Here is a 114256-nt window from a genome sequence, read left to right as displayed (position 1 = left end):
TTGCCCTTGCCCTCGTCGCCCCACTGGACGCCCACGATCACGATGCCCGGCATGGAATACCCCCTGATGGGTCGTTGTGCCCGGATGCCCGGAACGGCTCCCGGCGGAGGCGTGCGTGTGCCGCGGCGCTCTCCCTGGCCATCCTATCGGGGGCGGTCCGCGGCGCCCGCTGAGCTGCCACGGGGCGTCATCGGCCTCGGGATTGCCAGCGTTCTCCGATACCGTCGAGGGGATGCGCATGTGGAACCTCCCTCTCCAGCCGGCGCGGATGGCGGCGGCGCGATGAGCGCGCGCCTCGGGCTGCAGACGGCTCAGCTTCTGCAGGAGATGATCCGCAACGCGGCGGTGAACGACGGCCGTCCGGACTCCGGCCACGAGATCCGCCAGGTGCGCACCCTGCAGAGCTTCTTCGAGGGGTCCGGGCTCGACGGCGTCGTCGTCGAGCCGCACCCGGGCCGCGGCAGCCTCATCATCCGCATCCCGGGCACCGACCCGCACGCGCCCTCCCTCGCCCTTCTCGGGCACACCGACGTCGTGCCCGTCGAGGAGGCCGGATGGGAGCGCGATCCGTTCGGCGGCGAGATCGTCGACGGCGTGCTGTGGGGCCGCGGCGCGATCGACATGCTCAACCTCACGGCGGCCTACGCCGTCGTGACGCGGGAGATCGCACGGCAGCGGTTCCGCCCGCGCGGCGACCTCGTCTTCGCCGCCGTCGCCGATGAGGAGAACGGCGGCCACTACGGCGCCGGCTGGCTCACCGAGCACCGGCTCGACCTCATCGACGCCGACTACGTGCTGACCGAGTCGGGCGGCGCCCCGGCCGGCGGCAAGCCCGCGATCGGCATCATGATCGGCGAGAAGGGCCAGGCGCCGCGCACGCTGCGCGTCACGGGCGTCCCGGGCCACGGATCAGCCCCGTGGGGGTCGCGCAACGCCGCCGTCATCGCGGCCGAGGCCGTCGCGCGCATCGCGCGGTTCCGCACGCCGACCGTGATCACGCCGCAGTGGCACGCGTACGCCGACGCGCTCGAGCTCGACGCGGAGACGACCGCGAAGCTGCAGGATCCCGAGCGCCTCTACGAGGGCCTGCCCGCGACCGGCCTGCTGCAGGGGTTCGCGCACGCGTCGACGCACACGACCATCTCGCCGAACGTCGTGCACGCGGGCGACAAGCTCAACGTGATCCCCGGCGAGGCGACCGTGCGTCTCGACATCCGCGTCCTCCCCGATGTCGACGCGGCGGATATCGACGGCTATCTGCGCGAGGCGCTCGGCGACCTGCTCGAGAACGTGCGCATCGAGGGCGACGAGTTCGTGCAGTCGACCGTCTCGCCCACCGACACTCCTCTCTTCGACGTGCTGCGCGGGGCGGTCCGGCGCGCGCGCCCCGACGCCGACCTGCTGCCGATGCTCGCCGCGGGCGGCACGGATGGGCGCTTCTACCGCCTGCGCGGCGTGCCGGCCTACGGCTTCGGCGTGCTCAGCGACCGCTGGGACTACGGCAAGTTCCGCACCCTCTTCCACGGGCACAACGAGCGCATCGACCTCGAGTCGCTCGACCTCACGGTGGACGCGATCGACCACGTCGTGCGCGAGTTCCTCGGGCGGGATCACGGCGTGCGCGTGAAGCGCTGAGCGCACCCGCATCTCCCCTGCGCACGCGGCTGCGTGCCGAGGTGCGCTGTCGTTTGGTGTGCAGGCGTCTGGTGTGCCTGTCGTCTGGTGTGCTGTCGTCTGGTGTGCTGGGTGGATGTCGGTGGTGTGTGCTAGCGCTCGTCGCAGAAACATCCCGATCAGGGGAAGAAAAGTGTTGCGTTCGTCGTATCGATGTTCTATGCTGAATGCATGGCGAAGGAGCCAGGATTCGAACCTCTCTTCCCGGGCGTGGCGGTCCGGGACGCGCTGACGCGACTGGAAGGCCTGGCCGAGAGCGTGCGCGGGGTGACGGACGCGGACCTGATCGCGCTCGCGGGGGAGGTCGAGCACCTCGGGCGCACGCTCGATGCGCTGCGCACCCGGGTCGCGGGAGAGATCGATGCCCGCTCCCGCCGCGGTGACGACGACCCGCTCGCGGGCCGGTACGGGTGCCGCACCGGGCTCGAGCTGCTCGAACGGCTCACCGGGGCGTCGAACCGGGAGCTGCGCGGGCGGGTGCGGCTGGATGAAGCCACCCGCACCCGCACCACCCTGACCGGGCAGGACCTCGATCCCCGGTGCGTGCACGTGGCCGCCGGGCTCGCGTCCGGGCTGCTCGGCGCGGAAGCGGCCGCGGGGATCGTGAAGGCCGTCGACACCGCCCGCCGCGGCGGCGGGCACCCCGACCGGGTCGAGCTCATGGAACGCCACCTCGTCGCCCTCGCCACCGGCACCATCACCCCCGACACCGACCCCGACCCGGACACCGACACCGACACGGACACCGGCCCCGACACGGACACGGGTATGGAGGCGGGCGTCGGCGACGCGGACGCGATGGCGGGGCGGGATCCGCTGGAGGAGCTCGCGCCGGTCCCGCCGCTGTCGGTGAACGTGCACGCGCAGGCGTGGATCGACGTGCTCACCGCCGACGGCACCGAACCCGACCCCGACCGGCCCGAACGCGAACGCACCCTCACCCTCACACCCCTGCCCAGCGGAGCCTTCCGCGTCAACGGCACCCTCGTCCCCGAAGCCGGCGCCCTCCTGCAGAACCTCCTCTCCGCCCACACCAACCCCGCCCGCAACGTCACCTTCACCGAAACCCGCGACACGGGCTCAGGCGAAGTCGATCCGAGCGACGACCCGGGCGCGGATGGCGCGGAGTTCGGTCCGGTCATGCCGGACACCCGCTCGCCCGGGCAGAAACGCCACGACGCGTTCTTCGCGATGATCCAGGCCGCCTCACGCGCCGCAGAGACCCCCGCCCTCGGCGGCGCCGCCCCCACCGTCATGATCCACATCACCGCCGACGACCTCACCACCACAGACACCGACACCGGCGCCGGCCGGCGCGGCATCGCGCACCTCGACGGCGTCGACGCGCCCGTCCCCGCCACCGTGGCCCGCCGGATCGGATGCACCGGCGACATCCTCCGCGCCCTCTTCACCCCCGAAGGGCGCATCCTCGAACTGCGCAGCATCCAACGCTGCTTCACCCCCACCCAACGCAAAGCGATCGTCGCCCGCGACGGAGGCTGCATCATCCCCGGCTGCACCATCCCCGCCGCCTGGTGCGAAATCCACCACGTCCAAGACCACGCCCAAGGCGGACCCACCGAAACCGACAACGGCGTCCTGCTCTGCTGGTGGCACCACCACCACCTCGACACCTCCGGCTGGAACATCCACATGCACCACGGCGTGCCCTACATCGTCCCGCCCCGCTGGATCGACCGCGACTGCACACCCCGCCCCGCACAAGGATCCGCCACCCGCATACGCACCCGCATCCGCCGCACCCTCACCCGCATCCGCACCTGACCCACCACGGCATGACGCAGCGCCCCCCGCTTCGCGCCTCGAACCGCCCGCTTCGCACCTCAAGCCGCCGCTCCGCACCTCGAACGGCCGCGGCCCGTCGCGCTCGAGCGTGCGCGGTGAACGATCCGGGTTCCTTCTCTCGCTGGCCGGGCAGGCCACGGTTTAGGGTGGAGGGTCGCCGGCCGCCCGCAGGGCCGGGCGAGTCCACCACGAGGAGAACACACATCGTGCATCAGATCACCGACCGCGCTGCCCGGCTGCGCACGGCAGGCCGGCGGGCGGGGACGGCTCTCATCGCGTCCGCGATCGCCGTCGTCTCCCTCCTGGGCGGCGCGTCCGCCGCAACGGCCGCCGAAGAGGGCGAGACCTACGTCATCGGCACCGACACCACGTATGCGCCATTCGAATTCACGAACAGCGACGGCGACCTCGTCGGCATCGACATGGACCTCCTGCGCGCCATCGCCGAGGATCAGGGTTTCGAGGTCGAGATCCGACAGCTCGGCTTCGACGCGGCCGTGCAGGCTCTTCAGGCCAATCAGGTCGACGCCGTCATGGCGGGCATGTCGATCACCCCTGAGCGCCAGGAGACCTTCGACTTCAGCGACCCCTACTTCACCGGCGGCATCCAGCTCGGCGTCCTCGAGGGCAGCCCGATCGAGTCGTACGAGGATCTCGAGGGCGAGACCGTCGCCGTGAAGACCGGCACGCAGGGCCAGACCTTCGCTGAGGAGATCAAAGACCAGTACGGCTTCCGCGTGAGCCCCTACCAGGACACGACCGACATGGTCGACGCCGTCAAGGCCGGCCAGGCCGTCGGGTACTTCGAGGACTACCCGGTGCTCGCGTACGGCATCCAGCAGGGGTCGGGCTTCGAGCTGGTCGGCGAGCCCGAGCTCGGCGGCGAGTACGGCATGGCCGTCAACAAGGGCGAGAACGGCGAGCTCATCGAGATGTTCAACGCCGGTCTCGCGAACCTCCAGGAGTCGGGCGAGTACGACGAGATCCTCGACACCTACATCGGCACGGGCAGTGACGCGGCGGCACCCGCGGATATCTTCTCCGTCGCCGCGAAGTACTGGCCCGCCCTCATGGAGGGCCTCTGGCTGACCATCCTGTCAACGATCATCGCGATCATCGCCGCCTTCGTGCTCGGCATCGTGTTCGGCTTCGGCCGCATCTCGAAGATCGCGCCGTACCGCTGGATCGCCACGGCCTACGTGTACGTCTTCCGTGGCACGCCGATCCTCGTGCAGGCGTTCTTCGTCTTCTTCGCCGTGCCGCAGCTCTTCCCCGGGCTGCAGTTCAACCCGTTCGTCGCGGGCGCGATCACCCTCTCGCTCAACACCGGCGCGTACATGACCGAGGTCATCCGCGGCGGCATCCAGGCCGTCGACCCCGGTCAGGCGGAGGCGTCGCGGTCGCTCGGCCTCGGCCACGCCAAGACGATGCAGAAGGTCGTCCTCCCGCAGGCGTTCCGCATCATGATCCCCTCCTTCGTCAACCAGGGCATCATCACGCTCAAGGACACGTCGCTCCTCAGCGTCATCGGCCTCGCCGAGCTGACCTTCCAGTCGCGCCAGATCATCGCGAGCACCTACCTGTCGGCGCAGGTCCTGACCATCGTCGCCGTCATCTACTTCGTCGTCATCACCCTGCTCACGGTTCTCGCGAACCGCCTCGAGAGGAAGTTCAACGCATGAGCAAGATCGTCGTGAAGGACCTCCACAAGTCGTTCGGCGACAACAAGGTCCTCAAGGGCATCGACCTGGCGGTCGCTGAAGGCGAGGTCGTCGCCGTCATCGGGCCCTCCGGGTCGGGCAAGTCGACGCTGCTGCGCTGCCTCAACAAGCTCGAGGAGCCCACGGCCGGCCACGTCATCATCGACGGCGTCGACCTCATGGACAAGAGCGTCAAGCTCGACGACGTGCGTCAGCGCATCGGCATGGTGTTCCAGCACTTCAACCTGTTCCCGCACATGACGGTGCTCGAGAACATCACGCTCGCTCCCGTCGAGCTGGGACGCATGACCAAGGCTCAGGCGAAGGAGCGCGCGCTCGCGCTGCTCGAGCGGGTCGGGCTGGCCGAGAAGGCGAACGCTCGTCCCGCGTCGCTGTCGGGTGGGCAGAAGCAGCGCGTCGCCATCGCCCGCGCGCTCGCGATGGACCCCGAGGTCATGCTCTTCGACGAGGCGACGAGCGCCCTGGACCCCGAGATGGTCGGCGAGGTGCTGCAGGTCATCCGCGACCTCGCCGCGGGCGGCATGACGATGGTGCTCGTCACGCATGAGATGGGCTTCGCGCGCGAGGTCTCGCACCGCACGGTCTTCATGGACGGGGGCGTCGTGGTCGAGGCCGCACCGCCCGCCGAGCTGTTCGGCAACCCGAGGAACGAGCGGCTCAAGGACTTCCTCTCGAAGGTGCTCTGACCGCATTCGACGGCCCCGACGGGGGCGGATGGCCGGTACGCTCGCGTTCGTGAGCGCAACCGACACCCGGACATCCGCCCTCGTCGAGCTCGGAGACGGCCTGCGCGTCTCACCGCAGGGATACGGCGGCATGTCCCTCACCGACGTGTACGGCCCGATCTCCGATGACGACGCCCTCCGCACGCTCACGCACGCGGTCGATGCCGGCGTGACGTTCATCGACACCGCGAACGTCTATGGCGAGGGCCGCAGCGAGCGCATCATCTCGCGGCTCCTCGCCACGCGTCGCGACGAGGTGCAGCTCGCGACGAAGTGCGGCATCGTGCCCGGCGGCCGCATCGGCGAGAGGTCGGTGCGCGGCGACCGCGCCCACATCCGCGAGCAGATCGACCTCAGCCTCAGCCGCCTCGGCACCGACCACGTCGACCTCTACTACCAGCACCGCGTCGATCCGAACGTGCCCATCGAGGAGACCGTCGGCGCGTTCGCTGAGCTCGTGCAGGAGGGCAAGGTCCTGCACATCGGCCTCTCGGAGCCGACCGGAGACGAGCTGCGCCGGGCCGCTGCGGTCCATCCGATCGCCGCCGTGCAGAGCGAGTGGAGCATCGTCAGCCGCGACGTCGAAGCGCACGTCGTCTCGGCAGCGCGCGAGCTCGGCGTGGGCTTCGTGCCCTACTCCCCGCTCAGCAGGCAGTGGCTCACCGGCGCGTTCGACGCCGCGGCGATGGTCGAGGGCGACGGGCGGCCGAAGTTCCCGCGCTTCGCGCCCGAGGCACTCGCAGCCAACGCGCCGATCCTCGCCGAGGTCCGCGCCCTCGCGGACGAAGCCGGCGTGACACCCGCACAGCTCGCGCTCGCCTGGCTCGCCGCGAAGGGCGAGCAGCTGGGGCTCCCGGTCGTGCCCATCCCCGGCACCCGCTTCGCCGACCGCGTCGACGAGAACCTCGGCGCCGTCGGAGTGCGCCTCGACCCGGAGATCGTCGCGCGACTCGACGGCATCGCAGACCGGGTCACGGCGCACCGCTCGTTCGACCCGCTGTGGGTCTCGGATGGCCGCGAGCAGCCGGGCGCTCCGCAGAACCCGCGGCCGACCACCTGACCGTCAGGCCCGTTCGTCGACGAGCGGCTGCAGCGCGAGCGCCGCGACGACCGCGATGAGCGGAAGGGCGACGAGCGCCTGCAGGATCGCTTCCATGATGCCTCCTCCCCGGATGCGCCCTGCATCCAGGCCTCCAGAGAACAGGCCGCGCCCCAGCGGCGCCCCGGTGCGGGCTCAGAATGGCCTGCGCGGAGCCTGATGAGGTCGCAGGGAACGCTCGGAATCCCCTGACGATGCCGCCTATGCTGACGGGCATGACCGCCGATGCGCTCCTCGACCCGCTCTTCCTCGACATCGCGGATCCGGCCATCCGAGACCTCCGCACCCTGCGCGAGGATCTCGCGGTCGCGCCGACGCCCCTGCAGCCGCTCGACCGGCTGCGCGACAAGCTGGGCGGCGGTCCGCGGCTCTGGGTCAAGCGCGACGACCTGACGGGTCTCGCCCTGGGCGGCAACAAGACGCGCAAGCTCGAGTACCTCCTCGCCGACGCACGGCAGCACCGCGCCGACGTGCTCGTCACGGTCGGCGCCGGCCAGTCGAACCACGCCCGCCAGACGGCGGCCGCCGCGGCCAAGGCGGGGCTCGAGTGCGTCCTCGTGCTGAGGGTGCCCGCCGACGCGACGCCCGAGTACCGCGGCTCGGGCAACGTGCTCCTCGACCGAGCGCTCGGGGCGCAGGTCGTGCTCGTCGAGGAGACGGCGGATGACGCGCACCCCGAGATCGCGGCAGCCGACGCGGTCGTCGCGCAGCTGCGGCAGGACGGGCTCCGGCCGTACCTCATCCCGACGGGGGGCTCGACGCCGGTCGGCGCCCTCGGGTACCTCGAGTCGTACGCGGAGCTCGCCGACAGCGGCCGCGCCTTCGACGAGATCGTCTTCGCGAACGGCAGCGGCGGCACGCACGCGGGCCTCCTCGCGGCCCGTGAGCTGCTTCCCGGCGCCGGTCGCCCGCGGATCCACGGCGTCGCCGTCTCGCCCGAGGTCGACGCCCTGACCGACACCGTCGAGTGGATCTCGCGCGAGGTGCTCGGGTTCTTCGGGCGCGAGCCCGCGGAGTCGCCCTGGCTCGACGCGGCGCACATCGGCCCGGGCTACGGGGTCCTGACCGAGGGCGGCACCGAGGCCATCCAGCTCTTCGCGCGCACCGAGGGCATCCTCCTCGACCCGGTCTACACGGGGAAGGCGGCGGCCGCGCTCATCGCCGGGGTCCGCTCCGGCGCGTACTCCGACGACGAGGACGTGCTGTTCCTGCACACGGGCGGCACTCCTGCGCTGTTCGCGCACGCTCCCGCGCTCACGGAGGCGTTCTCGAGCTGAGCCGCGCGGTGCTCCCGCCCTGCCCTTCCCGGCGGATAGTCTCGGCGGCATGACCGCAGATTCGCGCGCCTGGACCACGGCATGGCAGATCGCGCGCATCGCGACCGCGATCGCCCTGGTCTCGGCGACCGCTGCGCAGTTCTCGCGGACGGTCGGCAACGCGCTGACGAAGACGGAGGCGCACGCGTCTCACCTGCCGACCGTGATCGCGAACTTCTTCAGCTACTTCACGATCGAGTCGAACCTCTCGAGCGCCATCCTGCTCGTGGTCGCCGCGATCTGGACGTGGACCCGCGGCCGCGACGGCCGCCGCGAGCCCGCCGGGCTGTCGCTTCTGCTCGCCTGCGTCTCGACGTACATGATCGTGACGGGCGTCGTCTACAACATCCTCCTTCGCGGCATCGAGGACCCGACGACCTCGGTCGCGTGGGCGAACGAGGTGCTCCACGTCGTCGGCCCGCTCTTCCTGCTCGCCGACGTGCTCGTCGCCCCGCGACGCGGCGCCCTGCCCTGGCGCGCGCTGGCCGTCGTGATCGCCTTCCCCGTCGTCTGGGCCGTGTACACGCTGGTCCGCGCGAACGCGATCACGGGGCCGGCGACCGGCAACCCCTGGTGGTACCCGTATCCGTTCCTCGATCCGCACCTCCAGGGCGGATACGGCGGGGTCGCGCTGTACATCGTCGGCATCGCCGCGGCCATGGGCGTCATCGGCGCGGCCGTCATCGGGGTGGGGCGCTGGCGCGCAGCGCGCACGGCGACCGAGCGGATGGCCGCTGGCCGGCTCCCCGAGGAGCGCACGCCGATCGCGTAGCGCCGGATGGCCGCCGAATCGGGCGGGGAGCCGCGCGGCTCTAGGATGGAGAGCATGTCGAAGGTCCTGGAATCCCTCCCCGTCGGCGAGCGCGTCGGCATCGCCTTCTCCGGGGGTCTCGACACCTCCGTCGCAGTCGCGTGGATGCGCGACAAGGGCGCCATCCCGTTCACCTACACCGGCGACCTCGGGCAGCCCGATGAGGACGACATCGAGTCGATCCCCGGCCGCGCCCTGACCTACGGCGCGGAGGCCTCGCGCCTCATCGACTGCAAGCCGCTCCTCGTCGAGGAGGGCCTGTCGGCCCTCGCGTGCGGCGCGTTCCACATCCGCTCGGCGGGTCGGACCTACTTCAACACGACGCCCATCGGGCGGGCGGTCACGGGCACGCTGCTCGTGCGCGCGATGAAGGAGGACGGCGTCGACATCTGGGGCGACGGCTCGACCTACAAGGGCAACGACATCGAGCGCTTCTACCGCTACGGCCTGCTCGCCAATCCGCGCCTGCGCATCTACAAGCCGTGGCTCGACGCGCAGTTCGTCTCCGAGCTCGGCGGGCGCAAGGAGATGAGCGAGTGGCTCGTCGCGCACGACTACCCCTACCGCGACTCCGCGGAGAAGGCGTACTCGACCGACGCGAACATCTGGGGCGCCACCCACGAGGCGAAGACCCTCGAGGAGCTCGACGTCTCGCTCGAGACCGTCGAGCCCATCATGGGCGTCCGCTTCTGGGACCCGGCCGTCGAGATCGAGACCGAGGACGTCACGGTCACGTTCGACGCCGGCCGCCCGGTCGCCCTCAACGGCGTCGAGTTCTCCGACCCGGTCGCGCTCGTCTTCGAGGCCAACCGCATCGGCGGCCGCCACGGCCTCGGCATGAGCGACCAGATCGAGAACCGCATCATCGAGGCGAAGTCGCGCGGCATCTACGAGGCGCCGGGCATGGCGCTCCTCTTCATCGCCTACGAGCGCCTCGTGAACGGCATCCTCAACGAGGACACTCTCGCGACGTACCACGAGCAGGGTCGCCGCCTCGGCCGTCTCATGTACGAGGGCCGCTGGCTCGAGCCGCAGTCGCTCATGCTGCGCGAGTCCATCCAGAAGTGGGTCGGATCGACGATCACCGGCACCGTCACCCTGCGCCTGCGCCGCGGCGAGGACTACACGATCCTCGCGACCGAGGGCCCCGGCCTGTCCTACGCACCCGAGAAGCTCTCCATGGAGCGCGTCGGCGACGCCGCGTTCGGCCCGACCGACCGCATCGGCCAGCTCACCATGCGCAACCTCGACATCGCCGACTCGCGCTCGCGCCTCGAGGGCTACGTCTCGCGCGGCCTCATCGGCGGCACGACCGGCGAGCTCATCGGCGCCCTCGAGAAGGGCGAGGCCGAGGAGATCACGGCCGGCACGGAGGCCGACGAGGCGCTCGACGCCGCGGGCGAGTCCGCCGCGTTCGACACCGGCACGGACTGAGCCACGTTCTGACGAAGCGGCCCCTCCGATCGGAGGGGCCGCTTCGCCGTACCGGATCAGCGCCCGATACTCGCGTTGATCCGGTCGTGCGCGATGACCCAGATGATGAGCCCCACGAGCGGGAACGCCAGGATCACGATGATCCACAGCAGCTTGAGCACACCGCCGATGGCGGGGTCGGCGATGGTCTTCACGATGGCGTAGATGATCGCGCCCAGCCAGATGAGGCCGGCCACACCGATCCCGATCACGCCGATGATGCCGAGGATGTCCATGGCCTCACCCTAGGTCGGGTCGCGTCGCGATGCGTTCACGAGACGGCCTTCCGGATGTCGGCGCCCCGTGCCATCCTCATCTCGGATCCGGGCAGCGGGCCCGGCGGAGAGAGGACATCCCATGGCCTTCAAGATCTCGCCCTACATCAGCTTCGTCGACAACGCCGCGGAGGCGCTGGAGTTCTACCAGAGCGTGCTCGGCGGCACGCTCAACATCTCGAAGATGAGCGAGTACCCCAGCCCGGAGCTCGATGAGGCCGATGCCGACAAGGTGATGCACGGCCAGCTCGAGCTCGAGAACGGCTTCACGCTCATGGCCTCGGACACCCCGACCGGCATGCCCCGCGACGAGGGCGCGAACCTGTCGGTCACGATCTTCGACGGCGACGCCGAGGAGCTCCGCGGCATCTTCGAGAAGCTGGCCGACGGCGGCAGCGTGGTCGTTCCCTTCGAGCAGGCGCCGTGGGGTGACTGGTTCGGCATGCTGTCCGACCGCTTCGGCGTGCAGTGGATGGTCAACAGCGGAGCCTGACGACCTCCGAGGCGGGCCTCCGGCGCTTCGGCGGCCCGCCTCAGCGCCGCAGGATGCGCCGCGCGAGACCGTTGCCGATCGCCTGCACGAGCTGCGTCACGATGATGATGATCACGAGCGCGCCGACGGTCACGACCGGGTCGAACTGACGATAGCCGTAGGCGATGGCGTAGTTGCCCAGGCCCGTGCCGCCGATCATGCCCGCGACGGCCGACATGTCGATGATCGCGATCGTCGCGAAGGTGTAGCCCAGCACGAGGGGCCCGAGTCCTTCGGGCAGGATCACGGTGAGGATGATGCGCCACGGCCCGGCGCCGGTCGAGCGGGCCGCTTCCACGACACCCGGGTCGATCGTGACGAGGTTCTGCTCCACGATCCGCGCGAGGCCGAACGTCGCGGCGATCGAGATCGCGAAGATCGCCGCGGCGTTGCCGATCCCGATCCCGATCACGTAGCGCGCGAGCGGCTGCAGCGCCGCGAGGAAGATGATGAACGGGATGGGGCGGAACGTGTTGACGAGCAGGTTCAGCACCCAGTAGACAACGGGCTGCTGGAGCACGCCACCGCGACGCGTGACGAAGAGCGCTGTGCCCAGGACGAGGCCCGCGATCCCGCCGATGACGAGCGAGGCTGCGACGAGCCACAGCATGATGCCGGTCTGCTCGACGAGCTCCGGGAAGATATCGCCGATCTGCTCCAGGATGTCGTTCACGCGGCCACCTCCGTCACCGTGACGCCGTCGCCGATCTCGGCGAGAGCGCCGCGCACGGCCTGCTCGTCGCCGCGCACGGCGATCGTCAGGAGGCCGTACACGCGTCCCTGGATGTCGTCCACGCCGCCGTGCACGAGGTTGAAGTCGACCCCCGCTCGCGCGAGGGCGCCGAACACGCGGGCCTCCGACGCGCCCTCGTCCGTGAACGAGATCGTGAAGAAGCGGCCCTCGTGCTGCGTCCGGAGCGCCGCGAGGGCGTCCCCGTCGGGAAGCGCGCGGACGACCGTGCGCACGAAGCGCTTGGCCGTCTCCGTCTGCGGACGCGTGAAGACGTCGTACGTCGGGCCCGATTCGACCACCCGACCGCGCTCCATGACCGCGACCTTGTTCGCGATCCGCGCGATGACATCCATCTCGTGGGTGATGACGACGATCGTGATGCCGAGCTCGCGGTTCACTCGCGCGAGCAGGTCGAGCACCTCGTCGGTCGTCTCCGGGTCGAGGGCGCTCGTCGCCTCATCGGCGAGCAGGATGCCCGGGTTCGCGGCGAGCGCGCGGGCGATCCCGACGCGCTGCTGCTGGCCCCCTGAGAGCTGCTCGGGGTACGCATTCGCCTTGTCCGCGAGCCCGACGAACTCGAGAAGCTCCGCGACCCGCTTCGCGCGCTCGGCCCGGGGCATCCGCGCCACCTCGAGCGGATACGCGACGTTGCCGCTGATCGTGCGCGAGCGCAGCAGATTGAAGCGCTGGAAGATCATGCCGATGCCCTGCCGCACCTCACGCAGCCGGCGCTCGGGGATGGCCGTGATGTCGATGCCGTCGACGTCGATCGAGCCGGCCGTCACCGGCTCGAGGCCGTTTATGAGCCGGACGAGGGTCGACTTGCCGGCCCCCGAGTAGCCGATGATGCCGAACACGTCGCCCCGCTCGATCTCGAGCGAGACGCCGTCGACGGCGACCACCGGTCCGTCGCCGCGCCGCTGCGGCGGATAGCTCTTCGTGACATCGGAGATCGTGATGTGCGGCATGGCTCCTCGGCTCTCGGAAAGCGCGATACGCGGGCGGCCTCGGGCCACCCGCGTATCGTAACGCGGCGGGGTCGGTCAGCCGGCGCTCTGCGCCTGCTCCTGGACCTCCTCGAGCGACGCCTGGAGCTCCTCCTTGGGCGTCTGCACGAACTCGGCCGTGCCGCTCGCGCTCTCCTGAGCGCCGTCGAGCACGTCCTGGTTGGTCTGGTAGATCTCGACGAGCTTGTTCAGCACCTCGTCGTCGACGTCCTCGGCGCGCGTCGCGAAGATGTTGACGTACGGGAGCGCCGAGGGGTCCGACGGGTCGTCCGACGCGATCGCGTCCTCGCCGGTGAGACCGGCGTTCTCCAGGAAGTCGTTGTTGATGATCGCGGCCGCGACGTCGGGCAGCGACGTGCCGATGAGCGATGCGTCCAGGCCCTCGACCTTCACGCGCGACTCGTCCTCGACGACGTCCTCGAGCGTCGAGAAGGGGCTGCCGCCATCCTTCAGCTCGATGAGGCCCGCTGACTGGAGGACGAGCAGGCCGCGGGCCTGGTTCGTCGTGTCGTTCGGCACGATGACCGTCTCGCCCTCGGGGATGTCCTCGACGCTGTCGTACTTGTCGGAGTAGAGGCCGAGCGGGTAGATGGCCGTCGAGCCGATGGGCTGCAGGTCGTCTCCGGCCGAGACGTTGTAGTCGGCGAGGTAGAGGATGTGCTGGAACTGGTTGATGTCCAGCTCGCCCTCGCTGAGCGCGGGGTTGGGCTGCGTGTACTCGGTGAAGTCGACGATGTCGACGTAGATGCCCTCCTCCTCGGCCGCGGCCTCGAAGACGGCCCAGTAGGGCTCGCTCGCGCCGACGACGCCGAGCTGAACCGGGTCGGCCTCGGTTCCGCGGGTCTCCGCGGCGGGCTCTTCGGCGGCGTCGCCGCCACCGGAGGCGCAGCCGGCAACGGCCAGGAGGCCGACGACGGCGAGGGGTGCCAGAGTGCGAATGCGGAATGCCATGTGAAGCTCCTCGGGTGCAGGGATTCCACGGTAGGCAGACGCGCCGCCGACCCGCCAACCAGGCGACACAGAGTGCAACAGGATCACCGTCCGAGCGAGTCAGCGGAACGGCGCTGCCACGGCGTTGCGGTGGTACTCGAAGATGATGCTCGTGCGCGTGGTCGCGACCGACGGCTGCGCGGAGAGATGGTCGACGACGAACTGCCGGACGTCCGATGCGCGCTCGACCGCGATGTGGACGAGGAAGTCGTCGCCGCCGCCGATGAAGAACAGCTGCACGACCTGCGGCAGGCGCCGCACCTCGTCGGCGAACGCGACGATGCTGTCGTGCCGCGACCCGGGGCGCAGCGTGACGCCGACCATCGCCTGCAGGCCGCGGCCGAGGCGCTCCTGGTCGACGCTGGCGTGGAAGCCGGTGATGACGCCGCGCTCGACGAGCGAGCGCATGCGCGCGTGGGCGGTCGAGGGCGCGATGTCGAGAGCCGCCGCGAGGTCGGCGTTCGTGATCCGCCCCTCGCGCTCGAGGATGGCGAGGATGCGGGCATCGAGGTCGTCCAGCCGCTCGGTTCGAACATCCTTCGATCGCGGGTCGCGTCTGGGGCCATCCATGGACGAAAGCGTAGCGACATCCGCTCTCTTTCCGAAGGCTCTTCGGGGCCGGATGACCTCGGGCGATGATCCTGCGAGCATCGAAGGAGAGCGGCTCACGAGGCCGCGCGCCGTCGACGGAGACCAGGAGCCCCACCATGCGCATCGGAATCCCCACCGAGATCAAGAACAACGAGAACCGCGTGGCCCTCACGCCGGCGGGCGCCGACGCCCTCGTCCATCGCGGTCACGAGGTGCTCGTGCAGGCGGGCGCGGGGGCCGGATCGCACTTCTCCGACGATGACTACCGCTCCGCGGGCGCCCGCATCGTCTCGGACGCGGAGACGGTGTGGGGCGACGCCGAGCTGCTCGTCAAGGTCAAGGAGCCGATCGCCTCGGAGTACGGCCACCTGCGCGATGACCTGACGCTGTTCACCTACCTCCACCTCGCCGCCGACCAGCCGCTGACCGACGCGCTCATGGCGGCCGGCACGACGGCCGTCGCGTATGAGACGGTGCAGCTCGCCGACCGGTCGCTCCCGCTCCTCACGCCCATGAGCGAGGTCGCCGGACGCCTCTCGATCGCGGTCGGCGCCTATCACCTCACTCGGCCGCAGGGTGGCCGAGGGATGCTGCTCGGCGGCATCGCCGGCGCCCCGCGGGCCGAGGTCGTCGTCATCGGCGGCGGTGTCGCGGGCGAGCATGCCGCGGCGAGTGCGCTCGGCCTCGGCGCGCAGGTCACCGTCATCGACGTGAGCTTGCCGCGCCTGCGCGAGCTCGAGCACCGCTACGGCGGAGCCCTGCAGACGCGGCATTCGACGCGGTACGCGATCGGGGAGGCGCTCGAGCGCGCCGACCTCGTGATCGGATCGGTGCTCATCCCCGGGGCAGCGGCCCCCAAGCTCGTCACCGATGAGATGGTCGCCGCGATGAAGCCCGGATCGCTGCTCGTCGACATCGCGATCGACCAGGGTGGATGCTTCGAGGGCTCGCACGCGACGACGCATGACGACCCGACGTTCCCCGTGCACGACAGCCTCTTCTACTGCGTCGCGAACATGCCCGGCGCCGTGCCCGAGACGTCGACGCGGGCTCTGACGAACGCGACGCTGCCCTACATCGCCGCCATCGCCGACCGCGGCTGGCATGCGGCCGCGCAGGCCGACCCCGCCCTCGCGAAGGGGCTCAACGTGTTCGGCGGCTCCGTGACGAACGCGGGCGTCGCCTCGGCCTTCGGCTACGCACTCGCCAGCTGAGCCCCGGCCGGCTTCCCGAGACCGGTTCCGTCGAGACTAGCCCCGGTCGTCGAGACCGGCGCACGGAGCACTAGCCTCGACGACGAGCGCTAGTCTCGCGGGTGGGGCGGGCCCGCGAGCTCGTCGCTCGAACCGGCGTCGGCGGCGAGCTCGTCAACGAAGAGGCTCTCCTCGTCGATCGTCCTGTTCCGGTACGCCTGGCGGCCGACCATGTGCGCCGAGAGCGGCGCGGTCGCCATCTGGATGACGACGATCGGCACGAGCATCGCCACGGCCGCCCACGACCGCAGCGACAGCGCGGCCGCGATCGCGATGAGGAGGAGGCCCAGCACCTGGGGCTTCGTCGCGGCGTGAAGGCGCGACGGCACGTCGCGGAAGCGCAGGAGGCCGATCGCGGCCGTGAGGCACAGCAGCGCCCCCACCAGGACGAGAACGAGGGCCGTGGTGTCGAGGATCTCGTCGCCGCTCACCGGTCCTGCTCCTTCCGCGCGACGAACCGGGCCACCGCGATCGAGCCGAAGACGCCGATCGCGGCGATGATGAGCATGATCGGCAGCGTGCGCGTGTGCTGGTTGATGACCGCCTCCGCGCCGAGAACGCACAGCACCATGCTCAGCAGCACATCGCTCGCGACCGCGCGATCCAGGATCGACGGGCCCACGACCATCCGCACGATCGTGAGCGCGGCAGCGACCGCGAAGACCGCGAGGATGGCGATGACGAGCGGGTTCATCGGGCGCCTCCCTGCGCGATGCGGTCCTCGACGGCAGGTGCGCCGTCCCGGATGAGCGCGACATCCTCGCGCGAGCCGACCGCGCGCACGGCGCGCGCCTCCCAGCGGAGGGCGGACGCACGCTGGCTCTCGACATCCGCCGCCGAGCGGACGCCGATCACGTGCAGGTACAGCACGCGGTTCTCGCGATCGGCCTCGACGACGAGCGATCCCGGGATGAGCGACGTCGCGACCGCGGTGTGGGTCATCACGAGGTCGTCGTCGATGCGCAGCGGGACGCGGATGATCGCGGCGCCGGGCTGCCCGGGCGTCAGGGTCTGCCACGCCACGGTGAGCGCACCGCGGACGAGCGATGCGAGGAAGACGACGACGAAGACCACGCCGAACCAGATGTTGACGCGTCCCGACAGCTCAGCCGTAGGCAGGCGGAACACGGTCGTCACGAACAGCGCGATGACGAGTCCCGTGACCGCGGCGAGCACCGTGAACTGGCCCCAGAGCAACATCCAGAGCACGACGAGCCAGACGAAGAACGGAAGCTGCCGCCAGACCCGGCTGAGCAGGGTGCGGGGAGCTGCCGGGCTCATGCTCCGCCCTCCACGTCCTCGAGCTGGACGAGCGAGATCGGCTCGAGCAGCGACTGGCCGATCCGCTCGCAGACATCGTAGAGCGGGCCCGCGAAGACGGTCAGGCCCACCGTGACCGCGACCATCCCGACCGTCGCGGTCGTCATGATCCGCGGGATGACCCGGCGCTCGGTCTGCACGCCCGCCGCGGGGGCGTCGGAGAGGTGCGAGATGCGGGCCTCGGTCTCGGTCGAGTCCTCCTCCTCGCGCCAGAACGCGAGGTTCCACGCGCGCATGAGGGCGTACAGCGTGAGCAGCGACGTGATGATGCCGCCCGCGATGACGACGTACATGAGCGGGGTGCCGACACGGGCGGCCGCCTCGAAGAGGGCGAACTTGCCGATGAAGCCCGAGAACGGCGGCAGGCCGCCGAGGTTGAGCGCGGGGATGAAGTACAGCGCCGCGAGCAGCGGCGCCGCCGCGAAGAGGCCCTTGACCTTGAGGATCGACGTCGACCCCGCGCGGCGCTCGATGAGGCCGACCGCGAGGAAGAGGGTCGTCTGCACCACGATGTGGTGGACCATGTAGTAGATCGTCGCCCCGACGGCCTCCTCGGTCGCGATCGCGAGCCCGAAGATCATGTAGCCGACGTGGCTCACGAGCGTGAACGAGAGGATGCGCTTGAGCTCGGCCTGCGCCACGGCGCCGAGGATGCCGACGAGCATCGTCGCGAGGGCGACGACGAGCAGCAGCGCGTTGATGTCGGAGTCGTGGAAGAGCTGGGTCTCGGTGCGGATGAGCGCGTACACGCCCACCTTGGTGAGGAGGCCCGCGAAGACGGCCGTGACCGGCGCGGGCGCGGTCGGGTACGAGTCGGGCAGCCAGAACGACAGCGGGAAGACGGCCGCCTTGATCGCGAAGGCGAGCACGAGCAGCACGTGGATGACGAGCTGCACGTCGGAGGGGAGCTCGACCATCCGCTCGGCGATCTGCGCCATGTTCACGGTGCCGAGCGCGCCGTAGATCACGGCGATCGACGACAGGAAGAGGATCGACGACACGAGCGAGACGACGATGTAGACGACGCCCGAGCGGATCCGCGCCTTCGTGCCGCCGAGCGTGATGAGCACGTACGACGCGACGAGCAGGATCTCGAACCCCACGTAGAGGTTGAAGAGGTCTCCCGCGATGAAGGCGTTGAAGATGCCCGCCGCGAGGATGAGATACGACGGGTGGAAGATCGAGACGGGGGTCTCGTCGTCGCCGTCCGCCGCGCCCTGGCCGACCGAGAAGAGGAGGACGGCGAGGAGCACGACACTCGACACGGCGACGAGAAGGGCCGCGAGCCGGTCGACGTACAGGACGATGCCGAACGGCAGCGGCCATCCGGCGACCGACACCGCGAGCGGCGTGCCGAGGTCGACCGCGATGAGGAGCACGACCGCGAGCACGAACGTCACGCTCAGCGTGAGGATCGACAGCGTCACCTGGAGGCGGCGCCGGCGGCCGAAGATGAGGGTCAGGGCCGCCCCGAGGAGCGGGATGGCGACGAGGAGCGGCACGAGGTTGCTCACGGGCTCTCCTCCCCTCGGTCGTCCTGATCGGCGCGGCGTCTGTATTCCGAATCCGGTATGTCGACGGGGGCGTCATCCTGCAGGCCCGGGGCATCCGCCGCGTGCAGGAGCGTGATGGGCGACGCGGCGACCCCGACGAAGTCGGTGACCGACTCGTCGCCGGTCTCCGCGTCCTCCTCCTCGACCTCGAGCACGTCCTCCGTCTGGATCGCGCGCTCGCGCAGCGACAGGTCCTCCTCGTCGTCCTCGACCGTGTCGGCCCGGCCGAGCTGCCACGACCGGTAGATGAGCGCGAGGAGGAATGCGCTCACGGCGAAGGTGATGACGATCGCCGTGAGCATGAGGGCCTGCGGGAGCGGATCGCTCTGCGGCCCGTCGTCGCCGTAGAACGGCGAGACCCCGGGATACCCCATGACGGTCAGCAGCAGGAGGTTCGTCGCGTTGCCGAGGAGCAGGAAGCCGATGAGCACGCGCGTGAGGCTCCGCTCGAGCATCGCGTAGACACCCGCTGCGTACAGGCCGGCCATGATCGCGATGAGCGTGAACGAGGTGGTCATCGGGTCACCGCCGTCTGCTCCTGGGCATCCTTCTCGGTGCGCAGCTGGCGGTCCACCTCGGCGCCGAGGCTCCTCAGCACGTCGAGCACGAGCCCGATGACGACGAGGTAGACGCCGATGTCGAAGATCGTCGACGTGACGAACTCGACGTGGCCGACGAGCGGCAGATCGGCCTCCCAGACCCCGCGCGTGAGCGGGTCGAGCCCGAACAGCAGCGGCACGACCGCGGTCCCCACCGCGAGCACCATCCCGATGCCCAGCAGCTGGCCGGCGTCGCCCGGCGCCGCGACACCGAGCTCGTATCGCCCGCCGGCGATGTACCGCATGACGAGCGCCATGCCGGCGACGAGCCCGCCCGCGAATCCGCCGCCGGGCAGGTTGTGGCCGGCGAAGAGCAGATAGAGCGACACGACGATGATCGTGTGGAAGAGGATGCGCACGATCACCTCGAGCAGGATCGAGCGCGCCTCGCGGCTCATCCGCTGTCCGCCGACGAGCCACGCGCGCGGCCGGTCGCGGTTGGCGCTCGTCTCGGTGCGGATCCCATCCGTCGTCTCCACGAGCGGGCGTGTGCGGCCCGCCTTGCGCGCGGCCCGCGGGAGCTTCCGGGTCGTCGAGCGCAGCGTGTCGGAGCGGTGCGTGACGAACACGAGCGACGCGACGCCGGTCGCCGCGAGGACGAGCACCGAGAGCTCGCCCATCGTGTCCCACCCGCGCAGGTCGACGAGGGCGACGTTCACGATGTTCCGGCCGTGGCCGATCTCGTAGGCCATCTCGCCCCACGCCGTCGAGATCGGCTCGTGGATGCGCGCACTCGAGGCGAGGACGGCCACGACCGCCATCGTGATGCCGACCGCGATCGCGAGGACGGCGCGCGCCACGGGGGCCACCGAGTCGTTGTGGCTTCCGAGCCGAGACGGCAGTCGGCGCAGCACGAGCGCGAAGGCGATGAGGGTGATCGCCTCGACGAGCACCTGCGTGAGCGCGAGGTCGGGAGCGCCCTCGACCGCGAAGAGCACGACCATCCCGAGCCCCGTGACCGAGACGAGCACGACGCCCGTGTAGCGCTTCCGTGCGCGCACCGCGAGGATGCCCGCGGCGATCATGAGCGGTGCGGCGGCGAGCTGCACGGGGTGCTGCCACGCGTCGAGCGCGACGCGCCACTCGTGGCCGGCGAGGAGCACGGTTCCCTCCGCGGCGACGAAGACGACGAAGATCGTCCCGACGTACAGGGGCAGCGACCCGCGCTGCGTGAGCGAGGTCACCGCGACCGACAGGCGGTCGACCGTGCGGGTCGTCGCGTAGTAGACGTCGGCCGCCTGGATGCGCAGGACGCGGCCCGATGCATCCCAGCCGGTGCGGCGCGCGACCCAGAAGACGCCGGCGCCCGCGACGATCGTGAGCAGCGACAGCAGGAGCGCGGGCTCGAGACCGTGCCAGAGCGCGAGGTGGTAGCGCCCCTCGCCCAGGGCGGTGTCGGCATAGCCCGACAGGACGTCGTCGAGGAGCGGCGCGACGAGCCCGCCCGCGAGCGCGAGGGACGCGAGGATGAGCGGGGACGTGAGGAACCCGAGCGGCGGATCGGGCCAGTGCGTCTGCTCCCGCTCCGCGCCGCTCGCGTCGCGCTTCGTCCAGAACGCGCCCCAGACGAAGCGGATGCCGTACGCGAGCGTGAGCGCCGATCCGAGGACGACGCCGACGAGGGCGATGAGACCCCAGACGTCGCCCGCGAGCGCCTCGTCGAGGAGCGCCGTGAAGGCGGCCTCCTTCGCCACGAACCCGAGGGTCGGCGGCAGGCCGGCCATCGTCGCGACGGCGACCATCGAGAGGGCGGCCATCGTCGGCGCCTGACGGCCGACACCGCTCAGCTCGTCGATGTCGCGCGTCGAGAGCTGACGGTCGATCACGCCGACGACGAGGAAGAGGGCCGACTTGAACAGCGCGTGCGAGAGGAGGAGCGCGACGCCCGCGAGCGCGGTGTCTCGCGCGCCGAAGCCGATCACCGTCGAGATGAACCCGAGCTGGCTCACGGTGCCGAACGCGAGGATGCGCTTGAGGTCGGTCTCGCGCAGCGCCTGGACGCCAACGAGGATCATCGTCACGACGCCGAGCGTGACGACCACGGGGCGCCACGGATCGCTCTCGGCGAAGGCGGGGGCGAACCGGGCGAGCAGGTAGATGCCCGCCTTCACCATGGCGGCGGCGTGGAGGTAGGCGCTGACCGGAGTCGGCGCGGCCATCGCACCGGGAAGCCAGAAATGCAGGGGGAACAGCGCCGACTTGCTGACGGCGCCCACGAGCAGGAGCACGAGCGCCACATCGACGAGCGGGCCGGTCGGCGCGAGCTCGAGGATGCCCGACAGGCTCGTGGTGCCCGCGACCACGACGAGGATCACGACGCCGACGAACATGACCAGGCCGCCGAGCGTCGTCACGAGGAGCGCCTGCAGGGCAGCACGGCGGCTCGCGGCACGTGTGTGATAGTGCCCGATGAGGAGGTACGAGAGGATGCTCGTCATCTCCCAGAACATGACGAGCATGACGGCGTCGTCGGTCAGCACGAGCCCGTACATCGCCCCCGCGAAGGCCAGGAGCACCGCCGAGAAGCGCCCCAGACCCGACGTCTTGCCGCGGAAGTACACGCGGCAGTAGAGCATGACGAGCGCGCCCACGCCGGTCACGACCAGGGTCATGACCCAGCTCAGCGTGTCCATCCGCATCGAGAGCGCGACGTCGAGCGGCCCGATCCAGGTGTATGACTCGAACGGAATGGGGCCGTCGATCACACGGGGCGAGACGACCACCGCATGCACGAGCGCCGCGAGGGGGAAGAGGGCCGCGACCCAGAAGACCCGCGCTCCGAGCCACTTCGCCAGAACCGGAAGCAGAAGCGCTCCGCCCGCGAACATCGCCAGGAGCACGAGCATAGGCATCTCCTCTGGCTCGTCGCGCGCGGCGGGTCAGGTGCGGGGTTTCCCTCCATTCTAGGTGCCGATCCGCGTGATCCTGCCGAAAACCTGGGAAATGCCCTCTGCGGCATGCATCGTGACGCGCTCCAGAGGCCCTCTCGACGGTTAGGCTCGTGCGGTGCGTCTCGTCATCGCCCGCTGCTCCGTCGACTACACCGGTCGACTCAATGCGCATCTGCCGCTCGCCACGCGCGTGCTCATGCACAAGGGCGATGGGAGCCTGCTCGTGCACTCGGACGGCGGCTCGTACAAGCCGCTGAACTGGATGAGCCCGCCCTGCCGTCTCGACGTCGTCGAGCCGGATGAGGAGCTCGCCTCGGCCGGGGTCGTGCAGGTGTGGAAGGTCACGCACAAGAAGACCGGCGACGCCCTGACGGTGCGCATCCACGAGGTGCTGAGCGACACGCAGCACGACCTCGGCGTCGACCCCGGCCTCATCAAGGACGGCGTCGAGGCCGACCTGCAGCGCCTGCTCGCCGAGCAGGTCGATCTCATCGCGACCGGCGCGACCCTCGTGCGCCGGGAGTATCCCACCGCGATCGGGCCCGTGGACCTCCTCGTGCGCGATTCGGCCGGCGTCGCGATCGCGGTCGAGGTGAAGCGCCGCGGCGATATCGACGGCGTCGAGCAGCTCACGCGGTACCTCGAGCTTCTCGGCCGCGACCCCCATCTCGCACCCGTGCAGGGCGTGTTCGCTGCCCAGGAGATCAAGCCGCAGGCCCGCGTGCTCGCCGAGGACCGCGGCATCCGTTGCCTGACCCTCGACTACGAGGAGATGAAGGGCATCGAGTCGGGCGTCCCGCGCCTGTTCTGAGGCCGCGCGGGCGCGAGCATCGACCGCAGAAGCGCGGCGGGCGCATCCGCGGCCGCGCGTGCGGCCTCTGCGGGCGCAGCGAGTGCCCATTCGTCGAGTCCGCGCAGAAGGCCGAAGGCGGCCGCCGCGAGGACGTCGACGGGCAGATCCGCGCGCACCTCGCCTGAGGCGACCCCGACGTCCAGCACCTGTCGGACCCATTCGCGGACGCGGTCGAGCAGCGCGATGCGCGCGTCGTCCGCGCCGGGTGCCGGCAGATAGAAGATTCGCCCGAGAAGCTGGAGGGCACGATCCTCGACCCCGAGGTCGGCGAGGTCGTTCAGCACCTCCTCGACGAGGGGCCAGAAGTCGCGCCCGGCGAAGCGCTGCGGGTCCGGCGGGCTCCAGCGCATGCGCACCTCGCCGATGAGCGCACTCACGACGGCGTCGAGGAGCTCCGCCTTCGATGACACCGCGTGGTAGAAGGAGCTCTTGCTGATTCCCGCCGACCGGATGATGCGGTTGAGCGACGCGGCCTCGTAGCCGACCGCGGCGAATTCGACGACCGTCGCCTCGATGAGCGCGTCGCGATGCGGACCGGTGAGCTGGGCCATGCATCGATCGTACTGGACCGGGTGGTCCAGTACGATGTAGGGTGCCAGTGGACCAGATGGTCCAGAGGAGGAACATGCTCATCCCCACCGCGCTCGATGCACAGCTCGCGGCCCAGCGCCACGACCGTCTCCGTGTGCTGGTGATCGGCGCCGGCGTCGCAGGGATCACGGCCGCTCAGCTGCTCCGCCGACAGGGACTGCATCCGGTGCTCGTGGATCACCTGCCGACGATGGACCATCCGGGCTACATGCTCGCCCTGATGCCGACGGTCGACGGCGCGTTCGCCGATCTGGGCGTGCAGGAGGCCTACCGCGCCGCCGGGACGCCACTCGCTCGCTACCGGTTCCGCTCGCACCGCGGCCGCCCGCTGCGGACCGATCCGCTCGGCGAGCTGCTCCGCGTGTACGGCGACTACAACGGGATCGCGCGCGGAGCGCTGCTCGACGTGCTGACGGCGCACGGCTGCCCTGTCACCTGGGGGACGACGGTCGATCGGGTCGATGCGGACGGACACGCGCGGTTCGTGGATCGCGAGGGGTCGCCACAGGCTTCCGCGCCGTTCGACCTCGTCATCGGCGCGGACGGCATCCGTTCGCGGATGCGCGCCGTGCTCGGGGCGGCCGAGCCCGACGTCGTCACGACGGGATGGTCGGGCTGGGTCGTGTGGGCTGACGACCTCGGCGAGCACGACCTCGGCGAGGAGGTCTGGGGCGACGGCTTCTTCCTCGGCGTGTACCCCGTGAAGGATCGGCTGGGCGTGTTCCTCGGCGGGCCCGATGAAGAGCTTCTCGACGGGCCGGCGGCATTCGCCGAACGCGTCCGGCAGAAGACCTCCGGGCTCGGCACGCGGCTCGAGGCGGCCCTCATCGCGGTCGTCGAGGCGCCCGACCCGCACTTCTGGCGCCTCGACGACGCCCGGGCACGGCGCTGGGTGCTGTCACGCGGCGTCCTCCTGGGCGATGCAGCCGCGGGCTTCCTCCCCACGGCGGGCATGGGCGCCGGGATGGCCATCGAGTCGGCATGGATGCTCGCGCGCATGCTCGCGCACGCCGAGCGAGACACGCTCACGGCCGTCCTTCACGCATGGGAGCGCATCGAGCGCCCGCGCGTCGAAGCCGCTCAGGGCACCTCGCGGGCGCTGGCGGGGCTCATGTTCCGACGAGGCGCCGTCGTCGCCTGGCTGCGCGAGTCGTTGATGCGGGTGCTGAGCGTCCGTGCGGCACTGCGGCCGATCCTTCGGCTGCTGGCCGAGCGCCCCGATCCCGACGCTGTCGCGCGAGACGTCACCTCCCCGGCGAGACGGACCAGCCCCTAGGCCCGGCGCAGGCGCAGGGTCACGAGCTCGAACGGCCGCAGCTCCAGAGCAAGTGGATCACCCGACCCGGACTCCAGCGCGCGCTCGAGGAGGTCCGTCCGCCGCGCCTCGGCGACCGCGAACCCCGGCACGAGCCGGCCCGAGGCACGCGCCCCGCGGGCCTCGTACAGGCGCACGACGACGTCCCCAGACCCGTCCTCCGCGAGCTTGACCGCCTCGACGAGGATCGAGGGCGCTCCGTCGATCCTCACGATCGGGTCGACGGGGCGGCCGCGCCGGACGCGCGCGGGCAGGTTGAGCCGGTAGCCCTCTGCCGCCGCGTCGAGGACGCCGCCGGTCGACACCGCATGGCGGAAGACGTGCACGCCCTGGTCGGCCTCGGGGTCGGGGAACACCGGCGCCCGCAGCAGCGACTCCCGCACGCGCGTCGCGCCGCCCCCGCCGGCACGCGCACGGCGCGTCACGTCGTGGCCGTACACGCGGTCGTTCGCGACGGTGACGCCGAAGCCGGGCTCGTCCACGTGCAGCCATCGATGCGCCACGGTCTCGAACCGTGCGGCATCCCACGACGTGTTGGCGTGGATCGGGCGGCGGATGTGTCCGAACTGGATCTCCGACGCCGCCGCGTCGGCCAGCACGTCGACGTCGAACGCGAGCTTGAGGAGCTTCTGCCGCTCGTGCCAGTCGACCGTCGTCTCGATGTCGAGCGCGGCGCCGTGCGGGGCGATCCGCAGGCGCTGCACGACGGAGGACCTCCCCACCTCGCGCTCGACGACGACCGCGTTCCCCTCGATCCGGATGGCCGCGGTGCGGGCGGGCGCGAGCGGGGTGCGGTTGAAATGATGGTCGATGTCCCACGCGTCCCACTGGTTCGGGGTGTCGCGGAACAGCTGCAGCACGTTGCCGCGCCCCTCGGGCGGCACGACCTCGCGACCGGCTCGGCGGTCGACGAACGACACGATCTCGCCGTCGGCGTCGATCACGACCCGGAGGGCGTCCGACTCGAGCACGTACCCGCCGTCGGCCTCGCGCACGGATGAGCCCGCGCCATCCGCTCGTGTCGGCGCTGCGGCGAGCGCCGGCGCCCCGTGGAGCGCGATGGGCGCCGCGTTGAACACGACCTCCTCGTCGCCGTCGCCCGCGAGCACGTCGAGCGCGTCGGCGATGAGCACCTCGAGGTCGTCGGCCACGCGCGCGTAGTTCTCCTCGGCCTGCTGGTGCACCCAGGCGATCGACGAGCCGGGCAGGATGTCGTGGAACTGCTGCAGGAGCACGGTCTCCCATGCGCGGCGAAGGGCATCGGCCGGGTACGGCGCCCCGTGCCGCACGGTCGCGACCGTCGCCCACAGCTCGGCCTCGCGCAGGAGGTGCTCGCTGCGCCGGTTGCCCGCCTTCGTGCGCGCCTGCGACGTGTACGTGCCGCGGTGGAACTCGAGATAGAGCTCGCCCGACCATGTCGCCGGCGACGGATGGCCCGCCCGGGCCTGCGCGAAGAAGGCGTCGGGGCGCAGGAAGTCGACGCGAGGCGACCCCTCGAGGTCGCGCTTGCGGAGGCCGGTCTCGATCATCTCGCGCGTGGGCCCTCCCCCGCCGTCGCCGTAGCCGAACGGCACGAGCGACAGATCGCTGATCCCGCGTTCGGCGTTCTGGCGCTCGGCGCGCGCGAGGTCGACCGCGCCGAGGTCGGAGTTGTACGTGTCGACAGGAGGGAAGTGCGTGAACACGCGGGTGCCGTCGATGCCCTCCCACAGGAAGGTGTGATGCGGCATGACGTTCGTCTCGTTCCACGAGATCTTCTGGGTGAGGAAGTTCTCCGATCCCGATGCCGCGACGATCTGCGGCAGCGCACCGGAGTATCCGAAGGAGTCCGGCAGCCACACCTCGGTCGTCTCGACCCCCAGCTCGCGCAGGAAGAACCCCTTGCCCGCGACGAACTGGCGAGCGAGCGCCTCGCCGCCCGGCATGTTCGTGTCGGATTCGACCCACATGCCGCCCACCGGCGCCCACCTCCCCTCGGCGACGCGCTCGCGGATGCGCGCGAAGAGCTCCGGATAGTGCTCCTTCATCCACGCGTACTGCTGCGCCGACGAAGCCGCGAAGACGAAGTCGGGGTAGCGGTCCATGAGGTCGAGCACGTTCGAGAACGTCCGCGCGCACTTGCGGATGGTCTCGCGCACGGGCCAGAGCCACGCCGAGTCGATGTGCGCATGGCCGACCGCCGCGACCCGGTGCGTCGAGGCGGGGGATGCTGCGGCGAGCGCCGGCGCGAGGCTCTCCCTCGCGAGCGCGGCGGTCCCCGGGACGTCGTCCGGGTCGAGGGCGTCGGAGGCCCGCTCGAGAGCGCGGAGCAGGCCCGCGCGCCGCGTCGACCGCTCGGGAAGCACCGCGAGGAGGCCCTCGAGCGTCGACCAGTCCCGCTCGAGCGCTGCGACCTCGCGATCGCGCAGCACGAGGCGCACGCCCCCGAAGCGGTACAGCGGGTCGCTCCCCGCCGTCGCCTTGTCGCCGAGCGCCGTCGGGCGGAACTCCCAGTCCGACCCCACGTCGGGGTTCGAGGCCGCCTCGATGAGCACGTCGACCTGCGCGGCTGCCGCATCGACGGCGACCCAGTCGTTGCGCGGCTCGAGTCCCTTGAGCACACTCCCCTCGGGCGTGTAGACGAGGCCCTCGCACTGGAAGCCGGGCTGCCCCGCGATGAACCCGAGATCCACGACGAGCTCGATGTCGTGCGTCCCCGCCTCCGCGCGCTCGCGCCATCCGCTCGGCACCTCCGCGCGCACGCGGAACCAGGTGGTGCCCCACGGGCGCCCCCACGCATCACCCGATGCGATGGGCCTGAAGCCGTCGCGCGGCACAGCAGCGAAGGGCACCGGCTCGTCCGGCGCCTCCCACGCATCGACCTCGATCGGCGCCTGCGCGGCGCGGATGGCCGGGGCGATGCGATCGCGGTAGGTGCGGGCGATGCGGCTCGCGATCAGGGCGGAGTCATCGTGCATGGGGGTTCCTTTCCGAAGTGTGGGTCAGCCCTTGACCGCGCCGGCGAGAGCGAATGATCCGCCCGAGAGCCGTGTGACGAGGACGTACAGCGCGAGGACGGGGAGCGAGTAGATGAGGGAGAACGCCGCGAGCTGCCCGTAGGCGACCGCGCCGTACTGCCCGAAGAAGGCGAAGATGCTCACGGCGGCCGGCTGGCGGTCTGGGCTCAGCAGCAGCACGAACGGGACGAAGAAGTTCCCCCAGGCCTGCATGAACACGAAGATGAAGACGACTCCGATGCCCGAGCGCATGAGCGGCATGACGACGCGCGTGAGGGTGGTCAGCATCGATGCGCCATCGACCCACGCGGCCTCCTCGAGCGAGATCGGCACGGAGTCCATGAAGTTCTTCGTCATCCAGATCGCCATCGGGAGGGACGTCGCCGCGAGGAACAGGACCGTTCCGAGGACGGAGTCGATGAGGTTGAACCACACGAACAGCATGTAGACGGGCACCATCATCGCGGTGATCGGCAGACAGGTGCCGAAGAGCACGCCGTAGAGGAACGGCTGGTTGATGCGCAGCCGGTACCTCGAGAGCGGATAAGCCGCGAGGACGGCGACGATCACGGTGATGATCGCGCATCCTCCCGACAGGATGACGCTGTTCAGCAGCGGTCGGAAGGCGAGCTCGGGCGTGAGGACCGCCGTGAAGTTCTCGAGCGTCCATTCCGCAGGGATCGCGACCGACAGCGTGGCGGACCGGTCGAACGAGGCGAGCAGGAGCCACCCCATCGGGAGGAGGAAGGCGACGCCGATCACGACCAGGATGAGGTTGGCCGTGAGGCGCAGCCCGCGTCCTCGCGGCGACGTCAGTGCGAGCGTCATCGGTCTGCCTCCGGTCGCAGAGCACGGATGTACACGATCGAGAAGATGCCTCCGACGACGAGCAGGATGGTCGCGATCGCGGTCCCGAAGCCGAGCTCGGAGAACTTGAACGCCTCCTGGTAGGCGAGGACGGGGAGCGTCGACGAGGAGGTGCCGGGGCCGCCCCCGGTCATCACGTAGATGAGCGTGAAGACGGACAGCGTCTGCAGGGTGGTGAGCATGAGGTTGGTCGAGATGCTCCGTCGGATCATCGGCACCGTGATGTAGGCGAAGCGCTGCCATCCGCGCGCGCCGTCCACCTCGGCCGACTCGGTGATCTCCGGCGGCACCTCGGCGAGCGCCGCCGAGTACACGAGCATCGAGAACGCGGTGCCGCGCCAGATGTTCGCGAGGATGACCGAGAGCATCGGCGCGTCGTACAGCCAGGACGGACCCTCGACGCCGACCAGCCCGAGCAGAGCGTTGAGCGTCCCGTCCTGCGCGAAGAACGCGTACGCCGCGAACGACGCGACGATCTCGGGGAGCACCCAGGCGCCGACCACGATCGTCGCCACCACGCCCCGCACGATGGCGGCCGACGAGCGCATCGCGAGCGCGAGGATCATCCCGAGAACGTTCTGGCCGATGATCGCCGAGCCGATGAGGAAGACGAGCGTGAGGACGACCGACTGCGGGAAGTCCGGATCGGAGAAGAGATCGATGTAGTTCTGGAATCCGACGAACTCGACGTCTCGCGCGGCGGCCCCCCTCAGAGCCGCGTTCGTGAAGGCCCCGTAGAACGAGCTGATCACGGGCCCGAGCAGGAACACCGCGAGGAGCACGACGGCGGGCAGAAGCGGGAGCGCGCGCACCGCGTCGCGACGGAGCCGCCCGCGCGGCGGGCGGGGACCGCCCCGTCGTCGGCGCGGGTCCACGCCGACGACGAGAGCGGTCTCGGACAGGACGTCAGCCATCCTGCGTGTTCTCCTCGCCCACGATGTCGACGACCGCCGCGTCGTACGCGGCCGCGGCTTCCTCGGGCGTCTGCTGCCCCGTCATGACCGCTTCCATGGCCACGGTGATCTCGTTCGAGATCTGCGCGTAGTCGCTCGTCGCCGGGCGGTAGTGCGTGACGTCCACGAGCGAGGAGAAGAACTCGAACGACTCGTTCGCTGCGGTGTACTCCGGGTCGTCGGCGACGTCGGAGCGCACCGCGATCTGGCTCGCCGCGATGTCGTATGTCTGCGAGTTCTCCTTGTTCAGCGCGAGTGCGATGAAGTCCCACGCCGCATCGGGATTGTCCGTTCCCGACCCCATGGCGAGAGTCCATCCGCCCGACATGCTCGTCGCTCCCGGCTCTTGGCCGTTCTGCGTGGGCATCGGCGCCTGGCCCATCACCTCGCTCCACTCCGGCCACGGAGCGGTTCCGGTCTCGAGCCACGTGCCGCTCAGCCAGGAGCCGTCGAGCGCGATCGCCAGCTTGCCCTGCGGCAGCCATTCGGCCGCGACCTTCGTCCCCACGTTCGTGTCGAGCGCCTCCTGCGGCGTCGGGCCGAGCTCGCCCTGGTAGACGTCAGCGATGAACTGCAGCGCGTCGACGAACCCCTGGGAGCCGGTCACCCACTTCGAGGTCTCCGTGTCGTAGAGGGTGTCGTCGGTGCCGTAGAGGAGCATCTCGAACCCCTGCATGGCCGCGGCCTCCCCCTGGGGCTTGCCGGCGTACACGTTGAGCGGGATGACGTCTGGGATCGACTCCTTGATCGTCTGCGCTGCGTCGAGGACGTCCTGCCAGGTCTTGGGCTCCCACGGGACCGGCAGCCCGGCCTCCGCGAACAGCTCGGTGCTGTACCAGAGAGCGCGCGTGTCCGTTCCCATGGGGATCCCGTAGATCTTCCCGTCGTCGCCGAGCCCCGCCTGCTTCGCGTTGTCGAAGAACTGGTCCCAGTCGTCCCACTCCGCCACGTAGTCGTCGAGAGGAGCCAGATAGCCGGCGTCCACGTCGGACTTGATCATGAAGGTGTCCTCGTACATGACGTCCGGCGCCGTGGCGGGCGACTGGTTCATGAGAGCGAGCTTCGTGAAGTAGTCGTTCTGCTGTGCCTCGATCGGCACGAGCTCGACCGTGACGCCCTCGTGCGCCTCCTCGTAGTCCGCCTTCACGTCCTGGAGGAGGTCGTCGAGCTGGGTGAACGTCCCGAACTTCTGGTACGCGACGCGGATCGTGTCCGCATCGCCGCCTGCCTCGCCGCCTCCGCAGCCGGAGAGGAGCAGCGCGCCAGCCCCCAGCAGTGCCAGCGACGTCGTCGTCCTGCGCATCATGAGACTCCCTTGTCCGCATCGGCCGACGCGTCGGTGCGCGGCCGCTTCGAGAATTAATAAATCGTCTTGGTTTACTAAAGTCAAGGTGCTCGCGGTGATGCCCTCCTGCGAGGTCGATACTGGAGACGGAGGTGCGGCCCATGATGCGACGCGGCGCGAACCTGCCGTCGATCGGCGAGTTCAATCAATCCGTCGTGCTCGACGTCATCCGCGTGGCGCCGACGGGGGTGAGCCGCGTCGAGATCGCGGCGCAGACCGGTCTGTCGTCGCAGACGGTGACGAACGTCGCCCGGCGCCTCCTCGCCGACGGGCTCATCCGCGAGGGCGAGCGGCTCGCGACCGGCCCGGGGAAGCCGCGCACCTCGCTTCATCTCGTTCCCGGGGCGCGCACCGCGGTCGGCATCCACCTCGATCCGTCGTTCATCACGTACACCGTCGTGGATCTCGCCGGTTCGGTGATCGCGCGAGCGGCGACCCCGACGCCGCCCGTGCTCTCGCCCGCCGACGTCATCGAGAGCATGCGGCTCTCGGTAGAGCGGCTCCTCGGCGAGGCCGATATCAACCGCGCCCGGCTGCTCGGCATCGGAATCGCCGCGCCCGGCCCTCTCGACCTCGAACGCGGAACCGTCGACAACCCGCCGCTGCTCCCCGGGTGGAACGGGGTGCCCCTGAGGGACGCGCTTGGCGACGCGCTCGGACTTCCCGTCGCACTCGAGAAGGATGTGACCGCCGCGACCATCGGCGAGCTCTGGTCCGGCCAGGACAGCGTGCGAGACGACTTCGCCGTCTTCTACGTCGGCACAGGCGTGGGTCTCGGCGTCGCACTGGACCACAGTGTCCGGCGCGGGGCCACATCGAATCTGGGAGACATCGGCCACCTCCGGGTGTCTCACGAGGGCGTCGTCTGCGCATGCGGGAACCGCGGCTGCCTCGGAGAGAACATCGCACCGGCCCGCCTCGTGAGCGACGCCGTGCGCGGAGGGATCATCCCGCACGTGGACCCCGCCGATCACGGCGCGATCGCCGCCGCGTACGCCGACGTCTGCGCCGCCGGCGCCTCCGACGAGCGGGCGGCGCGCCTCCTCGAGCAGATCGCCGGCGACATCGCCACGGCGGCCGTCGCGGTCGCGAACCTCCTCGACCTCAGCGACCTCGTCTTCAGCGGAGCGTTCTGGAACCACCTCGCGCCTGTCGTCCTCCCGGAGGTCCGGCGGCTCATCGCCGGCTCTCGCGCATACGTCCTGCCGCATGCGCTCCGCGTGTCGACCTCGTCCCTCGGCTCCGATGCGACCGCCATCGGGGCCGGGTGCCAGGTGCTCAGCTCAGCCTTCGCGCCGTCCGCTGCGCCTCTCGTGCGTCCCGCGCCGGCCTGACGTGTTCGTCGGTGCCGCGACGGGCCGCGGATAGGGTGGGGAGCATGGCGTCCGAGATCTCCCCCTGGTCCTGCATCCTCTGGGACGTCGACGGGACCGTCGCCGACGCATCCGCCGGGATCCTCCCCCGCATCACGCAGGTCCTCACCGACCTCGGCCGGACCCCGCCCGGCCCCGACGAGCTGTCGGCCTGGATCGGCCCGCCCATGCTCGAGTCGTTCCAGGTGCGCGGCATGCTGAGCCCCGAGGAGGCCGTCGACGCCGTCGCGCGCTACCGCGAGCTCGCCGCGCGCGAGGGCTACGCCGAGTCGGTCGCGCTGTACCCCGGCGTCGCCGACCTCATCCACGCCGTGAACGCCGCAGGCGTTCCGCAGGCGACCGCGAGCACGAAGCCCGAGAACCAGGTGATCGCGATCCTCGAGCACTACGGGCTCGCCGGCTGCTTCACCTCGATCACGGGCGCGTCCTCCGACGCCGATTCACTCGACACGAAGGCCACCGTGCTCGCGAAGGCGCTCGAGCGGCTGAAGGAGGCAGGGGTCGACACGTCGCACCCCGTGCTCATCGGCGACCGCCACCACGACGTCGACGGCGCCACAGAGCACGGCCTTCCCGTCATCTTCGTCCGATGGGGCTTCGGCACCCCGGGCGAGGAGGAGGGCGCGATCGCGGTCGTCGACGACATCGACCAGCTGCGGCCGCTTCTGCTGTCCGAGCAGTCCGACGCCGCCTAGCCCGCCGCCGTGTTCGACGACTTCGACATCGAGCTCGAGACCGTCCTGGCGTGGGTCCTGCCCGCACTCGCGGTCTTCGCGGGGGCCGCGCTCGTCATCGTGCTGACGGTGTGGATCGTCAAGCGCGCCCGTCGGGGTCGCCGGGCGCGTGCACGGGCGGCGACCGCCCTGGACGGCGTCGGCACGAAGCTCGTCGCACTCGACGACGCGGTAGACGAGCTCGAGCTCGAGCTGCAGCTCTCGGGAGCCCTGTACGGCGGCGACCCGCCGCCCACGCTGCGCCGGTCGCGGATGACCGCGCAGCACACGCGCGACGATGCGTTCGGCGAGTACCGCGCGCTGCGCGAGTCGACCGAGCTTCCCGCACGCGTCCGCCGAGCCGCGCGCGCCCTCACGACGCGCCTCGACAGAGCGCTGCAGGCCGTCGAGGCCACACGCGGCGAGCACAGCGCCTGGATCGCCTCGCACGTGACGGCGGCCGAGCAGGTGGCGTCCGCCCGCGAGCGCCTCGCGGGCGTCACCGAGCGGATGGGCGACCCCACGGCGCTCCTCGACGACCTCGCGGCACGCGCGGATCGGTCGGAGTGGGACGACGCCGCGGGCGCGGCGGACGACGCCCGAGCGGCGCTCGAGGATGCGCGCCGCCTGCTCGACGAGGCGGAGCGAGCAGCCCAGGACCCGTCGCGATCAGCTCTGGACGATCTCGCAGCGGCCGAGCGCCGACTCCGCACGGCCGAGCAGCGGTCGCGCGCGCTCGAGGAGCGCCACCGCATCGTGCTGCAGACGGCGCAGGCGGTGCGCGGCGAGCTCGACGCCGCAGCGGCGGCCATCCGCTCGGCCACGGGCATCCGCGCGGCGCTCGAGCCATCCGATGCCGAGGGCCTCGGGCGCGAGATCGAGCGGGCGGCCGACGAGCTCGATCGGCTGCGCGCGGAGGCGGAGCGCCGGCCCGTCGCGACGAACGAGGGCGTCGCCCGTCTGCGCGACCGTCTCGACATGGCCCTCGCGGATGCCCGCACGGCGCAGCAGCGACTGCTCGGCGCTCGCAGCGCCCTCCCCGGCACCCTGGCCGCCGCACGCTCGGCGCTCGCCCGGGCGGAGACGGCGGTGGGTCACGGCGCGTCGCTCGAGGCGCGGGTGCGGCTCGACGCCGCCCGCGCGGAACTCGCCCAGGCGCGGCAGACCGTCGACCCGGTGGAGGCTCTCGACGACGCGCGCCGCGCCATCCGCCATGCCGAGGACGCGAAGGCGCTCGCGGACCACGACCGCGCGAGCGCCTGACCGCCGGCCCGTCCGGGCAGACGGAAGGGCCCGTGCGAGCTGGTCGCACGGGCCCTTCGAACGCTGTGGGTTACAGCGGGCGGATGTTCTCCGCCTGGAGGCCCTTGGGGCCCTGGGCGATTTCGAACTCCACGCGCTGGTTCTCTTCGAGCGAGCGGTAGCCGCTCGCGCTGATCGCGGTGTAGTGCGCGAAGACGTCAGAGCCGCCCTCGTCAGGAGCGATGAAGCCGAAGCCCTTCTCCGAGTTGAACCACTTGACGGTGCCTTGCGTGCTCATGTACTGCCGTTCTTCTTGATGGGTGCCGATGCAGATTTCGCGCCGACCGAGGCCCACGCTACGGGAGTCGAGCCGAAATGGATAGGGCCATCTGCCGAATGACGAAGATGGTCGGCAGATGGCCAGGAAAGGAATCAGCCCTCATCGACTAGGGGGGATAGCGATGAGGGCTGGACGACCGAGAGGGACGTCTGCGAACACGATACTGCATTTGTCCCCCAAATGGGGGACAAAATCGAGATTCATCAGATCGTGATCTTGCGCCCACCGGGGGCCTGCGACGGCCCTTGTTTCTCGGGCTCAGGCCCGCTGTTCTCGAGGCCAGGACACCGTGTCTCACGCGGCGCCGGAATCGCGCCCGGATAACGACACCACGCGAGACACGCACGGCTCGGGGCGGGGCCGTCCCGCACGCAGACACGCACACCCCGCAACAGCGCCCCACCGCGTCGACGCGCAGGACCCCGCGCCCTCACAGCAGGGCGCGGGGTCCGGATGGTCGCGGTGCGGTGCGGGTCAGAGCCCCTGGGCCACGCGGTAGTAGACGGCGTTCCAGCGCAGCTCGCGCTCGAAGCCGGCAAGTGTCGTGTCGTCGTCGATCGTGACGAGCTCGACGCCCGACATCTTCGCGAAGTCGCGGAAGACCTCCACGCCGACCTGCGTCGACATCACCGTGTGGTGCGCGGCGCCGGCGGCGAGCCACGCGGCCGCCGAGGTGTGGAAGTCGGGCGCGGGCTTCCACAGCGCGTGCCCGACCGGCAGCTTCGGCATGGGCGCGGGCAGCTCGACGTTCTCGACGACGTTCGCGACGAGGCGGAAGCGGTCGCGCAGGTCGCTCATCGCGACGACGACGGCCGGGCCGGGGTCGGCGGTGAAGACGAGGCGCACGGGGTCCTCGCGGTCGCCGATGCCGAGCGGGTGCACCTCGAGGCGCGGCTTCGCCGTCGTGAGCGACGGGCTGACCTCGAGCATGTGCGCACCGAGGATGAGCTCGTTGCCGGGCTCGAGGTGGTAGGTGTAGTCCTCCATGAGGCTCGCGCCACCGGGGAGGCCCGCGCCCATGACGGCCGCGAGGCGCACGAGGACCGCGGTCTTCCAGTCGCCCTCGGCCCCGAAGCCGTAGCCGTCGGCCATCAGACGCTGCACGGCGAGACCCGGGAGCTGACGGAGACCGCCGAGGTCCTCGAACGACGTCGTGAACGCACTGAAGCCGCCCGCCTCGAGGAACGACCGCAGGCCGAGCTCGATCTTCGCGCCGTAGCGCAGCGACTCGGCGCGCTCCCCGCCCGGGCGGAGCTCCTCGGCCACGTCGTAGAGCTCGAGGTACTCGTCGACGAGCGCGTCGACGTCGGCCTCGCTCGCCGCGTCGACGGCCTCGACGAGATCGTTCACGCCCCACGTGTTGACCTGCACACCGAGGCGGATCTCCGCCTCGGTCTTGTCGCCCTCGGTGACGGCGACGAAGCGCATGTTGTCGCCGAATCGCGCGAGCTTGAGACCCTGCGCGGCCGCGCGGCCGGCAGCCGCACGCGCCCACACGCCGACGCGCGCGGTGACCTTGGGGTCGCTCACGTGGCCGACCACGGTCGTCCGCGGAATGCCGAGTCGCGTCTCGATGTACCCGAACTCGCGGTCGCCGTGCGCGGCCTGGTTGAGGTTCATGAAGTCGAAGTCGATGTCGGCGTACGGCAGGTCGACGTTCACCTGCGTGTGCAGGTGGAGGAGCGGCTTCTGGAGCGCGTTCAGGCCCGAGATCCACATCTTCGCGGGGCTGAACGTGTGCATCCACGCGATGAGGCCAATGACGTTGTCGTCGGAGTTGGCCTCGAGCACGATGCGGCGGATCTCGTCCGATCCCGTGAGGACGGGCTTCCAGACCACTCGGACCGGGACATCCGGCGAGTCCACGAGGCCCTGCGCGACCTGCTGCGACTGCTCGGCCACCTGGCGGAGCGTCTCCTCGCCGTAGAGGTGCTGGCTCCCTGTGAGGAACCAGACCTCGTGCTGTGCGAGATCCGGGATGATGCTGCGGCTCATCGGTTCATGCCTCCCTGCGGCGTCTGGCCGTACACGTTCTGATAGCGGTTGTAGAGGTGGTCGATCTTCTCCTGCGGGATCGGCACCGGCTCGCCCAGCTGGCGGGCGATGTGGATGCTGCGCGCGGCATCCTCGACCATGACCGCCGCCTTGACGGCGTCCTTCGCGTCCTTGCCGATCGTGAACGGGCCGTGGTTCTGCATGAGGACGGCGCGCGAGCGGTGCCCCCGCAGCGTCTCGACGATGCCGCGGCCGATCGAGTCGTCGCCGATGACGGCGAACGGCCCGATCGGGATCTCTCCGCCGAACTCGTCGGCCATGCCCGTGATCACGCACGGGATGGGCTCGGCACGGGCGGCCCACGCGACGGCGTAGGTCGAGTGGGTGTGCACGACGCCGCCGACCTCGGGCATATTCCGGTAGACGTATGCGTGCGCGGCGGTGTCGCTCGAGGGGCTGCGCTCCGAGCCGGGGGTGCCCTCGATGACGTCGCCGTCGAGGTCGCACAGGATCATGTTCTCGGGCGCGAGCTCGTCGTAGCTCACACCCGACGGCTTGATGACAAACAGGTCGGCGCCGGGCACGCGGCCCGAGACGTTGCCGCCGGTCCACACGACGAGGCCGTAGCGCGTGAGCTCGCCGTGGAGCTTCGCGACGTCGGCGCGGACGCGGTCGATCGAGGCCTGGACCTCGGGGCTGAAGTCGGTCATGTCGTTCCTCGCTCTCAGGAGTCGGCAGGCGACGCGGACACGGCGGAGACGGCGGCCGCCTCGGCCGCGAGCCCCGCGCGCCAGCGCTGCAGGTAGGTGTCGAAGGCGGCGACGTCGGCCGCCTCCGGGACGATGGTCTCGGCCGACGCGCTCGCGAAGAGCTCCTCGTCGAGCCAGGTCGAGAGGTCGCGGCCCGACGCGGAGCCGTCGATGACCGCGCGGCGGTACTGGCCGAGGACCGCGATCCCCCAGGCCCCGCCCTCGCTCGCGGTCTCGGCGACCGAGACGGGGGCGCCGATGGCGGCCGCGAGGATGCGCTGCGCGACGCCGCGCGTGCGGAACATGCCGCCGTGCGCGCGCATCTCCTCGATCGCGACGCCCTCGTCGGTCAGCGTCCGCATGCCGAGGCTCAGGGTGGCGAATGCGCCCTGCAGCTGCGCGCGCGCGAAGCCCGCGAGGGTCAGTCGCGCGTCGGGCGTGCGCACGAACATCGGCCGTCCCTCGGTGAGACCCGCGATGGGCTCGCCCGAGAGGAAGTTGTAGACGAGCATCCCGCTGTCGGCCTCGGCCTCGAGCGCCGCGCCGAGGAACGCCTCGAAGACCGCATCGGGCGCCGACGGATGGCCGAGCGCGGCCGCGAACTCGCCGAGGACATCCGCCCAGGCGTTGAGCTCGCTCGCGCCGTTGTTGCAGTGGACCATCGCGACCGCGTCGCCCGCGGGGGTCGTGACGATGTCGATCTCCTCGTGCGGAGTGCGCGGGCCCTCCTCGAGGACGACCATCGCGAAGATGCTCGTGCCGGCGCTGACGTTGCCCGTGCGCGGCGCGACGGCGCCGGTGGCGACCATGCCCGTGCCCGCGTCGCCCTCGGGCGGGCAGAGCGGGATGCCCGGCTGCAGCGCCCCCGACTCGTCGAGGAGAGCGGCGCCGTCGGCCGTGAGGGTACCGGCGTCCTCGCCCGCGCTCAGCACCTCGGGCAGCGCGTCGGCGATCCGCAGCCCCTCCGCGCCGTGCTCGGCGGCGAGGCGGTCGAAGGTGCTCAGCATCGTCGCGTCGTACGTGCCGGTCGCGGTGTCGATCGGGAACATCCCCGACGCGTCGCCCACGCCGAGCACGCGGCGCCCCGTGAGCAGCTCGTGCACGTACCCCGCGAGGGTCGTGATCGCGTGCACGCGGGGCACATGCTCCTCGCGGTCGAGGACGGCCTGGTGGAGGTGCGCGACCGACCAGCGCAGCGGGATCGCGAAGGCGAAGGCCTCGCTGAGCTCGGCCGCCGCGGGCCCCGTGTTCGTGTTGCGCCACGTGCGGAACGGCACGAGCAGCTCCCCCTCCGCGTCGAACGCGAGGTAGCCGTGCATCATCGCGGAGACGCCGATCGCGGCGAAGGTCGAGGGCTTCGCACCGTGGTCGCGCTCGACGTTCTCCGCGAGCTCGCGGTACGCGGCGCGCACGCCCGCGCGGACGTCGTCAAGCGAGTACGTCCACAGCCCGTCGACGAGCTGGTTCTCCCACGTGAAGCCGCCCGTCGCGAGCGTCGTTCCGTCCGGTGCGACGAGGCACGCCTTGATGCGGGTCGACCCCAGTTCGATCCCGAGCGACGCCTGCGCGATTGCATCCGACATCTGTCCTCCTCGACGCGTCCATGACCGCGGATGTGAGCGCTCACATTGATGTGTGCGGTTCAGATTACCGCGCACGAGGGCCATCCGCAATCGCCGGATGGCCGGGGCTGGCTCCCGGGCTGTCAGCCCCGGCGCGGAGAGGCGGTCGACCCGCGCACGATGAGGCGCGGCGCGACCGCGGCCGGGGCGGTCGCCTCTCCCCCGTCGAGACGCCCGTCGAGACGCCCGTCGAGACGCCCGTCGAGACGCGCGACGAGGCGCGCGACGGCGAGCCTCCCGATCTCGGCGAAGTCCTGGTGCGCCGTGGTGAGCGGCGGGAGGCAATGCGCGGCCTCGGGGATGTCGTCGAACCCCGTCACGCTCACGTCGTCGGGCACACGCAGCCCGCGGTCGGACAGGCCGTGGATGATCCCGAGCGCCATCTGGTCGTTGCCCGCGACGATCGCGGTCGTCTCCGGCGCGATCGCCGCGGCGAGCGCGTAGCCCGCATCGGCCGTCCAGTCGCCCTCGAGCGTCGGGAGCGGCGCGAGTCCGCGCTCGCGCGCCGTGCGCTCGAAGGCGGCGCGACGCAGATCGGCCTCGATGTATCCCGCCGGACCGGCGACATGCTGGATGGCCGTGTGCCCCAGGCCGCGGAGGTGGTCGACGAGCGCGCCGACGCCAGCGAGCTGGTCGACGGCCACGGCGTCGGGGCCCTCGCCGCCCGCCTGCAGGGTGAGGACGGGCAGGTCGACGCCCTCGAGCTCGGCCAGCATCACCCGGTAGGGCGTGATCGCCACGAGCGCCTCGACCGAGTGATCGAGGAGGAACTCGACGCCCGCCCGCACGGCGTCGGGCTCGGGCACGACGCTCGTCACGAGCGGCCGGTACCCGGCGTCGCGCACCGCGTGCTCGACCGCGAGCAGGGTGCTGACCGGCCCGAACCCGGCCGTCGCCGGCGTGAGCACCCCGATCGATCCCGTGCGGCTCGTCGCGAGGGTGCGTGCGGCGACGCTGCGCCGGTAGCCGAGCTCGCGGATGGCGTCGAGCACCTTCTCGCGCGTGGCCGGGCGGATGCCCTCGAAGTCGTTCAGCACGCGCGAGACGGTCTGGTGCGAGACGCCCGCGCGCTGCGCGACGTCGTAGATGCTCGGCACTCGCCGCTGATCCGCCATCCGGTCCTCCTGCGCCTCCCACGCTAGCGGCACATCCCGCAACCCCTTCGCGGATGTCGGAGGGTGCCCGTAGCGTCGGCGCCATGCACGGGATCGTTCCTCCTTATCTGCTCGAGCGCCTCACCCGCCACGGAGACGAGGCGGTGTCGACGTGCGCGGCACGCACGCTCACCGTCGACGGCGCGCTGCGCACGAAGCGGTCTCTTGCGGCGCCCACGACGTGGCCGCGCGCGGCGATGGCCGCGCCCGGGCCGCAGCGGACGATCTCCGACGCGCAGAACACGACAGCGCTGCCCGGCAGCACCGTCCGCCGCGAGGGCGATCCCGCCACGGGCGACACGGCGGTCGACGAGGCGTACGACGCGCTCGGCGCGACCTGGACGATGCTCTTCGATGCCTTCGGGCGCGACTCGCTCGACGGCGCGGGCCGCCCGCTTCTGGCCACCGTGCACTACGGCGACCGCTACGACAACGCCTTCTGGGACGGCGAGCGGATGGTCTTCGGCGACGGGGACGGCGAGGTCTTCCGCTCGTTCACCTCGGCGATCGACATCGTGGGGCACGAGCTCGGGCACGGGCTCATCCAGTCGACGGTCGACCTCGTCTACCAGGGGCAGCCCGGGGCACTCAACGAGTCGATCGCCGACGTCATCGGCAGCCTCGTGAAGCAGCACCAGCTCGGCCAGACCGCCGAGCAGGCCGACTGGCTTATCGGGGCGGGCGTCTTCACGGATCAGGTGCAGGGCGTCGCGCTGCGCTCGATGAAGGCGCCGGGCACCGCGTACGACGACGACGTCCTCGGCCGCGACCCCCAGCCCGGGCACATGGACGACTACGTCGAGACGACGAGCGACAACGGCGGCGTGCACATCAACTCGGGCATCCCGAACCGCGCCTTCCACCTCGCGGCGACCGGGATCGGCGGTCACGCGTGGGATGGCGCGGGCCGGGTCTGGATGGATGTGCTCGAGCGGCGCCTGGTCGCGGCCGACGCCGACTTCGCGACGTTCGCGGCGGCGACGATCACCGCGGCGGAGGAGGAGCGATTCGGCAGCGGCTCGGCCGAGCACCGCGCGGTCGCGGACGCCTGGCAGCAGGTCGGCGTGACAGCGAGGGCGGCTTCCGCCGAGGCGCCCGCCGCCGCCGAGGACGAGACCGTGCGCGTCGAGCGGTCGGGCGGGATCCTCGGGCGGGTGCACGTGGCCGAGGTCCCCGAGTCGGAGCTCCCCGAGCCGGAGCGGGAGCGCCTCGAGTCGCTCGTCGAGACCGTCGCCGCGAGCGACGAGCCCGAGCGCGCCGTCCCCGACGCCTACACGTGGCGGATCGAGATCTCGCAGCGCATCGACATCACCGTCGGCGAGCGCGAGCTGCCCGACGAGGTGCTCGCCCTGCTGCGCGACATCCTCCAGCGCGGCGAGCGCACGTCGCGCGTGAGCCTCGAGCAGGGAGGCGAGCCCGCCGACGGCCGCGCGCCGTAGTCATCCCCGGCAGCCATCCGCCGCCGCCATCCGCCTCAGCGCGTCTCGTCGTCGCTGTGCTCGAGCCGGATGTCGCGCGCCTTCGCGAGATCCTTGCGGTGGCGCTCGGCCTCCTTGTCGATGCGCGTGCCGTCGCGCAGCGGAAGCTGGATGCGCTCCTCCGCCGGGAGGCCGGCCTGCAGCTGGCGACCGCGCTCGAGCTCGGCGTCGAACTCGGCGCCGACGAGCAGCGCCATGTTGGCGATCCACAGCCACAGGAGGAAGACGATGACGCCCGCGAGCGATCCGTACGTCCGCTCGTAGTTCGAGAAGTTCGCGACGTAGAACGCGAACCCGAGCGACGCGATCACGAGGATGACGATCGCGAGGACGGCGCCCATGCTGATCCAGCGGAACCGCGGCTGCTGGACGTTGGGCCCCGTGTAGTAGAGCAGCGCGATGAGGAACACGACGATGAAGGCGAGCACGGGCCACTTGCCGATGCTCCACGCCAGCAGGGCCGCGTCGCCCAGGCCGATCACGTCGCCGATCGCCTTCGCCACCGGTCCCGACACGACGAGCAGCACCGCGGCGACCGCGAGCGAGGCGACCGCGATCACCGTGACGAGCAGCTGGAGCGGCTTGAGCTTCCAGAACGGGCGCCCCTCCTCGACGTCGTAGATGCGGTTCATCGCGCGGCTGAACCCGCCGACGTAGCCGGATGCCGACCAGACAGCGAGCACGAGACCCGTGACGAACGCGAAGCCCGCCGCCGGGGAGTTCGCGATCTCCTCGATCGGCTCACGGACGGTGTCGACCGTGTCCTGCGGGGCGAACGAGCCGATGATCGAGAGGACGGCGCCGGCCGCCTCGTCGCCCTGACCGACGAGGCCGAGCAGCGAGAACACGGCCATGAGGCCCGGGAACAGCGCGAGCACGCTGTAGTAGGTGAGGCTCGCGGCGATGTCGGGGCACTGATCCGTCGAGAACTCACGGATCGACTTCCGCAGCACGAACGCCCAGGACGGACGGCGGATGTCCGTGGGCGAGTCCGGCTCGCGCGGGTGCTCGGGGGCGGAGGTGCGCGCGTCGTCGTCGCGGTTCGGGGCGGTGTGCGTTCGCGTCATGTCCCTGCCTTTCTGCTCCACCATCGATGGAACACGGCGGGGCCGCTTTCCGCGCGCGGGTTGACCCCGCGCGGACTCTGTGCAATCAGGGACCGGCGCGCCCGCTCAGTGCCCGGCGCCGAGTCCTCCCGAGAGGCGACCGTGGAAGTCGGTCGTCGCGTCGTTCATCCCCTCGATGACGACGCTCTTCCCGTGCTGCGCGTACTTCGTGACGATGGCGTCGAGCGCCGCGACCGTCGAGGCGTCCCAGATGTGCGAGCGCGACATGTCGATGACGACCCGCTCGGGGTCCTGCGTGTACGCGAACTGGGTGGTGAGGTCGTTCGACGACGCGAAGAACAGCTCGCCGTCGACCGCGTACCGCGCGACCGGGCCATCGCCATCCGCCCCGACCTCGCGCGTGACGCTCGTGAAGTGCGCGACGCGCCGCGCGAAGAGGATCATCGCCGCAACCACCCCGACGCCGACGCCGACCGCGAGGTTGTGCGTCCACACGGTCGCGACGACGGTGAGCGCCATCACCGCGGTCTCGCTCTTCGGCATCCGCCTGAGCGTCGACGGGCGCACGCTGTGCCAGTCGAACGTCGAGATCGACACGACGATCATGACCGCGACCAGGGCGGCCATCGGGATGATCGCGACGACGTCGCCGAACACGAGGACGAGGATGAGCAGGAAGACGCCCGCGAGGAACGTCGAGATGCGCGTGCGGGCGCCCGACGCCTTCACGTTGATCATCGTCTGGCCGATCATGGCGCAGCCGCCCATCCCGCCGAAGAGCCCCGAGAGCACGTTCGCGGCACCCTGGCCGAGCGTCTCGCGGGTCTTGCGCGAGTGGGTGTCGGTGATGTCGTCGACGAGCTTCGCCGTCATGAGCGACTCGAGGATGCCGACCACCGCCATCGCCGCCGAGAAGGGCGCGATGATCGCGAAGGTCTCGCCCGTGAGCGGCACGTTCGGGATGAACAGCTCGGGCAGGCTCTCGGGCAGCTCGCCCTGGTCGCCGACGGTCGGCACGCTCAGCCCGAAGACGACCGCCGCCGCGGTGAGCAGGACGATCGCGATGAGCGGCGCGGGCACCGCCTTCGTGAGGCGGGGCATGAGGTACATGATGAGGAGCCCCGCCGCGACGAGCGGGTACACGAGCCACGGGACGCCGATCAGCTGCGGGAACTGCGCCGCGAAGATGAGGATCGCGAGTGCGTTGACGAAGCCGACCATGACCGAGCGGGGGATGAACCGCATGAGCTTCGCCACGCCGAGCAGGGCGAAGACGATCTGGAACACGCCCGCGAGGATCACCGTCGCGATGAAGTAGTCCATCCCGTAGTCGCGCGCGACCGGGGCGATGACGAGCGCGACGGCTCCCGTCGCGGCGCTGATCATGGCCGGCCGTCCGCCGAGGAACGCGATGGTCACCGCCATGACGAACGAGGAGAAGAGGCCGAGACGCGGATCGACGCCCGCGATGATCGAGAACGCGATCGCCTCGGGGATGAGCGCGATCGCGACGACGAGACCGGCGAGCACCTCGCGCGTGAGGAGGCGGGGGCTCCGCAGCGCCTGGAGGACGGTCGGCTCGATCCGGTAGCGGGAGGCGGGATCGGCTGCGGGCGTGACGGCGGTCATGCGGCTCCTTGCGCGGGGGCTCGGGATGGTCGGGACGGTTCGAGCGCGCGCCCTTGCGCGGATCGCCGACACAGGTCGACGGGAGAGAATGGCGGATGGTCCGGGAGGCCGGACCACAGGAACTCTACCCTAACGTGAGGGTAGAGTCACGGCGAGGGGAGTCGGATGGCCGAGTCGGGCATGATGCACATCGGCGAGCTCGCCGAGCGGACCGGCCTGTCCCTGCGCACCATCCGGCACTACGACGAGGTCGGCCTCGTCAAGCCCTCCGGTCGCAGCGAGGGCGGCTTCCGGCAGTACGACGCCGACGACCTGAGCCGGCTCATGCTCATCCGCCGGATGAAGCCCCTCGGCTACACGCTCGAGGAGATGGCCGAGCTGCTCGCAGTCATCGACGCACGGCAGGGCGGGGACTCAACCCCGGAGAGCGACGCGGCGCTCGAGCGATTCCGCGAGGATGCGGCCGCCCGGCGGCGCAAGCTCGCCGAGCAGCTCGCGATGGCCGACGAGTTCATCGCGCAGCTCGAGGCGCGCTGAGCCGCGTCGCTATCCGCTCGGTCGAGCAGTGCCCATCCGCTCGGTCGACGCGAAATGCGGCGATCAGACCCGGCTTCGACGCGAAACGCGGCAACCGAGACAAAGGACCCCGCGAAGGCATCGCTAGCGTGAGGCCAGATCGACGAAGGGGTGATCGCCATGGCACGCGTCAGCATCGGCGAAGAGCGGATCACGATCCGCGACGAAGAGGTCGAGACGGTCACGGAGGCGGTGCGCGCCGCCCTCCGCGCCGGAGAGCCCTTCGTCCTCGATCTGGAAGACGCCCACGACGGCCGACGATGTCACGTGTTCGGAACGCCCAGCACGCCGGTCGTGATCAGCGCCTGGCAGTGATGTCCACCCGGGTACGGCGAAGGGCCCCGATCCGAAGACCGGGGCCCTGTCTGTGCGCGAGGTGGGACTTGAACCCACACGCCCGTGAAGGCACTGGCACCTGAAGCCAGCGCGTCTGCCAATTCCGCCACTCGCGCGCAGAATCCGGATCGCTCCGAACTCAACTTCCCGAGGATATCACGCACGAGAGGCCCTCGCGAAAGCGCGACGGCGGGCGCGTCGCACCCGCATCGCGTACATCCCGCGGATGATCCGCATCCTCCCGGAGGCGCCTTCCCAGGTCGCCCGGACCCGGCTTTCCAGACGACGTGGCTACGATGACCCTGACCAGTCGGCCTGCATGAGGAGCCCAGTGGGACTACTTGACAGCTTCGAGAAGGGGCTCGAGCGCGCCGTGAACAGCGCGTTCGCGAAGACCTTCCGCAGCGGGCTGCAGCCCGTCGAGATCGCGTCCGCCCTGCGCAGCGAGCTCGACAAGAAGGCCGCCATCGTCACCCGCGACCGCGTCCTCGCGCCGAACAGCTTCACCGTCCGCGTGAGCCCCGCGGACGCCGAGCGGATGGATGCCCTCGGCTCCGCGCTGCGCACCGAGCTCGACGAGATCGTCCGCGCGCACGCCGCCAAGCAGGGGTACAGCTTCCCCGGCCCCGTCTCGATCGCGCTGCGCACCGACCCCGACGTCGCGACCGGCACGCTCGGAGTCGACTCCGTCATGGCCGAGGGGCGCGTCGACTGGCGCGCGGTCGTCGAGATCGCCGGCCGGCGCCATCCGCTCGAGCGCGCACGCACCGTCATCGGGCGCGGAAGCGATGCCGACATCACCATCCCCGACCCCGGCACGAGCCGCCGCCACGTCGAGGTGCTGTGGGACGGCGAGCGCGCCATGGTCCGCGACCTCGGCTCGACCAACGGCTCGAAGCTCGACGGGCGCCCCGTGAAGCAGGCCGCCCTCGCGAACGGCCAGGTCATCACGATCGGCCGGACCGACATCGTCTTCCGACTCGTCCCGTCGGCCGCTCCCCCGCAGCGCGTTCCGCGTCACGAGGCCGCCACCGAGCTGTACGACTTCCGCGGAGGCGACCGATGAACGAGCTCACCCAGCTGCTGCTGCAGTACGCGTTCCTGCTCGTGATGTGGCTCTTCGTCTTCGTCGTGGTGTTCTCCCTGCGCGCCGACATCTTCGGCGTGCGGGTGCGCAAGCTGCCGAGCAGCGCCACCGCGAGCGCACCGCCGAGCGCACCGAGCACGCCGCCGTCGGGGGCACCGGCGGCCGCGAAGCCCGCGCCCGCAGCCGGCGGGGGCACGCGCATCGTCATCACCTCCGGCCCGAAGGCCGGTCTCGAGCTCCCGCTCGGACGCGACCCCCTGACGATCGGCCGCTCGAGCGAGTCGGGCCTCGTCATCCGCGACGACTACACCTCGAGCCACCACGCGCGGCTCGTTCCGTGGGGCGAGCAGTGGATGCTGCACGACCTGCAGTCGACGAACGGCACGTTCCTCGACGGGAAGAAGGTCTCGCCTGACGCCCCGGTCCCTGTGCCCTTCGGCGTCCCGGTGAAGGTCGGCGCGACGACGTTCGAGCTGCGGAAGTAGCCCCCGGCCGATGGTCTTCACAGGGTCCAGCGCCGCCATCTCCCACACGGGGAAGGTGCGCTCGAACAACCAGGACTCCGGCTACGCCGGGTCCAACCTCTTCGTCGTGGCCGACGGGATGGGCGGCCACGCGGGCGGCGACGTCGCGTCGGCCGTCGCGATCCAGAAGATCGAGCCCCTCGACCAGGTCTACGGCTCCCCCGCCGAGGCCGAGGCCGCGCTCAAGATGACGATCACGTCGACCGCGGGCGATCTCATCCAGATCGCCGCGAAGCGCCCCGAGCTCGCGGGTCTCGGCACGACGGTCAGCTCGATCGTCATGGTCGACGACAACGCCGTCATCGCGCACATCGGCGACTCCCGCATCTACCTCTACCGCGACGACGAGCTCACCCAGATCACGACCGACCACACGTTCGTGCAGCGGCTCGTCGACTCGGGTCGGATCACGCCCGAGGAGGCCCGCTTCCACCCGCGGCGCTCGGTGCTCATGCGCGTGCTCGGCGACATGGACGCGCACCCCGAGGTCGACACGTTCATCATGCCGACGCACGAGGGCGACCGCTGGCTGCTCTGCTCGGATGGCCTGTCCGGCGTCGTCGACGAGGCGCACATCACGAAGGCCCTGCGCCAGGGCTTCGCGCCCGGCCGCACCGCCGACATCCTCCTGAAGTACGCGCTCGACGGCGGCGCGCCCGACAACGTCACGATCGTCATCGTCGACGTCGGCGGCCAGCACCCGCTCTACACGGGCACGCCGACGATCGTCGGGTCGGCGTCGAACCCCGACGGCGTCGTGGTCGACGTCGCGCCGAGCCGCAGCGTGCTGCCAACGAGCTGGTTCCACCCGAATCGCGCGGCGGCCAACGAGCCCACCCACTTCGAGCCGGAGCCCGAGTACCTGCAGGAGCTCATCGCCGAGGACCGGCGACGCCGCAGACGGCGCCGCCTGGGCGCGATCGGCGCCCTGCTGCTGCTCATCGCCGCCGTCGCGGGCGGCCTGGCCGCCTTCTTCAGCTGGACGCAGACGCGCTACTACGTCGGCGCCGACGACGACACGGTCGTGATCTACCAGGGCATCCAGCAGTCGCTCGGCCCGATCTCGCTGTCCGAGGTGCGCGAGGACACGGATGTCGTGCTCGCCGACCTGCCGCAGGCCTACCGCGCGCAGGTCGAGCGGACGATCACGGCCCGCTCGCTCGCCGACGCCGAGGCGATCGTCGAGCGGCTGCGCTCGTACCAGCTCGAGCCCGGCGAACCCGATGAGACGCTCGACGAGGACGCCCCGTCCGAGGACCTCTCGACGCCGACGCCGACCCCCACGCAGACGCCGGAGGGCGAGGGATGACCGCCGCCGACACCCAGATCCAGAAGGCGCTCCGCCGCGTGCGCCGACCGCAGCCGCTGCGCAACCGCGAACTGCTCCTGCTCCTGTTCGCGCTCGCGCTCTCGGCGGGAGCCGTCGTCCTCGTGCAGTTCGGGGCGGTCGGCGAGCTGCAGCCCGGGATCTTCGTCGGGCTCGGCATCGTCGGCTTCCTGACGCTCGCGCTCCACGTCGTGCTGCGCATCCGCGCCTCGCAGGCCGATCCGTTCCTCGTCCCCATCGCGACCCTGCTCACGGGCCTCGGCATCGCGATGATCCACCGGATCGACGTCTACAACGCCACGGTGGACGCGCACATCGCCGCGCCCAGCCAGATCGCCTATGCGGGGATCTCGATCGCGCTGGCGATCGCCCTCGTGTGGGCGCTCGTGAACTACCGCGTGCTCTTCCGCTACACGTACATCTTCGGCCTCACGGGCATCGTGCTCCTCGTGCTGCCGTTCATCCCGTTCCTCAACGGCGGCGGCAACGCGGTCGTGTGGATCAACGTGTTCGGCTTCAACTTCCAGCCCGGCGAGCTCGCGAAGATCTGCCTCGCGATCTTCTTCGCCGGCTACCTCGTCCGCACGCGCGAGAGCCTCGCGTCGACCGGCAGGCGCATCCTCGGATTCACCTTCCCCCGCGCCCGCGAGTTCGGCCCGCTCATCGTCGTGTGGCTCATCTCGATGGCGATCATCGTGCTCCAGCGCGACCTCGGCACGGGTCTGCTCATCTTCGGGATGTTCGTCACGACGCTGTACGTCGCGACCGGCAAGACCGGATGGATGCTCACGGGCGTCGTGCTCGCGGTCGCGGGCGCGATCGGCGCATCGTTCGTGCTGACGTACGTCCACAACCGCTTCGACACGTGGCTCAACGCCCTCGACCCCGCGCTCTACGACGCGTCGGACGGCGGCAGCTTCCAGCTCGTGAACGGCATCTTCGGCCTCGCGCACGGCGGCCTCTTCGGCACGGGTCTCGGACAGGGTCGGCCGTACCTGACGCCCGTCTCGCAGAGCGACTACATCTTCCCGAGTCTCGGCGAGGAGCTCGGGCTCGTCGGCCTGTTCGCGATCCTCTGCCTCTACCTCGTGTTCACGGCACGCGGGCTCCGCATCGGCGTGCTCGGCCAGGACGACTTCGGCAAGCTGCTCGCGACCGCGCTGTCGTTCACACTCGCCCTCCAGGTGTTCATCATGGTCGGCGGCGTCACGCGGGTCATCCCGCTGACCGGCCTGACCACCCCGTTCCTCGCCGCGGGCGGTTCGTCGCTGGTGTCGAACTGGCTCATCGTGGCGCTCATCCTGCGCATCAGCGACGCGGTGCGCCAGCAGCCGAGGGCGGTGATCGGATGACCGGGCGTTTCGACTCGCTCCGCTCGCTCAACGACCGGGAGGAGGCGGTGATCGGATGACCAAGGAGCTCCGCAGGCTCAGCATCGTCGTGCTGTTCATGTTCCTCTCGCTCTTCGTCGCGACGAGCTGGATCCAGGTGGTCTCGGCCGCCTCGCTCAACGAGAACCCGCTCAACCGCCGCACGCTGTACGACAGCTTCGAGGTGCAGCGCGGCTCGATCATCGCCGGCGGCCAGGAGATCGCGACGTCGACGGCGTCGAACGACATCTACGCGTGGCAGCGCCAGTACGCCAGCCCCGAGCTCTGGTCGACCGTGACGGGATACATGAACCCCGTGCTCCAGTCGGTGACCGGTCTCGAGCAGGCGATGAACCAGGAGCTGTCGGGCCAGGCGGCCTCGGCCTTCTTCCAGCGCATCGACCAGATCATCTCCGGTCAGGATCCGCGCGGCTCGAGCATCGAGCTGAGCCTCGACCCCGCCGCGCAGCAGGCCGCGTACGACGCCATGACGAGTCGCGGCTACACGGGCGCCGTCGTCGCGATCGAGCCGTCGACCGGCCGCATCCTCGCGATGCTCTCGACGCCCGGCTACGACACGAACCAGCTCGCCGTGCACGACTCCGATGCGGTCAACGCGACCTACGACGCGCTCGAGGCCGACGCCCTCGAGCCGCTGCAGAACCGCGCGATCGCGGGCGACCTCTACCCGCCCGGGTCCACGTTCAAGCTCATCACCGTCTCGGCCGCGATCGCGTCGGGCGACTACACGATGGACTCGAAGCTGCCGAACCCCGCCTCGTACGAGCTGCCCGGCTCGTCGCACGTCGTGCGCAACGCGACCGGCGGCACGTGCGGATCGGGCGACGAGGTGACGCTCCACGACGCCATCCGCCTCTCGTGCAACGTGCCGATGGCCGAGCTGGCCGTCGAGCTGGGCGACGACGCGATCCGCGCGGCCGCCGAGAAGTACGGCTTCAACCAGAGCTTCACCACGCCGCTGCCCTCGACGGCATCGTCGTACCCCGAGCTCGACGACGACGCGCAGACCGCGCTCACGGGCTTCGGGCAGGGCCAGGTGCAGGCGACGCCGCTGCAGATCGCGATGCTCGCCGCCGGCATCGCCAATGACGGCCTCGTCATGAACCCGTGGATGGTCGACGACGTCATCGGGTCGGATCTCTCCGTGCAGCAGACCTTCGAGCCCTCGCAGTTCGGCCAGGCGCTCGACGCCGATCTCGCCGACGCGATCACCGACGCGATGACGGCGAGCGTGCAGGATGGCGCGGCCACCAATGCAAGAATTGACGGGGTCGAGGTGGCCGGGAAGACCGGGACTGCGGAGACGCCGAACGACGGCCCCTACACCCTCTGGTTCACCGGCTTCGCGCCGGCGGATGATCCGCAGGTCGCGGTCGCCGTCGTCGTCGAGGACGGCGGCGGTCAGGGCCAGTCGGGGAGCGGGAACACGATCGCGGCTCCCGTCGCGAAGGAAGTCATGGAGGCGGTGCTGGGACGATGAGACCTACACGAGGTGTTTCCTTCGGCGGCCGCTACGAGCTGAACTCGCGCATCGCCATCGGCGGGATGGGCGAGGTCTGGGAGGCGACCGACCACGTCATCGGGCGCTCGGTCGCGATCAAGATCCTCAAGGACGAGTACATGGGCGACCCCGGGTTCCTCGAGCGCTTCCGCGCCGAGGCCCGTCACGCCGCGCTCGTCAACCACGAGGGCATCGCGAGCGTCTTCGACTACGGCGAGGAGAACGGCTCGGCCTTCCTCGTCATGGAGCTCGTCCCCGGTGAGGCGCTGTCGACCATCCTCGAGCGCGAGGGGGCGCTGCCGCCCGAGCGCACGCTCGACATCACCGCGCAGACCGCCGCCGCGCTGCAGGCCGCCCACGCGGCCGGTCTCGTGCACCGCGACATCAAGCCCGGCAACCTGCTCATCACGCCCGACGGCCGCGTGAAGATCACCGACTTCGGCATCGCCCGGATCGCCGACCAGGTGCCCCTCACGGCGACCGGCCAGGTCATGGGCACCGTGCAGTACCTCTCGCCCGAGCAGGCCTCCGGCCACCCGGCGAGCCCCGCGACCGACACGTACTCGCTCGGCATCGTCGCGTACGAGTGCCTCGCGGGGAAGCGCCCCTTCACGGGCGAGTCGCAGGTCGCGATCGCGATGGCGCAGATCAACGAGCAGCCGCCGCCGCTGCCATCCGACGTGCCGCAGCCGGTGCAGAACCTCGTGATGGCGATGATCGCCAAGAAGCCCGAGGATCGCCCCGCCTCGTCGGCCGCCGTCGCACGCGCGGCCAACGCGCTGCGTCGCGGCGACGTCGCGGCAGCGGCCGCGGCCGTGCCGGCCGTCGCGGCGGGCGCCGCACTCGCCGATGACGACCTCACGCAGCTGCTCGGCGCGGGCGACGACGCCACGACCCGCCTCATGAACTCGACCCGGCCCATCCCCTTCGATCCGGGCCTGCCGCCCGCGGAGGCCGAGGAGCCGAAGAAGAAGAAGCGCAGCTCGTGGACGTGGCCGCTCATCGCGCTCATCGTCCTCCTGCTGCTCGTGCTCGGCGGAACGGTCGCCGCGTTCCTCATGAACCAGGACGAGGGCGACCCGACGACCGAGACGAGCAGCCCTCCGCCGAGCTCGTCGCAGCCGTCGACGACCCCGACCCCCAGCGAGACCGCGACGCAGCTCGTCGACGTCGATGCGCTCGGCCTCGTCGGCCGGCCGTACGAGGAGGCGCTCTCGGTCCTCAGCGACGCCGGCCTGGCCGGCACGCGCGCCGAGGGCGAGGAGGCGACGAGCCCCGACCAGATCGAGACGGTCGCCTCCGTCTCGCCGCGCGGCAACATCGCGGCGGGGTCGACGATCGAGCTCACGGTGTACACCGCGCCCACCTTCGCATCCGCGGAGGCCGCGACGTTCGAGTACAACGGGTCGCAGCCGAGCGAGGTGCCGGCCGGCGCCTCCCTCGTGGTGCGCTGGGAACAGTACAGCTGCCCCGAGGGCTTCGGCGACGCGACCTACGACGTGACGCTGACCGGCGCGAACTTCGCGGATGTCGGCGGCCCCCAGCGGCAGTTCCTCCAGAACGAGACGAGCGCCGTGATCACCGCCGGCGAGGCCGGCCAGACGATCACCGCGAACTACACGGTCACCTGCAGCGGCATGCCCGACAGCACGCAGGTGGCCCCCGCCTCGGGATCGGTGACGGTCGAGGCCGACGAGCCCGAGAGCACCCCGACCCCGACGCCGACCCCCGACGGCGGCGCGGACGGCGGCTCGAGCGACACCTCGTCGAACGGCCAGGGTCAGGGCCAGAGCGGCACCGGCCAGGGCGGCTCGACGACGGGCTGATCGTCTCGTCGGCGGGGCCGACGTTCAGCGGGTGAGGCTATGCTGACCCCGCCTGCTACTCCGGGGGGTCCATCTGTGAAGGCCGAGACACGCGTCCTCAACGACCGCTACCGCGTCGATGAGCTCATCGGCCGAGGGGGCATGGCAAGCGTCTTCCGCGGCTTCGACGAGAAGCTCGGCCGCACGGTCGCCATCAAGATCCTCGAGAAGGATCTCGCGGGCGACAGCACGTTCCGGACGCGCTTCCGCCTCGAGGCGCAGGCCGCCTCCCGCATGGCCCACTCGTCGATCGTGCGCGTGTTCGACGCCGGGGAGGACACCGAGACCGACGCCACGGGCGGCGTCCGCCCGGTGCCGTACATCGTCATGGAGCTCGTGACCGGCACGCTCCTCAAGGACATCATCGCGCGCGGCCCGGTCGCCCCAAAGGACGCCGTGCGCTACGCAGACGGCATCCTCGAGGCCCTCGAGTACTCGCATCGGGCCGGCGTCGTCCACCGCGACATCAAGCCGGGCAACGTCATGATCACCGAGTCCGGCCAGGTCAAGGTCATGGACTTCGGCATCGCCCGTGCCGTCTCGGACTCGTCGTCCACGGTCGCCCAGACCACGGCCATCCTCGGCACCGCCGCGTACTTCTCGCCCGAGCAGGCCAAGGGCGAGTCGGTCGACGCGCGCGCCGACCTCTACTCGACCGGCGTCGTGCTCTACGAGCTGCTGACGGGGCGCCCGCCCTTCCGGGGCGACTCGCCGGTCGCCGTCGCGTATCAGCACGTGAGCGAGACGCCCGTCACGCCGACCGCCCTCAACCCCGACGTGCCCAAGGGCCTGGACCCCGTCGTGCTGCGCGCGCTCGCGAAGGACCCCTTCCAGCGCTATCAGGACGCCGCACGGTTCCGCGAGGCGCTCGACGCCGCTCTGGACGGCCGTGCGCCGACCAAGCGCGAACTCGACACGCTCACCAACGAGCTCTACGGCCCGAGCCCGCGCCAGGCGCAGGAGACCGCGCGCACGCTCCAGCAGCTCTCGAGCGACACGACGATGACGCGGACGCAGTCCGGCCCCCCGGTCGTGTGGATCTGGTCGGCGGTCGCGCTCATCGCGGTGCTGATCGTCGCCCTCGTCTTCTGGCTCGCGACCATCCGCCCGTGGGATGGCACGCCGTCGACCGCCCGCATCATCCCGGATGTCGCCGGGATGACCTACGAGAAGGCCGTCGAGGAGCTCGAGGCGCGCGATCTCGTGCCGGTGCGCGAGGACGTGCCGAGCGACTCGGTGCCCGAGGGCGTCGTCGTCGAGACGGACCCTGGCGCCGATCTCTCGGTGAGCCCGAATCAGCGCGTCGAGGTGCTCGTGTCGGAGGGGCCCGAGGTCGCGGTCGTCCCCGCACTCGTCGGACTGACGGAGTCGCAGGCGCGCGACGCGATCTCGAAGGCCGGGCTCTCGCTGGGCGCGATCCTGCCGGTGGACGATGCCGAGCACAAGGCCTCGACAGTGCTCCGCGTCCACGCGGGAGACGACGAGGTCGCGGAGGGCGACGAGCTCCCCGCCGGTGCCACGATCGACCTCGAGGTCGCCACGGGCCGCGTCCAGGTCAACGACCTCAAGGGGTTCTCGCTCGACGCCGCGAAGCGCGCGCTCGAGGAGCTCGGCCTCACGGCGGAGGTCGTCGAGGACGACACGTGCCAGGAGTCGGACCAGCCGGGCGTCGTGTCGCAGTCCGAGATCGGATCGGTGCCGATCCAGTCGACGATCCGCATCCGCGTCTGCACGGGCAGCGAGCCGACGCCCACTCCGACCCCGACGCCCACGCAGGGCATCGACGCCGACCCGGCCGAGCGCTAGACGCCGCCGAGCGCGCCTCCCCGACCGGTCCTCCACTATCCTTCGGAAAGCAGACCAGGTCAGGGAGGCGTGCCGATGGCCATCCACGAGGACGTTCCGCTCACGGTGAGCCCGAAGACACGCGGAGACGTGTACTCCGCGGACTGCCCCTGCCGGGATCTGCTGGATGTCGTGGCGAACAAGTGGGCGGCGCTCGCGATCGGCGCACTGGCGGATGGCCCGGCGCGCTTCGGCGAGCTCCAGCGGCGCCTGGAGGGGATCTCGCCCAAGGTCCTGACGGCGACGCTGCGGCGCCTCGAGACGTACGGGCTCGTCGATCGGACCGTTCTTCCCGAGGTGCCGCTGCATGTGGAGTACGAGCTCACCGACGTCGGGCACAGCGCGCTCGGCCCGATCGTCGCGCTGCGGCAGTGGGCCGACTCGAACTACACACACGCTGTCGCCATACTTTCCCAAGGAAAGTAGAACCCCTTGCGGGTAACCACTGTTCGCCGGTTACCGTCTTGTCCCGCGGCGCCACCGTGATGCCGTGACGACGAGAAGGAGCGATCTTGACGACGAACCCGACCATCCCCTCGCAAACGATCTCGGCCGTGGTGTCGCGCACGGGAGGCGCGATCGACCTCCCCGGCAGTCTCGAGGATGCGACGATTCCGGCACCCGGAGCACCGACCGGCCACGACATCCTCGTCGCTGTGAGAGCCGTCTCGGTGAATCCCGTCGACGTGAAGGTCCGCGCAGGCGGTGCGGGCGCTGACGACGCTCGAGTCCTCGGCTGGGACGCCGCGGGAACCGTCCTCGCTGTCGGCGAGCTCGTCACGCTGTTCCGGCCCGGCGACGAGGTCTACTACGCGGGCAGCCTCGATCGGCCCGGCTCGTATGCCGCACAGCAGCTCGTCGACGAGCGCATCGTCGCCCACCGGCCGAGGAGCCTGACCGTCGCCGAGGCCGCGGCGCTGCCGCTCACGACGATCACCGCGTGGGAGGCGCTCTTCGACAAGCTGCGCCTGACCGAGAGCTCGACCGGCACCATCCTCGTGCTGGGCGCCCCCGGAGGCGTCGGATCGATCCTCATCCAGCTCGTCAAGGAGCTCACCGGCCTCCGCGTGATCGCAACGGCGTCCCGCCCCGAGTCGCGCGCGTGGGTCGAGGAGCTCGGCGCCGACATCGTCGTCGACCACCGCGCGGCGGATCTGGACCGGCAGATCCTCGAAGCCGCGCCCAGCGGCGTCGATTTCGTCTTCACCGCCCAGAGCAGGGGGCGGACCGACCTGCTCACGAAGGTGGTGCGCCCCTTCGGGCAGATCGTCGCCATCGACGACGACCGTGATGTCGATCTCCTGGCACTGAAGGACAAGTCGATCTCGTGGCACTGGGAGCTCATGTTCACCCGGCCCCGGCACGGCTGGGACCTCCTCGCCCAGCACGATCTGCTCGAGAGGGTCACGCAGCTCATCGACGAGGGCCGCATCCGCACGACGCTCACGCAGGCCCTGGCTCCGCTCAACGCCGAGAGCCTGCGTCAGGCGCACCGTCTGGTCGAGTCGGGCCAGGTGGTCGGCAAGATCGTCGTCGCCGAATCGAGGTGAACGGCAGGGCTCATGCGCGTGCCGCCGAGGCAGCTCGCGGCCACGGAATCGCGCGTGCGCCTAGTAGACTCATGCGCATGGCACGAGCATCCCAGGGCGAAGAACCTCTCGAGCGCAGCGAGAGCGGCAAGGCGCCGAACCCCGTGTGGTTCAAGCCGGTCATGGTGGGCTTCATGCTCATCGGCCTCGTCTGGATCCTCGTCTTCTACCTCTCGGGCATGGCGTTCCCCATCCCCGACATCGGCGCGTGGAACCTCGTCATCGGCTTCGGCATCGCCTTCATCGGCTTCCTCATGACGACGCAGTGGCGATAGCCGCTCTCCCCTCTTCCGCGCCCTGAGCGCGAAACGACACGGGTCGGAACCGAATGGTTCCGGCCCGTTTCGCTGTCCCGTGAAGCGGATGGGCCGGGGCGGGGTGAATTCCGGGGTGAAGAGGCCCGGAACCGGCCCGAGGACACCGCGCCGCTGTGCGACATTCGTCGATGACATGACGAACATCGCCGATGAAGTCGAGATCGCGCAGGCGCTGGCCGACGCGATCGGCACCGGCGACCTCGACGCCGTCGAGGACCTCGCCGACGCGCTCTGGTTCCGGCTCCCGGCCACGCAGGCGCCGGCGCTCGTCCGCCTCGTCAGCACCCTCTCGCCGGCGGAACTCGAGCGTCGACCTCGTCTCCTTCTCGCCGCCTATCAGGCGCACGACATGTCCACGCCCGGCGGCGATCACGCACGTCGCGGCTTCCTCCCGCTGTATCTCTCGCGTGGCGAGCGATTCGCCCTGCGATTCTCGGCGTTCCGCGAGCGCGCGGATGTGCACGCGGCGGGGATGATCGCTCTCATCGGCGCGCGCCTCCGCGGCCGTTGCACGGAGGCGGAGGGCATCGCGCATCGGCTCGCGCAGCAGCTCGCCCGCATGCCGGAGGCGGAGCCGCTGCCCTGGTCGCGACACCCCGACCACCGCCCGGGCTGGCTCGCCGCCCAGCGTGCACTCACCACGATGCTGCTCGGCCGGTACGACGACGCCATGGTGCACGCGCGCGCGGCCTTCGAGGAGATGGGGCCCGCGCCATCCCACCACTTCGCGGGCGTGAACGGCGCCGCGATCGCCGCGCTGCTGTCGGCGGCCGCCGGCGGCCGCGCCTCGGCGGAACGATGGCTTCGGGAGGTGCGCGACCACACGCGAGGCGGACTGCCGGTCGAGAGTCCGGTCACAGCCCCCGCGCGCCTGGCCGCGGCTGTACTCGCGATGGATCAGCTGGACGAGAAGCGCGCCCGGGCGTCGCTGCGGTCGCTCGGCGATCCGTTCGCGTCGAACGAGCTCTGGCCGTTCGCAGCGGCCGGATGGGCCCGCTTCGGCGCGCTCTTCGGCTCGCCCATCGCCGCACTCCTGCAGCTCGACGAGGTGTGCGCCGCGCACGGGGCGGGATCCCGTATCGCCGAGATCGCGGGAGGCCTTCTGCTGCGCGTGCGCGCGGACCTCCTCCTGGCCGCGGGAGACGGGGCGGCCGTCCTCGGGATCGCGGTGGACCATCCGGACCAGGACCTCCTGAACGTGCCGCTCGCCCGCGCGCACCTGCGCGCGGGGCACCTCTCCGAAGCGGTCCGCCTGTCGTCGTCTCCCCTCCAGCGGGCCACGACGACTCGCCGGGACGCACTCGATCATCTCCTGGTCCTCGCCGCTGCCCAACTGCGACGCGGAGACGAGCACGATGCGCGCGAGCTGTTCCGACGCGCCCACGAGTACTACCTGGCGACGCGCAACCGATCGGCGTTCCGGGAGATGGATCCGGACGACCTCGCGCGGCTGTGCACGCTCGCCGGGGTCCACAATCCCCTGCCCGAGGGGACCGGAACGGCGCATGCCCCGCTCCGCGTCGTGAGACTGACCCCGCGGGAGCAGATCGTGCTGCGTGCGCTCGCCACCTCCGAGACGCTCGGCATGATCGCTCAGCGCCTCAATGTGTCGCTCAACACCGTGCGCAGCCAGGCACGCAGCGTGTACCGCAAGCTGGGCGTCTCGAGCCGCGAGGACGCGGTCGCCGTCGCCGCGCGCGCACGCCTCCTCTGACCTGCAGCGCTCCTGACCGCCATCGCGGCCCCGAGTACAGTCGAGCCCCGCCCACGACCTTCCTGGGGGAGGAGGTCGATCGTGGACGGGGCTCGGTCGCGCCCATCGGAAGACGGGCCCGCCCGCGCCTGACCGGTCAGGCGCGGGCGAATGCGCTACCTCTCGATGCCCGAGGGGCGCCGACGGAGGTACAGCAGGATCCCTCCGGCGAGCGTCAGGAGCAGCGCGGCTCCCAGCACACCGACGCCGATCGCGACGCCGGTCGGGCTCAGCGGGTCCTGCGGAGCCGGCGGGTTGCCGGGCTCGTTGGGCTCATTCGGCTGTCCGGGCTCGTTCGGCTCGTTGGGCTCATTCGGCTGTCCGGGCTCGTTCGGCTCGTTGGGCTCGTTCGGCTGGCCCGGCTCGTTCGGCACGTCGCAGGCCTCCGCGGTGTCGGTCAGATCGTTGTGCACGATCCCTGCCGTGTTCGCGAAGCCGCCCGTGCCGTCCTCACCCGGTGCCGGGCAGGCGAACGTGGACTCGTCCGTCGCCTCCGCGTCGAGCGTGGCGGTCACGACCACACGGTAGGTGTGCTCGCTTCCCGCACCCAGGGCGACATCCGACGCGACGACGTTCTCGTCCGCGCCTTCCTCGCCCTGACCCGTCCAGGCCTCGTTCGGCGTGACGCCCTCGGGCGCCTCAGCGATCTCGGCGGTCTGGACCTCGATGCCCGCGCCGAAGCGGAGACGGTCGGAGAGGTCGTACACGCCGGCCTCCGCGCCGTCGTTCACCGCGACGATCTCGTACTCGACCGTCCACACGCCGTCCTCGTCGACCGTCGGCGAGCCGACGATCTCCTTGGCGATGTCGATGGACGGCAGCGGAGCACAGTCGGTGTCCGTGATCTCCCCGCCGGTCTCGTCCGTCAGCGTCGCGGCGTTGTTCAGGCCCTGCTCGAGGAAGTTGCCACCCTCGGGAGCCGTGCAACCCGGTGCGCCTGTGCCGTCCTGCTCCGCCTCAGCGAAGTGGAGCGGCACGTCCACGAGCACCGTCACGCGGTAGACGTGCGGGGCGTACCCCTCGTCATCCAGCCCGGCGATCTCGACGCCGGTCGCGATGCGCTGGTTCTCGGCGCCGTCGAACGACCCCTCGATCTCCACGCCCTCGGGGCCGGTCACCGACACCTCGTCGACCGTCACGACCGGAGCGAAGAGGAACTCGTCGTCCAGGTCGTACCGCGTCGGCTCGTTGCCGGTGTTGCCTACCGTCAGGTCGTACACGACCTCCCACTGGCCCTCGCCGACCGGGGTGGCCGACGTCAGCTCCTTGTCCAGAGTCGGCTTGCCCGACAGAACGCACGCGTCGTCCTCGTCGGAGATGCCGTTCCAGTTCACCGTGGCGTCGTTCCGCAGCGCGCCGTCGGGAACGCTGCGGTCGCCGGCGTCGCAGGTGTCGGCCGCGGGTGTCTGGACTTCGGCCAGATCGAGCGCATAGCGGAGCACGACCGTGTAGGTGTGTACCGTCGACCCACCCTCGGGGGCCGCCGCGATCGGCTGCCCCGTCACGATGCGGGTGTCGCCATCCGTGCCGAAGCCCGGGTTGATGCCCACCGAGTCAGGAGCATCCGTGGAGATGTCCTGCACGCCGAGGACGGTGAGGCCGTTGCCGGCGACCCACTCGTCATCAAGGTCGTACGCGCCCGCCGCCGGACCGCTGTTCGTCACAGCGATCTCGTACGTCGCGTCGTACTGCCCCGGCTGGCCCTCGACCGGCGTCACCGCACCCGAGAGCGACTTCTCGATCTCGATGAGCGGCAGCGGTGCGCAGACGTCATCCTCCTGCGTCTCGCCGTTGTGGGTCATGCCCGCGACGTTGTTCAGGCCGCCGTTCTCGCCGCTGCCCGGCGCCGGGCACGCGAGCGCATCCGGCGTGACGGTCTCGAGGTCGAGCGACACGGTGACCGCGACGCGGTAGGAGTGCGCAGCACCGGCGTCGAGCGGGATCGCCGTGGCGATCCGGTTCTCGTCGTCACCGTCTGCGCCCCGACCCGTCCAACCGGCCGGGTCCTCGACGCCCTCGGGCGTCGCGACGACATCCGACGACTCCACGACGATGCCGTCGCCGTAGCGCAGGCTGTCGTCGAGGTCGTAGTCGCCCGCGGCCTGACCGACGTTCGCGACCTCGAGGCCGTACACGATCGTCCAGGTGCCGTCCCCGTTCGCGACCGGGCCCTCGGCGAGGGTCTTGTCGAAGGTGAACAGCGGCAGCGACGCGCACTCCTCGTCCGTGGACTCGATGCCGTTGTGGAGGAGGGCGGCGGCGTTGTTCAGACCGCCGGAGCCCCCCGTGCCCGGCTCCGGGCAGGCCAGAGCATTCGGGTCGACGGACGACTCATCGAGTGCGACCGTGACCGCCACCCGATAGGTGTGGCTGCTCTGACCCTCGAGCGTCACGTCCTCGGCGATGAGGTTCTCCGCCGCGCCCTCGTCACCGAGTCCCGTCCAGGACTCGAGCGCCGTGACGCCATCGGGAGCCTCCTCCACCTCGGACTCGACGATCTCGATGCCCTCGCCGAAGCGCAGACGGTCGAAGATGTCGTACTCGCCCGACACCTCGCCGAGGTTCTCCGCCACGAGGTCGTACACGATCGTCCAGGTGCCGTCGCCGTTGGGCACGGGGCCTTCCGAGATCGACTTGTCGATCGTGATCTGGGCGACTGTCACGCATGCGTCGTCCGCATCCGCCAGATCGTTGTGCCCGATCCCCGCCGAGTTCACCAGTCCGGCCGCGCCATCCTCGTCGAACTCGGAGCAGGCCACCTCGGCCAGCCCGCCGAGCGACTCGTCCAGTTCGACGAGCACCTCGATGCGGTAGGTGTGCACCCCGCCCGCGGCGAGCGGCACGTCGGAGGCGATCACGTTCTCCGCCGACCCCTCCTCGCCCAGACCGGTCCACCCCTCCTGGGCGGTCACGCCCTCCGGCGTCTCGACGACCTCACGGGAGAGCACCCGCAGGTCGCCCATCTCGGTCATCCGGTCGGACACCTCGTAGACGCCCTCGGCTGCACCGTCGTTCGTCGCGACGATGTCGTACGTCACGGTCCACGTCCCGTCGCCGTTGGGCACCGGGCCGGCCGAGATCGACTTGTCGATGTCGATGGACGGCAGCGGCGCGCACGCCTCGTCGTCCTCGGTCACACCGGCCTCGTCGGTCAGCGTCGACGTGTTCGACAGAGCGCTGCCGCCGGGGCGCACCGTGCCGTCCGCGCACACCGTCGGGTCGTCCTCGGTGCCCGCGCCCTCGAACGCGAGCGGGACATCCGAGATCACCCTCAGCGTGTACTCGTGCGGCGCGTAGCCCTCATCGTCCGTGCCCAGGATGGGCACGAGCGAAGCCACGCGCGTGTTCTCCTCGCCGTCCCAGGCGGGGTCGGCGAGCGTGACGCCCTCGGGCGCACCGGTCACCTCGGCGGAGACCACGTCGACCTCATCGGCGTACCGGAGCGTGTCGTCGAGGTCGTAGAGGGTCTTCTCGACGCCCTTGTTCGACACGGTGATCCGGTAGTCCGCCTGCCAGCGGCCGTCCCCGATCGGGTTCGCCGAGATCAGCTCCTTCTCGTGCGTGACCTGCCCGAGCTCGCGGCACTCGTCGTCGGGCGACGGGTAGCCGTTGAACTCCGTCTGCGCCGTGTTCAGCAGACCGGTTCCGCTCTCGCCGCTGCCCGCGAGGGAGCAGTCCGACGGGTTCGGGTCGGCCGGCGGGTTCGGCAGCGTGAAGGTGTACCGGACGGTCACCTCGTAGCGGTGCGTGGCACCGCCCGCGATGGGCTCGTCCGTGACGATCACGTGATCCGTCAGGCCGTCGAACGCGTCGCGCACGGCGATGTCACCCGGATCGACGTTCTCGGCCTCGACCGAGAGCACCTCCACCGCGGAGCCGTACCGCAGCTCGTCGACCAGGTCGTAGTCGGTGTCGGCGCCCGTCAGGCTCCGCACCTCGAGGCCGTACACGACCTCCCACACGCCGGGCTCGTTGTCGCGGTCGACGACCGTGGGCTCCGAGACGATGGTCTTGTCGAGCTCGACGAGCGGCAGCTCGCCGCACTCGTCGTCGACGAGGTCCTCGTGGTTGAGGGGGTCGAGCGTCGCGGTGTTGAACAGGCCCGTTGTCGCATCGGCGGGCGTCTGCCCGTCGGTGCAGCCGAGCTGGGCCGGGTCGACGGTCGCCTCGCCGGTCTCGGCGTCGGCCGCGAGGCGTACGGTCACCGCGAGGCGGTAGACGTGCGCGTCGTCGCCGATGCTCTCGGCCGCGATCGGGAACCGCTCGGCGAGAACCGACCGGCTCTCCACGCCGTCCCAGTCCTCATTGAGGACGGCGCCCTCAGGCCCCGAGACGACCTCGGTTCCGACGACCTCGATGCCCTCGCCGTAGCCGCGCAGGTCATCCTCGAGTCCATACTCGCCGGGCGAGAGCGATGGGTTCTCGACGACGAGGTCGTATTCGATCGTCCAGGTGCCGTCCTCGTCGGGGTTCTCCGTCGGGCCCGACACCGTGCGCTTCTCGAGCGTGTAGTCGAGCTGTGCGTAGCCGAAGTCGATCGTGTGGTCGTTCTGCCCCGGACCGCCCGTGGTGACCGCCGCGAACGGGAAGTGACCCGCATCCGACACCTCCACGATGCCATCCGAGTCGTTCCGGTCGGCGTCCACTGAGTCGGCGTCACCCGTGTTCTCTACCGTCGGGTACCAGCCCAGCAGCGGGCCGCCCTCCGCGTAGTCGGCCGGGTTGTCGATGCCGACGACGTAGTCGGCGTTGGTCTTGAGCGCGTAGCCGTTCGTGTTCAGATCGGGATTCGACGAGAAGTAGTACTCGCCCCTGGCGTCGGTCAGGGTGCTCGACACGAGGGTGCGTGCGCCATCGGCGCCCACCTCGTAGAGGTTGACCGTCGCGCCCTCGACCGGGTCCTCGCTCGGGTCCTGGATGCCGTCGCGATCGGTGTCGTACCAGACGTAGTTGCCGATCTCGATCGGGGCAGCCGAGGCAAGAGCCGACATCGTGCCGAGGCCGTTGCCCTTCATCGTCGCGTCCGGCACCCCCGCCACCGGGGTGAGTTGGGTGACCATCGCGCCACGGGGGTCGTAGTGCGCGCCCGTCTCCTGATAGAGGCGTCGCACACCCACCTGGAATCCGCTGTTGGCGACATGGATGCCGGTCGTGAGCACGCCGTCGTCGCGGCTCGGCACCGTGATGATCGAGCCGAGCGCCTGACCCGTGAACTGACCGGGCTGGAAGCCGTCGATCTGCCACGCGTCGTCGAAGTACTTGTGCCCGCCCGGACCGAGCAGGCCCGCAGGCTGCTGGTACAGGGGCGCGGTCGCGCCGTCTCCCTGGACGCCGTCGGCGAAGCCGTTCGACTCCATGGTGAACGTGCCGTCGCCGTTGCCCGTGGCCATGTAGACGTCGCCGACCGAACGGATCGTCGCCAGTCGGCGATCCGTCGGGCTGACCGCGGTCTGGTAGCCGATCAGGTCGCCGTGCAGGTCGCGCACGCCCACGACGAGGTTGCCGTGCTGGACCCGGGCGTCGGCGACGATCGGCGTGGGACGACGCGCGAAGTTCTCGAAGTCACCGGAGTCCGTCGTCCAGAACTGGTAGTCGCCGGGACTCTGCGGCGTGTCACCGTAGCGCGGGAAGTCAAGCGGGAAGTCGAGCACCTGGGTGAGTGCAGCGGGGTTCGCCGGGTCGAACGCATAGACGTAGCCGTGCAGGTCGGCGTTGTTCTTCGTCGACTCGGCCGTGTTCGTGGCCGTGATGTACATGGTGTTCGTCATCGGGTCCGATGAGACGCCGAAGGGACGGAGGTCGCTGCCGTCAGGGAAGTACCCGTCCAGCTCGATCTCACGCACGTTCACGGGCGGCTGGCCAGGCTCGCCCATGTCGATGACGACGAGCGAGCGCTTGAAGAGGTTCACCGCGAACATCTGCGTCTCGTCGGGCGACATGGCGATGCCGCCGAGACCCGTGCGGCCGACGCGCGCCCACGCCTGGGCATCCATCGACCAGTCGTACGCGGGGTTGTCGATCGCGACCCGCGGTCGGATGCCGTCCGGGCCGGGGAGCGCGCCCTGGTCGTACTCCGCGCCGACGTCGATCCCATGGTCGGTGAGGTCGACGAAGAGAGAGCCCGAGCCGGTTGCCGAATCAAGGGTGCCGCCGTCCGGCGTCACGCGGTAGATCGCGCCGAGCCCTTCCGGACCCAGGCCGGAGTGGCGGCGCATGTACGCGGCGGTGAAGAGCTCGCCCACCTGGTCGGGCGACGTCGCACGGCGCCACGTCGAGCCGTTGGTGGCGCCGACGTCGCGGAACGGCACGTTGACCGTTGTCGGCACCTCGCTGCTGGCACTCGCGCTCTCCGCGTCGTACCAGATGATCTGGCCGCCCTCCTTGTCGGCGTTGGGGCCATCCGATCCGGCGTACTGGATCTTCGGAAGGTAGACGCGCGGGTTGTTCTCGACGAACGCGCCCGGAACGTGGAAGGAGAAGTCCACGGCGCCGGCATCGGCGATGTCGACGAACTGGACGGTCGTGCCGTTCGTCGTGTCGCCCGCGCGACCGACGACCGCGTCCTCCCACGCCTCCCACTGCTGGGTGTCTGGGACGTTCGCCTCGACGCGCCAACGCTGTGCGTCTGAGGTGACCGGAAGGACGTAGGTGCCGTCCGCAGCGGTCACGGCAGGTCCGGCGGAGTTCCCCGCGTCGTCGTAGGCATAGACCTCGATGCCCGCGATCCCGTCTTCATAGGTGTCGAAGACGCCGTTCGCGTCGTAGTCCTGCCAGATCGTTCCCGTGATCTCATCGCCCGTCGCGGCCGCGGCCGGCGCGGCGACGGAGACGAACCCCGTCGCGATGAGTCCTGCGATCGATGCGCTGGCGATCCATCGCCGCGCACCCCCCGACGATCCGGACAGCACGCGCTGCTCGGACCTCCTCTGCAACCGTGGCACGGTGCTCCCCTCCGAGTTGGACTGTCGCTCCGGGCGGAGCGCTCCTGGTGCCGCGCCGCCATGGCGCGAGCGGGCATGGATGTCCCCGCGGGATCAGCCAACCGGCTGTGAGCAATCTGTGTGCAAGCTGTGTGCGCTATTTCACCCCTCTTTTCACATCATCCCGAGCATCCGTAATATCGGACGCCGGTTCCGGCCTATGCTCGACCGCATGTGTCCTCGCGCGCGCGTCTCCGTTCTCGCAAGGACACTCGCGATCCTCGCCATCGCCCTCAGCGCGACGGGGTGCACCACGACGTCCGCGCAGCCGGAGGAGCCGGTACTTCAGGAGCTCGTCCGCGTTCCCGAGGACGCGGCGACGATCTCGGAGGGCGTCGACCTCGTCGCCCCGGGCGGGATGGTCCTCATCGCCCCCGGGACCTACGCGGAGGAGGTGACCGTCGACAAGGACGACGTGACGCTCCGCGGCGAGGACCGTAACGAGACGATCATCGACGGCGGCGGGACGAACTCGTTCGGCGTCTTCGTGCCCGCCGACGGCGTGCGCGTCGAGAACCTGACGGTCCACTCCACGCAGTTCTACGGGGTGCTCGTGACCGGGATGCACGACGAGAACGGCCCTCTCGCGCACGGCGGCCCCGGTTACACCGAGCTCGACCCTGAGCGGTTCCCGCCCGTCGAGCGGTTCTCGATCGACCACGTCACGGCCTACAACAACGGCCTCTACGGGATCTACGCGTTCAACGCCCGGCACGGCGCGATCACCGACTCCTATGCGTCGGGTTCCGCGGACTCGGGCTTCTACGTCGGCCAGTGCGAAGACTGCGACATCCTCGTCGCCGGCAACGTGGCTGAGCGCAACGCCATCGGGTTCGAGAACGCGAATGCGTCCGACTCGCTCACGATCGCGGGCAATCGGTTCTCGGGCAACCGCATCGGGATGACGCTCATCTCGAACTACCAGGAGGCGTTCACCCCGCAGCGGGAGAACGCGGTGTTCGGCAATCTCATCGTCGACAACGCGAACGGCGAGTCGCCGGCCCACGCGCTCGGCGGGTTCGGCGTCGGCCTCGCCGTCAACGGCGGCCAGCGCAACGTGATCTCGGCCAACCGCATCGAGGGAAACCCGACCGCCGGGATCCTGCTGTCGAACTCCGAGGACATCCCTGCCGAGGACAACGCCTTCTCGGACAACGCCGTGTCCGGCAACGGAGTCGATGCCGTGGACACGTCGGCGGAACGCGCTCTCGGCCGAGGGAACTGCTTCGACGGCGCAGGACCCGCGACCTCCGCCCCCGAGGAGCTCCGCGCGACGTCGTGCCCTTCGGATACGGTCGCACCCGGCGGAGGGACGACCCCCGACGTCGAGGTGCCGCGCGGCATGAGCTTCCTCCAGATCCCCGCTCCTCCCGCGCAACCGGGTCTCGACGACGTGGAGACCCCGCCGCAGCCCCTGCCCGCCGCGGTCGACATGCCCGCAGCCTCCGAGCATCCGCTGCCCGAGCGGACGCTCCTCGAAGACCGGGCGGCCGTCCGGTGAGAGGCCGCCGCCTGCTGCGCCGCCTCCTCATCGGCGGTGCCGTGTCGACCGTCCTCGTGGCGGCCAGCGCATGCGCCCCGACGCCGGCCCCCGCAGAGGATCCCGCTCAGGACGCTCGTCCCCTGTCATCGGACGAAGCCGAGAGCCTCGCGATGATGCGGTTCCGGAACTTCGACGCCGGCGTCCGCGCCGTCGAGCTCAGCGTCGCCGACGCGGGCCAGGACTACGCGGTGTCGGGGTGGGTCGACTACGCCGCGCACCTCGGCTACGCGACGATCGACGCCCGCGGCGAGCGCTCGCTGATCGCATGGAGTGCCGACGCGATCAGCAGCCATCCGTCGGCGGACCCGACGCCGCCGCTGCCGCCGCCCGGGCTGGACGCGGACGCGGCCGAGTGGACGACGAGCGATCTCGTGCCCGACGCGTCGCGCCTGCACGCCGCGCTCAGCGTGGTGCTCTCCCTCACCTCGGACCGCCCCGACAACCCGCTGCTCCTTCAGCAGACGGATGCCCGCTGGCTGCGGGAGGAGACGGTCGGCGACGTCGCCGTGGACGTGATCGCGGGCCCGACCTCCGACACCCCCTACGACCCGGAGTCGGGCACGGCGGACGATGGGAGCGACGCCGTCCTGCGCTACTGGATCGACGGGAGCGGCCTCCTTCACCGCGCGGAGGTGCGGCTGGGCGGGAGCGGCGAGTGGACCGCCGTCGAGTTCGACGAGGCTCCCGGCGTCGCGTTCGCCGACGCGTTCCTCGGAGCCGGGCGATGACCGGCCTGCCTCGACGCGATCTCCTGCGCAGCGTCGCGGCCGCGGGTTTCGGCGTCGCGGCCGGCGCGGTGGGCGGGTGGTCGGCGTCGCGCGCGTTCCCGGTCGAGGCGGCGGCGAACGGCGAGCCGGGGACCGCATGGGAGACGCCCGCGCCCGGCGCCTTCGCTCGCGTGGACCCGCACGGTGCGCACCAGGCGGGCATCGACCGCCCGTCCACCCCTCAGGCGCACGAGGTCGTCACCGTGCTGGACCTGCCGGATGTCCCCGCCGCGGATGGCGCGGATGAGACGTTCCGATCCGGTCTTCGCGAGATGCTGGCACACCTCGGCGAGCTCATCACGGCGCTCGTCGAGCCGGGCCCCGACGGGGAGAGCGCGCGCAGTTCCGCCGGCATGTTCGAGGGACCGCGCGATTTGACGGTCACGGTCGGGCTCGGCCCGCGGGTGCTCGCGGCCCTGGACAGCTCGCTCCCCGGCGCCGAGCCGCTCCCTGCTTTCGCGGGAGACGCGCGTCTTCCCGCCGAGCGCTCCGGCGGCGACCTGCTGATCGCGGTCTGCAGCAGCGACGTCAACGACGCCGCTGCAGCGTCTCGCGCCCTCATCGCGCGCTCGGGCGCCGTCCCTCGCTGGGCGCAGCGCGGGTTCCGCGGCGTCGGGAAGGGCACCGTCGCCCGGAGTCCGATCGGCTTCCTCGACGGCATCATCGTGCCGCACGGCGATCGGGAGATGTCGGAGCACGTGTGGATCGCGGACGGCCCGCTCGCGGGCGGCACGATCTGCGTCATCCGCCGCCTGCGGATCGACATCGAGCGCTTCCGCGCGCTCGCCCAGCCGCAGCAGGAGGGCGTGGTCGGGCGACGGCGCGGCGACGGCTCGCCGCTCTCCGGCGGTGCGCCCGACGACGAGGTGGATCTCCTCGCCAAGACCCCCGAGGGCGAGTTCGTCATCCCGGCCCGCTCGCACGTCCGCGCCGCCCACCCGTCCTTCACCGGCAGCGCGCTCATGCTCCGGCGTGGATACGGGTTCGACGACGGCATGGCCGCGGACGGCACAGCCGATGCGGGGCTCCTGTTCACGTGCTTCCAGCGCGACCTGCGCACGTTCGTCCAGACCCAGCACCGGCTCGACGAGGTGGACGACCTCATGGGGTTCACGACGACGACGGCGAGCGCGAGCTTCGCGATCCTCCCGGGCTTCTCGGACCGGCGTAGGCTCGGGTCCACACTGGTGTGACCGCGTCGCCCGACCCGCCGTTCACCCGAGAAGACCCCGCGGCGCACGCGCGCGACCGCGGGTCGAGGAGGGAGGCCTGGAACGTGACATCACGCGCTTCGTTCCCGACGGCGCCTCAGCCGCCGTCCGGGTCGATCGTGCGACCGCGGCTCCTGGCCGCTCTCGACGGACCCGAGCGCCTCTGCATCGTGCGTGCCGCGGGAGGCACCGGCAAGACGACGCTGCTGACGCAGTGGGCTGAGCACGCGCACGAGGCTGTGGTCGTCTGGATCGACGGCGACCCCGCGCCGACGTCGCGTGCGAGCTTCTGGCTCCGCGCACTGACCCAGGTGCACGCCCGCGGACTCGTCGACGATGCGACGCTCTACCGCGAGGTCGCCGCGATCGCCGACGCCCCCGGCGACGTGGAATCGGCGATGAGGCGGACACTCGACGACGTCGCCGCGCCCGTCACGCTCATCGTCGACGGCGTGCACCCGGGTGCCCACGGCGACGCGTGGGACGAGGTCGCGCACGATCTGCTCCGCCTCCTCCGCGATGTGCCGAGCTTCCGCTGCATCGTCGCCACCAGCCAGCCGACCGCGCTGGAGCACGCCGAGCCGTCGCTCGGGCGGCGCGTGCTCACCGAGGCCGATCTCGCTCTGACCGACGACGAGGTCCGCGCCGTGGCGGAGACCGCGTCGCCCTGGCTGTCCACGGGAGCGCGCGACCTCATCGCCGGCAACGACGCGTCGCGGCACGTCGGCTCGCTCCGGTACAGCCTCGACGCCGTCGCGCGCTCGGGCGAGCGCGAGAGCGACGATGTCCTCGCACACGCGCATCGCGAGCTCATCGACCGGCTCGGCGACTCGAAGCTGCGCGACTTCGTGGGCGCCACCGCGCTCTCCCCGGTCCTCGACGCGGATCTCGCGCGAGAGCTCACCGGGCGCGACGACGCATCCGAGCTCCTCACGCGCCTGGAGAGCGCGGGTGCGGGTCACTGGATCGAGTCGCACACGGGCGCCCGACTCTTCCGCTACGGCACGCACGTGCGCGCGCAGGCCGGTGGGGACTTCGCGGCACGCAAGCCGCACGCGCTGCGCGACCTCCACGCCCGCATCGCGCAGTGGCTCTTCCACGAGCTCAAGGACGACATGGCGGCGCTCGAGCACGCCCTCGAGGCCCGCGACCTGGAGTTCGCCGGCCACGTCGCCCTTCGGGCGCTCCCGCTGAACCGCGACGAGGGATCGCGGGTCGTCGAGCTCCTCCGCCGCATCCCCGCGGTCCAGATCCACCGCCATCCCCTGCTCGCGCTCTGGTACGGACTCGTCCTCAATGCCGACCCGGCGACCCACAGCCGCGCGCCCGAGTTCTTCGCGTCGGCGGGCGTCATGGCGCGGCTGCAGAGCCGAAGCCTCAGCCCCTGGGAGCGCGCGGTGCACCGCGGACTCGAGAGCGTGGTGTGGCGGATGCTGGGTCAGCCGAGGCGGATGATCGATGCGGCACGACGCTGCATCGATCTGCTCGAGGAGATGGAGGCCGCGCCGAGCCCGGAGGACCGTCTCGCCGACATCGCGAGCACCCTCCTGTACCAGAGCGGGGTCAGCGCGTTCTACGCCGACGAGCCCGACACCGCCCGGCGTGCGTTCTCGGCCCTCGTCGAGTTCTCGGACCGCCACGACTTCCGCCATCGCCGCAACGCCGCGCTGTCGGGTCTCGCCTTCCTCGACGCGATGGCCGGGCGGGTCACCTCCGCGCGCCGCACCCTCGAGCGGATCGTCGACGCCGACTGGCCGCACACCTGGCGGGACGGATACATGGGCGCTCTCGCCCGCATCGCGCGCGCGTGGGTCCTGCTCTCGGAGCCGGACCCGCAGGGCGCGCTCGACGAGCTCACCGTCCTCGATCCGCACTTCGACACGATCGAGCACTGGGAGCTCATCCTCATCGCGCGCGTGCTCGCGGAGAGCATGCTGGGGCGCCGACGCGAGGCCGCCTACCGATTCGAGCGCGTTCGCGCGGCGCGCACGAAGCGGTCGACCCTCCCCTCGAGCCTCGACCGCCTCGCGACCGCCGAGGCTCTGCTCGACCTCGTGACCGGCCACATCGCCGATGTGCGCCGCCGGGGGAACAACCGGCGCTCCTCGCCCCTGCTGCGCGCCGTGGAGGGGATGGCCGAGTCGGCGCTCGCCGGCTCGGCCGGCGCGACGCCGCTCATCGCGCGCGCGGAGCGCGACGCCCGCGACCCGGTCGACGAGCTGTTCGCCGCGATCTCGGCCACCACGCTCGCGCTGCGGACCGGCGGCCTGCGCGATACCCACCGCACGGCGGCCCGCATCGCGGGCATCGTCTCCGAGCACGGTCTCCGCTGGCCGCTCGTGCTCGTCTCCCCCTCCGACCGCGAGCGCATCCTCGCGGCCCTCGAGGGCGCCGCGGAGTTCGGGACGGCCGAGGTGCTCCGCGACGCCTTCGCCGCGTTCCCCGCCCAGATCGACGACTCGGTCTGGGGCGCGGAGGCGGCGCCGGTCCTCAGCCGCCGCGAGACCGTGGTCCTGCATGCGCTCGCCGAGACGGGCAGCAGGGCCGAGATCGCCGAGCGCCTCTTCGTCTCGGTGAACACCGTCAAGGCGCAGCTGCGCTCGCTCTACGCGAAGCTCGGCGTCAGCTCACGCGAGGAGGCTCTCGCACGCGCGATCGCGCTCGACCTCCTGTCCCCGGAGGACGACAGCGACGGAGAGGAGGCCGTGTCGTGAGGCGCGTGCTCCTGCTCGCACTCGCGCAGTGCGCGGTGCTCGGATCGCTCACGGCGCCCGCGGTCGTGGGGCTCTCGGTCATGATCCGGGACATGGTCGGTGCCGACGCCGCGCCGACCGCACTCGCCGGTGTCGCCGCGGCCGGCTCGGCCGCGGCGATGCTCGCGAATCCGCTCTTCGGATGGGCCGCCGACCGCAGCCGCGTGCCCGGTGGACGACGCACGTGGCTCGTCGCGGGGGCGATCGCCGGAGTGGCGGCCTGCGCCGCGGTCGCGTTCGCGCCGGACGTGACATGGCTCGCCATCGCGTGGATGCTCGCGCAGGCGAGCTACAACGCGTGCTTCGGCGCGATCAACGGGCTCCTCTCGGAGGGGCTCGCCCCGCAGGACCGCACCCGCGCCGCGGGCGTCTTCTCCGCGGCCTCCCTGATCGGGACGCTCCCCGGCCTCGCCGCCGCGGCGCTCCTTCCCACGCGCATCGTCGCGATGACGCTCGTCGTCCCGTGCATCGCGGCCGCGGCCATCCTGTTCGTGGCCCTGCGACTCCGTCGCCTTCCGGGGCGCGCGTCGGCGGAGCCGTGGCGGCTGGGTGCGGTCGCCGCGCTGCTGACGCGGCGGTTCGTCGCGGTGCTCGCCGTGCGGTTCGTGCTCGCACTCGAGCTCGCCGCGGGCCTCACCTTCAGCCTCTATCTGTTCCTCGACCGGTGGGCCCTCGAGGACGCCCTGGCCGTCCGCCTCGTGTCACTCGCGACGCTCATCGGCGCGCTCGGCGTCGTCGCGACATCCGTTCTCATCGCCGCGACGCCGCTTGCGCGCGTCGACCCGCGTCGTCTCCTCGCCCCCGCGCTCATCGTGCTCGCGCTCGCGATGGTCGGGCGCGGCCTCGCCACCGAGGTGCTGCACTTCCACATCGCCACAGCCCTCGCCGGCTGCGCGATCGGCGCGGGCTTCACGTCGACCCGGTCGATCGCCCAGGCGGCGCTGCCGCCGACGGAGTCCGCACTCGGGCTCGGCGTCTTCAACGTCGCCAACACGCTGGCGCCGATCGTCGCGCCCGTGCTCGCGAGCACTCTGATCGCCCCCGGACTTCTGCCCGGGCTCCCCGACGGCTACGCCGTCATGTACGTGCTGCTCGCGGTTCCCGTGCTCTCGTGCCTCGCGACGCTGCCGCTCCTCAGCTACGCGTCGACCGGCTCGAGGCCGATGAACTTCATGCGGTCCTCGCCGTAGAAGCACGACTGCAGCGCGAACGCGCCCTTGAGGCCCACGAGGTCGGCGGTCGACGACCAGATCTTCGAGGTGTACCGGATGTCCACGATCTCGTAGACCTGGTCATCCCCCTCGACTCGGATGCGCTGGCCCATCTCCCACGGCAGGAGCACGTCGCCGCCGCAGTTGTTGTGCGCGGCCCACACCGGCGGCACGCCGTCGCGCTCGTACGAGAGCATCTCGGTGAAGGTTCCGTCGCACCAGTCGAGCTCGGTCTGGCCGCCCGAGACGCCCAGCTTCACGGTGGGGAGCTCCTCGAAGACCTCCTCCTGCACCTGCTGGACCTTCTCGGCGACGCCGACCTTGATCGCGCCATACGCCTGCTCGACCGACTGCGGGGCGAGGAGCGTGCCAGCGCCGAGGCCGATCCCGCCCACGAGGAGCAGGACGCCGAAGACGGTGAGGACCGTGTTCCAGGCGCCGCCGCGACGCGATCGCTTGGCCGTGTGCTGTCCGCCGCGCGCGCGACGGGTCACCGGCGGAGCCGACGGGTGCTCGGGCGATTCGCTCATCGCGGGTCCTTTCACGATCCGCTTGCGAGCTTACGCCAGGGGGCCATCCGAGCCGAGGCCGGGCTCTGTCTCCCCAGCGATCTCCCGGTCCGGGCCATCCGAATGACAACGGTGTGATTCATCCCCAGCTCGCCTCACACCTGTGAATAACAGAGGTGTAATTCATCCCCAGGTGGGGATAGATCTGTGGATAACCCCGTGGAGAAGTGGGGGAACCAGGTGGAGAACCCCGTGGAGAGGGGGTGGAGAACGGGGGGTTAACCGTGGAGAACCTTCCCACAGCTGTGGACAGCCTGTGGACAACTCACCCGATCCGGACGTGCGCGCAGCCTGCCTGCGCAGGTCGCGAGCCGCGCCCGTGCCGCGAGTGGCCGCCATCCGCGCCCACAAGCGGCCCCACGCGGCAGGCGCCGGGACACGGGAAGGGGCCGGATCCCAGATGAACTGGTCCGCGTTTGTTGGACTGGTCTAGTTGAAGCCTAGGCTGCGAGGGTCTGGGTCCGGTGTTGCGCCGGGCTCAGGCCCTCGAGTCGTTCGGTGATGCGGTCGTTGTTGTACCAGCGGATGTAGTCGTGCAGTGCGGTGTCGAGGGCTTCGATGCTGAGGTAGCGGACGTGGTGGAAGCACTCTTCCTTGAGGTGGCCGAAGAAGTTCTCCATGACCGCGTTGTCGAAGCAGTTGCCCTTGCGGGACATCGACTGTGTTGCGCCGGCGTCGGCGAGCAGCGCCCGCCAGGAGCGGTGCTGGTACTGGAATCCCTGGTCGGAGTGCACCAGCGGGTGCTGCCCGGGCTCGAGTGTTGCGATCGCCGCGGACAGCGAGCTGTTCGTCAGGTTCAGGTTCGGGGACCGGCTGGTCGAGTACGCGATGATCTCCCGGTTGCAGAGGTCCATCACCGGCGACAGGTAGAGCTTCTCGTCGCCGACGCGGAACTCGGTCACATCCGTGACCCACTTCTCATTCATCGTCTCGGCCGTGAAATCACGGTCCAGGATGTTCTCGGCGATCTGCCCGACCTCGCCCTGGTAGGACACATACCGCCGTTTCCGGCGGGATGTGGAGGCCAGACCGAGCTGACGCATCAGCTTCAGCACGGTCTTGCGATCGATCTGCCACCCGTCGTGCACCAGCACACGGTGCACGCGCCGATACCCGTAACGGCCCTTGTTCACGGTGAACACGTCCGTGATCGCGGCCTTCAGCTCCGCATACGGGTCCGGGGCGTCGCGGCGGGCCTGGTGATAGAAGAACGTCGACCGGGCAAGCCCGGCCGCGGCGAGCAGGTCGGTGAGGGAGTGTTCTGCCTTGAGGGTCACGACGGCGTTCACTTTGACCGTCGTTGCTGCTCCATCAAGGCCCGCAATTTTCCCAAGTACGCGACCTGCGCCTGCAGCCGCGCGTTCTCCCGCCGCAACCGCTCCAGCTCAGTCGCCTCGCTCGGGTCAGCGTTCCGTTCGGGTGGTCTGCCCGTGCGTTTGGGGCGCAGCGCGTCCTCGCCCTCGTTCCGGTATCTCCGCGCCCACGTCTCGATCAGCTTCGGAGACGACAGATCGAACTCGCGAGCCAGTTCCGCCTTGGTCTCGCCGGCGAGGAACCGGGTGACGATCTCGAGTTTGCGTTCGAACGAGTACGACGCCTTCGTCGGCTTCATCAGCAATGTCCTACCCTCACGCACCCGCCACCGGTCATAGAGCCGGCGCACCGGATTCAGACGCGATTCGAGTCGCGTGGCGACCGCATCCGGACCCCACCCGACCTCGAACAACGCTACCGCCGCCTCCCGCTGGTCATCGGACAGTGAACTACGTGGATGCATGAAACTGCTCCCTGGAAGTCGGAACTGAATTCAACAGTCCAACTTCCAGGGAGCAGTTCAAGACGGATCCGGCCCCTTCGGGCGTCTGCCGTGCGTGTCAGGTGAGCGACGGGTATCCCAGCACGGGCGGCACGGCGAGGAGCACGAGGAGCGCGACGCCCACGAGCGACAGCAGCGCGATCTGCAGACCGCGGCGGTTGCGGCCGCTCGTCCGAGCGAGGACCAGTCCGACGACGAGGCCCGTGATGAGGCCGCCGACGTGCGCCTGCCACGAGACGTTGAACCCCGGGATGAACCCGATCACGAGGTTGATGCCGAGCACGACGAGGATGCCGCGGATGTCGCCGCCCAGCCGGCGCCCGATGACGAGCAGCGTGCCGAGGAGGCCGAACACGGCCCCCGAGGCGCCCACGACGGGCGTCGAGAAGGCCAGCAGGGCCACGGCGACCGAGCCGCCGATGGTCGACAGGACGTACAGCGCGAGGAAGCGCCCGCTGCCGATGATCGGCTCGAGGATGCGGCCGATCATCCACAGCGACAGCAGGTTGAGGCCCACGTGCCAGAAGCCGCCGTGGACGAGCGCGACCGTCACGAGCCGCCAGGGCTGCGTGGTGCCGGTCAGCTCGGGGTACAGCGTCGGAGCGTAGAACGCGAGCCACTGCTGGACGCCGATGGCGCCGCCGAAGCCGTATCCGTCGACCATCTGGAGGAGGTAGGCGACGGCCGTGATGCCCGCGATCCACGCCATGACGCGCGGACGGCCACCGGCGATGGCGACCGTGCCGCCTCCGCGCCAGCGCCGCTCAGCGCGGCGCTGGGCGGGTGTGCGGCTCTTGCGCTGCTCCTTCATGCACTCCGGGCACACGACGCCGACCGGCCCCTGGGTCTGGCAGTCCGCGCAGATCGTGCGCAGGCAGCGCTGGCACAGGACGAAGCTCTGGCGATCGGGGTGCCGATAGCAGTAGTCGTCGGGATTCCGGGGTCGGTCGGCGGTGGTCACGCGAGCGCCGTGTCAGACGGCGACGACGTCGATCGACGAGATGACGACGTCCTCGCGCGGGCGGTCGGCCGCGCCGGTCGGAACCTGGGCGATCGCGTCGACCACGGCGCGCGACGCGTCGTCGGCGACCTCGCCGAAGATCGTGTGCTTGCCCTGCAGCCACGGGGTGGGGTCGGTCGTGATGAAGAACTGCGATCCGTTCGTGCCGCTCAGCTTGCCCGTGATGGCGTTCGGGCGCTTGCCCGCGTTGGCCATGGCGAGCTTGTAGGGCGCGTTGAAGTCGAGCTCGGGGTGGATCTCGTCGTCGAACGTGTAGCCGGGGCCGCCGACGCCCTGGCCGAGCGGGTCGCCGCCCTGGATCATGAAGTTCGGGATGATGCGGTGGAAGATGACGTCCTTGTAGAGGGGGCCCTCGCCGGCTGCGCCCGTGCGCGGGTCGGTCCACTCCTGCGAGCCGTCCGCCAGCCCGATGAAGTTCTGGACGGTGCGGGGTGCGTGGTCCCCGAAGAGGTTGACCACGATGTCGCCGTGGTTCGTGTGGATGGTCGCGACGGCGGTGTGCTGAGTCATGGGCACATTCTCTCAGAGTCCGCAAGGCCGGAGCTGATCGGGGATGCCATCTGGCAGGATGGTCGAAAGCAGACCCCATCGACGCGGGAGGGCACACGTGAGCCTCAGCCTCAGCAGGAAGCAGAAGAAGGAGCTCAAGAAGCTCCAGCAGTCCGCGGCGCACGTCTGGGAGGCGCAGCAGGTCGTCGCCGCCGGCGCCGCCGACGTCGCACGGCAGGCGGGTCGCCAGCTCGAGACGTTCGGGCGCAAGCAGGTCGCACCCGCGATCGAGGAGAAGTACCACGAGATCCTCGAGCCCTACGTGAACCGGGCTCGCCCGTTCGTAGACCAGGGCGTCAAGGCCTCGAAGAAGTTCATCGACGGATCGGTCGTCCCGGTCGCCGGCGCGGTCGTGGGCAAGGCCCTCTCGGCCTGGGACGTCGCTGCCGAGACGCGCGACAAGCTCGCCCGCTCGCGCGCCGGGCTCCCCGTCGTCGCTCCCAAGAAGAAGTCGAGCGCGGGCCCGGTCATCGCCCTCATCCTCGGCATCGCCGCGGCCGCGGGCGTGCTCTACGCCGCGTGGCAGACGCTGCGCGCCGACGACGAGCTCTGGGTGGCCGACGACCCGCTCGCGGCGCCCGACGCCTGACCTGAGGATCCGGCGCGGCGGGGCGACCCGCCGCGCCGTTCCGCTGCGCTCGCGGGTGCTCCTCGCGGAGCGCGACGCTGAGGAGGAGAGCGGATGGCCGACGGCACGACGACGCAGGACGGGCTCGAGCGCGTCCGCGCGGCCGCCGCGCAGCGCGGACTCGACATCGACGTGCAGGCGTCTCCGCGTGCCGCGTCTCTCGAGGAGGCCGCCGCGCTCCGCGGCATCGCGCCCTCCGACATCGTCAAGACCCTCGTCGTGAAAGGCAAGGGCGACCGGTTCTACTTCGCGCTCGTGCCCGGCGATCGCTCGATCTCGTGGTCGAAGCTGCGCGCCGTGGTCGGCGTGAACAGGCTGCGCCTGCCCGAGCCGCCCCTCGCTCTCGAGGCGACGGGGTACGAGCGCGGCACGATCGTCCCGCTCGGATCCACGCGGGACTGGCCCGTCTACGCGGACGAGCGGATGGTCGGCAAGCGCGTCTCGATGGGCGCGGGAGCCCACGGCTACACGCTGTTCGTCGACGCGGACGCCCTGATCGCCGCCTACGGCGCGACCGTCGCCGACATCACGGACCCGATCGAGGCCATCCGCTGACCGCTATCCCGAGACGCGGACCGAGGACGCCTTGTTGTTCATCGTGCTGCTGATCGAGCTCGAGTACGAGTAGTACCCGTACGACGCCCCGCCGTAGTTCGTGTGCTCGTAGACCTTCACCTTGCAGTTCGAGTAGCCGCGCATCGACGAGGCGCGGTCCTGGAAGGAGATGTTGGCGTTGCCCATCCACTGCCCCGACACGCACGAGCTCGATCCGTAGAGGTCCCAGTACGAGCCGGTGTACGACGTGCCGTCGTACAGGCGCGCGAGCAGGTACGTCGCCGCGACGCCCGCCTCGATCCCGTCGGCACTCGACGAGCGGGCGGATGGCGCGGCCGCGTCGACGACGACCTGGCCGGTCTGCTCGAGGACGGCGGCGTGGAGGTCCTCCCCGCGCGGCACGCAGATGGTCTCGCCCGTGTCGACGAAGACGCCGCAATCCTGCTCGACCGATGCCGTCGCGGGCGCCGCCGCGATCGCACTCGCCCCGACAGCCGCGATGCAGGCGAGCACCGCTCCGATTCGCTTCCTCATGGCGCCCATGCCGACTCCTCTATCCGGAGCCCCGATCGACGAACCCCGTCCCCGGAATCTCGCACGCCGTGCGGACGGTGTCAAGGCGTTGTGTCCTCCGAATGGGGGACACGTCGCGGACGAAGTGTGAGACGATTCGGGACACCGGAGCATTACAGGGTGTGAACGCAGTGGAACACGACGTGGCAGCCGTGCCATCGCAGGCCGACGAGGCGCTGCTCGACGCGGTCGCACGCGGAGACCACACGGCGTTCGCCACGATCTACGAGCGCCACGTGCGCACGGTCTTCCGCTTCGCGCTGAGCCTCGGCATCTCACCGCGCGACGTCGAGGACGTGACGCAGGAGGTCTTCGTGGTCGCGTTCAAGAAGGCCGCGAGGATCCGCACCGCCGACGGATCCGCCCTCCCCTGGCTCATGGTCACGTGCCGCAACCTGTCGTACGCGCATCTGCGGAAGCGCGCGAAGGATCACGCGCACCTCGACGCCGGAGAGCACGACGTCGCCGATCCGACGGCGTCGCCCGAGAGCCGCGCCCTGCAGGCCGAGCTCTCCCTGACGATCGCCGAGGCGATCGGCCGACTCTCGCCGCGGGACCAGGAGCTGGTCCACCTCTGCCTCGACCGGGGGATGACCTACCGGCAGGCCGCGCACGCGCTCGGCGTCACCGACGGGACGGTGCGGAACCGCCTGTCGCGCGCCAGGGCCGAGCTGCGCAGCTCCCTCCGCGGCACCTTCCGTGAGCAGGGATCATGAGACTGCACCCCCCGACCGACGACCAGGTCGCGTCGATGCGCCGCAAGATCTTCGCCGAGATCGCCCGGAACCGCGCACGCCGCCGCTCGAGGCTGACGTTCACCGCGGCCACGACCGCGCTCGTCGTCGCCGTCACCACCGCGGGCGCCATCCTCGTCGAGATGGCGAAGCCCGACGACCTCAACGTGAGCTTCGACTGCTACACGACGGCCGACCTGTCGGCGCCGCACGGCACGACGTCGTTCGTCGACGACGACCGCGATCGCGACCGCACGCTCGCTCTCGAGGATCGGGTCGCGCAGGCCCTCGAGTTCTGCATGGCGGGCTACAACGCGGTGCCGACCGACGGCGACGTCGAGTTGGTGCGGGTCGTGAACCCGACCGTGTGCATGATGCAGGATCGCCGGCTCGCCGTGCTGCCCAACGAGCAGTACGCATCCACGGAGGACTTCTGCGAGGGTCTCGGCCTCGCGGCCCCGTTCGAGTAGGCCGCGGTCAGCGCGCGGGAGCGAGCAGAGCCGCGAGGCGCTGCACCGCGAACGCGTAGCCCTGCACGCCCGCTCCGACGATCACGCAGCTGGCGACGTCCGACAGGTACGAGTGGTGGCGGAACGGCTCGCGCGCGTGCACGTTCGAGATGTGCACCTCCGCGAAGGGCAGGTGCACGCCGGTGAGGGCGTCGCGCAGCGCGACCGACGTGTGGGTGAGCGCGCCGGGGTTGATCACCACCGCGTCGCAGTCGGTGCGCGCCTCGTGGATCGCGTCGACGAGCGCGCCCTCGTGGTTGCTCTGGATGGCCCGCACCTCGAATCCGAGATCGGCGGCCGTCCGCTCGACGAGCGCCACGACGTCGTCGAGCGTGTCCGAGCCGTAGATCTCGGGCTCGCGCGTGCCGAGGAGGTTGAGATTCGGCCCGTTCACGAGCAGGATCCGACCGTTCACGTGCGTTCCCTTCGTCACAGGAGTCCGGCCATCCGCAGGGCGGTGTCGACGAACGAGACCCGCTCGATCGACCGCACGCGGCTGAGCGGGATCCACTCGGCCATGTCGGTCGACCCGTCGAGCTCGTAGGCGAGGGACCCGCCCGTGATCGTCGCCCGGTAGACGATCCGCAGCGCCTGCATGTCGCCGGTGCCCGCGAGCCGCTTGCGGGCGGGGATGACGACCGAGTCGACCCCGATGACGTCTCCGAGCTCGACCTCGTAGCCCGTCTCCTCGCGCACCTCGCGGCGGCAGGTCTGGGCGGGGTGCTCGCCGGGGTCCATCCCGCCGCCCGGCATCGTCCAGGCGGGCTTCGACCCCTCGATCCAGCGCGAGAGCAGCACGCGCTCGGCGTCGTCGACGATGACGGCGTAGGCGGCGACTCTCAGGTCCATGACGTCAGCCTACTGATCCCGGATCGCGGCGCCGTCGGCCTCGCCGCGCGGCGGGACCGGCACGAGCTTCCCGGTGCCGGCGGCGGCGCGGGGGCGCGCGGTCGTCCGCACCCTCATCCGCACGCCGTCCAGGGTCGCACGCAGCGGGGAGCCGATGAACAGGCCGAGGGTCGCGCCCGCGGCGAGCGCGATGCCGATCATGCCGGCGGTCACGAGCGCCTGCGTCGCGACGATGAGCCGCGCGGTGTCGTCGCCGGCCTCGACCATCCCGAGAAGACCCCGGAACACGGCGGAGCCCGGAACGAGGGGGACGATCGCGGCCGTCGTCACGGCGACGGATGGCACGTGCAGGCGCTGGGCGATGAGCGCGCCGACGAGGCTCGCGGCGAACGCCCCCGCGAAGCTCGCTCCGGCGGCGTCGAGTCCGGCCGCCGAGGGCACCGCGTAGCCAGTCCAGGCGATCGTCGCGAGCAGGACGCTCACGACGACGATGCGGAGGCCGGCGCCGTTCATGACCGCGACGGTGATCGCCACGATCACCGCACCGACGATCTGGCCCGCGAACGGCCCGAACGGCAGCGCCTCGCTCGGCAGCTGCAGGCCGACGCCGAGCGCGCTCGCGAGCTGCAGCCCGACCACGATGCCGAGCACGACGCCGAGGGTCTGCAGGGTGAGCTCGAGGATGCGCCCTCCCGCCGTGAGCGCGAATCCGTCGATCGCATCCTGCGCGGCTCCGACGACGGCGAGACCAGCGAGCATGAGCACGATGCCCGAGGAGACGACGATCGTCGAGCGGACATCGGTGAACGGCTCGACGCCGAGGCGCGACAGGAGCGCGACGACGACCGTGACGGCGACGAGCGTGAACGCGCCGACCACCTGGCTGAAGAACATGGGCACGCGCAGCTTCGCGAGACCCGCCTGGGAGCCGGCGACGCCCAGTGCGGCGAGGAAGGTCACGGCCAGCGCGATCCACGAGGCGCCGAACATCACGCCGACGCCGACCGCGAGGAGCGCCTGCACCGTGATCACGACGCCGGGCTGGTAGAGGAACGGCGTGCGGCGGATCTGGCGGAACCGCGCCCGCGCCTCGCCGAGCTCGAGGCCCTCCTCGATCTCCGTCACGAGCGCCTGGAGGCGCTGGAGCTTCGCGTGATCGGGAACGGCCGACCGCACGACCTGCATGAGGGTGATCGGCAGGTCGTCGCCCCCGCGGTGATCCGACACCGTCACGGAGTTGTAGGTCACGTCGACGTGCACGCTCTTGAGCCCGTAGGCGCGGGTGATGCGCAGGGCCGCGAGCACGACCTCCTTCGCCGACGCGCCGACCGACAGCATGACCTCGGCCACCCGCATCGCGAGGTCGATGATCCGCACGGCCATCGCGTCGTCGACGACCGTGAGCAGCTCGGTGGGGGCGGCCTTCGACGCGTCGCTCCACAGCGCCCTGCGAACGCTCTCCATCACGCGCCGACGACGATCCTGAGCCATGCCCTCCATCCTGTGCCACGAGGTTCACCGTTCGCCGAACGATCCGGGATGTCCGCTCCGCACGTCTTCGGAACCTCACCCCGTTTCGACTCGCTCCGCTCGCTCAACGACCGGACCCGGGGCGTCCCGCAGCGACCGAGACGATCCGGAATCTCCATCCGGACATTGAGCGAGGGAGCGCAGCGACCGAGACGAAATGCCGCAACCCAGCCTCCGAACGCCCCCGCGTTTCGACTCGCTCCGCTCGCTCAACGACCGGGCCCGGGGCATCGCGCAGCGACCGAGACGATCCGGAATCCCCCCGGACATTGAGCGAGGGAGCGCAGCGACCGAGACGAAATGCCGCAACCCAGCCTCCGAACGCCCCGCGTTTCGACTCGCTCCGCTCGCTCAACGACCGGACCCGGGGCATCCCGCAGCGACCGAACGCGCAGCGGGCCGGCCCCGGACGGAACCCGGGGCCGGCTCGCGGTGCGGCAGCCCGTCAGCGCGCGGAGGCGCCACCCGGTCGGAGGGTCGCATCCCCTGCCGCGACCTGCACCGAGATCTCGCGCGGCGACGAGCTCTCGACGTCGAGGCGGTTGTCGAAGTCGCCTGCCGAGACGTCGGAGCGCACGGCGTAGGTCTCGTCGGGGAGCACGAGGTCGAGCGAGCCCGCGCTCACATCGACGGTCACCTCGGCGGGCGCGTCGCCCGTGAGCTCGGCGTCGAGACGGCCCGCAGCGACCGTGAAGCCGGCCTCCGCGACGTCGGCGAGCGCGAGGTCGGCCTGGCCCGCGCTCAGATCGACCTCGAGCGACGCGGCCGAGCCGTCGAGGCTCAGGTACCCCGCCCCGACCTCGGCGTCGACCTCGCCGAAGTCGCCCTCGGCCGTGAGGCTGCCGCCCGAGAGCGAGAGGTCGACATCGAGGCCCGCGCCCTTCAGGCGCTCCGGCAGCGTCAGCACGACGGTCTGCTCGTCGTCGAACCAGTCGCCGCCGAACCAGTCGCCGCCGAACCACCAGCCGCGGAAGAACCCGTCGCGGCGGTCGACCGACAGCTCGCCGCCGTCGCGCGAGACGCGCCATCCGTCATCCGCGTTCGTCACCTCGAGCACGGCCTCGTCGACGTCGCCGTAGGCGATCGCGAAGGAGGCCCCGGAGGCGTCGATGTCGAGGGAGGTCACGCCGGCGGCCGCCGCCGTGAGGGTCTCGTCGACCGAGAACGCGCCGCGCGCCGCGGCGACGCCCGAGCCGATGGCGGTGCCCAGCAGCGCCACGCCGCCGATCACCGCGACGACGAGCGCGACGACCTTGCCGCCTGATGCGGGAGGGGTGGGAGGGGCCGGGCGCGGGGGCACGGCCGCGGGATCGTACGCCGACGCATCGAAGGCCGGCGGGGTGGTGGGGGTGCTCATCGTGTCGCTCCTGTCTGGGGCGTTCCGCCCGTGTTCTCGATGTGGGCGAGAGCTGCGAGAACGCGGCGGTTGCCCGACTCGTCCGGCTCGAGGCCGAGCTTCTGGAAGATGGAGGTGACGTACTTCTCGACGCTCGCCTCCGAGACGAAGAGCACGCCGGCGATCGCCTGGTTCGACTTGCCCTCCGCGATGAGAGCGAGCGTCATGCGCTCGCGCTCCGTGAGCCGCGTCATCCGCTCGTCGCGGGTGCGCCGGCTGAGCAGCTGCGCGACGACCTCGGGGTCCAGCACGGTCGCGCCCTGCGCGATGCGGTCGACCGACTCGACGAACTCCGCGACGTCGGCGACCCTGTCCTTGAGGAGGTAGCCGATCGCGCCGCCCTGCGCCGTGATCAACTCGCTCGCGTAGCGCTCCTCGACGTACTGCGAGAGGACGAGGACGGGGAGCTCGCGGTGCGCCGCCCGCACCTCGATCGCCGCGCGGATCCCCTCGTCGGTGAAGGTCGGGGGGAGGCGCACATCGAGGATGCAGAGATCCGGGGCGGATGCCTCCACGGCCGCCAGCAGGTCGCTCGCGTCGGGAAGGGCCGCGACGATCTCGTGGCCGGCGTCCTCGAGGAGGCGCACGAGGCCCTCGCGCAGGAGGACCGAGTCCTCGCAGATCAGGATGCGCATGGCACGCTCACCTCCAGGGCGGTCGGTCCGCCGTTCGGGCTGTCGAGGCGGACGGTGCCGCCCGCCGACAGGATGCGGTTCGAGATGCCGTCGAGGCCGCCGCCGGGGAGCACGCGCGCCCCGCCGATGCCGTTGTCCTCGACGCGGGCCCAGAGCATGCCGTCGTCGCGGCGGCGCACGATCACCCGGCACTCCGCGGCACGCGAGTGCTTCGCGGCGTTCGTGAGCGACTCCGCGATCGCGAAGTACACGGCCGCCTCGGCCTCCCGGCTGCACCGGCCGTCCATCCGCACATCGAGGTGCACGGGGATGTGCGAGCGCCCGGCGAGCGCGGACAGGGCCGCGTCGAGGCCGCGGTCGTCGAGCACGGACGCGTGGATGCCGCGCGCGAGCTGGCGGAGCTCGGTGATGGCCGCCTTCGTCGAGGTGTGCGCCTCCTCGATGAGCGAGCGGGCGGCATCGGGGTCGCTGTCGATCTTCTGCTGGGCGAGGCCGAGGGTCATCCCGACGGAGACGAGACGGGGCTGCACGCCGTCGTGGAGATCGCGCTCGATGCGCGTCCGCTCCACCTCGGAGGCGCGCACGGCGCCCGCTCGCTGCGCGTCGGAGGTGCGGGCCTGCGCGGCCAGCTGCTCCTCCTGCGATGGCACGACGATCGCGCGGCTCAGCACGCCGTGCAGGAGCGCGAGCCCGACGATCCCGGCAGCGGTCACGATGACGCCCAGGATGCCGGCGAGCGGCGCCCACGCGGCGGCGAACTCGAGGCCGAACGCGCCGCGCACGGTGTCCGCGCCCGAGAGAGGAGCGAAGCAGATCGCGATGGACCAGATGAGCAGGCGGAAGAGCCCCATGACGATCACGCCGAAGACCGTCGCGATCGCGAGGTTGGCGATCGCCCGCCACATGCGCGGGTCGACCGCCTGACGCAGGAGCGTGCGGAGCCAGCCGCCGAAGCCGGGGCCGACGCGGGGGCGCCATGCGAGCGCGGGAAGGCCGAAGCCGTACAGCCCGTCGACACGCGCGGTCTCGAGCCAGGCGACGGCGAAGAGGACGTAGACGAAGGCGACGAGCAGCACGAGCCCGAAGCCGAGGAGCGGGAGGGTGCCGAGGCCGAAGCCGAGCAGCCCGAAGAGAGCGGTGAACGCGAAGGCGCCCAGGAAGCCGAGCGCCGCGAGATGGGCGATCGCCCCGGCCACCCGGAGCGGGCGCGACGTCCTCGCGGTCGAAGCGGAGGCGAGCTGTGTGGTCATGCCTCCAAGCTAGGGCGGCCCTCGCGCGGGCGCCCCAGAGTCAGCCGGAGACGTTCTTTCGGGTTTTCCCGAATCGCGTCACGGCGCCGCGGCGCACGTCGGCGCCGTGGCCTGCTCGAGCGCGTGCCACGCCGAGATCCCGCCCGCGAGCGAGCGGAGCGGATGAGCGCGCCACTCCGGGCGCCCGCGGAGCACCTCCGCCGCGCGGCGCGACCGCACCCCGAGGGCGCAGTGCACGACGACCTCGCGCCGCTCGACGAGCGCACGCCGCACGGCTTCGGGCGGCTCCTCCCCCGCCTCGATCTCGTCGAGCGTCCAGCGGACGGCATGCGGGATGGCCCCGGGCTCGGATGGCGCGCGCACGTCCACGACGAGAGGCGCGGCGCCGCCGGCCAGGGCAGCGCGGAGCTCGGCGGCCGAGACGATCGGCACCGCGCCATCCGCCGTGGCCCCCGTCTCGCCGTCCCCTGGGGCCTCCGCCGGGCCATCCGCCGCGAACGCGACCTCGCGCCATCCGGCGGCGAGTGCGTCCACGACGACGACGCGGCCGACGAGCGGGCGTCCTGCTCCCGTGATGAGCTTGATCGCCTCGGCCGCCATCTGGGCGCCGACGAGCGCGCACAGCGGGCCGAACACGCCCGCCGTCGCGCAGTCGAGCGCCGCGCCCGGCGCATCCGGGTAGAGGTCGCGGTAGCGCGTGCCGCGCTCGGCCCAGACGACCCCGACCTGGCCCTCCCACCGGAGGACCGATCCCCAGACGAGCGGAAGGCCGAGCGCCGCCGCCGTGTCGTCGACGAGGTACCGCGTGGCGAAGTTGTCCGAGCCGTCGACGACGAGGTCGTAGTCCGCGAGAACGCCGGCCGCGCTCCGCGCATCCAGACGCAGGGCGTGCGCGCGCACCTCGATCCCGGGGTTCCGCGCCGCGATGGCGTCGCGTGCCGATGCCGTCTTCGGTCGTCCGATGTCCGCGACCCGGTGGATCACCTGGCGCTGCAGGTTGCCGAGCTCGACGGCGTCGTCGTCGACCACGCCGAGCACGCCCACCCCCGCCGCGGCGAGCGCCAGCAGCACGGGCGAGCCGAGGCCGCCTGCGCCCACGACGAGCACGCGCGCCGCACGCAGCCGGCGCTGCCCGGCATCGCCCATGCCGGGCAGGATGAGCTGCCGGCCGTACCGCTCCCGCTCCTCGTCGGAGAGCGCCGGACCGGGCGCCACGAGCGCCGTCACAGGACCGCCATCCCCTCGGTCTCCGACGATGCGCGGGCATGCCGCCGCCGGGGGATGCGCCCCGCATGCGCGGCGAGATGGCCCGCCTCGACGGCATGGCGGAACGCGGCGGCCATCCGCACGGGGTCGTGCGCGCGGGTCACCGCGGTCGCCAGGAGCACCGCGTCGCAGCCGAGCTCCATCGCGAGCGCCGCCTCCGACGCCGTGCCGAGGCCCGCGTCGAGCACGACGGGAACCGATGCGCGCGACACGATGAGCTCGATGTTGTGGGGGTTGAGGATGCCGAGGCCCGTCCCGATCGGCGCGCCGAGGGGCATGACCGCCGCGACCCCGAGCTGCTCGAGCCGCAGCGCCGTGACGGGGTCGTCGTTCGTGTACGCGAAGACCGTGAAGCCCTCCGCGACGAGCCGCTCCGCGGCGTCGAGCAGCTCGACCGGGTCGGGCAGGAGCGTCGTGTCGTCGGCGACGACCTCGAGCTTGATCCAGCTCGTGCCGAACGCCTCGCGCGCGAGCTCGGCCGTGAGCACCGCGTCGTGCGCCGTGCGGCAGCCCGCGGTGTTGGGGAGGAGGCGGATGCCGCGCTCGCGCAGCAGGGCGTAGAGGCCGCCCGCTCCGCTTCCGTATCGCCGCACGGCGACCGTCGTGAGCTCGGTGCCCGACGCCCGCAGAGCCTCGTCGAGCACCTCGAGGCTCGGCGCACCGCCCGTGCCGACGATGAGCCGCGACGACAGGGCGACGCCGTCGATGACGAGCGGCTCCACGTCAGCCGCCCTGCGCCGCGGTGAGCACCTCGACCCGCGCGCCCGGGCCGAGCCGATGCGACCCCCAGCGGGCGCGCGGCACGAGGACCGCGTCGACCGCGACCGCGACGCCGAGGGGCGCGCCGTCCTCGGCCGTGCCCTCGGGCGTCACCGCGCGGCCCGTGAGCGCCGAGACGACCGTCGACACCGCCGCCCCCTCGGGCAGCCGCAGAGCACTTCCGTTGACATCGATCTCGATCATGCGAGGACTCCTTCACGGTCACGGGGCGCGGCGTCGCGCCCGGGTTCGAGGCGGCTGGGGGCGAACCGCCCAGGGTCGAGCAGGTCGGCCTCGACGCCGCGCGGCGGGGCGACGTCGTCGACGATGCGGCGGCAGAGGTCTGCGATGAGCGGGGCGAGCAGCACGCCGTTGCGATGCGTTCCCGTCGCGACGACGAGGCCCGGGGCGGTCCGCCCGACGAGGGGCAGATGATCGGGGGTCGCCGGACGGGCGCGGGCGGTCGCCTCGACGAAGCGGTACTCGTCGACGAGCGGCATCACCTCGGCCGCATCGCGCAGCAGCGCCGACACGCCCCCCGCGGAGACCGCGTCGTCGGCGTCCTCGCGCTCGGTCGCGCCCACGACCAGCCCGCCGTCGACGCGCGGCACGAGGTAGACGGCACGGCCGCGGACGAGGGAGCGGACCGTGTGCGCGAGGCGCGGGAGGCCCGCGGCGTGGAGGCGGAGGATGTCTCCGTGCACCGGGCGCAGCACGCCGGGCGGCGTCGCGCCCAGGTCCGCCGCGCCGAGCGCGTTCGCGACGACCACCTCGGCCGCGGCGATCGCTGTCCCGTCGGAGAGCTCGACACCGTGCACAGCACCGCCCCGCCCGCGCAGCAGGCGCCTCGCCGCGAGCGGACGGAGAGCGGATGGCGCGAGCGCGCCCCGAAGCGCGCGGACGAGGGCACGCGGATCGACGCGATGGTCGCCGTCCGCCGCGTACGCGCACGAGAGTCCCGGCGCGAGCAGAGGCTCGGCGGCCCGCGCTTCTCGGACGCTCCGTCGCTCCGCCTGCACCGCGGGCGCCGCGTCCACGAGCTCGACGATCCGACGGCGGTCGGCGTCGTCGACCCCGACGAGAAGCGTCGGGGCGGCCTCGTACCCGCACGCCGCAGCGCCGCCGGGCAGCGATGCGACGAAGTCGGGGTATGCGGCCGCCGCGGCGCGGTGGAGCGCCACGGCAGCGCGCTCGGTGTGCTGGAGCTCGCCCGCGGGGCTCAGCATTCCGGCCGCGGCATACGTTGCGCCGTCTCCCGGGCGGGGGTCGATGAGTCGCACCGAGCGCCCCGCGCGCGCACACGCCACGGCTATCGCCGTGCCGACGATCCCTGCGCCGACGACGGCGACGTCGACCCTGCTGTCAGCTCCGGACACGGGGCTCGTCGAGGTAGACGGACGCGCCGGCGGCGACGAACTCCTCGGACTTCCGGCGCATGGCCGCGATCGCCTCCTGCTCCTCGGCTCCGCCGAAGCGGTCGCGGATGTCCTGGGAGATCCGCATCGAGCAGAACTTCGGGCCGCACATCGAGCAGAAGTGCGCCGTCTTGGCCGGCTCGGCCGGGAGCGTCTCGTCGTGGAAGGCCTCTGCCGTGTCGGGGTCGAGCGAGAGGGCGAACTGATCGCGCCAGCGGAACTCGAAGCGCGCCTTCGACAGCGCGTCATCCCGATCCCGCGCCCCCGGATGGCCCTTCGCGAGGTCGGCCGCGTGCGCCGCGATCTTGTACGTGATGACGCCCGTCTTCACGTCGTCGCGGTTGGGCAGCCCCAGGTGCTCCTTGGGCGTGACGTAGCAGAGCATCGCGGTGCCCCACCGTGCGATCTCGGTCGCGCCGATCGCCGAGGTGATGTGGTCGTACCCCGGGGCGACGTCAGTGACGAGGGGGCCGAGCGTGTAGAAGGGCGCCCCCGAGCAGAGCTCCTGCTGGCGCTCGACGTTCTCCCGGACCAGGTGCAGCGGCACGTGCCCCGGCCCCTCCACCATGACCTGCACGTCGTGCTCCCACGCCCGGTGCGTGAGCTCGGCGAGCGTGTCGAGCTCGGCGAACTGCGCCGCGTCGTTGGCGTCGGCCGTCGAGCCGGGGCGGAGACCGTCGCCGAGCGAGAACGCGACGTCATACTGCGCGAAGATCTCGCACAGCTCGTCGAAGTGCGTGTAGAGGAAGTTCTCGCGATGGTGGGCGAGGCACCAGCCCGCCATGATCGAGCCGCCTCGCGAGACGATGCCCGTCACCCGCTCTGCCGTGAGCGGCACGTAGCGCAGCAGCACGCCCGCGTGGATCGTCATGTAGTCGACGCCCTGCTCGCACTGCTCGATCACGGTGTCGCGGAAGATCTCCCAGGTGAGGCGATGCGCCTGCCCGTCGACCTTCTCGAGCGCCTGGTAGATCGGGACCGTCCCGATCGGCACGGGCGCGTTGCGGATGATCCACTCGCGGGTCGTGTGGATGTCGTCGCCCGTGGAGAGGTCCATGACCGTGTCGGCGCCCCACGTCGTCGCCCACTGGAGCTTCTCGACCTCCTCGGCGATCGAGCTCGTGACGGCCGAGTTCCCGATGTTCGCGTTGATCTTGACGAGGAACGCCCGCCCGATGATCATGGGCTCGCTCTCGGGATGGTTGATGTTGCTCGGGATGATCGCGCGCCCCGCCGCGAGTTCCGAGCGGACGAGCTCGACGTCGCACCCCTCGCGCAGCGCGACGAAGCGCATCTCGGGCGTGATGACGCCCTGCCGCGCGTAGTGCATCTGCGTCACGCGCCGGCCGGGACGTGCGCGGCGCGGGCGGGCGGACTCTCCCCGCCACTCCGCGGAGGCGGCGCCGCGCCGCGCGGCCGCACGGCCGTCGTCGTGGAGGTCGCGCGGGCGCCCGTCGTACTCCTCGACGTCGCCGCGTGCGGCGATCCAGTCGGCCCTCAGCGGCGGCAGCCCTCGCACCGGGTCGCTGCCCGGGCCCGACGTCCGATAGGCCGTGAACGGCTCGTTCCGCTCGCCGTTCGGCGAGTCCGTGAGCGCGATGCGGGTGACCGGCACCCGGATCCCGTGCTCGTCGTCGTGCAGATATGCGAGCGAATGCGTCGCTTCCAGGGTGCGCAAAAGAGCTGCTCCTACTTCCTACGCCGGCATGACCCGAACAGGTTCGACGGTCGCGAGCAGCGTCAGCTCGTTCTCAGCCCCTGCTGGGACTCCCGTGTGGACCGGATCAGAGTAGCAGGGAGCCGCGGCCGCGCAAGTCGGCGGGTCAGAGCGCGTCGAGCAGCTCCCTCAGACGGGCAGATTCCTCTTCGGGCATGGAGTAGCCGTGCTCGGTCGCTGGGTACTGTCCCGCGCGGACTTCCTCGACATAGCGCTCGATGCCGGCGATCATGTCCCCCCGCAGCTCCGCGTACCGCTTGACGAAACGCGCCGCACGACCCCCGTATATGCCGAGAAGGTCATGGAATACGAGCACCTGGCCGTCGGTGGCGGGGCCCGCGCCGATGCCGATCACGGGGACGCTCATCCGGGGCATCAGGGCGTCCGTGACGTCGCTCGGGATCGCCTCGAAGACGATCGCAAAGCATCCGGCCTCCTGCAGCGCGAGTGCGCTCTCGCACACCGCGAGCGCGTCGTCGGCGGTCCGGCCCTGGGCACGGTATCCGCCGAGGGCGGTCGCCGTCTGCGGCGTGAGGCCGACGTGCCCCATGACGGGGATGCCCGCGCGGACGATGGCGCTCGCGCGATCGACCGACGTGCCGCCGCGCTCGATCTTGACCGCGTCGCACCCCGTCTCCTTCACGAAGCGCTGCGCGGTCGCGACGGCGGTCTCGTCGGAGGCCTCGTACGAGCCGAAGGGCAGGTCCGCGACGAGCAGAGGGCTCTGCAGGCCCCTGCGGACCGCGGCCGTGAGCATGATCATCTCGTCGACGGTGACGGGCACGGTGCTGTCGTATCCGAGCACCGTCATCGCGGCCGAGTCGCCCACGAGCACGACGTCGACGCCTGCCGCCTCGGCCACCTGCGCGCTGGGATGGTCGTAGGCGGTCACCATGGCGATGCGCTCGCACGCGGCCTTGCGCGCGGCGAGGTCGGCCGGCGCGACGCGCGGGCGGGCCGTCGGCCGCGTGCTCATGCGCGCGCCGTCAGGAGACGGTCGACCGCGTCATCGACCTGGATGATGCCGTTGCCCCGGTCGACGTGCACGACGACGGGCTCGTACGTCTCGAGGTCCTTCTCGTCGTACTCGGCGTAGGAGACGACGATGATCGTGTCGCCCGCGTGCACGAGCCGGGCGGCAGCGCCGTTGACCTGCATGACCCCCGAGCCGCGCTCCCCCGCGATCGTGTACGTCTCGAAGCGCGCGCCGTTGTCGACGTCGAGCACGTGCACCTGCTCGTGCTCGAGGATGTCCGCCGCCTCGAGCAGATCGGGGTCGATCGTGATCGAGCCGACGTAGTTGAGGTCGCTTCCCGTGATGGTGGCGCGATGGATCTTCGACTTGAGCATGATGCGGCGCATCAGGATTCTCCCTTGAGGATGCGGTTGTCGATGAGGCGTGCGGCGCCGACCCTGGCCGCGACCGCGAGCAGCGCGTCCCGATCGACGCGGACGAGAGGGCGGAGGTGCTCGGCGTCGCGCAGTTCGAGGTACTCGGGCTCGATGCCGGCCTCCGCGAGGACGGATCGCGCGGCCGCGAGCAGCACCGCGCCATCCCGCTCGCCCCGCGCCGCGAGATCCTCCGCCGCGGTCAGCGCCCGGTTCAGAGCGGTCGCCTGCGCCCGCGCTGCGGCATCGAGGTAGACGTTGCGCGAGCTCATCGCGAGGCCGTCCGGCTCGCGGACGATCGGGCACGCCTCGATCCGCACGGGCAGGTCGAGGTCGCGGACGAGCCGGCGCACGACGAGCACCTGCTGCGCGTCCTTCTGTCCGAAGAAGGCGACCTCTGGGGTCACGATCGAGAGCAGCTTGGCGACGACGGTGGCGACGCCGTCGAAGTGGTGCGGGCCGCGGTGCGCGCCGCACAGCACGTCGGTGATGCCGGACACATGGATGGTCGTGGCGAAGCCGTCGGGATACATCTCGGAGACGGGCGGCGCGAAGAGGATGTCCGCTCCCGCAGCCTCGGCGAGCGCGGCATCCCGGGCCTCGTCGCGCGGATAGGAGCCGAGGTCCTCGTTCGCCCCGAACTGCGTGGGGTTGACGAAGAGCGACACGACCACGACGTCGGACCCCTCCCGCGCACGGCGCATGAGCGAGAGGTGTCCCTCGTGGAAGGCCCCATCGTGGGCACGAGGCCGATCGAGGCGCCCTCGGCTCGCGCGGTGCGCACGGCGGCGCGCATGTCGGACACGGTGCGCACGATCCTCATGTCGCGTGCTCCTTCCTGCGTGCGAGCGCGCGGGTCGCCTCGCACAGCTCGTCGAAGAGCGGGACGAGCTCGGGCCGGCCGGCCGAGATCGCGGCGCGCTGGCGCTCGACCGTCTCCTCGTCCCCGCGGGCGATCGGGCCCGTCAGGGCTGTCGCGGGTCCTCCCGACGCCCAGTTCTCGACGGTGCGCCGCACGAGCGGCGCGAGGAGCAGGCGCGCCTCCTTGGCCGGGATGCCCGCGGTCTCGGCGATCCGCTCCGCGGCATCGGCGATGGTCACGAGGAAGTTCGCCGCGACCGACGCGGCTGCGTGATAGGCCGCCCGGTGGGCCTCATCGAGAGGGAACGCGCGTGCGCCGAGCAGGAGCGCGATGCCCGTCGCGGTCTCGAGCGCCTCGTCCGAGCGCCCCGCGACCGCGCACGCGACACCGCGGAACACGGTCGGGTCGTCATCGCCGGTGAACGTCTGCAGGGGGTGGAGGCCGAAGTCGACGTCGTGGATCGGCACCGCGCCGGAGGTGTGGCCGATCATCCGCCCCGCCGCCGTCGCGGCGTGCGCCGCGGCAGCGATCTCGCCGTCCGGAACGCACAGCAGCACGACCGGCGCGTCGGGGATCTCCTCGCCGCGCCCGACCGGGCCGTGCACGACGACGCCCGCCGCCCGGAGGGCACGGGCGATGCTCCGGCCGAGTCGGCCGGGGCCGACCACCGTGACGCTCTCGAGGGCGCTGTGCGGGGTGCGGAGGATGCTCATGGTCTCGGTGCGCGGGGGACGCGCGCGACATGAGTATCCGCCTCATGGGCCGATCGAGCAAAATCGGGCGACAATGTGCACATTGGTACCGGTCAGTGTCTTTCCGATCTGCTCCCTGTTTCGCTTCACGTCTGTGCACGGTGATTTCGCCGACGTTTGTCGGCCACTCGCATCCTCGCTCCGGTCCCCGGCCTGTGACAGGCTCGAAGCCGTGATCGACCCGCGCTCCTCTCTGCTCGCGTCCGCGCGCGAGGCCGTCGCCCTGGTGGGGCCGTCGGTCCCCGCGCACGACGACTTCGTCGCGGCTCTCGAGGCGCACGGCGCGGCCGCGCTCGACCGCGAGGGGCCGCCCGCGCACCTCACGGCGAGCCTGTTCGTCTTCGACTCGACCGGCGAGCAGATCCTCCTCTGCCTCCACGGCAAGGGGAGGTTCTGGGTGCAGCCGGGCGGCCACCTCGAGGCCGGGGACACGTCGCTCGCGCAGGCCGCCGCACGCGAGCTCGAGGAGGAGACGGGCGTCTCCTGCGGTCTCCTCCGCGACGTCCGGGTCGTCGACCTGGATCACCATCCGCTGAGCTCGCGGTTCGGCCGATGCGCATCGCACCTCGACGTCGGCGTCGCGGCCGTCGTCGACCGCGACGCCGTCGCCCTCCAGGTCAGCGACGAGTCGGACGACCTGGCGTGGTTCCCCCTCGACGACCTGCCCTCGCCGCTGCCGCCCGCCTTCGACGAGCGACTCGCACGTGTGCGGGCTGCGTACGCGGTCGCCCGCTGACACATCCCTCCGCAAGGCGCCATCGGCCATCCCTCCCCCGGTCGTTGAGCGAGCGAGGCTCGAGCGAGTCGAGACGCCGCGACCTGACCTCGATAACCGCCCCTGCTCACCCCTGCCCGAGCGACTCCTGCAGAGCTCGATCGGCATCGCGCAGCACGGCCGCGGCCACCTCAAGCCCTTCGACCCGGCCGAGCTCGACGTCCTCGTGCTCGATGTTGACCCACATGTCCGGGTCGACCTCGTGCAGAGCACGGAGGAACTCCGTCCAGTACGCCGTGTCGTGCCCCTTGCCGAGCGCGACGAAGTCCCAGGCGGCGGGCTTCGGCCATTCGTTCGCCCATTCGTCGCCCCCGAGGCTCGTGCGCGACTCGGACGGGTCGAGCCGCCGGAAGCCGTTGTCGAGCACGCCGTAGAGCTGCGCGGTCTCGCGGTTGATGCGGACATCCTTCGCCGCTGCGTGGAAGACGAGCTCGCCCAGCTCTCGCACGACCGCGACGGGGTCCATCTGCTGCCAGAAGAGGTGCGACGCGTCGAGCTCGACGCCGATGTGCGTCGCGTCCGTCGTCTCGACGAGACGATGCACGTCGCGGGTGTTGAAGACGACGTTCTGCGGGTGCAGCTCGAGCGCGACCTTGACGCCGTGGTCGGCAGCGAGTCGGTCGATCTCCCGCCAGAAGTCGCCGACGACCCGCCACTGGTAGTCGAGCACGTCGAGGTGCGCCGAGTTCCAGGCGTTCACGATCCAGTTCGGGAATCGCGCCGTCTCGTCGGACCCGGGCAGACCCGACATCGTGACGACGCGCGTCTGACCCAGGCGGGCAGCGAGGCGAATGGATCGGCGCACGTCCTCCGCGTGCCGCGCGCGGATATCCGCCTTCGCGTGCAGGGGGTTGCCATTGCAGTTGAGGCCGGCGATCTCGACGCCGGTCCCCTCGAACTGCGCGAGAAAGTCGTCGCGCGCGGCGTCGGACACGAGGATGTCGTCGAGGGACGGGATGTGGACCGCCGGCAGGAATCCGCCCGCGTTCAGCTCGATCCCCGTGAGACCGAGCGACGCGATGACCTCGAGCGCCTCGGGAAGCGTGCGGTCGTGCAGGATCGCGTTGTAGACGCCCAGCCTCATGCGCGCACCTCCTGCGGGATCGCGACCGCCGCGCCGCGTCGCGCGGCAGACTCCGCCACCGCCTGGAGCAGCCGCATGTTGCGGACCCCCTCCTCGAACGTCGCGCATCGCGGCAGCGATGCCGCCTCCTCGATGCCGGCGACCTCCTCGAGGAACGCCCGCGCCTGGTACACGAAGCCCTCGTTCTGACCGAACCCGACACCGGTCGCGTCCATGGCGAGACCTCCCCTGAGGTACGGATGCTCGGGGCCGAGGAGCACCCGCCGGAACCCGCGCTGCGCGACCGGGCCCTCGTTGAGCATGAGTCCGATCTCGGACGGCGTGCGGAAGTCGAACGACGCCGAGCCGTTCTCGCAGAACACCTCGAGGACGAGCGTGTTCGCGTGCCCCGAGGCGACGCGGGAGACCTCGATCGCCCCTGCTCCGCCATCCGCGAAGTCGAACGAGAACGCGGCGTAGTCGTCGTTCTCGACGGTGTCGAACGTGTCCGACACGGCGCCGTGCTCGTGGCCGATGACGGCGCCGAGGGGCTCGGGGCGCTCGGAGATCACGGTGGCGAAGCGCCCACCCGACACCTCCGCGATGTCGCCGCCGATGAACTCGGCGATGTACGCGAGGTGGCTGCCCACATCGGCGAGCGCTCCCGAGCCCTGCGCGCCCTTGAAGCGCCAGCTGATCGGGATGTGCGGGTCGGCGGCGTAGTCGGTCCAGTAGCGTCCGCTGACGTGGAGCACGCGGCCGAGCACGCCGCTGCGCACGAGGTCGCGGAGATACGCGATGCCGGGCGAGCGCCGATAGGTGAAGCCGACGCGCGCGACGCTCGTCGCCGAGCGCGCCGCGTCGGCCATGGCGACCGCATCGTCGAGGCTGTCACTGAGCGGCTTCTCGCACAGGACGTGCTTGCCGGCGGCGAGGAGCCCTTCGACGATCTCGCGGTGGAGATGGTTCGCGACGACGACGCTGACGACGTCGATGTCGGGCGCCTCGGCGATCGCCTGCCACGACGTGTCGCTGCGCTCATAGCCGAAGCGCCGCGCGGCGAGGGCGCCGAACTCGGCGTTCACGTCGCCGATCGACACAAGGCGGATGGGCGGAAGCGTCGAGGCGTAGACGGTGGACGCCGCACGGTACGCCGCGGCGTGGGCGCGGCCGGCCATGCCGGCTCCGATGACGGCGACTCCGAGGCTCTCGGGCATCGGCTCTCTCCTTCGAGGTCTCGCCCGGCCTTCCGGCCGCGGCGTCATTGCAGGTGCGAGGATGGGGATGAACCGCGTTGGAGCGGTACAACGATCACGGTAGACTACGACGTAATGTCCTGTCAAAGGCGAATCTCATGACCGCGTCCCGACCGACGATCTACGACGTCGCCCAGCGCGCAGGCGTGTCGAAGTCGCTCGTCTCCCTCGTTCTCCGCGGCTCGCCCAAGGTCAGCCCGGAGCGGCGCCGAGCGGTCGAGGAGGCCATCCGCGCACTCGACTACCGTCCGAGCCGAGCCGCCACCGCGCTCGCCGGGGTGCGCACACGCAACATCGGCCTCGTGATCGACGACTTCCGCAACCTCTGGTTCGTCGACCTCCTCGACGGCATGCGCGATGTGCTCGACCCCGCCGGCTTCCAGGTCAGCGTGGCCGACCTCCGCCGAGACGCGCACGCGGTCGAGGGCTTCATCGCGACCCATGCCGAGGCCGTCGTCGTCGCCGCCGAGCCGGACGCGGCGGCCCTGCGCATCCCCGTCCCGGTCGCCGTCGTCGGCGGGCGCGCGGGCTCGATCCCCGGCGCGGACACGGTCGCGAACGACGACACCGAGGGCGCGCGGATCGCGACGCGGCATCTCCTCGAGCTCGGCCATCGTCGCATCGGGCATCTCACCGGCGGAGGAGGGTCGGCGGCCCTGCGGCGCGCTGCGTACACCCGTGTGATGCGCGAAGCCGGGCTCGATCCGCTGCTGACCGGCGGTGAGCACGAGACGAGCGACGAGGGGGCTACCGCGCGGCACGGCAGCTGCTCGAGGCGCATCCGGACGTGACCGCGATCTTCGCGTCGAACGACGTCATGGCGCTGGGCGCCGCGGCCGCCCTGCGCGACCGAGGTCTCGCCATCCCGCATGACGTGTCGCTCGTCGGCTACGACGACTCGCCCCTCGCGAACAGCCGCTACCTGTCGTTCACGACGATCGACGATCGCAGCCGCGACGTGGGAGCGGAGACCGCGCGCGCCATCCTCGCCCGACTCGACGACCCCGAAGCCGAGCCCCGGCACATCCGCCTCTCGCCGACGCTCATCGACCGGGGATCGACGGCGCCGCCCCGCGCACGGTAGAGAAGGTTCGTCAGCCGCGCCCTCTCATGCAGCGCGTCGGCAGCGAGTGTTCCCCGTCCGTTCACCGCAGGCCCCCTTCGCCGTGCGACGCTGACGGCGGATGGAGAACGCAGACGCGATGCCGCTGCCGGCGATCCTGGCGATCGCCGGCTTCTTCACCGTGATCGTCGCGATCGCCGTCGTGGTCGCCCGGGCGCTCGCGCGGAGCTACCGGCCGGTCGGCGAGGAGAGGTCCCGCGCCGACCGCCTCCAGGTGGGCGGAGTCCGCGTCGAGGCAGGCATCACGTCGTGGGCCAGGCACCCGGGCGGCGGCGAGGAGGCCCCGGCGATGCGCCTGCACGTGCGCTTCCCGTTCCGCGGATCCTCGCACGATGCGGAGCTCGTCGTCCGCATCGATCGCGCGCTCGTCGCCGGCTTCTCCCCCGGGTCGACCGTCCACCTGCTTGTCGATCCCGCTGATCCGAGTGATGTCGCGATCGATCGATCCCGCAGCCCCGTCGAGCTGCCGCGCTCCCGGTGAGCTCCGGCGCGGAAACGCGAATCGCCCCGGCCGAGTGGCCGGGGCGATTCCTGCGTGTGGAGCCTAGGAGATTCGAACTCCTGACATCTTGCTTGCAAAGCAAGCGCTCTACCAACTGAGCTAAGGCCCCGAGAGGAGACGGAGTGGGGCTACCAGGACTTGAACCTGGGACCTCTTCATTATCAGTGAAGCGCTCTAACCGCCTGAGCTATAGCCCCGTCTTGCGAGAGCCGAACTCTCAACCTGCAAGAGCATACCCGAACCGGGGGGCCGGCGCCAATCGACGCCGCCCTCCCGGGGGTGTCGCACCCGATCGCCGGTGAGACTAGCCCCGGTCGCCGATACCTGCGCCCGGAGCGCTAGTCCGGGCGACGGGGGCTAGTCTCACCGGAAAGGGGCCGCTCAGCCGAGCGCGACCGCGATCTCGTTGGGCGCGGCGTCGAGCTCGACGGTCGCGACGGTCTCGCCCGTCGTCAGGTCGACGGCGTGCACGGCGTTCGAAGCGGGCTCGGTGACGTAGGCGATGTCGCCGTTCACCTTGATCGTGGGGTGCGGGTCCTGCCATTCGACCGGCCCCTCCCACGGCTCCACGACGGGGAACGCGTCGACGATCTCGCCCGTCTCGGGGTCGAGCACGTGGATCTGTCCGTCGGTCGAGAGGATGTACGCGAGATCCTCCGGCCCGCGCACGACATCGCGGTACGTGTACTGCACCTCGTCCGGCAGCTCCACGACCTCGTAGGTGTGCGCGGCGGTGTCGATGAGCGTCACCGCGTTGAGCAGGTAGCCCTCGGCGTCGGGGTCGCTCTTGTAGTCGCCGACGACGATCGGGCTCGTCTCCGAGACGTACGCGTTGCCCATCCGCCCGTACTCGTCGGGCGCCGTGAACTTCTCGAACGCGCCGTCGTGGAAGAGGAGCGCGCCATCCTCGCAGCCGAAGATCACGGCCTCGCCGGCCGCGGTCCCCTCGCCGTGGATGCCGGGGCACTCGTCGCTCGACGCGAGCTCATCCCAGTGGTCGTCGTGCGCGTGGAGCGCGACGGCACCCGACCGCGCGGTCTCGTCGCCGACGGTCGTGAGAAGAGTGCCGTCCTCGAGGACGATCGAGACGCCGTGGTGCGCGGCCTCGGAGCGATGCGTCTCACCCTCCGGGAGCGCGTCGTAGCCACCAGCGAACACGTCGGTGTCGAGGATGGTCGTCTCGCTCGTCGCGTCGTCGTAGAGCACCGTCTTCCCCTCGTGCACGACGACGTGCCCGGCGGCAGCCGCCTCGAAGACGAGATCGGTGAGCTCGGGCGCTCCCGTGTCGAGGATCTGGAACCCCTTCGACGTGGTCACGGCGATCGTGCGTCCGTCGCCGAAAGGATTGAGCCGCGTGAACTCCTCGGTCTCGAAGGTGTCGACCACCTCGAGCGAGGTGCCGTCGAGCACCGCGATGCCGTTCTCGTAGGCCACCGCGACGCGACCCTCCGCCGGAGCCGCCGGCTCCTCGCTCGCTGTGTCGGGGGCGGCACCTGAGCCCGACGTGGTCGCGCACGCGGTCGCGAGGAGGGAGACCCCCGCGATCACGGCCGCCGCCGTCAGACGTCGTGTGTGTCGTGTCATCGTGTTCCTTTCCGGGATGGCCTTCAGCTCAGGCCCTGGGAGATGCGCTCGGTGTTCGCGCGCATCATGGTGAGGTAGGTGTCGGCGCCCTCTCCGGGCTCCGTGAGCGACTCCGTGAAGAGCTCGACGACGTCGACCTCGATGCCGACCTCGCTCGCGAGCACCTGCACGAGCCGGTCGGGCTGCGAGGACTCCGCGAAGATCGTCGGAACCCCCGCCTCCTCGATCGCGCCCGCGAGGTCGCGCAGGTCGGCGGCGCTCGGCGCCGCGAGGGTGGTGCCGCCGGGGATGACCGCGCCGATCACGCGGAAGTCGAAACGGTCGGCGAGATATCCGAAGACGTGGTGGTTCGTGACGAGGGCACGTCGCTCCTCGGGGATCGCCGCGAACGCCGCGGTCATCTCCTCGTCGAGCGTCGCGAGCTCACTCCGATAGGCGTCCGCGTTGCCTCCGACCACGGCGGAATCGATCCCCGGGATGTCGGCGACCGCCGCCTCGAGCGCATCGACGACCTCGACCATCCGCGCAGGGTCCGTCCAGAAGTGCGGGTCCGGCGCACCGCCCTCGGCATACGGCAGGACGTCGACGACGTCGCCGGCCGCGAGCATCCGCGCCCCCTCCGCCTCCGCGCGGTCGAGGTGCTGCTGCAGCCCCTCCTCGAGGCCGAGCCCGTTCGACACGATGAGGTCGGCATCGCCGAGCGACGCGGCCTCCTGTGCCGAGATCTCGAAGGAGTGCGGATCGGCGTCGCGCTTCATGAGGGTGAGCACCTCCGCCTCGTCGCCCACGACGCTCTGCACGACGTCGCCGAGGATGTTCGTGGTCACGACGATCCGCGGCGTCTCGTCCGCGGGGGCGATGGCCGCGCACCCGCTCACCGCGAGCGCGAGCGCAGCCAGCAGCCCGGCAGCCATCCGCCTCATCGCCCGACCTCCGCGACGAACGCGGGAGCCGTCGGCGTCTCGAGCGATCGCGCGACGCGCGCGCCGTCGGCATAGGCGATCTCGTGGACGACCCCTCGAGCGGCGCGTTCACGTACGCCCGCTGCGCATCGACCGTGAGCGAGACGCCCGCGAGCGCGTCGGCGTCCGCCAGCGTCTGCGGCAGGAGCGGCTCGGACGCCCCGATCTCCGCACCGGTCTCGGCGAGGTAGACGCGCACGCGGCCCTCCGCATCGAGTGCGACGACGTGACCATCCGCGTCGTCGACCGCCGCGACGCGCAGAAGCGGTGCCTCCGTCTCGATGAGCCGCCACGCCCGCTCCCGGGTGTCGAGCAGCCAGAACCCGCGCTCCCCCGCGAGAGCGGCGACCGTCGGGCGCCCCTTGCGGCCGTCGAACGCGGTCGCGCGCTCGGCGGTCGTCCCCTCGGGGTACGGGATGCGCTCGAAGACGGGCTCGCCGCGGTCGACCGTCGCGAGCACGGCGCCGTCGGCGCAGCCGACGACGAGCCCGACGCGCGTCGTGATCGTGCCCTCGGCGTCGACGCACGGCGTCTCGGCCTCCGCCTGGTCGCCCTCTGCAGTGACGAAGCGGAGGCTCTGCACGCGACCGTTCGCGTCGGCCTCGCTCACGAGCGCGCCCGCACCGAGCGGCGCGATGACGCCGTCGGCGGAACCGGCGTCGAGACGCAGCGTCTCGACGATCTCGCCGTTCGAGAGCGCCTTGTTGTCGAGCAGCACGGCGTCTGCGCCGAGGACGATGCCCGTCGCTCCGGCCGTCGCGAGCGGTCCCGTCGAGACCGCGGCGGTGCCCGACCCCTCGAGCGTGCCGACGAGGCGCGGGTCCGCGCGGTAGTAGTGGAAGTGGTCGACGTGATCCCAGGTCCACGTGCCGCTGTCGACGATCTCGACCCCGGCCTCGGTCGTCGCGAAGACGTAGCGGCCATCCGTCGCGACCGCGGTCGGAGCGCCGATCTCGCCGAGCTCGACGGTCGTTCCGTCGAGCAGGTCGAGCACCCCGACGGCCCCCTCCTCGTCGATCGAGACGAGCTGAAGAGGCGGCTCGTCGACCTGAGCGGCCCCGGCCACCGATCCGTGTCCGTCGCCTGCCGGTGACGAGCTCGTCGGCGGCTCGGCCGCGGGCGCGGCTCCGGCGCATCCGGCGAGGAGCAGAGCTCCCGCACCCAGGGCGATCGAGAGTCGGAGGCGGGGCAGGTTTCGGGTCATGGGTTCCTTCCGGGTCATCGGATCGCCGCCGTTCGGGCGATGTGCGGTTCGCGCGGGCGCGCGGTCGCGGAGGCGTGCGTCGGCCCATCCGGGGTCTGCGCGCCATGGGTCGCCGTGCGGCGGCGCATGCGGTCGATGCTCGATCGGACGACGCCCGACAGCGCCGCGAGGAGGATGGCGCTGCCCGCGATCGAGGCGCCGGCCGCGGTGCCCGCGTTCCACGACACGAGGAGGCCCACGAGCACCGAGAGCGCGCCGATCGCGCCCGCGAGCGCCATCGTGACGGGGATCCTCGTCGTCCAGGGCCGCGCGGCGACCGCGGGTGCGAGCAGGAGCCCCACGACGAGCAGCGACCCGACGGCCTGATACGACGAGACGACCGCGAGCGTCACGAGCCCAACCAGCGCGAGCTGCGCACGACGGGGGCGCAGGCCGAGGGTGTGCGCGATGCGACGGTCGAACGCCGACGCGACGAACGCGCGATGGAACAGGGCGGCGACCGCGACGGTGACGACGAGCGCGCCGGCGAGGAGCGCGATGTCGCCGAGGTCGACCGCGAGGATGTCGCCGAAGAGCATGGCGGTGGCATCCGTGGCGAAGGTGCGCGAGTGCGACACGATGATCACGCCGAGGGAGAGCATCCCGACGAAGAGCAGGCCGATGCTCGTGTCGTACGACAGCCGCCCCCGCCGCTGCAGCGCTCCGATGGCCGCGCTCATCGCGACGGCGCTCACCGCGCCTCCGATGAGGACCGGCAGCCCCAGCACGGTCGCGATCGCGACGCCGGGGAGCATGCCGTGCCCGATGGCCTCGCCGAGGAAGGCCATCCCGCGGATGACCACCCAGGTGCCGACGATGCCGCAGATGAGGGCGACGAGCACGCCGCCGGTCAGGGCGCGCAGGACGAACGCCGTGCTGAGGGGATCGAGGAGCCAGGAGGACACGGTGGTCGAGCCTAACCCAAAATGAGAACGATTATCAATTGCTATAGTGGGCGGGATGCGCTCCCACCGCCCCGCCCTGCTCGCCCATTCGCTGTGCTTCGCCTACGGCGCGGAGGATGCCGTGCACGACGTCTCCATGCATCTCGCCTTCGGCGAGGTGACGGCGATCGCGGGCGCCAACGGCTCGGGGAAGTCGACCCTCGTCGAGCTCCTCGCCGGCGTCCGCATGCCGCGGTCAGGTCGTGTCTCTCGAGACGGCGACGTCGCCCTCGTGGTGCAGCGCCCCGAGGCACCCGACACCCTGCCCGTGACGGTGCGCGAGACGGTCGCGATGGGCACCTGGGCGCGCGGGGCCCGCCGTCGCCGAGCGGATGGCCGGCGAGCGGTCGCCGACGCGATCGCGCGCGTCGAGCTCACGGGGCTCGAGGAGCGCCCTCTCTCCAGCCTCTCGGGAGGGCAGCGTCAGCGCGCCCTGCTCGCGCAGGGCATCGTGCGTCGCCCGGCCATCCTGCTCCTCGACGAGCCCGCCGCCGGGCTCGACTCGCGCAGCCGCGACCGCACCCGCGCCATCCTGCGCGAGGAGGCCGCCCGCGGAGCGGCGGTCGCCTGCGTCACGCACGACGAGACGTCGATCGCGGCGGCCGACCGGGTCATCCGCCTCGAAGCGGGACGCGTGGTCGCCTGAGGCGAACGCGAAAGGGCCGGGCATCCGAGGATGCCCGGCCCTTCCCGCGTGAGGCGGGTCAGTTCGAGGTGAAGCCCACGAGCAGACCGCCCGTGATCTTCACGGCGAGGTTGTAGATCCCCGCCACGACCGCGCCCAGCACGGTCACCACGATGAGGTTGAGGATGGCCACCACCGCGGCGAACGCCATCACCTGCGGCAGCCCGACGAACGCGGACAGCGTCAGCTCGCCGTCGGAGAACGCCGCCATGAGCTCATCGGCCTGGGCGATGAGGCCCGTCGTCTGCACGACCATGTAGATGAGGAAGAACGTCACGATCGTCACGACGGCGAGCGCCACCGCGGCGAGGAAGGACAGCTTCACGGCCGACCAGAAGTCGACGTACACCAGGCGCAGACGCACCTGCTTCGCGCTGGTCTTGTGCGCCTGCTTCTTGGCGAGCTTGTCCGCTACTGTGCTCATGCGTCAGTGGTTCCTTCGGGGGTCTCGGATCCCGGGGCCGCCTCGTCGGCGTCTTCCCCGCTCTCGTCGCTCAGCCCGCGTTCGGTGTTTCGGGCGATCGCGAGGATGCGGTCGTTCTTGTCGGGCCGCGCGAAGACGACACCCATCGTGTCGCGGCCCTTCGCAGGTACCTCGGCCACGGCAGAGCGTACCACCTTGCCCTTTTCGAGAACCACGAGAACCTCGTCATCCTCCTGGACGATGAGGCCGCCGGCCAGCACGCCGCGGTCGTCGTTGAGCTTGGCGACCTTGATGCCGAGACCGCCGCGGCCCTGGACCCGGTACTCCTCGATCGCGGTGCGCTTGGCGTAGCCGCCGTCGGTCACGACGAACACGTACGAGCCGGGCGCCGCCACCGATGCCGACAGCAGGTCGTCGCCCTCGCGGAACGACATGCCCTTCACGCCGCTCGTCGAGCGGCCCATCGGACGCAGCGCGTCGTCGGTCGCCGAGAACCGCAGCGACATGCCGTGGTGGCTGATGAGGAGGATGTCGTCGTCCGCGTTCACCGTGAGCGCGCTGACGAGCTCGTCGCCGTCGCGCAGGTTGATCGCGATGATGCCGCCCTGGCGGTTCGAGTCGTACTCCGTGAGCCGCGTCTTCTTCACGAGGCCCGAGCGCGTCGCGAGCACGAGGTACTCGGCGTCGTCGTACGACTTCAGCTCGATCACCTGGGCGATCTGCTCGTCGGGCTGCAGCGCGAGGAGGTTCGCCACGTGCAGGCCCTTCGCGTCGCGGCCGGCCTCGGGAACCTCGTAGGTCTTGGTCCGGTAGACACGGCCCTTCGTCGTGAAGAAGAGGAGCCAGTGGTGGGTCGTCGTGACGAAGAAGTGCTCCACGACGTCGTCGGCGCGCAGCTGCGCGCCCTTCACGCCCTTGCCGCCGCGGCGCTGGGAGCGGTAGTTGTCGCTGCGCGTGCGCTTGATGTAGCCCTCGCGCGTGATCGTGACGACCATCTCCTCCTCGGCGATGAGGTCCTCGATCGACACGTCGCCGTCGAAACCGTGGAGGATGTGGGTGCGGCGCTCGTCGCCGAAGCGGTCGACGATCTCGGTGAGCTCCTCGCGGATGATCACGCGCTGACGGCCCTCGTCGGCGATGATCGCCTTGTAGTCCTCGATCTGCGCCTCGAGCTCGGTGGCCTCGTCGATGATCTTCTGGCGCTCGAGGGCGGCCAGGCGGCGCAGCTGCATCTGCAGGATGGCGTCGGCCTGGATGTCGTCGATCTCGAGGAGCGCCTTGAGGCCCTCGCGCGCCTCGTCGACCGTCGGGGAGCGGCGGATGAGCGCGATCACCTCGTCGAGGGCGTCGAGCGCCTTGAGGTACGCGCGCAGGATGTGCATGCGCTCCTCGGCCTTGCGGAGGCGGAACTCCGTGCGGCGGACGATGACGTCGAGCTGGTGGGCGATCCAGTAGTGCACGAAGCCGTCGAGCGGGAGCGTGCGCGGCACGCCGTCGACGATCGCGAGCATGTTCGCGCCGAAGTTCGTCTGCAGCTCGGTGTGCTTGTAGAGGTTGTTCAGCACGACCTTCGCGACCGCGTCGCGCTTGAGCACGATCACGAGACGCTGGCCCGTGCGGCCCGACGTCTCGTCGCGGATGTCGGCGATCCCGGTGACCTTGCCCTCGCGGGCGAGCTCGCCGATCTTCACGGCGAGGTTGTCGGGGTTCACCTGGTACGGGAGCTCGGTGATCACGAGGCACGTGCGGCCCTGGATCTCCTCGATCTCGACGACCGCGCGCATCGTGATCGACCCGCGCCCCGTGCGGTACGCCTCGTGGATGCCCTTCGTGCCGAGGATCTGCGCACCGGTCGGGAAGTCCGGGCCGGGGATGCGCTGCATGAGGCCGCCGAGCAGCTCCTCGCGCGGCAGGTCGGGGTTCTCGAGGGCCCACAGGGCGCCGTCGGCGACCTCGCGCAGGTTGTGCGGGGGGATGTTCGTCGCCATGCCGACAGCGATGCCGACCGAGCCGTTGACGAGGAGGTTCGGGAAGCGCGCCGGGAGGACCGACGGCTCCTGGGTCTCGCCGTCGTAGTTGTCCTGGAAGTCGACGGTCTCCTGCTCGATGTCGCGCACCATCTCGAGCGCGAGCGGGGCCATCTTCGTCTCGGTGTACCGGGGCGCGGCCGCGCCCTGGTTTCCGGGCGAGCCGAAATTGCCCTGTCCCTGTGCCAGCGGGTACCGCAGCGACCAGGGCTGCACGAGGCGCACGAGGGCGTCGTAGATCGCCGTGTCGCCGTGCGGGTGGTACTGACCCATCACCTCGCCGACCACGCGGGCGCACTTCGAGAACTTCTTGTCGGGCCGGTAGCCGCCGTCGTACATCGCGTACACGACGCGGCGGTGCACGGGCTTGAGGCCGTCGCGCACATCCGGAAGGGCACGCCCCACGATCACGCTCATCGCGTAGTCGAGGTAGCTGCGCTGCATCTCCGACTGCAGGTCGACCTGGTCGATGCGGCCGTGGTTGTGGGCCGCCGTGAGGTCGGGGCGCTGCTCGTCGTTGCTCTCGTCAGTCATGGTCTCTCAGTTTCGGATCAGTTCGTGAGGTCGGCGTGCGACGTCTCGACTCGCTTCGCTCGCTCGACGACCGGGTGGCGTCTCGCTCGCCGGAGTCGTCAGATGTCCAGGAACCTCACGTCCTTCGCGTTGCGCTGGATGAAGCTCCGGCGGGACTCGACGTCCTCGCCCATGAGCACCGAGAAGATCTCGTCGGCCGCGGCGGCGTCGTCGATGGTCACCTGACGCAGCGTGCGCGTCTCGGGGTTCATCGTCGTGTCCCACAGCTCCGAGTCGTTCATCTCGCCGAGACCCTTGTAGCGCTGGATGCCCGCGTCCTTCGGGAGGCGCTTGCCGGCGGCCGCGCCCTCCTTGAGGAGCGCGTCGCGCTCGCGGTCGCTGTAGACGTACTCGTGCGGCGCGTTCGACCACTTGAGGCGGTAGAGCGGCGGCATCGCGAGGTACACGAAGCCGGCCTCGACGAGCCCGCGCATGTAGCGGAACAGCAGCGTCAGCAGGAGCGTCGTGATGTGCTGGCCGTCGACGTCGGCATCCGTCATCAGCACGATCTTGTGGTAGCGCGCCTTCTCGATATCGAACTCGGGCCCGATGCCCGTGCCGAACGCCTGGATCATCGCCTGGACTTCCTTGTTGCCCAGCGCCTTGTCGATGCGCGCGCGCTCGACGTTGAGGATCTTGCCGCGCAGGGCGAGGATCGCCTGCGTGTGCGGGTCGCGGCCGCCCACGGCCGAGCCGCCTGCGGAGTCTCCCTCGACGAGGAAGATCTCGCTGATCGACGGGTCCTTCGACGTGCAGTCCTTGAGCTTGTCGGGCATCGCGGCCGACTCGAACACGCTCTTGCGACGCGCCGTCTCGCGCGCCTTGCGCGCGGCCATCCGCGCCGTCGCCGCGTCGATCGCCTTGCGGATGATGTTCTTCGCCTGCGCGGGATTCCGCTCGAACCAGTCGGCGAGCTGGTCGTTCACGACCTTCTGCACGAAGGCCTTGGCCTCGGTGTTGCCGAGCTTCGTCTTCGTCTGGCCCTCGAACTGCGGCTCGGAGAGCTTCACGGAGATGACGGCGGTCAGCCCCTCGCGGACGTCGTCGCCCGTGAGGTTGTCGTCCTTCTCCTTGATGATGTTGTTCGCACGCGCGTACCGGTTGACGAGAGAGGTGAGCGCCGCGCGGAAGCCCTCCTCGTGGGTGCCGCCCTCGTGCGTGTTGATCATGTTCGCGTACGTGAAGACGTTCTCGGTGTAGCTCGTCGTCCACTGCATGGCGATCTCGACGGCCATCCGGCCATCGCCCTGCTCCGACTCGAGCACGACGATCTCCTCGTTCACGCGCTCGGCCTTGCGCACCTTGTTCAGGTACTCGACGTAGTCGACGAGGCCGCGCTCGTAGTGGAAGACGTTGTGGCGCTTGACGATCTCGGTCGAGCCGTCCTCGGCCTCGACCTCCTCCGCCGACGACTCGCGCTCGTCCGACAGCTCGATGCGCAGGCCCTTGTTGAGGAACGCCGTCTGCTGGAAGCGGGTGCGGAGCGTCTCGTAGTCGAACTCGACGCCCTCGACGAAGATCTCCGCGTCGGGCCAGAACGTGATGCTCGTGCCCGTCTCCTCGGTGGCCTCGCCCTGCTCGATCGGCGCGATCGGCACGCCGCCGCCCGAGAACGACTGGCGCCAGACGTAGCCGTCGCGCTTGACCACCGCGTCGAGCCGGGTCGAGAGCGCGTTGACGACCGACGAACCGACGCCGTGCAGGCCGCCGGAGACCGCGTAGCCGCCGCCGCCGAACTTGCCGCCCGCGTGCAGCACGGTGAGGACCACCTCGAGCGTCGACTTGCCCTCGGTCTTGTGCATCGCGACGGGGATGCCGCGCCCGTTGTCGACGACCCGCACACCGCCATCCGCGAGCAGCGTCACGACGATCGTGTCGCAGTAGCCCGCGAGCGCCTCATCGACCGAGTTGTCGACGATCTCGTAGACGAGATGGTGAAGACCGCGCGGACCGGTCGACCCGATGTACATGCCCGGGCGCTTGCGCACGGCCTCGAGGCCCTCGAGGACCTGGATCGCATCGGCGCCGTACTCGTTCTGCACCTTGCGGGGGCCCGATGCGGCGTCGCCCCTCTCGTCTGCCCGACCGTCGTCGATCGGCTCGGACTCGTTCTGAGGGGTTTCGCTCGTCATAGGAAGAAGTGCTCCACATCTGTGATCGGCAGCCTTCCGAGTCTATCGTCCCGAGCGCTCGGCCGCGGCCGTCACCGCCCGTCTCACGCGAGAAAAACAGGCAGCCTACGATCCGACCCGTGCTAGCCGTAGGTATCGCGCGGGCCGCGCCCTGGAACGCGCCTGATGCCGTGATTCCAGGAGGGCACGTCGGGCCCGAAGAAGCGGATGTCGGTGACGCCCGCCTCGGGGTACAGCTGCACGACCCGCGTGAGGAAGTGCGCGCGCATGAGATGCATCTGCTTGCTGCGCGGCGTCGAGTCGCACCGCACGACGACGACGCCGTTCGAGAAGGTCTCGATCCGGGAGTGCGCGGCGTTGTCGGGCCCGGCGATCTCCTCCCAGTTCAGGGCGAGGTCCTCGCGCTGGAGGTGCGGCTCCCATCCGCTCGATCGGGTGAGCACGTCGAGCGCCTCTCCCAGCGGCTTCGGGTCGCGCCCCGGCGCGAACGGCGCGTTCTCATCGTCGTCGTCGACGATCCGCCGCTTCTTGCGATACCTCTTGCTGGGCTCGAGCCCGCGCAGCCGCAGGTAGGTCGCGATCGTCTCGGGGACCTCGGGCTCAGCCATCCGAGGGCTCCGGAGAGAGCGGATGGTCCGCGAGCGGCCCGAGGACGGCTCCGGCCTCGATGCGCACGGCGTTCGCGCGCAGCGGCTCGGGCACGTCCGCGGCGACGGCCGCGGTGACGAGCACCTGCTCGAAGTCGGCGACCACGTCGGCCAGGCGCCGGCGGCGGTCGGCATCGAGCTCGGCGAACACGTCGTCGAGGATGAGGATGGGGTCGCCGCCCTGAGACTCGGCGCGCAGCAGCTCGGCCGACGCGAGGCGCAGGGCGAGCGCGACCGACCACGACTCGCCGTGCGATGCGTAGCCCTTCACGGGGAGGCCGCGAACCGTGAGCAGGAGGTCGTCCCGATGCGGACCGACGAGGGTCAGCCCGCGGTCGAGCTCCTGCGCGCGGCGCGCCGCGAGCGCGGACCGGAAGAGCTCCTCGGTCGAGCCCTCGTCCGCGCCGGCGGGCAGCTCATCCCCCTCCTCGGGATCCGCGCCGCGGACGGAGAGCACCCAGCTGAGCTCGGGGCGATGGTCCTCGCCCGCCACCCCCGCGTAGGCCGCGGCGACGGGCTCGGCGAGATCCTGCGCGAGGCGCACGCGCGCGTCGATGAGCTGCGAGCCCAGCGCCACGAGCTTGTCATCCCACACGTCGAGCGTCGACAGCTGCGCGCCCTTGAGACCGCGCGCCCGCGCGGACTTCAGCAGCGCGGTGCGCTGCCGCAGGGTCCGCTCGTAGTCGGCGATGACGCCGGCCATGCGCGGCGTGCGCTGGATGAGCAGCTGGTCGGCGAAACGACGACGCTGCGAGGGGTCGCCGCGCACGATCTGCAGGTCCTCGGGGGCGAAGAGCACGGCCTGCGCGTAGCGCGGCAGCTCGGACGTGCGCACGGGAGAGCCGCTCACGCGGGCGCGGTTCGACCCCTGCTTGTTGATCTGGAGCTCGAGGGTCACGCGACGGGCGCCGTGCGCGAGGCGCGCGCGGACGAACGCCGCGTCCTTCCCCTCGCGCACGAGCGGGGCATCCGACGACACCCGGTGCGAGCCGAGCGTCGCGAGATACGCGATCGCCTCGGCGAGATTGGTCTTGCCCTGGCCGTTCCGCCCGACGAGGACGTTCGGCCCCGGCTGCAGGGCGAGCTCGGCCTCTGCGTAGTTGCGGAAGTCGACGAGGCTGAGGTGCTCGACGATCATGTCCTCGACCTCCTTCCGGGATGCGCGGAGGCGATCCAGGACGTCGTGTCGCGACGTTTCGTCTCGCTCCGCTCGCTCAACGACCGATCAGCGGCGCGCGGCCCGCGCCCGGGTCCTACCTCAGCAGCAGGTTCGGCTGGAGCAGGTACTTGAACGAGTCCTGACCCGCCTGGTCGACCGACGTCTGGCTCGTGATGAGGATCGGGCTCAGCTTGTTCGCGTTGTCGCTCGACGTGAACGTCACCCGCACGAACTCGCTCTTCACCGCGCCGAGCGCCTCGAGCAGGTACTGCGGGTTGAGCCCGAGGGTGACCTCGTCGCCGCCCGTGAGGTGCGCGTCGACCGACTCGGACGCGCGGGCCTGGTCGCCGCCCGAGGCGTCCATCGTGACCTGCGAGGTCGAGAACGTGAAGCGCAGCGGCGCCGAGCGGTCGAGCACGAGCGACACGCGGCGCACGGCCTCCGCGAGGTCGGCGGTGCTCACCACCGCGTAGTGCTCGGTCTGCGCGGGGAACAGACGGCGGACCGGCGGGAAGTTGCCCTTGATGAGCAGCGACGTCACCGTCTTGTTGCCGGCCGTGAAGGCGATGATCTCGCGGTCGCCCGAGCCGGAGAACGCGATCGAGATGTTGCCGCCGTGGGAGAAGGTCTTGCCGACCTCCTGCAGCGTGCGCGCCGGCACGAGCGCCGTCGCCTCCTGCTGGCTGCCGTCCCACGGGATGTCGCGGAGCGCGACGCGGTACCGGTCCGTGGCGACGAGGCTCAGGCCCGTGCCCGAGACCTCGAGCTGCACGCCGGTGAGGACGGGGGTCACGTCATCGCGCGACGCGGCGAACGCGACCTGCGAGATCGCGGTCGCGAAGTCGTCGCCGGGAACGAGGCCCGACTCGCCCGTGACCTCCGGGATGGCGGGGTATTCCTCAACCGGCATCGACGCGAGGGCGAAGCTCGCGGAGCCGCACGTCAGCGCGATGTTTCCGTCGTCCTCGGTCGAGATCTGGATCGGCTGGTTCGGCAGGCGGCTCGCGATGTCGGAGAGCAGTCGGCCGTGCACGAGGATCGTGCCCGGCTCGTCGACCGTGGCCTCGATCGTCGTGCGCGCCGACGCCTCGTAGTCGAACGCCGAGAGGGCGAGGCTGCCGTCGCCGTTCGCCTCGATGAGCACGCCCGCCAGGATCGGCTGAGGGTTGCGCTGCGGCAGCAGCTTGACGACGAATGAGACGGCCTCGCTGAAGACGTCGCGGTTCACGTGGAACTTCACGTGTCGCTCCCCTCGGAATCACAACAACGGGCGCTCTTGGCCCACGGGTCTCCCATGCTAGTGCCCCGCGTTCGACCGTCCGTCGAGAAGGTCATCGGAGGCCCTTTCAGACAAGAGATCTCTTAACCGTGTTAACCGCTGTGGACAGTGTGGATAACTCTGTGGATGCGAGGCGGGAGTAGGGAACGACATGTGTGTGACTTGTGGAGGAGCTGCGGACGCGTCGTGGACGGCTCGGATGGCCGCCGAGCCGCTGTCACAGGCGGTTCCACACATCCGTGGCGTGTCCTCCACACCGTCCGAGGCGTGTCTCCCCAGTTATCCACAGGAGTTTTCACATGGGGAGAACTTGTTATAGGGGGTCGACGCGCCCTGCGTCAAGAGCGCGTTCAGGCATACGTCACGCGGCGTACAGGTGACGGAAAGCGCATGTCCCGATCGAGGCCGTATTGTCCGGCAGACGCCGGCGAGGGCCCGGAACGCGTGGTTCCGAGCCCTCGTGCGGGAAGGACAGGTCAGCGCCGCCCGAGCTGCGTGGTGATCTCCTGCACCTGGTTGTAGACCGAGCGCTTCTCCTTCATGAGCTCGTTGATCTTGCGGTACGCGTACATCACGGTCGTGTGGTCGCGTCCTCCGAAGAGCTGCCCGATCTTGGGGAGCGAGAGGCTCGTGCGCTCGCGGCAGAGGTACATGGCGATCTGACGGGCCTGCGCGACGGACTGAGCGCGGCTCGAGCCGTGCAGATCGTCGGCGGTGAGCTTGAAGTAGCCGGCGGTCACGCTGATGATGTCGTTCGGCGACACGACGGTGTCCTCGGACTGGTCGACGATGTCGCGCAGCACGGTCTGGGCGAGCTCGAGGGAGACGGGCGACCTGTTGAGGCTCGCGAACGCCGAGACGCGGATGAGGGCGCCCTCGAGCTCGCGGATGTTCGTGGAGACGTTCGAGGCGATGTACTCGATCACGTCGTCGGGGATGTCGAGGCGCTCGGCCTGCCCCTTCTTCCGCAGGATCGCGACGCGCGTCTCGAGATCGGGTGCCTGGACATCCGTGATGAGGCCCCATTCGAAGCGGCTGCGCATGCGGTCCTCGAAGCCCGTGAGGAGCTTGGGCGCGACGTCGCTCGTGATGACCACCTGCTTGTCGTGGTCGTGCAGCGTGTTGAAGGTGTGGAAGAACGTCTCCTGCGTCTCTGCCTTGCCCTGCAGGAACTGGATGTCGTCGATCAACAGGATGTCGACCTCGCGGTACCGCGCGTTGAAGGCGGCGCCGCGGTTGTTCGCGATCGAGTTGATGAAGTCGTTCGTGAACTCCTCGCTCGAGACGTAGCGCACGCGGACGCCCGGGTAGAGGTTGAGCGCGTAGTCGCCGATCGCGTGGAGGAGGTGCGTCTTGCCCAGGCCCGAGTCGCCGTAGATGAAGAGCGGGTTGTACGCCTTGGCCGGTGCCTCGGCGACGGCGACGGCCGCGGCGTGCGCGAACCTGTTCGACTGGCCGATGACGAAGTTGTCGAAGGTGTACTTCGGGTTGAGGCGGGTGTCCTCGCGCGACCTGCTCTGCGGCGGCGCCGCCGCGGACGTCGATGCGACAGGGCGCTGCGGAGCCTCCACGGGGACCGGCGGCGCGGGCGCGTCGAAGGACGCCTCGGTGAGCTCGGGGTTCACCGACACGCGGAACGACTTGGCGTCGGCGCCGATGCGCTCGAGCGCCTCCATGATCGGCTCGCGCATGCGCTTGTTGATCTGGGCGGCCGTCAGATCGTTCGGCACGTCGATGTAGAGGGTCCCCCCCATGACGCCCTGAGGGACGGCGAGACTCAGGTATCCCTCGAGAAGAGGAGTGATCCGATCGTCGCTGGCCAGCTCCGCCAGCACCGTGCGCCAGACGGGGACGTCCGGGATCTCGTGCGCGCTCAT

Annotated in this window: 101 protein-coding genes, 3 tRNA genes, 1 pseudogene and 1 riboswitch (1 of these 106 cut by a window edge); of the genes and pseudogenes, 44 read left to right on the top strand and 61 right to left on the bottom strand. The window is 70.9% G+C overall.

Translation table 11 applies throughout. The features are described 5' to 3' along the window. Positions 1-53, bottom strand: partial view of an adenylosuccinate synthase gene (locus tag GC092_RS00525; RefSeq protein WP_282980546.1) — the 5' end (the start) only. Its footprint begins 1231 nt before the window's first position; the window shows 53 of its 1284 coding nt (coding positions 1-53); it begins with the start codon at positions 51-53; the stop codon falls past the left edge of the window. A 229-nt stretch (positions 54-282) separates the two neighbouring features. Between GC092_RS00525 and GC092_RS00520 the strand changes: the two genes are divergently transcribed. From GC092_RS00520 to argG, 8 genes are all read left to right on the top strand, one after another. After that, entirely contained in the window at positions 283-1635 is a 1353-nt protein-coding gene (locus GC092_RS00520) for a M20/M25/M40 family metallo-hydrolase (protein WP_324013426.1), read from the top strand. Between the two features lie 210 nt (positions 1636-1845). Next, the gene (locus GC092_RS00515; RefSeq protein WP_324013424.1) at positions 1846-3459 is read left to right on the top strand and encodes an HNH endonuclease signature motif containing protein; all 1614 of its coding nucleotides are present in this window, start codon (positions 1846-1848) and stop codon (positions 3457-3459) included. Positions 3460-3686: 227 nt separating this feature from the next. Further along, complete coding sequence (locus tag GC092_RS00510) at positions 3687-5162, top strand: amino acid ABC transporter substrate-binding protein/permease (protein WP_324013421.1); 1476 nt, start codon at positions 3687-3689, stop codon at positions 5160-5162. Continuing rightward, on the top strand, positions 5159-5887 hold the full coding sequence (locus tag GC092_RS00505; RefSeq protein WP_324013420.1) for an amino acid ABC transporter ATP-binding protein: 729 nt from the start codon (positions 5159-5161) through the stop codon (positions 5885-5887). The genes GC092_RS00510 and GC092_RS00505 overlap by 4 nt, the downstream gene beginning before the upstream one ends. Before the next feature lie 49 nt (positions 5888-5936). Beyond that, entirely contained in the window at positions 5937-6986 is a 1050-nt protein-coding gene (locus GC092_RS00500) for an aldo/keto reductase (RefSeq protein ID WP_416383283.1), read from the top strand. 254 nt (positions 6987-7240) lie between these two features. After that, on the top strand, positions 7241-8302 hold the full coding sequence (locus GC092_RS00495) for a D-cysteine desulfhydrase family protein (protein WP_324013418.1): 1062 nt from the start codon (positions 7241-7243) through the stop codon (positions 8300-8302). A 49-nt stretch (positions 8303-8351) separates the two neighbouring features. Next, positions 8352-9113, top strand: coding sequence for a Pr6Pr family membrane protein (locus GC092_RS00490; protein ID WP_324013417.1), 762 nt, complete (start codon positions 8352-8354; stop codon positions 9111-9113). 54 nt (positions 9114-9167) lie between these two features. After that, positions 9168-10586, top strand: a complete 1419-nt coding sequence (gene argG, locus GC092_RS00485) for an argininosuccinate synthase (RefSeq protein ID WP_271172447.1) — start codon at positions 9168-9170, stop codon at positions 10584-10586. Positions 10587-10642: 56 nt separating this feature from the next. Here argG and GC092_RS00480 read toward each other — a convergent pair whose 3' ends face one another. Continuing rightward, a complete protein-coding gene (locus GC092_RS00480; protein ID WP_271172448.1) occupies positions 10643-10861 on the bottom strand; it encodes a PLDc N-terminal domain-containing protein in 219 nt (72 codons plus the stop codon). A 121-nt stretch (positions 10862-10982) separates the two neighbouring features. On the opposite strand from GC092_RS00480, the gene GC092_RS00475 reads away from it, so the two are divergent. Next, the gene (locus tag GC092_RS00475; protein WP_271172449.1) at positions 10983-11393 is read left to right on the top strand and encodes a VOC family protein; all 411 of its coding nucleotides are present in this window, start codon (positions 10983-10985) and stop codon (positions 11391-11393) included. A 40-nt stretch (positions 11394-11433) separates the two neighbouring features. On the opposite strand, the gene GC092_RS00470 is transcribed toward GC092_RS00475, so the two are convergent. The 4 genes from GC092_RS00470 to GC092_RS00455 all read right to left on the bottom strand — a co-directional run bounded on the left by GC092_RS00470 (position 11434) and on the right by GC092_RS00455 (position 14732). After that, the gene (locus GC092_RS00470; RefSeq protein WP_324014818.1) at positions 11434-12042 is read right to left on the bottom strand and encodes a methionine ABC transporter permease; all 609 of its coding nucleotides are present in this window, start codon (positions 12040-12042) and stop codon (positions 11434-11436) included. Between the two features lie 59 nt (positions 12043-12101). Continuing rightward, positions 12102-13133, bottom strand: a complete 1032-nt coding sequence (locus tag GC092_RS00465; RefSeq protein WP_324013414.1) for a methionine ABC transporter ATP-binding protein — start codon at positions 13131-13133, stop codon at positions 12102-12104. Positions 13134-13208: 75 nt separating this feature from the next. Beyond that, a complete protein-coding gene (locus tag GC092_RS00460) occupies positions 13209-14123 on the bottom strand; it encodes a MetQ/NlpA family ABC transporter substrate-binding protein (protein ID WP_271172451.1) in 915 nt (304 codons plus the stop codon). Positions 14124-14222: 99 nt separating this feature from the next. After that, entirely contained in the window at positions 14223-14732 is a 510-nt protein-coding gene (locus tag GC092_RS00455; RefSeq protein ID WP_324013412.1) for an Lrp/AsnC family transcriptional regulator, read from the bottom strand. A gap of 137 nt (positions 14733-14869) precedes the next feature. Here GC092_RS00455 and ald point away from each other — a divergent pair, with 137 nt between their 5' ends. Further along, on the top strand, positions 14870-15967 hold the full coding sequence (ald, locus tag GC092_RS00450) for an alanine dehydrogenase (protein ID WP_324013411.1): 1098 nt from the start codon (positions 14870-14872) through the stop codon (positions 15965-15967). 89 nt (positions 15968-16056) lie between these two features. Here the strand turns inward: ald and mnhG are convergent, their stop codons facing one another. The 6 genes from mnhG to GC092_RS00420 are packed head-to-tail and all read right to left on the bottom strand — an operon-like array spanning position 16057 to position 22324. Continuing rightward, positions 16057-16437 carry a monovalent cation/H(+) antiporter subunit G gene (gene mnhG / locus GC092_RS00445; protein WP_324013410.1) on the bottom strand — a complete coding sequence of 127 codons (381 nt, stop codon included), beginning with the start codon at positions 16435-16437 and terminating at the stop codon, positions 16057-16059. Next, positions 16434-16700 carry an MrpF/PhaF family protein gene (locus GC092_RS00440; RefSeq protein ID WP_324013408.1) on the bottom strand — a complete coding sequence of 89 codons (267 nt, stop codon included), beginning with the start codon at positions 16698-16700 and terminating at the stop codon, positions 16434-16436. Before GC092_RS00440 ends, mnhG begins: the two co-directional genes overlap by 4 nt. Next, a complete protein-coding gene (locus GC092_RS00435) occupies positions 16697-17287 on the bottom strand; it encodes a Na+/H+ antiporter subunit E (RefSeq protein WP_282978282.1) in 591 nt (196 codons plus the stop codon). The genes GC092_RS00440 and GC092_RS00435 overlap by 4 nt, the downstream gene beginning before the upstream one ends. Further along, positions 17284-18840, bottom strand: coding sequence for a Na+/H+ antiporter subunit D (locus GC092_RS00430; protein WP_324013406.1), 1557 nt, complete (start codon positions 18838-18840; stop codon positions 17284-17286). The genes GC092_RS00435 and GC092_RS00430 overlap by 4 nt, the downstream gene beginning before the upstream one ends. Continuing rightward, a complete protein-coding gene (locus GC092_RS00425; RefSeq protein ID WP_271172462.1) occupies positions 18837-19397 on the bottom strand; it encodes a Na(+)/H(+) antiporter subunit C in 561 nt (186 codons plus the stop codon). Before GC092_RS00425 ends, GC092_RS00430 begins: the two co-directional genes overlap by 4 nt. Beyond that, positions 19394-22324, bottom strand: a complete 2931-nt coding sequence (locus GC092_RS00420) for a Na+/H+ antiporter subunit A (RefSeq protein WP_324013404.1) — start codon at positions 22322-22324, stop codon at positions 19394-19396. Before GC092_RS00420 ends, GC092_RS00425 begins: the two co-directional genes overlap by 4 nt. Positions 22325-22484: 160 nt before the next feature. Between GC092_RS00420 and nucS the strand changes: the two genes are divergently transcribed. After that, entirely contained in the window at positions 22485-23180 is a 696-nt protein-coding gene (nucS, locus tag GC092_RS00415; protein WP_282978287.1) for an endonuclease NucS, read from the top strand. On the opposite strand, the gene GC092_RS00410 is transcribed toward nucS, so the two are convergent. Beyond that, the gene (locus tag GC092_RS00410) at positions 23132-23773 is read right to left on the bottom strand and encodes a TetR/AcrR family transcriptional regulator (RefSeq protein ID WP_324013402.1); all 642 of its coding nucleotides are present in this window, start codon (positions 23771-23773) and stop codon (positions 23132-23134) included. The genes nucS and GC092_RS00410 overlap by 49 nt on opposite strands. 74 nt (positions 23774-23847) lie before the next feature. Here GC092_RS00410 and GC092_RS00405 point away from each other — a divergent pair, with 74 nt between their 5' ends. After that, entirely contained in the window at positions 23848-25089 is a 1242-nt protein-coding gene (locus GC092_RS00405) for an FAD-dependent oxidoreductase (protein ID WP_324013400.1), read from the top strand. Here the strand turns inward: GC092_RS00405 and GC092_RS00400 are convergent. Genes GC092_RS00400 through GC092_RS00385 form a run of 4 tightly spaced genes read right to left on the bottom strand, consistent with a single transcriptional unit; the run spans position 25086 to position 31247 of the window. Beyond that, positions 25086-28085 (bottom strand): alpha-mannosidase, encoded by a 3000-nt coding sequence (locus tag GC092_RS00400; protein ID WP_324013399.1) that lies wholly within the window; start codon positions 28083-28085, stop codon positions 25086-25088. The genes GC092_RS00405 and GC092_RS00400 overlap by 4 nt on opposite strands. Before the next feature lie 24 nt (positions 28086-28109). Continuing rightward, the gene (locus GC092_RS00395; protein ID WP_324013397.1) at positions 28110-28952 is read right to left on the bottom strand and encodes a carbohydrate ABC transporter permease; all 843 of its coding nucleotides are present in this window, start codon (positions 28950-28952) and stop codon (positions 28110-28112) included. Continuing rightward, the gene (locus GC092_RS00390) at positions 28949-29905 is read right to left on the bottom strand and encodes a carbohydrate ABC transporter permease (protein WP_324013396.1); all 957 of its coding nucleotides are present in this window, start codon (positions 29903-29905) and stop codon (positions 28949-28951) included. The genes GC092_RS00395 and GC092_RS00390 overlap by 4 nt, the downstream gene beginning before the upstream one ends. Next, positions 29898-31247, bottom strand: coding sequence for an extracellular solute-binding protein (locus GC092_RS00385; RefSeq protein ID WP_324014816.1), 1350 nt, complete (start codon positions 31245-31247; stop codon positions 29898-29900). The genes GC092_RS00390 and GC092_RS00385 overlap by 8 nt, the downstream gene beginning before the upstream one ends. A 143-nt stretch (positions 31248-31390) precedes the next feature. Between GC092_RS00385 and GC092_RS00380 the strand changes: the two genes are divergently transcribed. The 3 genes from GC092_RS00380 to GC092_RS00370 are packed head-to-tail and all read left to right on the top strand — an operon-like array spanning position 31391 to position 34638. Beyond that, positions 31391-32623, top strand: a complete 1233-nt coding sequence (locus GC092_RS00380) for an ROK family protein (RefSeq protein ID WP_324013394.1) — start codon at positions 31391-31393, stop codon at positions 32621-32623. A 44-nt stretch (positions 32624-32667) separates the two neighbouring features. Continuing rightward, positions 32668-33357, top strand: a complete 690-nt coding sequence (locus tag GC092_RS00375; RefSeq protein WP_324013392.1) for an HAD hydrolase-like protein — start codon at positions 32668-32670, stop codon at positions 33355-33357. Between the two features lie 9 nt (positions 33358-33366). Further along, positions 33367-34638 carry a coiled-coil domain-containing protein gene (locus tag GC092_RS00370; protein WP_324013391.1) on the top strand — a complete coding sequence of 424 codons (1272 nt, stop codon included), beginning with the start codon at positions 33367-33369 and terminating at the stop codon, positions 34636-34638. 70 nt (positions 34639-34708) lie between these two features. Here GC092_RS00370 and GC092_RS00365 read toward each other — a convergent pair whose 3' ends face one another. From GC092_RS00365 to GC092_RS00345, 5 genes are all read right to left on the bottom strand, one after another. After that, the gene (locus GC092_RS00365; RefSeq protein WP_271172470.1) at positions 34709-34915 is read right to left on the bottom strand and encodes a cold-shock protein; all 207 of its coding nucleotides are present in this window, start codon (positions 34913-34915) and stop codon (positions 34709-34711) included. 516 nt (positions 34916-35431) lie between these two features. Beyond that, a complete protein-coding gene (araA, locus tag GC092_RS00360; protein ID WP_271172471.1) occupies positions 35432-36952 on the bottom strand; it encodes an L-arabinose isomerase in 1521 nt (506 codons plus the stop codon). Beyond that, positions 36949-37662, bottom strand: a complete 714-nt coding sequence (locus GC092_RS00355) for an L-ribulose-5-phosphate 4-epimerase (RefSeq protein WP_282978295.1) — start codon at positions 37660-37662, stop codon at positions 36949-36951. Before GC092_RS00355 ends, araA begins: the two co-directional genes overlap by 4 nt. A gap of 14 nt (positions 37663-37676) precedes the next feature. Next, positions 37677-39284: a xylulokinase gene (locus tag GC092_RS00350; RefSeq protein WP_324013388.1), complete on the bottom strand. Its 1608-nt coding sequence runs from the start codon at positions 39282-39284 to the stop codon at positions 37677-37679. 122 nt (positions 39285-39406) lie between these two features. Beyond that, the gene (locus tag GC092_RS00345) at positions 39407-40438 is read right to left on the bottom strand and encodes a LacI family DNA-binding transcriptional regulator (protein WP_324013386.1); all 1032 of its coding nucleotides are present in this window, start codon (positions 40436-40438) and stop codon (positions 39407-39409) included. An 83-nt stretch (positions 40439-40521) separates the two neighbouring features. On the opposite strand from GC092_RS00345, the gene GC092_RS00340 reads away from it, so the two are divergent. Further along, on the top strand, positions 40522-41916 hold the full coding sequence (locus tag GC092_RS00340) for a protealysin inhibitor emfourin (RefSeq protein WP_324013384.1): 1395 nt from the start codon (positions 40522-40524) through the stop codon (positions 41914-41916). 35 nt (positions 41917-41951) lie between these two features. Here the strand turns inward: GC092_RS00340 and GC092_RS00335 are convergent, their stop codons facing one another. Both GC092_RS00335 and GC092_RS00330 read right to left on the bottom strand, forming a co-directional pair. Continuing rightward, positions 41952-43022 (bottom strand): YihY/virulence factor BrkB family protein, encoded by a 1071-nt coding sequence (locus GC092_RS00335; protein ID WP_324013383.1) that lies wholly within the window; start codon positions 43020-43022, stop codon positions 41952-41954. A gap of 105 nt (positions 43023-43127) precedes the next feature. Continuing rightward, positions 43128-44651, bottom strand: coding sequence for a SulP family inorganic anion transporter (locus GC092_RS00330; RefSeq protein ID WP_324013382.1), 1524 nt, complete (start codon positions 44649-44651; stop codon positions 43128-43130). Positions 44652-44816: 165 nt separating this feature from the next. Here GC092_RS00330 and GC092_RS00325 point away from each other — a divergent pair, with 165 nt between their 5' ends. Next, the gene (locus tag GC092_RS00325) at positions 44817-45188 is read left to right on the top strand and encodes a MerR family transcriptional regulator (RefSeq protein WP_271172478.1); all 372 of its coding nucleotides are present in this window, start codon (positions 44817-44819) and stop codon (positions 45186-45188) included. A 159-nt stretch (positions 45189-45347) separates the two neighbouring features. Further along, entirely contained in the window at positions 45348-45542 is a 195-nt protein-coding gene (locus GC092_RS00320; RefSeq protein ID WP_324013380.1) for a hypothetical protein, read from the top strand. A 53-nt stretch (positions 45543-45595) separates the two neighbouring features. On the opposite strand, the gene GC092_RS00315 is transcribed toward GC092_RS00320, so the two are convergent. Further along, positions 45596-45679 (bottom strand) — tRNA-Leu (locus GC092_RS00315). A 215-nt stretch (positions 45680-45894) separates the two neighbouring features. On the opposite strand from GC092_RS00315, the gene GC092_RS00310 reads away from it, so the two are divergent. The 11 genes from GC092_RS00310 (at position 45895) to GC092_RS00260 (ending at position 58723) form a co-directional block, all read left to right on the top strand. Next, positions 45895-46629 (top strand): FHA domain-containing protein, encoded by a 735-nt coding sequence (locus GC092_RS00310; protein WP_271172479.1) that lies wholly within the window; start codon positions 45895-45897, stop codon positions 46627-46629. Next, positions 46626-47135 (top strand): FHA domain-containing protein FhaB/FipA, encoded by a 510-nt coding sequence (locus GC092_RS00305; protein ID WP_324013377.1) that lies wholly within the window; start codon positions 46626-46628, stop codon positions 47133-47135. The genes GC092_RS00310 and GC092_RS00305 overlap by 4 nt, the downstream gene beginning before the upstream one ends. Before the next feature lie 10 nt (positions 47136-47145). Further along, entirely contained in the window at positions 47146-48483 is a 1338-nt protein-coding gene (locus GC092_RS00300) for a PP2C family protein-serine/threonine phosphatase (protein WP_324013376.1), read from the top strand. Next, entirely contained in the window at positions 48480-49853 is a 1374-nt protein-coding gene (locus GC092_RS00295) for an FtsW/RodA/SpoVE family cell cycle protein (RefSeq protein WP_271172482.1), read from the top strand. The genes GC092_RS00300 and GC092_RS00295 overlap by 4 nt, the downstream gene beginning before the upstream one ends. A 55-nt stretch (positions 49854-49908) precedes the next feature. After that, positions 49909-51372, top strand: a complete 1464-nt coding sequence (locus tag GC092_RS00290; protein WP_271172483.1) for a peptidoglycan D,D-transpeptidase FtsI family protein — start codon at positions 49909-49911, stop codon at positions 51370-51372. Beyond that, positions 51369-53219: a serine/threonine protein kinase gene (locus GC092_RS00285; protein WP_324013372.1), complete on the top strand. Its 1851-nt coding sequence runs from the start codon at positions 51369-51371 to the stop codon at positions 53217-53219. Before GC092_RS00290 ends, GC092_RS00285 begins: the two co-directional genes overlap by 4 nt. Before the next feature lie 39 nt (positions 53220-53258). Continuing rightward, positions 53259-55064, top strand: a complete 1806-nt coding sequence (gene pknB, locus GC092_RS00280; protein ID WP_416383282.1) for a Stk1 family PASTA domain-containing Ser/Thr kinase — start codon at positions 53259-53261, stop codon at positions 55062-55064. Positions 55065-55139: 75 nt separating this feature from the next. After that, the gene (locus GC092_RS00275) at positions 55140-55529 is read left to right on the top strand and encodes a winged helix-turn-helix transcriptional regulator (protein ID WP_324013370.1); all 390 of its coding nucleotides are present in this window, start codon (positions 55140-55142) and stop codon (positions 55527-55529) included. Positions 55530-55615: 86 nt separating this feature from the next. Then, positions 55616-56653 (top strand): zinc-binding alcohol dehydrogenase family protein, encoded by a 1038-nt coding sequence (locus GC092_RS00270; protein WP_324013368.1) that lies wholly within the window; start codon positions 55616-55618, stop codon positions 56651-56653. A 77-nt stretch (positions 56654-56730) separates the two neighbouring features. After that, positions 56731-56967 (top strand): cell division protein CrgA, encoded by a 237-nt coding sequence (locus tag GC092_RS00265; RefSeq protein WP_271172488.1) that lies wholly within the window; start codon positions 56731-56733, stop codon positions 56965-56967. 175 nt (positions 56968-57142) lie between these two features. After that, positions 57143-58723: a LuxR C-terminal-related transcriptional regulator gene (locus tag GC092_RS00260; RefSeq protein ID WP_324013366.1), complete on the top strand. Its 1581-nt coding sequence runs from the start codon at positions 57143-57145 to the stop codon at positions 58721-58723. Positions 58724-58878: 155 nt separating this feature from the next. On the opposite strand, the gene GC092_RS00255 is transcribed toward GC092_RS00260, so the two are convergent. Next, positions 58879-65703, bottom strand: a complete 6825-nt coding sequence (locus GC092_RS00255; protein ID WP_324013364.1) for an SdrD B-like domain-containing protein — start codon at positions 65701-65703, stop codon at positions 58879-58881. Between the two features lie 211 nt (positions 65704-65914). On the opposite strand from GC092_RS00255, the gene GC092_RS00250 reads away from it, so the two are divergent. From GC092_RS00250 to GC092_RS00230, 5 genes are all read left to right on the top strand, one after another. Next, positions 65915-67243 carry a right-handed parallel beta-helix repeat-containing protein gene (locus GC092_RS00250; RefSeq protein ID WP_324013362.1) on the top strand — a complete coding sequence of 443 codons (1329 nt, stop codon included), beginning with the start codon at positions 65915-65917 and terminating at the stop codon, positions 67241-67243. After that, positions 67240-68013, top strand: coding sequence for a hypothetical protein (locus tag GC092_RS00245; protein ID WP_324013361.1), 774 nt, complete (start codon positions 67240-67242; stop codon positions 68011-68013). The genes GC092_RS00250 and GC092_RS00245 overlap by 4 nt, the downstream gene beginning before the upstream one ends. Beyond that, a complete protein-coding gene (locus GC092_RS00240) occupies positions 68010-69245 on the top strand; it encodes a Dyp-type peroxidase (RefSeq protein WP_324013359.1) in 1236 nt (411 codons plus the stop codon). The genes GC092_RS00245 and GC092_RS00240 overlap by 4 nt, the downstream gene beginning before the upstream one ends. 83 nt (positions 69246-69328) lie before the next feature. Then, positions 69329-71977, top strand: a complete 2649-nt coding sequence (locus GC092_RS00235) for a LuxR C-terminal-related transcriptional regulator (protein WP_324013357.1) — start codon at positions 69329-69331, stop codon at positions 71975-71977. Beyond that, positions 71974-73206, top strand: coding sequence for an MFS transporter (locus GC092_RS00230; protein ID WP_324013356.1), 1233 nt, complete (start codon positions 71974-71976; stop codon positions 73204-73206). The genes GC092_RS00235 and GC092_RS00230 overlap by 4 nt, the downstream gene beginning before the upstream one ends. On the opposite strand, the gene GC092_RS00225 is transcribed toward GC092_RS00230, so the two are convergent. The 5 genes from GC092_RS00225 to GC092_RS00205 all read right to left on the bottom strand — a co-directional run bounded on the left by GC092_RS00225 (position 73155) and on the right by GC092_RS00205 (position 77143). After that, a complete protein-coding gene (locus GC092_RS00225) occupies positions 73155-73757 on the bottom strand; it encodes a hypothetical protein (protein WP_271172489.1) in 603 nt (200 codons plus the stop codon). The two genes, GC092_RS00230 and GC092_RS00225, sit on opposite strands and share 52 nt — an antisense overlap. 479 nt (positions 73758-74236) lie before the next feature. Then, positions 74237-75085, bottom strand: a complete 849-nt coding sequence (locus GC092_RS00220; RefSeq protein WP_324013273.1) for an IS3 family transposase — start codon at positions 75083-75085, stop codon at positions 74237-74239. Next, entirely contained in the window at positions 75082-75408 is a 327-nt protein-coding gene (locus tag GC092_RS00215; protein WP_324013271.1) for a helix-turn-helix domain-containing protein, read from the bottom strand. The genes GC092_RS00220 and GC092_RS00215 overlap by 4 nt, the downstream gene beginning before the upstream one ends. Positions 75409-75670: 262 nt before the next feature. Further along, positions 75671-76573, bottom strand: coding sequence for a rhomboid family intramembrane serine protease (locus tag GC092_RS00210; RefSeq protein WP_324013354.1), 903 nt, complete (start codon positions 76571-76573; stop codon positions 75671-75673). 12 nt (positions 76574-76585) lie between these two features. Then, positions 76586-77143: a peptidylprolyl isomerase gene (locus GC092_RS00205; protein WP_324013353.1), complete on the bottom strand. Its 558-nt coding sequence runs from the start codon at positions 77141-77143 to the stop codon at positions 76586-76588. Between the two features lie 97 nt (positions 77144-77240). Here GC092_RS00205 and GC092_RS00200 point away from each other — a divergent pair, with 97 nt between their 5' ends. Together GC092_RS00200 and GC092_RS00195 are read left to right on the top strand one after the other, a co-directional pair. Further along, a complete protein-coding gene (locus GC092_RS00200) occupies positions 77241-77771 on the top strand; it encodes a DNA helicase (protein WP_324013351.1) in 531 nt (176 codons plus the stop codon). Between the two features lie 93 nt (positions 77772-77864). Continuing rightward, a complete protein-coding gene (locus GC092_RS00195; protein ID WP_324013349.1) occupies positions 77865-78365 on the top strand; it encodes an aminoacyl-tRNA deacylase in 501 nt (166 codons plus the stop codon). A gap of 3 nt (positions 78366-78368) precedes the next feature. Here GC092_RS00195 and GC092_RS00190 read toward each other — a convergent pair whose 3' ends face one another. Next, a complete protein-coding gene (locus tag GC092_RS00190) occupies positions 78369-78899 on the bottom strand; it encodes a hypothetical protein (protein ID WP_324013348.1) in 531 nt (176 codons plus the stop codon). A gap of 182 nt (positions 78900-79081) precedes the next feature. Between GC092_RS00190 and GC092_RS00185 the strand changes: the two genes are divergently transcribed. Both GC092_RS00185 and GC092_RS00180 read left to right on the top strand, forming a co-directional pair. Further along, positions 79082-79654, top strand: coding sequence for an RNA polymerase sigma factor (locus GC092_RS00185; protein ID WP_324013346.1), 573 nt, complete (start codon positions 79082-79084; stop codon positions 79652-79654). Beyond that, on the top strand, positions 79651-80142 hold the full coding sequence (locus GC092_RS00180) for a hypothetical protein (RefSeq protein ID WP_324013345.1): 492 nt from the start codon (positions 79651-79653) through the stop codon (positions 80140-80142). The genes GC092_RS00185 and GC092_RS00180 overlap by 4 nt, the downstream gene beginning before the upstream one ends. Positions 80143-80149: 7 nt before the next feature. Here GC092_RS00180 and aroQ read toward each other — a convergent pair whose 3' ends face one another. From aroQ to GC092_RS00105, 15 genes and pseudogenes are all read right to left on the bottom strand, one after another. After that, complete coding sequence (gene aroQ / locus GC092_RS00175) at positions 80150-80596, bottom strand: type II 3-dehydroquinate dehydratase (RefSeq protein ID WP_324013343.1); 447 nt, start codon at positions 80594-80596, stop codon at positions 80150-80152. 14 nt (positions 80597-80610) lie between these two features. Then, a complete protein-coding gene (locus GC092_RS00170; protein WP_324013341.1) occupies positions 80611-81030 on the bottom strand; it encodes an NUDIX hydrolase in 420 nt (139 codons plus the stop codon). A gap of 9 nt (positions 81031-81039) precedes the next feature. Then, the gene (locus tag GC092_RS00165; RefSeq protein WP_271172499.1) at positions 81040-82521 is read right to left on the bottom strand and encodes a threonine/serine exporter family protein; all 1482 of its coding nucleotides are present in this window, start codon (positions 82519-82521) and stop codon (positions 81040-81042) included. A 484-nt stretch (positions 82522-83005) separates the two neighbouring features. Then, complete coding sequence (locus tag GC092_RS00160) at positions 83006-83917, bottom strand: hypothetical protein (protein WP_324013339.1); 912 nt, start codon at positions 83915-83917, stop codon at positions 83006-83008. After that, the gene (locus GC092_RS00155; protein WP_324013338.1) at positions 83914-84591 is read right to left on the bottom strand and encodes a response regulator transcription factor; all 678 of its coding nucleotides are present in this window, start codon (positions 84589-84591) and stop codon (positions 83914-83916) included. Before GC092_RS00155 ends, GC092_RS00160 begins: the two co-directional genes overlap by 4 nt. Further along, on the bottom strand, positions 84579-85841 hold the full coding sequence (locus tag GC092_RS00150; RefSeq protein ID WP_324013337.1) for a sensor histidine kinase: 1263 nt from the start codon (positions 85839-85841) through the stop codon (positions 84579-84581). The genes GC092_RS00155 and GC092_RS00150 overlap by 13 nt, the downstream gene beginning before the upstream one ends. Positions 85842-85919: 78 nt before the next feature. After that, positions 85920-87068: a molybdopterin-synthase adenylyltransferase MoeB gene (gene moeB / locus GC092_RS00145; RefSeq protein WP_324013336.1), complete on the bottom strand. Its 1149-nt coding sequence runs from the start codon at positions 87066-87068 to the stop codon at positions 85920-85922. Next, a complete protein-coding gene (locus GC092_RS00140) occupies positions 87065-87829 on the bottom strand; it encodes a thiazole synthase (protein WP_271172504.1) in 765 nt (254 codons plus the stop codon). Before GC092_RS00140 ends, moeB begins: the two co-directional genes overlap by 4 nt. A gap of 1 nt (position 87830) precedes the next feature. Beyond that, positions 87831-88070, bottom strand: a complete 240-nt coding sequence (gene thiS / locus GC092_RS00135; protein WP_271172505.1) for a sulfur carrier protein ThiS — start codon at positions 88068-88070, stop codon at positions 87831-87833. Continuing rightward, positions 88067-89242: an FAD-dependent oxidoreductase gene (locus GC092_RS00130; protein WP_324013334.1), complete on the bottom strand. Its 1176-nt coding sequence runs from the start codon at positions 89240-89242 to the stop codon at positions 88067-88069. Before GC092_RS00130 ends, thiS begins: the two co-directional genes overlap by 4 nt. Continuing rightward, a complete protein-coding gene (thiC, locus tag GC092_RS00125) occupies positions 89229-90959 on the bottom strand; it encodes a phosphomethylpyrimidine synthase ThiC (protein ID WP_324013332.1) in 1731 nt (576 codons plus the stop codon). The genes GC092_RS00130 and thiC overlap by 14 nt, the downstream gene beginning before the upstream one ends. Then, a riboswitch (TPP riboswitch) is annotated at positions 90958-91065 on the bottom strand. It overlaps the preceding gene by 2 nt. Before the next feature lie 39 nt (positions 91066-91104). Beyond that, a complete protein-coding gene (gene panB / locus GC092_RS00120; RefSeq protein WP_324013330.1) occupies positions 91105-91974 on the bottom strand; it encodes a 3-methyl-2-oxobutanoate hydroxymethyltransferase in 870 nt (289 codons plus the stop codon). Beyond that, positions 91971-92360 carry an aspartate 1-decarboxylase gene (gene panD, locus GC092_RS00115; RefSeq protein WP_271172509.1) on the bottom strand — a complete coding sequence of 130 codons (390 nt, stop codon included), beginning with the start codon at positions 92358-92360 and terminating at the stop codon, positions 91971-91973. Before panD ends, panB begins: the two co-directional genes overlap by 4 nt. After that, positions 92360-93210 (bottom strand): annotated as a pseudogene (panC, locus tag GC092_RS00110) (pantoate--beta-alanine ligase). The gene panD and the pseudogene panC overlap by 1 nt, the downstream one beginning before the upstream one ends. Next, the gene (locus GC092_RS00105) at positions 93207-93962 is read right to left on the bottom strand and encodes a DUF2520 domain-containing protein (protein ID WP_324013328.1); all 756 of its coding nucleotides are present in this window, start codon (positions 93960-93962) and stop codon (positions 93207-93209) included. The pseudogene panC and the gene GC092_RS00105 overlap by 4 nt, the downstream one beginning before the upstream one ends. A 211-nt stretch (positions 93963-94173) precedes the next feature. Between GC092_RS00105 and GC092_RS00100 the strand changes: the two genes are divergently transcribed. Next, on the top strand, positions 94174-94737 hold the full coding sequence (locus tag GC092_RS00100; protein WP_324013326.1) for an NUDIX hydrolase: 564 nt from the start codon (positions 94174-94176) through the stop codon (positions 94735-94737). Positions 94738-94843: 106 nt separating this feature from the next. On the opposite strand, the gene GC092_RS00095 is transcribed toward GC092_RS00100, so the two are convergent. Beyond that, positions 94844-95860 (bottom strand): sugar phosphate isomerase/epimerase family protein, encoded by a 1017-nt coding sequence (locus GC092_RS00095; protein ID WP_324013325.1) that lies wholly within the window; start codon positions 95858-95860, stop codon positions 94844-94846. Further along, positions 95857-97056 carry a Gfo/Idh/MocA family protein gene (locus GC092_RS00090; protein WP_324013323.1) on the bottom strand — a complete coding sequence of 400 codons (1200 nt, stop codon included), beginning with the start codon at positions 97054-97056 and terminating at the stop codon, positions 95857-95859. The genes GC092_RS00095 and GC092_RS00090 overlap by 4 nt, the downstream gene beginning before the upstream one ends. Before the next feature lie 137 nt (positions 97057-97193). Between GC092_RS00090 and GC092_RS00085 the strand changes: the two genes are divergently transcribed. The 3 genes from GC092_RS00085 to GC092_RS00075 all read left to right on the top strand — a co-directional run bounded on the left by GC092_RS00085 (position 97194) and on the right by GC092_RS00075 (position 98699). Continuing rightward, positions 97194-97886, top strand: coding sequence for a LacI family DNA-binding transcriptional regulator (locus tag GC092_RS00085; protein ID WP_324013322.1), 693 nt, complete (start codon positions 97194-97196; stop codon positions 97884-97886). Further along, complete coding sequence (locus GC092_RS00080) at positions 97883-98179, top strand: substrate-binding domain-containing protein (RefSeq protein ID WP_324013320.1); 297 nt, start codon at positions 97883-97885, stop codon at positions 98177-98179. Before GC092_RS00085 ends, GC092_RS00080 begins: the two co-directional genes overlap by 4 nt. Positions 98180-98279: 100 nt before the next feature. Next, complete coding sequence (locus GC092_RS00075; RefSeq protein ID WP_271172516.1) at positions 98280-98699, top strand: DUF3592 domain-containing protein; 420 nt, start codon at positions 98280-98282, stop codon at positions 98697-98699. 57 nt (positions 98700-98756) lie between these two features. Here the strand turns inward: GC092_RS00075 and GC092_RS00070 are convergent. From GC092_RS00070 to aztC, 4 genes are all read right to left on the bottom strand, one after another. After that, positions 98757-98829, bottom strand: a tRNA-Ala gene (locus GC092_RS00070). A gap of 14 nt (positions 98830-98843) precedes the next feature. Continuing rightward, positions 98844-98917 (bottom strand) — tRNA-Ile (locus GC092_RS00065). Between the two features lie 184 nt (positions 98918-99101). Next, entirely contained in the window at positions 99102-100304 is a 1203-nt protein-coding gene (aztD, locus tag GC092_RS00060) for a zinc metallochaperone AztD (protein WP_324013319.1), read from the bottom strand. A 23-nt stretch (positions 100305-100327) separates the two neighbouring features. Beyond that, positions 100328-101227 carry a zinc ABC transporter substrate-binding protein AztC gene (aztC, locus tag GC092_RS00055; protein WP_324013317.1) on the bottom strand — a complete coding sequence of 300 codons (900 nt, stop codon included), beginning with the start codon at positions 101225-101227 and terminating at the stop codon, positions 100328-100330. Positions 101228-101492: 265 nt separating this feature from the next. On the opposite strand from aztC, the gene GC092_RS00050 reads away from it, so the two are divergent. After that, the gene (locus tag GC092_RS00050; RefSeq protein WP_324013315.1) at positions 101493-102359 is read left to right on the top strand and encodes a hypothetical protein; all 867 of its coding nucleotides are present in this window, start codon (positions 101493-101495) and stop codon (positions 102357-102359) included. A gap of 125 nt (positions 102360-102484) precedes the next feature. Here the strand turns inward: GC092_RS00050 and aztB are convergent, their stop codons facing one another. Beyond that, the gene (gene aztB, locus GC092_RS00045) at positions 102485-103414 is read right to left on the bottom strand and encodes a zinc ABC transporter permease AztB (RefSeq protein WP_324013313.1); all 930 of its coding nucleotides are present in this window, start codon (positions 103412-103414) and stop codon (positions 102485-102487) included. A 55-nt stretch (positions 103415-103469) separates the two neighbouring features. On the opposite strand from aztB, the gene aztA reads away from it, so the two are divergent. Beyond that, entirely contained in the window at positions 103470-104099 is a 630-nt protein-coding gene (gene aztA, locus GC092_RS00040; RefSeq protein WP_324013312.1) for a zinc ABC transporter ATP-binding protein AztA, read from the top strand. A 58-nt stretch (positions 104100-104157) separates the two neighbouring features. Here aztA and GC092_RS00035 read toward each other — a convergent pair whose 3' ends face one another. From GC092_RS00035 to dnaA, 7 genes are all read right to left on the bottom strand, one after another. Next, on the bottom strand, positions 104158-104562 hold the full coding sequence (locus GC092_RS00035; protein ID WP_271172522.1) for a DUF3566 domain-containing protein: 405 nt from the start codon (positions 104560-104562) through the stop codon (positions 104158-104160). After that, positions 104559-107123 (bottom strand): DNA gyrase subunit A, encoded by a 2565-nt coding sequence (gene gyrA, locus GC092_RS00030; protein WP_271172523.1) that lies wholly within the window; start codon positions 107121-107123, stop codon positions 104559-104561. The genes GC092_RS00035 and gyrA overlap by 4 nt, the downstream gene beginning before the upstream one ends. A gap of 98 nt (positions 107124-107221) precedes the next feature. Then, complete coding sequence (gyrB, locus tag GC092_RS00025; RefSeq protein ID WP_282978355.1) at positions 107222-109294, bottom strand: DNA topoisomerase (ATP-hydrolyzing) subunit B; 2073 nt, start codon at positions 109292-109294, stop codon at positions 107222-107224. Positions 109295-109416: 122 nt separating this feature from the next. After that, positions 109417-109902: a DciA family protein gene (locus GC092_RS00020; protein ID WP_271172525.1), complete on the bottom strand. Its 486-nt coding sequence runs from the start codon at positions 109900-109902 to the stop codon at positions 109417-109419. Next, positions 109895-111079, bottom strand: a complete 1185-nt coding sequence (gene recF, locus GC092_RS00015) for a DNA replication/repair protein RecF (RefSeq protein WP_282978357.1) — start codon at positions 111077-111079, stop codon at positions 109895-109897. Before recF ends, GC092_RS00020 begins: the two co-directional genes overlap by 8 nt. A gap of 115 nt (positions 111080-111194) precedes the next feature. Continuing rightward, the gene (gene dnaN, locus GC092_RS00010) at positions 111195-112340 is read right to left on the bottom strand and encodes a DNA polymerase III subunit beta (RefSeq protein ID WP_271172527.1); all 1146 of its coding nucleotides are present in this window, start codon (positions 112338-112340) and stop codon (positions 111195-111197) included. Positions 112341-112855: 515 nt separating this feature from the next. Next, positions 112856-114256, bottom strand: coding sequence for a chromosomal replication initiator protein DnaA (gene dnaA / locus GC092_RS00005; RefSeq protein ID WP_282978359.1), 1401 nt, complete (start codon positions 114254-114256; stop codon positions 112856-112858).

The sequence above is a fragment of the Microbacterium sp. JZ37 genome, assembly GCF_035188445.1.
GTDB lineage: Bacteria > Actinomycetota > Actinomycetes > Actinomycetales > Microbacteriaceae > Microbacterium > Microbacterium barkeri.
This window is presented reverse-complemented; position numbering and strand designations above follow the sequence as displayed.

What these genes read in the sequence shown, in the direction of transcription:
- aztD (WP_324013319.1), bottom strand. Translation starts at nt 100,304, where the DNA reads ATGACACGACACACACGACGTCTGACGGCGGCGGCCGTGATCGCGGGG.
- GC092_RS00410 (WP_324013402.1), bottom strand. Translation starts at nt 23,773, where the DNA reads ATGGCCCAGCTCACCGGTCCGCATCGCGACGCGCTCATCGAGGCGACG.
- GC092_RS00205 (WP_324013353.1), bottom strand. Translation starts at nt 77,143, where the DNA reads ATGACTCAGCACACCGCCGTCGCGACCATCCACACGAACCACGGCGAC.
- ald (WP_324013411.1), top strand. Translation starts at nt 14,870, where the DNA reads ATGCGCATCGGAATCCCCACCGAGATCAAGAACAACGAGAACCGCGTG.
- aztC (WP_324013317.1), bottom strand. Translation starts at nt 101,227, where the DNA reads ATGAGGCGGATGGCTGCCGGGCTGCTGGCTGCGCTCGCGCTCGCGGTG.
- GC092_RS00150 (WP_324013337.1), bottom strand. Translation starts at nt 85,841, where the DNA reads ATGACCACACAGCTCGCCTCCGCTTCGACCGCGAGGACGTCGCGCCCG.
- GC092_RS00300 (WP_324013376.1), top strand. Translation starts at nt 47,146, where the DNA reads ATGGTCTTCACAGGGTCCAGCGCCGCCATCTCCCACACGGGGAAGGTG.
- GC092_RS00325 (WP_271172478.1), top strand. Translation starts at nt 44,817, where the DNA reads ATGGCCGAGTCGGGCATGATGCACATCGGCGAGCTCGCCGAGCGGACC.
- GC092_RS00515 (WP_324013424.1), top strand. Translation starts at nt 1,846, where the DNA reads ATGGCGAAGGAGCCAGGATTCGAACCTCTCTTCCCGGGCGTGGCGGTC.
- GC092_RS00290 (WP_271172483.1), top strand. Translation starts at nt 49,909, where the DNA reads ATGACCAAGGAGCTCCGCAGGCTCAGCATCGTCGTGCTGTTCATGTTC.
- dnaA (WP_282978359.1), bottom strand. Translation starts at nt 114,256, where the DNA reads ATGAGCGCGCACGAGATCCCGGACGTCCCCGTCTGGCGCACGGTGCTG.
- GC092_RS00475 (WP_271172449.1), top strand. Translation starts at nt 10,983, where the DNA reads ATGGCCTTCAAGATCTCGCCCTACATCAGCTTCGTCGACAACGCCGCG.
- gyrA (WP_271172523.1), bottom strand. Translation starts at nt 107,123, where the DNA reads ATGACTGACGAGAGCAACGACGAGCAGCGCCCCGACCTCACGGCGGCC.
- GC092_RS00225 (WP_271172489.1), bottom strand. Translation starts at nt 73,757, where the DNA reads ATGAGCGAATCGCCCGAGCACCCGTCGGCTCCGCCGGTGACCCGTCGC.
- GC092_RS00215 (WP_324013271.1), bottom strand. Translation starts at nt 75,408, where the DNA reads ATGAAGCCGACGAAGGCGTCGTACTCGTTCGAACGCAAACTCGAGATC.
- GC092_RS00470 (WP_324014818.1), bottom strand. Translation starts at nt 12,042, where the DNA reads ATGCTGTGGCTCGTCGCAGCCTCGCTCGTCATCGGCGGGATCGCGGGC.
- GC092_RS00455 (WP_324013412.1), bottom strand. Translation starts at nt 14,732, where the DNA reads ATGGATGGCCCCAGACGCGACCCGCGATCGAAGGATGTTCGAACCGAG.
- GC092_RS00260 (WP_324013366.1), top strand. Translation starts at nt 57,143, where the DNA reads ATGACGAACATCGCCGATGAAGTCGAGATCGCGCAGGCGCTGGCCGAC.
- GC092_RS00075 (WP_271172516.1), top strand. Translation starts at nt 98,280, where the DNA reads ATGGAGAACGCAGACGCGATGCCGCTGCCGGCGATCCTGGCGATCGCC.
- GC092_RS00190 (WP_324013348.1), bottom strand. Translation starts at nt 78,899, where the DNA reads ATGAGGAAGCGAATCGGAGCGGTGCTCGCCTGCATCGCGGCTGTCGGG.
- GC092_RS00435 (WP_282978282.1), bottom strand. Translation starts at nt 17,287, where the DNA reads ATGAGCCCGGCAGCTCCCCGCACCCTGCTCAGCCGGGTCTGGCGGCAG.
- GC092_RS00520 (WP_324013426.1), top strand. Translation starts at nt 283, where the DNA reads ATGAGCGCGCGCCTCGGGCTGCAGACGGCTCAGCTTCTGCAGGAGATG.
- GC092_RS00085 (WP_324013322.1), top strand. Translation starts at nt 97,194, where the DNA reads ATGACCGCGTCCCGACCGACGATCTACGACGTCGCCCAGCGCGCAGGC.
- GC092_RS00105 (WP_324013328.1), bottom strand. Translation starts at nt 93,962, where the DNA reads ATGAGCATCCTCCGCACCCCGCACAGCGCCCTCGAGAGCGTCACGGTG.
- GC092_RS00355 (WP_282978295.1), bottom strand. Translation starts at nt 37,662, where the DNA reads ATGACCGACTTCAGCCCCGAGGTCCAGGCCTCGATCGACCGCGTCCGC.
- GC092_RS00380 (WP_324013394.1), top strand. Translation starts at nt 31,391, where the DNA reads ATGATGCGACGCGGCGCGAACCTGCCGTCGATCGGCGAGTTCAATCAA.
- GC092_RS00395 (WP_324013397.1), bottom strand. Translation starts at nt 28,952, where the DNA reads ATGACGCTCGCACTGACGTCGCCGCGAGGACGCGGGCTGCGCCTCACG.
- GC092_RS00505 (WP_324013420.1), top strand. Translation starts at nt 5,159, where the DNA reads ATGAGCAAGATCGTCGTGAAGGACCTCCACAAGTCGTTCGGCGACAAC.
- araA (WP_271172471.1), bottom strand. Translation starts at nt 36,952, where the DNA reads ATGAGCCGCAGCATCATCCCGGATCTCGCACAGCACGAGGTCTGGTTC.
- thiS (WP_271172505.1), bottom strand. Translation starts at nt 88,070, where the DNA reads ATGATCGAGATCGATGTCAACGGAAGTGCTCTGCGGCTGCCCGAGGGG.
- GC092_RS00160 (WP_324013339.1), bottom strand. Translation starts at nt 83,917, where the DNA reads ATGAGCACCCCCACCACCCCGCCGGCCTTCGATGCGTCGGCGTACGAT.
- GC092_RS00195 (WP_324013349.1), top strand. Translation starts at nt 77,865, where the DNA reads ATGGCCGACGGCACGACGACGCAGGACGGGCTCGAGCGCGTCCGCGCG.
- GC092_RS00375 (WP_324013392.1), top strand. Translation starts at nt 32,668, where the DNA reads ATGGCGTCCGAGATCTCCCCCTGGTCCTGCATCCTCTGGGACGTCGAC.
- GC092_RS00285 (WP_324013372.1), top strand. Translation starts at nt 51,369, where the DNA reads ATGAGACCTACACGAGGTGTTTCCTTCGGCGGCCGCTACGAGCTGAAC.
- GC092_RS00490 (WP_324013417.1), top strand. Translation starts at nt 8,352, where the DNA reads ATGACCGCAGATTCGCGCGCCTGGACCACGGCATGGCAGATCGCGCGC.
- GC092_RS00170 (WP_324013341.1), bottom strand. Translation starts at nt 81,030, where the DNA reads ATGGACCTGAGAGTCGCCGCCTACGCCGTCATCGTCGACGACGCCGAG.
- GC092_RS00165 (WP_271172499.1), bottom strand. Translation starts at nt 82,521, where the DNA reads ATGGCTCAGGATCGTCGTCGGCGCGTGATGGAGAGCGTTCGCAGGGCG.
- GC092_RS00495 (WP_324013418.1), top strand. Translation starts at nt 7,241, where the DNA reads ATGACCGCCGATGCGCTCCTCGACCCGCTCTTCCTCGACATCGCGGAT.
- GC092_RS00420 (WP_324013404.1), bottom strand. Translation starts at nt 22,324, where the DNA reads ATGCTCGTGCTCCTGGCGATGTTCGCGGGCGGAGCGCTTCTGCTTCCG.
- GC092_RS00440 (WP_324013408.1), bottom strand. Translation starts at nt 16,700, where the DNA reads ATGAACCCGCTCGTCATCGCCATCCTCGCGGTCTTCGCGGTCGCTGCC.
- GC092_RS00035 (WP_271172522.1), bottom strand. Translation starts at nt 104,562, where the DNA reads ATGAGCACAGTAGCGGACAAGCTCGCCAAGAAGCAGGCGCACAAGACC.
- gyrB (WP_282978355.1), bottom strand. Translation starts at nt 109,294, where the DNA reads ATGACGAGCGAAACCCCTCAGAACGAGTCCGAGCCGATCGACGACGGT.
- GC092_RS00265 (WP_271172488.1), top strand. Translation starts at nt 56,731, where the DNA reads ATGGCACGAGCATCCCAGGGCGAAGAACCTCTCGAGCGCAGCGAGAGC.
- GC092_RS00425 (WP_271172462.1), bottom strand. Translation starts at nt 19,397, where the DNA reads ATGACCACCTCGTTCACGCTCATCGCGATCATGGCCGGCCTGTACGCA.
- GC092_RS00405 (WP_324013400.1), top strand. Translation starts at nt 23,848, where the DNA reads ATGCTCATCCCCACCGCGCTCGATGCACAGCTCGCGGCCCAGCGCCAC.
- GC092_RS00275 (WP_324013370.1), top strand. Translation starts at nt 55,140, where the DNA reads ATGGCCATCCACGAGGACGTTCCGCTCACGGTGAGCCCGAAGACACGC.
- GC092_RS00095 (WP_324013325.1), bottom strand. Translation starts at nt 95,860, where the DNA reads ATGAGGCTGGGCGTCTACAACGCGATCCTGCACGACCGCACGCTTCCC.
- recF (WP_282978357.1), bottom strand. Translation starts at nt 111,079, where the DNA reads ATGATCGTCGAGCACCTCAGCCTCGTCGACTTCCGCAACTACGCAGAG.
- GC092_RS00390 (WP_324013396.1), bottom strand. Translation starts at nt 29,905, where the DNA reads ATGGCTGACGTCCTGTCCGAGACCGCTCTCGTCGTCGGCGTGGACCCG.
- GC092_RS00250 (WP_324013362.1), top strand. Translation starts at nt 65,915, where the DNA reads ATGTGTCCTCGCGCGCGCGTCTCCGTTCTCGCAAGGACACTCGCGATC.
- pknB (WP_416383282.1), top strand. Translation starts at nt 53,259, where the DNA reads ATGCTGACCCCGCCTGCTACTCCGGGGGGTCCATCTGTGAAGGCCGAG.
- panD (WP_271172509.1), bottom strand. Translation starts at nt 92,360, where the DNA reads ATGCGCCGCATCATGCTCAAGTCGAAGATCCATCGCGCCACCATCACG.
- GC092_RS00365 (WP_271172470.1), bottom strand. Translation starts at nt 34,915, where the DNA reads ATGAGCACGCAAGGCACCGTCAAGTGGTTCAACTCGGAGAAGGGCTTC.
- aztA (WP_324013312.1), top strand. Translation starts at nt 103,470, where the DNA reads ATGCGCTCCCACCGCCCCGCCCTGCTCGCCCATTCGCTGTGCTTCGCC.
- GC092_RS00400 (WP_324013399.1), bottom strand. Translation starts at nt 28,085, where the DNA reads ATGCACGATGACTCCGCCCTGATCGCGAGCCGCATCGCCCGCACCTAC.
- panB (WP_324013330.1), bottom strand. Translation starts at nt 91,974, where the DNA reads ATGAGCACGCGGCCGACGGCCCGCCCGCGCGTCGCGCCGGCCGACCTC.
- GC092_RS00295 (WP_271172482.1), top strand. Translation starts at nt 48,480, where the DNA reads ATGACCGCCGCCGACACCCAGATCCAGAAGGCGCTCCGCCGCGTGCGC.
- GC092_RS00460 (WP_271172451.1), bottom strand. Translation starts at nt 14,123, where the DNA reads ATGGCATTCCGCATTCGCACTCTGGCACCCCTCGCCGTCGTCGGCCTC.
- GC092_RS00385 (WP_324014816.1), bottom strand. Translation starts at nt 31,247, where the DNA reads ATGCGCAGGACGACGACGTCGCTGGCACTGCTGGGGGCTGGCGCGCTG.
- GC092_RS00320 (WP_324013380.1), top strand. Translation starts at nt 45,348, where the DNA reads ATGGCACGCGTCAGCATCGGCGAAGAGCGGATCACGATCCGCGACGAA.
- GC092_RS00305 (WP_324013377.1), top strand. Translation starts at nt 46,626, where the DNA reads ATGAACGAGCTCACCCAGCTGCTGCTGCAGTACGCGTTCCTGCTCGTG.
- GC092_RS00335 (WP_324013383.1), bottom strand. Translation starts at nt 43,022, where the DNA reads ATGACGCGAACGCACACCGCCCCGAACCGCGACGACGACGCGCGCACC.
- GC092_RS00340 (WP_324013384.1), top strand. Translation starts at nt 40,522, where the DNA reads ATGCACGGGATCGTTCCTCCTTATCTGCTCGAGCGCCTCACCCGCCAC.
- GC092_RS00345 (WP_324013386.1), bottom strand. Translation starts at nt 40,438, where the DNA reads ATGGCGGATCAGCGGCGAGTGCCGAGCATCTACGACGTCGCGCAGCGC.
- GC092_RS00480 (WP_271172448.1), bottom strand. Translation starts at nt 10,861, where the DNA reads ATGGACATCCTCGGCATCATCGGCGTGATCGGGATCGGTGTGGCCGGC.
- argG (WP_271172447.1), top strand. Translation starts at nt 9,168, where the DNA reads ATGTCGAAGGTCCTGGAATCCCTCCCCGTCGGCGAGCGCGTCGGCATC.
- GC092_RS00240 (WP_324013359.1), top strand. Translation starts at nt 68,010, where the DNA reads ATGACCGGCCTGCCTCGACGCGATCTCCTGCGCAGCGTCGCGGCCGCG.
- GC092_RS00465 (WP_324013414.1), bottom strand. Translation starts at nt 13,133, where the DNA reads ATGCCGCACATCACGATCTCCGATGTCACGAAGAGCTATCCGCCGCAG.
- GC092_RS00350 (WP_324013388.1), bottom strand. Translation starts at nt 39,284, where the DNA reads ATGTCGGATGCAATCGCGCAGGCGTCGCTCGGGATCGAACTGGGGTCG.
- GC092_RS00180 (WP_324013345.1), top strand. Translation starts at nt 79,651, where the DNA reads ATGAGACTGCACCCCCCGACCGACGACCAGGTCGCGTCGATGCGCCGC.
- GC092_RS00090 (WP_324013323.1), bottom strand. Translation starts at nt 97,056, where the DNA reads ATGCCCGAGAGCCTCGGAGTCGCCGTCATCGGAGCCGGCATGGCCGGC.
- GC092_RS00330 (WP_324013382.1), bottom strand. Translation starts at nt 44,651, where the DNA reads ATGACCGCCGTCACGCCCGCAGCCGATCCCGCCTCCCGCTACCGGATC.
- GC092_RS00155 (WP_324013338.1), bottom strand. Translation starts at nt 84,591, where the DNA reads ATGCGCATCCTGATCTGCGAGGACTCGGTCCTCCTGCGCGAGGGCCTC.
- GC092_RS00020 (WP_271172525.1), bottom strand. Translation starts at nt 109,902, where the DNA reads ATGGCTGAGCCCGAGGTCCCCGAGACGATCGCGACCTACCTGCGGCTG.